Origin of the sequence: Wolbachia endosymbiont (group B) of Parapoynx stratiotata, from assembly GCF_947250635.1 — a bacterium.
In the GTDB taxonomy this organism is placed as follows: Bacteria; Pseudomonadota; Alphaproteobacteria; order Rickettsiales; family Anaplasmataceae; genus Wolbachia.
Genome location: NZ_OX366335.1, coordinates 922,743 through 1,038,085, shown reverse-complemented (window position 1 = coordinate 1,038,085; position 115,343 = coordinate 922,743). Strand labels below are relative to the sequence as shown.

95 protein-coding genes, 1 tRNA gene and 18 pseudogenes (1 of these 114 only partly in view) are annotated in these 115,343 nt (G+C 33.9%); 55 read left to right on the top strand and 59 right to left on the bottom strand.

Going from position 1 to position 115,343, the window contains the following annotated elements; translation table 11 throughout:
- Window positions 1-99: 99 nt before the first annotated feature.
- The 4 genes from OOT12_RS04730 (at window position 100) to OOT12_RS04715 (ending at window position 8,792) form a co-directional block, all read left to right on the top strand.
- Window positions 100-1,020: an Rpn family recombination-promoting nuclease/putative transposase gene (locus OOT12_RS04730; RefSeq protein WP_264337290.1), complete on the top strand. Its 921-nt coding sequence runs from the start codon at window positions 100-102 to the stop codon at window positions 1,018-1,020.
- 145 nt (window positions 1,021-1,165) lie between these two features.
- Window positions 1,166-2,611 (top strand): cytoplasmic incompatibility factor CifA, encoded by a 1,446-nt coding sequence (locus OOT12_RS04725; RefSeq protein ID WP_319803938.1) that lies wholly within the window; start codon window positions 1,166-1,168, stop codon window positions 2,609-2,611.
- 53 nt (window positions 2,612-2,664) lie between these two features.
- Window positions 2,665-6,189 carry a C48 family peptidase gene (locus OOT12_RS04720; protein WP_319803937.1) on the top strand — a complete coding sequence of 1,175 codons (3,525 nt, stop codon included), beginning with the start codon at window positions 2,665-2,667 and terminating at the stop codon, window positions 6,187-6,189.
- A gap of 1,295 nt (window positions 6,190-7,484) precedes the next feature.
- Window positions 7,485-8,792, top strand: coding sequence for a hypothetical protein (locus OOT12_RS04715; protein WP_264377078.1), 1,308 nt, complete (start codon window positions 7,485-7,487; stop codon window positions 8,790-8,792).
- A 485-nt stretch (window positions 8,793-9,277) separates the two neighbouring features.
- Here the strand turns inward: OOT12_RS04715 and OOT12_RS04710 are convergent.
- The 4 genes and pseudogenes from OOT12_RS04710 to OOT12_RS04695 form a co-directional block, all read right to left on the bottom strand.
- Window positions 9,278-9,421: pseudogene (locus OOT12_RS04710) on the bottom strand (zinc ribbon domain-containing protein); the annotation flags it as partial.
- Between the two features lie 22 nt (window positions 9,422-9,443).
- Complete coding sequence (locus OOT12_RS04705; RefSeq protein ID WP_096097236.1) at window positions 9,444-10,676, bottom strand: IS256 family transposase; 1,233 nt, start codon at window positions 10,674-10,676, stop codon at window positions 9,444-9,446.
- A gap of 16 nt (window positions 10,677-10,692) precedes the next feature.
- The gene (locus OOT12_RS04700) at window positions 10,693-12,510 is read right to left on the bottom strand and encodes an ankyrin repeat domain-containing protein (RefSeq protein WP_264685194.1); all 1,818 of its coding nucleotides are present in this window, start codon (window positions 12,508-12,510) and stop codon (window positions 10,693-10,695) included.
- Between the two features lie 78 nt (window positions 12,511-12,588).
- Entirely contained in the window at window positions 12,589-13,776 is a 1,188-nt protein-coding gene (locus OOT12_RS04695; RefSeq protein ID WP_458694711.1) for a Bcr/CflA family efflux MFS transporter, read from the bottom strand.
- 86 nt (window positions 13,777-13,862) lie between these two features.
- On the opposite strand from OOT12_RS04695, the gene ubiE reads away from it, so the two are divergent.
- Together ubiE and OOT12_RS04685 are read left to right on the top strand one after the other, a co-directional pair.
- Window positions 13,863-14,561, top strand: a complete 699-nt coding sequence (gene ubiE / locus OOT12_RS04690) for a bifunctional demethylmenaquinone methyltransferase/2-methoxy-6-polyprenyl-1,4-benzoquinol methylase UbiE (protein ID WP_264375392.1) — start codon at window positions 13,863-13,865, stop codon at window positions 14,559-14,561.
- A 175-nt stretch (window positions 14,562-14,736) separates the two neighbouring features.
- Window positions 14,737-16,437: an ABC transporter ATP-binding protein gene (locus OOT12_RS04685; protein WP_264375393.1), complete on the top strand. Its 1,701-nt coding sequence runs from the start codon at window positions 14,737-14,739 to the stop codon at window positions 16,435-16,437.
- A gap of 297 nt (window positions 16,438-16,734) precedes the next feature.
- On the opposite strand, the gene OOT12_RS04680 is transcribed toward OOT12_RS04685, so the two are convergent.
- Window positions 16,735-17,013, bottom strand: a complete 279-nt coding sequence (locus OOT12_RS04680) for a hypothetical protein (RefSeq protein WP_264375394.1) — start codon at window positions 17,011-17,013, stop codon at window positions 16,735-16,737.
- A 302-nt stretch (window positions 17,014-17,315) separates the two neighbouring features.
- The gene (locus OOT12_RS04675) at window positions 17,316-17,618 is read right to left on the bottom strand and encodes a hypothetical protein (RefSeq protein WP_264685193.1); all 303 of its coding nucleotides are present in this window, start codon (window positions 17,616-17,618) and stop codon (window positions 17,316-17,318) included.
- 163 nt (window positions 17,619-17,781) lie between these two features.
- On the opposite strand from OOT12_RS04675, the gene OOT12_RS04670 reads away from it, so the two are divergent.
- Complete coding sequence (locus OOT12_RS04670) at window positions 17,782-18,360, top strand: hypothetical protein (protein ID WP_264685192.1); 579 nt, start codon at window positions 17,782-17,784, stop codon at window positions 18,358-18,360.
- An 87-nt stretch (window positions 18,361-18,447) separates the two neighbouring features.
- Window positions 18,448-19,425: a hypothetical protein gene (locus OOT12_RS04665; protein ID WP_264685191.1), complete on the top strand. Its 978-nt coding sequence runs from the start codon at window positions 18,448-18,450 to the stop codon at window positions 19,423-19,425.
- On the opposite strand, the gene OOT12_RS04660 is transcribed toward OOT12_RS04665, so the two are convergent.
- From OOT12_RS04660 to OOT12_RS04650, 3 genes are all read right to left on the bottom strand, one after another.
- On the bottom strand, window positions 19,366-20,598 hold the full coding sequence (locus tag OOT12_RS04660; RefSeq protein ID WP_264685173.1) for an IS256 family transposase: 1,233 nt from the start codon (window positions 20,596-20,598) through the stop codon (window positions 19,366-19,368). The genes OOT12_RS04665 and OOT12_RS04660 overlap by 60 nt on opposite strands.
- 334 nt (window positions 20,599-20,932) lie before the next feature.
- The gene (locus OOT12_RS04655; protein ID WP_264685190.1) at window positions 20,933-21,241 is read right to left on the bottom strand and encodes a hypothetical protein; all 309 of its coding nucleotides are present in this window, start codon (window positions 21,239-21,241) and stop codon (window positions 20,933-20,935) included.
- Between the two features lie 41 nt (window positions 21,242-21,282).
- Window positions 21,283-23,847, bottom strand: coding sequence for a valine--tRNA ligase (locus OOT12_RS04650; protein WP_264374705.1), 2,565 nt, complete (start codon window positions 23,845-23,847; stop codon window positions 21,283-21,285).
- A 132-nt stretch (window positions 23,848-23,979) separates the two neighbouring features.
- On the opposite strand from OOT12_RS04650, the pseudogene tnpA reads away from it, so the two are divergent.
- A pseudogene (gene tnpA, locus OOT12_RS07480) lies at window positions 23,980-24,405 on the top strand (IS200/IS605 family transposase).
- Window positions 24,406-24,514: 109 nt separating this feature from the next.
- Complete coding sequence (locus tag OOT12_RS04640) at window positions 24,515-25,168, top strand: hypothetical protein (protein WP_264374707.1); 654 nt, start codon at window positions 24,515-24,517, stop codon at window positions 25,166-25,168.
- Window positions 25,169-25,285: 117 nt separating this feature from the next.
- Here OOT12_RS04640 and OOT12_RS04635 read toward each other — a convergent pair whose 3' ends face one another.
- Window positions 25,286-26,578 (bottom strand): cbb3-type cytochrome c oxidase subunit I, encoded by a 1,293-nt coding sequence (locus OOT12_RS04635; RefSeq protein WP_264685189.1) that lies wholly within the window; start codon window positions 26,576-26,578, stop codon window positions 25,286-25,288.
- A 323-nt stretch (window positions 26,579-26,901) separates the two neighbouring features.
- Between OOT12_RS04635 and OOT12_RS04630 the strand changes: the two genes are divergently transcribed.
- The 3 genes from OOT12_RS04630 to OOT12_RS04620 are packed head-to-tail and all read left to right on the top strand — an operon-like array spanning window position 26,902 to window position 30,306.
- Entirely contained in the window at window positions 26,902-28,011 is a 1,110-nt protein-coding gene (locus OOT12_RS04630; RefSeq protein WP_264374708.1) for an outer membrane protein assembly factor BamB family protein, read from the top strand.
- Complete coding sequence (gene lpdA / locus OOT12_RS04625; protein ID WP_264374709.1) at window positions 28,004-29,383, top strand: dihydrolipoyl dehydrogenase; 1,380 nt, start codon at window positions 28,004-28,006, stop codon at window positions 29,381-29,383. The genes OOT12_RS04630 and lpdA overlap by 8 nt, the downstream gene beginning before the upstream one ends.
- A 2-nt stretch (window positions 29,384-29,385) precedes the next feature.
- Entirely contained in the window at window positions 29,386-30,306 is a 921-nt protein-coding gene (locus tag OOT12_RS04620) for a tyrosine recombinase XerC (RefSeq protein ID WP_026092663.1), read from the top strand.
- Window positions 30,307-30,519: 213 nt separating this feature from the next.
- Here OOT12_RS04620 and gatB read toward each other — a convergent pair whose 3' ends face one another.
- Together gatB and pdhA are read right to left on the bottom strand one after the other, a co-directional pair.
- Entirely contained in the window at window positions 30,520-31,950 is a 1,431-nt protein-coding gene (gene gatB, locus OOT12_RS04615) for an Asp-tRNA(Asn)/Glu-tRNA(Gln) amidotransferase subunit GatB (protein WP_264376350.1), read from the bottom strand.
- A gap of 205 nt (window positions 31,951-32,155) precedes the next feature.
- The gene (pdhA, locus tag OOT12_RS04610) at window positions 32,156-33,136 is read right to left on the bottom strand and encodes a pyruvate dehydrogenase (acetyl-transferring) E1 component subunit alpha (RefSeq protein ID WP_010401363.1); all 981 of its coding nucleotides are present in this window, start codon (window positions 33,134-33,136) and stop codon (window positions 32,156-32,158) included.
- A gap of 65 nt (window positions 33,137-33,201) precedes the next feature.
- Between pdhA and hemJ the strand changes: the two genes are divergently transcribed.
- From hemJ to OOT12_RS04575, 7 genes are all read left to right on the top strand, one after another.
- Window positions 33,202-33,630, top strand: a complete 429-nt coding sequence (gene hemJ / locus OOT12_RS04605) for a protoporphyrinogen oxidase HemJ (protein ID WP_264374712.1) — start codon at window positions 33,202-33,204, stop codon at window positions 33,628-33,630.
- A 154-nt stretch (window positions 33,631-33,784) separates the two neighbouring features.
- The gene (locus tag OOT12_RS04600) at window positions 33,785-35,296 is read left to right on the top strand and encodes an HlyD family type I secretion periplasmic adaptor subunit (protein WP_264374713.1); all 1,512 of its coding nucleotides are present in this window, start codon (window positions 33,785-33,787) and stop codon (window positions 35,294-35,296) included.
- A 556-nt stretch (window positions 35,297-35,852) separates the two neighbouring features.
- The gene (gene coxB / locus OOT12_RS04595) at window positions 35,853-36,617 is read left to right on the top strand and encodes a cytochrome c oxidase subunit II (RefSeq protein ID WP_264374714.1); all 765 of its coding nucleotides are present in this window, start codon (window positions 35,853-35,855) and stop codon (window positions 36,615-36,617) included.
- 15 nt (window positions 36,618-36,632) lie between these two features.
- Complete coding sequence (gene ctaD, locus OOT12_RS04590; RefSeq protein WP_264374715.1) at window positions 36,633-38,183, top strand: cytochrome c oxidase subunit I; 1,551 nt, start codon at window positions 36,633-36,635, stop codon at window positions 38,181-38,183.
- Between the two features lies 1 nt (window position 38,184).
- A complete protein-coding gene (locus OOT12_RS04585; RefSeq protein ID WP_264374716.1) occupies window positions 38,185-39,072 on the top strand; it encodes a heme o synthase in 888 nt (295 codons plus the stop codon).
- A 175-nt stretch (window positions 39,073-39,247) separates the two neighbouring features.
- Entirely contained in the window at window positions 39,248-39,685 is a 438-nt protein-coding gene (gene rnhA / locus OOT12_RS04580; protein WP_264374717.1) for a ribonuclease HI, read from the top strand.
- Entirely contained in the window at window positions 39,678-42,614 is a 2,937-nt protein-coding gene (locus OOT12_RS04575; RefSeq protein WP_264374718.1) for a DUF3971 domain-containing protein, read from the top strand. The genes rnhA and OOT12_RS04575 overlap by 8 nt, the downstream gene beginning before the upstream one ends.
- Before the next feature lie 30 nt (window positions 42,615-42,644).
- Here OOT12_RS04575 and OOT12_RS07380 read toward each other — a convergent pair whose 3' ends face one another.
- From OOT12_RS07380 to OOT12_RS04550, 6 genes are all read right to left on the bottom strand, one after another.
- Complete coding sequence (locus OOT12_RS07380) at window positions 42,645-43,058, bottom strand: YqaA family protein (RefSeq protein WP_012481730.1); 414 nt, start codon at window positions 43,056-43,058, stop codon at window positions 42,645-42,647.
- Window positions 43,027-44,421 carry a cysteine--tRNA ligase gene (gene cysS, locus OOT12_RS04570; RefSeq protein WP_064085935.1) on the bottom strand — a complete coding sequence of 465 codons (1,395 nt, stop codon included), beginning with the start codon at window positions 44,419-44,421 and terminating at the stop codon, window positions 43,027-43,029. Before cysS ends, OOT12_RS07380 begins: the two co-directional genes overlap by 32 nt.
- Entirely contained in the window at window positions 44,414-45,070 is a 657-nt protein-coding gene (locus tag OOT12_RS04565; protein ID WP_007302767.1) for an exopolysaccharide biosynthesis protein, read from the bottom strand. Before OOT12_RS04565 ends, cysS begins: the two co-directional genes overlap by 8 nt.
- 114 nt (window positions 45,071-45,184) lie before the next feature.
- Complete coding sequence (locus tag OOT12_RS04560) at window positions 45,185-45,838, bottom strand: exopolysaccharide biosynthesis protein (protein ID WP_264685188.1); 654 nt, start codon at window positions 45,836-45,838, stop codon at window positions 45,185-45,187.
- A gap of 126 nt (window positions 45,839-45,964) precedes the next feature.
- Window positions 45,965-46,132, bottom strand: coding sequence for a twin-arginine translocase TatA (tatA, locus tag OOT12_RS04555; protein WP_006013840.1), 168 nt, complete (start codon window positions 46,130-46,132; stop codon window positions 45,965-45,967).
- Window positions 46,133-46,272: 140 nt separating this feature from the next.
- On the bottom strand, window positions 46,273-47,010 hold the full coding sequence (locus OOT12_RS04550) for an ABC transporter ATP-binding protein (protein WP_007302769.1): 738 nt from the start codon (window positions 47,008-47,010) through the stop codon (window positions 46,273-46,275).
- 151 nt (window positions 47,011-47,161) lie between these two features.
- Between OOT12_RS04550 and OOT12_RS04545 the strand changes: the two genes are divergently transcribed.
- Window positions 47,162-47,235: transfer RNA gene (locus tag OOT12_RS04545), tRNA-Arg, on the top strand.
- 66 nt (window positions 47,236-47,301) lie between these two features.
- Here OOT12_RS04545 and OOT12_RS04540 read toward each other — a convergent pair.
- Window positions 47,302-49,122 carry an ankyrin repeat domain-containing protein gene (locus tag OOT12_RS04540; protein ID WP_264376353.1) on the bottom strand — a complete coding sequence of 607 codons (1,821 nt, stop codon included), beginning with the start codon at window positions 49,120-49,122 and terminating at the stop codon, window positions 47,302-47,304.
- A 119-nt stretch (window positions 49,123-49,241) separates the two neighbouring features.
- Between OOT12_RS04540 and glpX the strand changes: the two genes are divergently transcribed.
- The 3 genes from glpX (at window position 49,242) to OOT12_RS04525 (ending at window position 51,731) form a co-directional block, all read left to right on the top strand.
- Entirely contained in the window at window positions 49,242-50,165 is a 924-nt protein-coding gene (glpX, locus tag OOT12_RS04535; RefSeq protein ID WP_007302771.1) for a class II fructose-bisphosphatase, read from the top strand.
- 142 nt (window positions 50,166-50,307) lie between these two features.
- Window positions 50,308-50,901 (top strand): hypothetical protein, encoded by a 594-nt coding sequence (locus tag OOT12_RS04530; protein WP_264685187.1) that lies wholly within the window; start codon window positions 50,308-50,310, stop codon window positions 50,899-50,901.
- 71 nt (window positions 50,902-50,972) lie between these two features.
- On the top strand, window positions 50,973-51,731 hold the full coding sequence (locus OOT12_RS04525) for a hypothetical protein (protein WP_264685186.1): 759 nt from the start codon (window positions 50,973-50,975) through the stop codon (window positions 51,729-51,731).
- A 7-nt stretch (window positions 51,732-51,738) separates the two neighbouring features.
- On the opposite strand, the gene ychF is transcribed toward OOT12_RS04525, so the two are convergent.
- Window positions 51,739-52,833 carry a redox-regulated ATPase YchF gene (ychF, locus tag OOT12_RS04520; protein ID WP_264374723.1) on the bottom strand — a complete coding sequence of 365 codons (1,095 nt, stop codon included), beginning with the start codon at window positions 52,831-52,833 and terminating at the stop codon, window positions 51,739-51,741.
- 118 nt (window positions 52,834-52,951) lie between these two features.
- On the opposite strand from ychF, the gene OOT12_RS04515 reads away from it, so the two are divergent.
- On the top strand, window positions 52,952-54,133 hold the full coding sequence (locus OOT12_RS04515) for a hypothetical protein (RefSeq protein WP_264374724.1): 1,182 nt from the start codon (window positions 52,952-52,954) through the stop codon (window positions 54,131-54,133).
- A 394-nt stretch (window positions 54,134-54,527) separates the two neighbouring features.
- Here OOT12_RS04515 and OOT12_RS04510 read toward each other — a convergent pair whose 3' ends face one another.
- Together OOT12_RS04510 and OOT12_RS04505 are read right to left on the bottom strand one after the other, a co-directional pair.
- The gene (locus tag OOT12_RS04510; RefSeq protein ID WP_063630452.1) at window positions 54,528-55,304 is read right to left on the bottom strand and encodes an enoyl-ACP reductase FabI; all 777 of its coding nucleotides are present in this window, start codon (window positions 55,302-55,304) and stop codon (window positions 54,528-54,530) included.
- A 141-nt stretch (window positions 55,305-55,445) separates the two neighbouring features.
- Window positions 55,446-56,067, bottom strand: a pseudogene (locus tag OOT12_RS04505) (IS6 family transposase).
- A gap of 52 nt (window positions 56,068-56,119) precedes the next feature.
- Between OOT12_RS04505 and OOT12_RS04500 the strand changes: the two are divergent.
- Window positions 56,120-56,908: pseudogene (locus OOT12_RS04500) on the top strand (Mur ligase domain-containing protein); the annotation flags it as partial.
- Window positions 56,909-57,333: 425 nt separating this feature from the next.
- Here OOT12_RS04500 and OOT12_RS04495 read toward each other — a convergent pair.
- Entirely contained in the window at window positions 57,334-58,503 is a 1,170-nt protein-coding gene (locus tag OOT12_RS04495; RefSeq protein ID WP_264376355.1) for a multidrug effflux MFS transporter, read from the bottom strand.
- 16 nt (window positions 58,504-58,519) lie between these two features.
- On the opposite strand from OOT12_RS04495, the gene OOT12_RS04490 reads away from it, so the two are divergent.
- A complete protein-coding gene (locus OOT12_RS04490; RefSeq protein WP_264377266.1) occupies window positions 58,520-59,077 on the top strand; it encodes an acetyltransferase in 558 nt (185 codons plus the stop codon).
- 253 nt (window positions 59,078-59,330) lie between these two features.
- Window positions 59,331-60,260 (top strand): AEC family transporter, encoded by a 930-nt coding sequence (locus OOT12_RS04485; RefSeq protein WP_264374729.1) that lies wholly within the window; start codon window positions 59,331-59,333, stop codon window positions 60,258-60,260.
- Between the two features lie 363 nt (window positions 60,261-60,623).
- Here the strand turns inward: OOT12_RS04485 and OOT12_RS04480 are convergent, their stop codons facing one another.
- Window positions 60,624-60,800, bottom strand: a complete 177-nt coding sequence (locus OOT12_RS04480; RefSeq protein WP_264374730.1) for a hypothetical protein — start codon at window positions 60,798-60,800, stop codon at window positions 60,624-60,626.
- On the bottom strand, window positions 60,793-60,954 hold the full coding sequence (locus tag OOT12_RS04475; RefSeq protein WP_264374731.1) for a hypothetical protein: 162 nt from the start codon (window positions 60,952-60,954) through the stop codon (window positions 60,793-60,795). Before OOT12_RS04475 ends, OOT12_RS04480 begins: the two co-directional genes overlap by 8 nt.
- A gap of 153 nt (window positions 60,955-61,107) precedes the next feature.
- Between OOT12_RS04475 and OOT12_RS04470 the strand changes: the two are divergent.
- Window positions 61,108-62,063, top strand: a pseudogene (locus OOT12_RS04470) (IS481 family transposase); the annotation flags it as partial.
- A 58-nt stretch (window positions 62,064-62,121) separates the two neighbouring features.
- Here OOT12_RS04470 and OOT12_RS04465 read toward each other — a convergent pair.
- The 3 genes and pseudogenes from OOT12_RS04465 to OOT12_RS04455 all read right to left on the bottom strand — a co-directional run.
- A pseudogene (locus OOT12_RS04465) lies at window positions 62,122-63,189 on the bottom strand (phage tail protein).
- The gene (locus tag OOT12_RS04460; RefSeq protein ID WP_264374732.1) at window positions 63,174-63,947 is read right to left on the bottom strand and encodes a baseplate assembly protein; all 774 of its coding nucleotides are present in this window, start codon (window positions 63,945-63,947) and stop codon (window positions 63,174-63,176) included. Before OOT12_RS04460 ends, OOT12_RS04465 begins: the two are co-directional and overlap by 16 nt.
- 2 nt (window positions 63,948-63,949) lie before the next feature.
- Window positions 63,950-64,120, bottom strand: a pseudogene (locus OOT12_RS04455) (GPW/gp25 family protein); the annotation flags it as partial.
- 171 nt (window positions 64,121-64,291) lie between these two features.
- On the opposite strand from OOT12_RS04455, the gene OOT12_RS04450 reads away from it, so the two are divergent.
- Genes OOT12_RS04450 through OOT12_RS04440 form a run of 3 tightly spaced genes read left to right on the top strand, consistent with a single transcriptional unit; the run spans window position 64,292 to window position 66,635 of the window.
- The gene (locus OOT12_RS04450; protein ID WP_264685185.1) at window positions 64,292-65,131 is read left to right on the top strand and encodes an IS110 family transposase; all 840 of its coding nucleotides are present in this window, start codon (window positions 64,292-64,294) and stop codon (window positions 65,129-65,131) included.
- Window positions 65,132-65,160: 29 nt separating this feature from the next.
- Window positions 65,161-66,393: an IS256 family transposase gene (locus OOT12_RS04445; protein WP_264685173.1), complete on the top strand. Its 1,233-nt coding sequence runs from the start codon at window positions 65,161-65,163 to the stop codon at window positions 66,391-66,393.
- Between the two features lie 53 nt (window positions 66,394-66,446).
- A complete protein-coding gene (locus OOT12_RS04440; protein ID WP_264685184.1) occupies window positions 66,447-66,635 on the top strand; it encodes a hypothetical protein in 189 nt (62 codons plus the stop codon).
- Window positions 66,636-66,833: 198 nt separating this feature from the next.
- On the opposite strand, the pseudogene OOT12_RS04435 reads toward OOT12_RS04440, so the two are convergent.
- Window positions 66,834-67,007 (bottom strand): annotated as a pseudogene (locus tag OOT12_RS04435) (GPW/gp25 family protein); the annotation flags it as partial.
- Complete coding sequence (locus tag OOT12_RS04430) at window positions 67,007-67,318, bottom strand: GNAT family N-acetyltransferase (protein ID WP_264374734.1); 312 nt, start codon at window positions 67,316-67,318, stop codon at window positions 67,007-67,009. The gene OOT12_RS04430 and the pseudogene OOT12_RS04435, both read right to left, overlap by 1 nt.
- Window positions 67,319-67,434: 116 nt before the next feature.
- On the opposite strand from OOT12_RS04430, the pseudogene OOT12_RS07475 reads away from it, so the two are divergent.
- Window positions 67,435-68,390 (top strand): annotated as a pseudogene (locus OOT12_RS07475) (IS5 family transposase).
- A gap of 39 nt (window positions 68,391-68,429) precedes the next feature.
- Here the strand turns inward: OOT12_RS07475 and mutL are convergent.
- Window positions 68,430-69,199 (bottom strand): annotated as a pseudogene (gene mutL / locus OOT12_RS04415) (DNA mismatch repair endonuclease MutL); the annotation flags it as partial.
- Between the two features lie 170 nt (window positions 69,200-69,369).
- Here mutL and OOT12_RS04410 point away from each other — a divergent pair.
- Entirely contained in the window at window positions 69,370-70,350 is a 981-nt protein-coding gene (locus tag OOT12_RS04410) for an Rpn family recombination-promoting nuclease/putative transposase (RefSeq protein ID WP_264685183.1), read from the top strand.
- Window positions 70,351-70,646: 296 nt separating this feature from the next.
- On the opposite strand, the gene OOT12_RS04405 is transcribed toward OOT12_RS04410, so the two are convergent.
- Together OOT12_RS04405 and OOT12_RS04400 are read right to left on the bottom strand one after the other, a co-directional pair.
- Window positions 70,647-70,904, bottom strand: coding sequence for a hypothetical protein (locus tag OOT12_RS04405; RefSeq protein WP_264685182.1), 258 nt, complete (start codon window positions 70,902-70,904; stop codon window positions 70,647-70,649).
- Window positions 70,905-70,926: 22 nt separating this feature from the next.
- A complete protein-coding gene (locus OOT12_RS04400; RefSeq protein WP_264685173.1) occupies window positions 70,927-72,159 on the bottom strand; it encodes an IS256 family transposase in 1,233 nt (410 codons plus the stop codon).
- A gap of 71 nt (window positions 72,160-72,230) precedes the next feature.
- Here OOT12_RS04400 and OOT12_RS04395 point away from each other — a divergent pair.
- Window positions 72,231-72,668 (top strand): annotated as a pseudogene (locus OOT12_RS04395) (transposase); the annotation flags it as partial.
- On the opposite strand, the gene OOT12_RS04390 reads toward OOT12_RS04395, so the two are convergent.
- The 8 genes from OOT12_RS04390 to OOT12_RS04355 form a co-directional block, all read right to left on the bottom strand.
- The gene (locus OOT12_RS04390; protein WP_264685181.1) at window positions 72,613-73,071 is read right to left on the bottom strand and encodes a hypothetical protein; all 459 of its coding nucleotides are present in this window, start codon (window positions 73,069-73,071) and stop codon (window positions 72,613-72,615) included. The pseudogene OOT12_RS04395 and the gene OOT12_RS04390 sit on opposite strands and share 56 nt — an antisense overlap.
- Window positions 73,068-74,294, bottom strand: coding sequence for a DNA modification methylase (locus OOT12_RS04385; RefSeq protein WP_264374890.1), 1,227 nt, complete (start codon window positions 74,292-74,294; stop codon window positions 73,068-73,070). Before OOT12_RS04385 ends, OOT12_RS04390 begins: the two co-directional genes overlap by 4 nt.
- 103 nt (window positions 74,295-74,397) lie before the next feature.
- Window positions 74,398-74,874, bottom strand: coding sequence for a RuvC family protein (locus tag OOT12_RS04380; RefSeq protein WP_262986406.1), 477 nt, complete (start codon window positions 74,872-74,874; stop codon window positions 74,398-74,400).
- A 724-nt stretch (window positions 74,875-75,598) separates the two neighbouring features.
- Window positions 75,599-75,811 (bottom strand): BRO-N domain-containing protein, encoded by a 213-nt coding sequence (locus OOT12_RS04375; RefSeq protein ID WP_264376217.1) that lies wholly within the window; start codon window positions 75,809-75,811, stop codon window positions 75,599-75,601.
- Between the two features lie 68 nt (window positions 75,812-75,879).
- Entirely contained in the window at window positions 75,880-77,298 is a 1,419-nt protein-coding gene (locus OOT12_RS04370; RefSeq protein ID WP_264374892.1) for an AAA family ATPase, read from the bottom strand.
- A gap of 927 nt (window positions 77,299-78,225) precedes the next feature.
- The gene (locus OOT12_RS04365; protein ID WP_264377132.1) at window positions 78,226-78,351 is read right to left on the bottom strand and encodes a hypothetical protein; all 126 of its coding nucleotides are present in this window, start codon (window positions 78,349-78,351) and stop codon (window positions 78,226-78,228) included.
- Between the two features lie 22 nt (window positions 78,352-78,373).
- Window positions 78,374-78,484: a hypothetical protein gene (locus OOT12_RS07375; protein WP_406721094.1), complete on the bottom strand. Its 111-nt coding sequence runs from the start codon at window positions 78,482-78,484 to the stop codon at window positions 78,374-78,376.
- Between the two features lie 20 nt (window positions 78,485-78,504).
- Window positions 78,505-78,648 carry a hypothetical protein gene (locus OOT12_RS04355; protein ID WP_264685411.1) on the bottom strand — a complete coding sequence of 48 codons (144 nt, stop codon included), beginning with the start codon at window positions 78,646-78,648 and terminating at the stop codon, window positions 78,505-78,507.
- A 58-nt stretch (window positions 78,649-78,706) separates the two neighbouring features.
- Here OOT12_RS04355 and OOT12_RS04350 point away from each other — a divergent pair.
- Window positions 78,707-79,159, top strand: a pseudogene (locus OOT12_RS04350) (transposase); the annotation flags it as partial.
- A gap of 33 nt (window positions 79,160-79,192) precedes the next feature.
- Here OOT12_RS04350 and OOT12_RS04345 read toward each other — a convergent pair.
- Window positions 79,193-80,425 carry an IS256 family transposase gene (locus OOT12_RS04345; protein ID WP_264685173.1) on the bottom strand — a complete coding sequence of 411 codons (1,233 nt, stop codon included), beginning with the start codon at window positions 80,423-80,425 and terminating at the stop codon, window positions 79,193-79,195.
- A 161-nt stretch (window positions 80,426-80,586) separates the two neighbouring features.
- On the opposite strand from OOT12_RS04345, the gene OOT12_RS04340 reads away from it, so the two are divergent.
- Entirely contained in the window at window positions 80,587-81,603 is a 1,017-nt protein-coding gene (locus tag OOT12_RS04340; protein ID WP_264685180.1) for a hypothetical protein, read from the top strand.
- Window position 81,604: 1 nt separating this feature from the next.
- Here the strand turns inward: OOT12_RS04340 and OOT12_RS04335 are convergent, their stop codons facing one another.
- Window positions 81,605-82,492 (bottom strand): lipase family protein, encoded by an 888-nt coding sequence (locus tag OOT12_RS04335; RefSeq protein ID WP_264375284.1) that lies wholly within the window; start codon window positions 82,490-82,492, stop codon window positions 81,605-81,607.
- A gap of 171 nt (window positions 82,493-82,663) precedes the next feature.
- Here OOT12_RS04335 and OOT12_RS04330 point away from each other — a divergent pair, with 171 nt between their 5' ends.
- On the top strand, window positions 82,664-83,335 hold the full coding sequence (locus OOT12_RS04330) for an ankyrin repeat domain-containing protein (RefSeq protein ID WP_264375285.1): 672 nt from the start codon (window positions 82,664-82,666) through the stop codon (window positions 83,333-83,335).
- A gap of 30 nt (window positions 83,336-83,365) precedes the next feature.
- On the opposite strand, the pseudogene OOT12_RS07470 reads toward OOT12_RS04330, so the two are convergent.
- Window positions 83,366-84,321, bottom strand: a pseudogene (locus OOT12_RS07470) (IS5 family transposase).
- A gap of 79 nt (window positions 84,322-84,400) precedes the next feature.
- Here OOT12_RS07470 and OOT12_RS04315 point away from each other — a divergent pair.
- Both OOT12_RS04315 and OOT12_RS04310 read left to right on the top strand, forming a co-directional pair.
- Window positions 84,401-84,535, top strand: a pseudogene (locus OOT12_RS04315) (JAB domain-containing protein); the annotation flags it as partial.
- A 102-nt stretch (window positions 84,536-84,637) separates the two neighbouring features.
- Window positions 84,638-85,051: pseudogene (locus tag OOT12_RS04310) on the top strand (hypothetical protein); the annotation flags it as partial.
- A gap of 466 nt (window positions 85,052-85,517) precedes the next feature.
- Here OOT12_RS04310 and prfA read toward each other — a convergent pair.
- On the bottom strand, window positions 85,518-86,609 hold the full coding sequence (prfA, locus tag OOT12_RS04305; RefSeq protein WP_007302826.1) for a peptide chain release factor 1: 1,092 nt from the start codon (window positions 86,607-86,609) through the stop codon (window positions 85,518-85,520).
- 113 nt (window positions 86,610-86,722) lie between these two features.
- On the opposite strand from prfA, the gene yihA reads away from it, so the two are divergent.
- Complete coding sequence (gene yihA, locus OOT12_RS04300; RefSeq protein ID WP_264375287.1) at window positions 86,723-87,316, top strand: ribosome biogenesis GTP-binding protein YihA/YsxC; 594 nt, start codon at window positions 86,723-86,725, stop codon at window positions 87,314-87,316.
- Window positions 87,291-88,229, top strand: a complete 939-nt coding sequence (gene argB / locus OOT12_RS04295; RefSeq protein WP_010401255.1) for an acetylglutamate kinase — start codon at window positions 87,291-87,293, stop codon at window positions 88,227-88,229. Before yihA ends, argB begins: the two co-directional genes overlap by 26 nt.
- 370 nt (window positions 88,230-88,599) lie before the next feature.
- On the opposite strand, the gene OOT12_RS04290 is transcribed toward argB, so the two are convergent.
- Window positions 88,600-90,132 carry a hypothetical protein gene (locus OOT12_RS04290; RefSeq protein WP_264375288.1) on the bottom strand — a complete coding sequence of 511 codons (1,533 nt, stop codon included), beginning with the start codon at window positions 90,130-90,132 and terminating at the stop codon, window positions 88,600-88,602.
- Window positions 90,133-90,312: 180 nt separating this feature from the next.
- On the opposite strand from OOT12_RS04290, the gene OOT12_RS04285 reads away from it, so the two are divergent.
- The 3 genes from OOT12_RS04285 (at window position 90,313) to OOT12_RS04275 (ending at window position 94,781) form a co-directional block, all read left to right on the top strand.
- Complete coding sequence (locus tag OOT12_RS04285; protein WP_264375289.1) at window positions 90,313-91,590, top strand: adenylosuccinate synthase; 1,278 nt, start codon at window positions 90,313-90,315, stop codon at window positions 91,588-91,590.
- Between the two features lie 158 nt (window positions 91,591-91,748).
- Window positions 91,749-93,527 (top strand): hypothetical protein, encoded by a 1,779-nt coding sequence (locus tag OOT12_RS04280; protein WP_264685179.1) that lies wholly within the window; start codon window positions 91,749-91,751, stop codon window positions 93,525-93,527.
- A 21-nt stretch (window positions 93,528-93,548) separates the two neighbouring features.
- Window positions 93,549-94,781, top strand: coding sequence for an IS256 family transposase (locus OOT12_RS04275; RefSeq protein WP_264685173.1), 1,233 nt, complete (start codon window positions 93,549-93,551; stop codon window positions 94,779-94,781).
- A gap of 34 nt (window positions 94,782-94,815) precedes the next feature.
- On the opposite strand, the pseudogene OOT12_RS04270 reads toward OOT12_RS04275, so the two are convergent.
- Window positions 94,816-95,475 (bottom strand): annotated as a pseudogene (locus tag OOT12_RS04270) (IS256 family transposase); the annotation flags it as partial.
- Between the two features lie 58 nt (window positions 95,476-95,533).
- Between OOT12_RS04270 and OOT12_RS04265 the strand changes: the two are divergent.
- From OOT12_RS04265 to OOT12_RS04255, 3 genes are all read left to right on the top strand, one after another.
- Window positions 95,534-95,953, top strand: coding sequence for a hypothetical protein (locus tag OOT12_RS04265; RefSeq protein ID WP_264685178.1), 420 nt, complete (start codon window positions 95,534-95,536; stop codon window positions 95,951-95,953).
- A 71-nt stretch (window positions 95,954-96,024) separates the two neighbouring features.
- The gene (gene infA / locus OOT12_RS04260) at window positions 96,025-96,288 is read left to right on the top strand and encodes a translation initiation factor IF-1 (protein WP_052264695.1); all 264 of its coding nucleotides are present in this window, start codon (window positions 96,025-96,027) and stop codon (window positions 96,286-96,288) included.
- Window positions 96,266-96,856 carry a Maf family nucleotide pyrophosphatase gene (locus OOT12_RS04255; protein ID WP_264376424.1) on the top strand — a complete coding sequence of 197 codons (591 nt, stop codon included), beginning with the start codon at window positions 96,266-96,268 and terminating at the stop codon, window positions 96,854-96,856. The genes infA and OOT12_RS04255 overlap by 23 nt, the downstream gene beginning before the upstream one ends.
- On the opposite strand, the gene OOT12_RS04250 is transcribed toward OOT12_RS04255, so the two are convergent.
- Together OOT12_RS04250 and OOT12_RS04245 are read right to left on the bottom strand one after the other, a co-directional pair.
- The gene (locus tag OOT12_RS04250) at window positions 96,843-99,077 is read right to left on the bottom strand and encodes a hypothetical protein (protein ID WP_264375292.1); all 2,235 of its coding nucleotides are present in this window, start codon (window positions 99,075-99,077) and stop codon (window positions 96,843-96,845) included. The two genes, OOT12_RS04255 and OOT12_RS04250, sit on opposite strands and share 14 nt — an antisense overlap.
- 377 nt (window positions 99,078-99,454) lie before the next feature.
- Window positions 99,455-100,792: an alanine:cation symporter family protein gene (locus OOT12_RS04245; RefSeq protein ID WP_264375293.1), complete on the bottom strand. Its 1,338-nt coding sequence runs from the start codon at window positions 100,790-100,792 to the stop codon at window positions 99,455-99,457.
- Window positions 100,793-101,058: 266 nt separating this feature from the next.
- Between OOT12_RS04245 and OOT12_RS04240 the strand changes: the two genes are divergently transcribed.
- Both OOT12_RS04240 and OOT12_RS04235 read left to right on the top strand, forming a co-directional pair.
- Window positions 101,059-101,286, top strand: a complete 228-nt coding sequence (locus OOT12_RS04240; protein ID WP_264375294.1) for a hypothetical protein — start codon at window positions 101,059-101,061, stop codon at window positions 101,284-101,286.
- Between the two features lie 75 nt (window positions 101,287-101,361).
- On the top strand, window positions 101,362-101,841 hold the full coding sequence (locus OOT12_RS04235; RefSeq protein ID WP_264685177.1) for a hypothetical protein: 480 nt from the start codon (window positions 101,362-101,364) through the stop codon (window positions 101,839-101,841).
- 33 nt (window positions 101,842-101,874) lie between these two features.
- Here the strand turns inward: OOT12_RS04235 and OOT12_RS04230 are convergent.
- Together OOT12_RS04230 and OOT12_RS04225 are read right to left on the bottom strand one after the other, a co-directional pair.
- Window positions 101,875-102,051 (bottom strand): annotated as a pseudogene (locus OOT12_RS04230) (IS256 family transposase); the annotation flags it as partial.
- Between the two features lie 33 nt (window positions 102,052-102,084).
- A complete protein-coding gene (locus OOT12_RS04225) occupies window positions 102,085-103,317 on the bottom strand; it encodes an IS256 family transposase (RefSeq protein ID WP_264685173.1) in 1,233 nt (410 codons plus the stop codon).
- A gap of 61 nt (window positions 103,318-103,378) precedes the next feature.
- Here OOT12_RS04225 and OOT12_RS04220 point away from each other — a divergent pair.
- Window positions 103,379-103,807, top strand: a pseudogene (locus tag OOT12_RS04220) (hypothetical protein); the annotation flags it as partial.
- 144 nt (window positions 103,808-103,951) lie between these two features.
- Here OOT12_RS04220 and OOT12_RS04215 read toward each other — a convergent pair.
- The 3 genes from OOT12_RS04215 to OOT12_RS04205 all read right to left on the bottom strand — a co-directional run bounded on the left by OOT12_RS04215 (window position 103,952) and on the right by OOT12_RS04205 (window position 106,781).
- Complete coding sequence (locus tag OOT12_RS04215; protein WP_264376423.1) at window positions 103,952-104,455, bottom strand: protein-disulfide reductase DsbD domain-containing protein; 504 nt, start codon at window positions 104,453-104,455, stop codon at window positions 103,952-103,954.
- A gap of 287 nt (window positions 104,456-104,742) precedes the next feature.
- Window positions 104,743-106,401: a chaperonin GroEL gene (gene groL, locus OOT12_RS04210; RefSeq protein WP_264375297.1), complete on the bottom strand. Its 1,659-nt coding sequence runs from the start codon at window positions 106,399-106,401 to the stop codon at window positions 104,743-104,745.
- Between the two features lie 89 nt (window positions 106,402-106,490).
- Window positions 106,491-106,781, bottom strand: a complete 291-nt coding sequence (locus OOT12_RS04205; protein WP_007302813.1) for a co-chaperone GroES — start codon at window positions 106,779-106,781, stop codon at window positions 106,491-106,493.
- A 112-nt stretch (window positions 106,782-106,893) separates the two neighbouring features.
- On the opposite strand from OOT12_RS04205, the gene ygfZ reads away from it, so the two are divergent.
- Both ygfZ and OOT12_RS04195 read left to right on the top strand, forming a co-directional pair.
- Complete coding sequence (gene ygfZ / locus OOT12_RS04200) at window positions 106,894-107,691, top strand: CAF17-like 4Fe-4S cluster assembly/insertion protein YgfZ (protein WP_006012580.1); 798 nt, start codon at window positions 106,894-106,896, stop codon at window positions 107,689-107,691.
- 296 nt (window positions 107,692-107,987) lie between these two features.
- The gene (locus OOT12_RS04195; protein WP_264375299.1) at window positions 107,988-108,506 is read left to right on the top strand and encodes an ankyrin repeat domain-containing protein; all 519 of its coding nucleotides are present in this window, start codon (window positions 107,988-107,990) and stop codon (window positions 108,504-108,506) included.
- 448 nt (window positions 108,507-108,954) lie between these two features.
- Here OOT12_RS04195 and OOT12_RS04190 read toward each other — a convergent pair whose 3' ends face one another.
- From OOT12_RS04190 to OOT12_RS04180, 3 genes are all read right to left on the bottom strand, one after another.
- Complete coding sequence (locus OOT12_RS04190; RefSeq protein ID WP_264688607.1) at window positions 108,955-109,914, bottom strand: IS110 family RNA-guided transposase; 960 nt, start codon at window positions 109,912-109,914, stop codon at window positions 108,955-108,957.
- Window positions 109,915-110,940: 1,026 nt separating this feature from the next.
- Entirely contained in the window at window positions 110,941-111,150 is a 210-nt protein-coding gene (locus tag OOT12_RS04185; protein WP_264685176.1) for an ankyrin repeat domain-containing protein, read from the bottom strand.
- A gap of 131 nt (window positions 111,151-111,281) precedes the next feature.
- Entirely contained in the window at window positions 111,282-112,271 is a 990-nt protein-coding gene (locus OOT12_RS04180; RefSeq protein WP_264375301.1) for a ribonucleotide-diphosphate reductase subunit beta, read from the bottom strand.
- 129 nt (window positions 112,272-112,400) lie between these two features.
- Here OOT12_RS04180 and OOT12_RS04175 point away from each other — a divergent pair, with 129 nt between their 5' ends.
- Window positions 112,401-112,739, top strand: a complete 339-nt coding sequence (locus OOT12_RS04175; protein WP_029237605.1) for an outer membrane protein assembly factor BamE — start codon at window positions 112,401-112,403, stop codon at window positions 112,737-112,739.
- A 52-nt stretch (window positions 112,740-112,791) separates the two neighbouring features.
- Here the strand turns inward: OOT12_RS04175 and OOT12_RS04170 are convergent, their stop codons facing one another.
- Window positions 112,792-113,319 carry a hypothetical protein gene (locus OOT12_RS04170; protein ID WP_010401890.1) on the bottom strand — a complete coding sequence of 176 codons (528 nt, stop codon included), beginning with the start codon at window positions 113,317-113,319 and terminating at the stop codon, window positions 112,792-112,794.
- A 196-nt stretch (window positions 113,320-113,515) separates the two neighbouring features.
- Between OOT12_RS04170 and recO the strand changes: the two genes are divergently transcribed.
- Entirely contained in the window at window positions 113,516-114,244 is a 729-nt protein-coding gene (gene recO / locus OOT12_RS04165) for a DNA repair protein RecO (RefSeq protein WP_007302913.1), read from the top strand.
- A gap of 22 nt (window positions 114,245-114,266) precedes the next feature.
- Here recO and OOT12_RS04160 read toward each other — a convergent pair whose 3' ends face one another.
- Window positions 114,267-115,343 carry the 3' portion of a PleD family two-component system response regulator gene (locus OOT12_RS04160; protein WP_264375302.1) on the bottom strand. The gene runs 300 nt beyond the window's last position, so the window shows 1,077 of its 1,377 coding nt (coding positions 301-1,377); the start codon falls outside the window, past its right edge; its stop codon occupies window positions 114,267-114,269.

Below are 115,343 nucleotides of genomic sequence, written 5' to 3'. Positions count from 1 at the left end.
TACCAAACAAAGATATACAAAAACTTCTATGTTTGCATTTTAGTTGAATATTTCTTCAGAATTGTGTATAATTATTAATGCTTTTTAGGTACTCTTGCTATGGCTCTCTCGAAGTTTCTGGATCCCAAGAATGATGTCGCATTTCGCCGTATCTTTGGCACTGAAAAGAATAAAGACATCCTCATTCACTTTCTCAATGATATTCTGGGTTTTACTGGCAAAAATGAAATAAAGGATATAGAGTTTTTAAGTACTATTCAAGACCCTGATATTGCCTCTAAAAAGCAAAGCATTGTTGATGTATTATGTAGAGATTCCACGGGGGTGCAATGGATTATTGAAATGCAGGTCGCTAAAACCAAAGGCTTCGAGAAACGTGCCCAATACTATGCTGCTAAAGCCTATTCAAGACAAGCCGATAAAGGTGATCAATACCAGGACCTTAAGGAAATTATCTTTATTGCTATAGCAGATTGTATTTTATTTCCTGATAAGTCTGAGTACAAATCAAAGCATACTATTCGCGATGAAGATACTAATGAACGTGATCTAAAAGATTTTTACTTTATATTTATTGAGTTGCCTAAATTTCCAAAAACAAAAGAAGATCAGCTTTCAAGTATAGTTGAAAAATGGGTCTACTTCTTTAGATATGCAGATGAAACTAGTGAAGAAGAGCTAGAGAGAATAATAGGAAGTGATCTAATAATTAAAAGAGCGTATGAAGAATTAAATAGGTTCAACTGGTCAGAAAAAGAATTTATAGCCTATGAACAAGAGATAAAGCGTATTCGTGATGAACAGGCTGTCCTCGCTCAAAAACTCGATGATGCCACTCAAAAAGGTAGACAAGAAGGTAGACAAGAAGGCATCCAAATCGGCCATGAAAAAGGCAGAAAAGCAGAGAAAATTGAGGTTGCAAAGAATCTACTTAAAGCAGGAGTTTCTATTGACATTATAACTCAAACTACTGGTCTTTCTGTTGATTATATTGAGAAAATTCAAGAAAAGAAGTTTTAGCCATAACGTTTTTTTATTAAACCCTCTATTCTGGTAATTTTAATATTGCAATCCATTCTAATTTCTGTATAATGCCTTTTTTACATGACACTGTTAATACTTAATAGGGGGGATAATGCCAACACAGAAAGAGCTTCGGGCTACGATGTCCAAAAAATTACAGGAAGCTATTAAACATCCAGATCCAGCAGTTGTTGCCGGGAGGAAGTCAGCTATCAAGAGATGGGTGGGAGTCCTTCAAGATAACTTTATGGAGCACATAAAATACTTTAAGGGTGATAAGTTGAAGTTTTTGCACAATGTATTTCAAGATGAAGGTTGCTGGTCAGGTGTAAGGTTGGATAATGCTGCTTTAGGTCAAAGTTTTACTGAAGAAAAAATAGGTGGAATAGATAATCCACTTCGCAAATATGAGATGGCTTGTAGTTACTGTGTAGTGGATAAAATTCATCCTCTCTTTCAAAAAAGATTTGAATCTTATAGGAACAAGTTTCCTCCTGGTGCATTTGATGGTAAAACTGAAACTGAAATTGGCAAATACGTACGAAACTCGTTACTAGATAGCATAAAGAGGAAAGGTCCTGTATTTGATTTCTGGATCGATAGAGAATCTGGGGAATTAAAGAAGTATGATGCAGTAGAAGGTTTTGACAGTGCTGTAAAACTTAAGTGGAGCGAAGGGGTAGAGTATTTTTATAATCAGTTAGAGGAAAAAGATAAGGAAAAGAAGCTCACAGAAGCTATTCTTGCTCTTTCTCGCGTTCAATCTGTTGAGAAAGACGCCCCTATTTTAGATTTTTGTGTAAATAAGATAGTCGATAAAGATACTCTTTTACAGAAATTATCACAGAAAGATAAAGGAGTATATTCCCTTTTTGCTGAATTAATAGAGTCATGTTTTTTTGATACGGTTCATGATTTGGTACAGTGCTGGTGTTATAAAGAAGTTTCAGCAAGAGGAGACTGTTCGGACAAAATATTCTCACAGCGAGACTATGAGCTTTTTCTTTCCTCTCTTTCAGATGTGATGTTGAAAAATCCTGAATCAAATGTTCAAGCTAGATCTCTTATTATGGAATTTTGGGAATGTGGTAGCTTGTATCAATACAGAAAAGCTGCTGTTAATACTTCTAATTATACAGTTCCTACAAGTGGTGTATTTGCAGAGTTAATAGTCAATTGGAGACGAGAAGACATTTATAAGACTGATGAAGAAAAAGAAATAGAGAAAAAAGAAATATTAGATATGATGTCATTTGCCAAAGATTGCTTTCCTGAAAAGTTTGAGCTCTTTAAAAAACTAATAATAAGAGACCTTAGATTATGCGGTAGGGAAGGTAAAAGAGTAAATGTAGATTACGGTCTGTTTGCAGAAGAATTATTCTCTGAGTTAGAGAAAACAATTTTACCACCTGGTCCTGTAGGTGATGGTCCTTGCAGTAATTTGCGATCACGATCTAAAGCTCATGGTAGTAAGAAAACAACTTTGCCAGTTGATGATAGTCCGCAGTCTGAGCTTGGAACTCCTAGTGTAAGTGGTGTTTCTTCTTATAAGAAAAAAAGCGTCTTTACGCTTAGTGGTAATAAGTAATCCACTTATGAACTCTTGGTGTTTCTGGTCGTAGTAAATAAGGGGTATTTTGTATGAGTAATGGTGATGGACTTATTAGGAGTTTGGTGGATGGAGATCTTGAAGGATTCAGACAAGGATTTGAATCTTTTTTAGATCAATGTCCATCTTTCTTGTATCATGTAAGTGCAGGTCGTTTCCTTCCTGTATTCTTTTTTAGTATGTTTTCTACTGCACATGATGCTAATATCTTAAATGCAAATGAGAGAGTCTATTTTCGTTTTGATAACCATGGTGTTAATCCACGTAATGGTGAAAATCGAAATACGGCAAACCTAAAAGTTGCTGTTTATCGTGACGGACAGCAAGTTGTCAGATGCTACAGTATTTCTGATCGTCCTAATAGTGATGGGTTGAGGTTCAGTACAAGGGAGAGAAATGCTCTAGTACAAGAGATTAGACGGCAAAATCCAAATTTAAGGGAAGAAGACCTAAATTTTGAGCAATACAAAGTATGCATGCACGGAAAGGGCAAGAGTCAGGGAGAGGCAATTGCAACGGTATTCGAGGTAATTCGTGAAAAAGATCGTCAAGGTAGGGATAAATTTGCCAAATATTCAGCATCTGAAATCAATCTTATTAGACGGCTCTTAGGAGATCACAGACTAACAATTAAGGAAATAGAAGGAAGACACCTCAATCAAAATCAGCGTAGACAACTTGGTAGGTTGGTCAATTTTGCGCAAGTAGCACAGGGTCAACAAGGAATTGATAATTTTATGGAAATGCTAGCGAGTGATAGAAGACAAGATGTAAGAGATAGAATACGCAGAGAAATTTTGCCATACATAACTGACATCTATAATAATTACAGACAAGTACTGGAAAATAATATTGAAAATCGCAATCAAAGATTTGAGGGTCACGGGTTTTTATTAGGTTTCTTAGCAAATTTTAGTCATCGCTACACAATAGGCATCGATCTTGATTTATCTCCTAGAAACACACATGTTGCATTTCTTGTACGTCATCAAGCAGAAAGAGAAAATATTCCTATTGTTATTAATCTTGCTATATTTGACACACCGTCAGATGTTACATTAAACTGTGCCATAGGCTACGCTGGAAGGTTACACACTTCTTCATTTATACCTATCCATACTGAATCAAGAAATACTGTCTGTGTTGGATTAAATTTTAATTTAGATCTAGATCCTTTTAGTGTTGATACAGTAGAACTTCAACAGGATAGATTTCCTTTAGTACAAAGATTATTTGAGTGTTTGGAGAATGAAGGCATTAGAGAAAATGTTAGAGATTTCTTGCTTCACCATCTTCCTGCTGAAATACCAAGAAATGCAGAGAATTATAATAGAATATTTGATTGCATAACTGGCTTTGCTTTTGGAAGTAGTGCTTTTGATAGGCACCCTTTAGAACTAGAAGAGGAAGACGAAGCACCTATAACAAAGTACATATTTAGACATGGTGATGAGGGTTTAAGATGTTTAACTATGGTCTTTCATGCTGAAGGTTCTGATATAGTTATACTTCATATTAGAGCTCACGATGCGCAACAACAAGGAGCCATCAATTTACAGACTCTTAATGTTAATGGAAATGATGTTCATGTGTGGGAAGTTTCATGCACACTTAATAATCAACTTGAACTAGATATTGATCTACCAAATGACCTTGGTTTATATCACGATTACCAAAATAATAATGCAAATAATTTTCTTGCTGGTGATCTTGTACAAGTGCCCAATACTGAAAATGTACATAATACTTTAAATCAAGTTGTGAATGATGGCTGGAAAAATATAGCTCAGCATAGAGGATTATTTCAAGAGATCTCTGGAGCATTGATGCCGCTTGTGGATACAATAAATGTTAATAGTGAGGATAAGTTCCGTTCTATACTACATGGTACATTTTATGCTAGTGATAATCCTTATAAAGTGCTTGCTATGTATAAAGTTGGTCAAACATATAGTTTAAAAAGGGGGCAGGAAGAAGAAGGAGAAAGGGTAATACTCACAAGAATTACAGAACAGAGATTAGATCTTTTATTATTAAGACAACCTAGAGAGAATGACCTAGATACTCACCCAATTGGATATGTGTTAAGACTTGCTAATAATGCAGAAGAAGTAGGACAACAGCAAAATGATGCGAGACAAGAAATCGGAAGACTTAAGAAACAACACAGAGGATTTATACCTATTACTTCTGGAAATGAGGTGGTTTTGTTTCCTATTGTGTTTAATAGAGATGCACGCGAAGCAGGTAATCTTATACTTTTCCCAGAAGGGATAGGAAGAGAAGAGTATGTACACAAGCTTGATCGTCATGTTCGCGGTTCAAGACCAGGAGGATTAGTGGGACCTGAAAGTGTTATTGATGAGAATCCACCAGAAGGTCTATTATCAGATCAGACTCGTGAAAACTTTAGGCGTTTTTACGAAGAAAAAGCACCAGGACAAAATTCGATTTTTTTGCTTGATATAGGCGACAATCTACATGTTCCGTTTAGTTACTTGCAAGGTACTAGAGCACAGGTAATAGAAACATTAAAGTCAAGAATAAGGGGAGGTGGTACTCCTACAGCACAAGGAATATTACAACAAATAAATGCTATCCTTCGTAGAAACAACGCTCGTGAGATAGAAGATGTGCATGATCTACTTGCACTAGACTTTGCAACAGATAATCAAAATTATCGTTATTGGCTACAAACTCATGACATGTTTTTCGCTGCACAACAATATACTTTCTATGATGATCGATCTAATCCAACTAATAATCGTCATGATTTTACAATAACTTCAGTAGGAGTCGATGGAAATCAAAATGATCCAACAGGTAGGGGCTTATTAAGTAGTCACATAGCTAACTTTAAACAAAAAGTAGATTCGGGTGAAAAAGATAGATTAATTGCTATTATTAATGTAGGTAATCGTCATTGGGTTACATTAGTTATTGTACACCAAAATGGAAATTATTATGGGTATTATGCTGATTCACTTGGTCCAGATAGTGGTATTGACAATAATATTCGAGGAGCTTTAAGAGAATGTGATATTAACGATGATAATGTCCATAATGTTTCCGTTCATCAGCAAACAGATGGCCATAATTGTGGCATATGGGTATACGAAAATGCTAGGGATATTAACCAAGCTATTGATCAAGCTTTACAGGGAAATAATAACTTTGGAGAGAAAGGTGAGGGTATTATAGGTTATATACGTGGTCTTCTTAGTGTAGGCATTGGAAATGACACTAGACAATCTCAAAGAAATGAACAATACTTTAAAAATCGGAGAAGAAATATTTCACAATTATTCCAAAATGATCCTCTATCTTCTCCTAGGGGTAGACTGATTCAAGATCATCCAGGAATTCAACATGAAATTGATCCATTACTATTACAATTTTTAGGACTCCAATACCCACAGCGTGGAGGTGGAGGAGCATTACAATTAGGCGGAGAAAGAGTGATATCAATTGATTTTGGTAACCCGCAGTCTGCATTAGATAAAATTGATGGAGTGAGTAGAGTTTATAACCATAGCAATAGTAGAGGTAGTAGGTAGAAGTTAATAGGTGGATGAAGTTTTCTTTACTCTATATTTACGCATTGGTTGTAATCGGTCTTCTAGGTTGTTTCTGCATATTTTATCTTACTATTACCCACAAATATAAATGTTTGTTGCGTAGCTCTTAATGGCATAACTTTTGCTTGAAATAACTGTTTATATGGTGCAATTTACAGCTTTTAGTTGCTAAAATTATAACTCTTAGTTTAATAATTTTAATCCAATAAGCTTTCAGGTTAATAAAATTAAATTATTTGAGTAAATACAATACTATGTTTTTATTTGTGGGTAATAGTAAGATATTTTATGGTGGTGTTTATTAACAATAATATAGAAGACTATTATTAAGACTCTTGTCCGTAAAGCACCTTCATTTGCTCCTCTCATGAGAGTGATATTTCCTTCAAATCAGCTAGTTTTAGATGCTGAGGTTGTGTGCCGTTTAAAATGGCTTCCTTAATTTTGGGTATCAAATAATTTAAACGTAAGACCCATTGTAAAAGATAAGATTTAATTTGAAAGAAAAATTGATGTGGTTAAAACTTGACCTTGCGCAGTATAGGAATATTTTTTATAAAAAGAACAATATCGATTTGAAATGTAAAATTATCATAAATTTTTCTTTTTATTCTCAAATGAATTACTATTAATTCAGTAAACTATATTATTAATATCTCAAGTAAATCAACCATTTTCAGCGCTCAAAACCAAGTGCGGTGAGAACAAGTTTTTTTGGTATGGATTGGACTACCAAACGATACATACGAACTTTTTAATATAGTGATTTTGCTATACGCTAAAACTAGCCATATTAGCCCATTTCACCCACATCTACATATGAACTAGTTTGCCTAACTTTATTGCAAAGATTTCAAACTTCTATTTTTACAACCTCATTTTTACGCAACTTGTTCTCACAAATATACGATCTATTTTTATCTTTTTGAACAGAGTAAACATTTAAAATCTTTATGACGCTGAGGAGTATTGTATTTCCTGTAAATTCCAATAAAATTTTTGTATCTATTAATATAGAAAATGTTTTTCTTGAAGTTTTTTTATCCTTGGCAATTGTTAGGTTGCTGTTTAATTCTAACTTTTACATAATACCATATATGGGCCAAGAACGTCATACTACAGAGGTTGTCCAGAAACGATTTTTTGTTGGATAGCAAAGATACATGAAGTGACAGCAGGAGAAGACAACTCTCTAAAAAATATGAAAAATTATACTTGCATTAGCTTTTATTCATGCTAATTATGTACATAATATATCTATAGATTGAGGGATTATGATATTAGAATATATTTTAGGAACTAAGCAAGTTCATGCAAATGGTGGATTAGCTACTGAAGAACAGCACATGGAACGTTTTGGTCAGCAAACTCTGGAGCCTAGTCCATCATTGTTAGATCAAGAACAAACTGATGACTGGCATGAGTCCGTTGTTGAAGACAACAATACTGTTGTTGAAAGTTCTTTTATTCCAGAGAACTCAATTTTAATGAATTTAGTAAATCTGTTAACTGAGAGCGAAAAAGCTTCGATTGATGAATTTCATGACAAGATGGAAAGTATAATGAAAGAGTTTCATGAAAATAGATATGAAAATTCTGCAAAGGTCACTCTAGAAAAGATGGAACATTTAATAGATGAATATTTGAAAAGAAAAATAAAGCTAAATTTACGCTGTGATCACTATGAATGTAGTGTGTCGAATTTTATATTAAAAAAAATAATTGACATTGCTAATGCTAGCAGTGTTATGCGTATAACTCCTACTACTAGATCACGTTATAAGGACAATGGGGAGGAGGCAATAGATGAGTGGGAAGAGGCTTTAGAACCTTTATTCAATATTGTCAATAAGCTACTATTAGCAGGTGCAAAAATAGAGTCTGATTTTTACAATGACGGAATGATAGATGAAGCTATGTACGGAAGTGATGAACCTATTTTTACAGAATGTAAAAAAATTAAGGACGAATTAAAAAGTATCGCATATAGAGGTTTAGTAAACAAAAATGAACAAGTTAAAGATAATGATCTGAAAGTAGAAATAGATAACAATCTTGTTCTTTTCATGTGGCCACAAAACAGTATCGTTGAAGTTGCAAAGGTTATGAATAGTAAGGTGAATGAAAATTTCAGTATAGAAAGTAGCATCTTACAGATTGGGGAAAGTATAATAAGAGTTGAAAGCATAGGAAAAAAAAGAAATTATACAGATGTCTTAGGAGATAGCATTGAAATGTCCTTTACCACTGAAGTAGGAGAGATTAGTATTCATCTGTGTCCTGGTGATAGTAATATAATAAAAGTAAAGCTTGATGGAGAGAACCAGGAGAAGTTTGACAAATTAAAAGATCAATCAAGTTTAGGGGAAAGCTGCTTTTTAGGAGGAAAAAGTGTTCTACAAGCTGTTAACGATAAAGGTTTTGAAAGAAACGGTAGAATACTTATAGAGTCAGCTGAAACTATTAAACAATCAAATTTTGTAGTGAAAGAATCAGGTGTTCCATCTACTCTTATGAAGCCAATCGATAGTTTAGACCAGCTGCAAAAGATGGGAGCTTCGAAAGAAATAGTAGTGTGTTAATGAAGTCAACTAAAATTAGTAAACAAAAGAAAGGTCTTGGAGGGGTAAAAAAATTGATGTATCTTCAAAGTAAGATTTTTTGAAGTATAAGCCATACTCTCAAGGTGAGAAGAAATAGTAGGGGGATAAGTGTTGACTTAATAATTTAGAGATTCTTCTAAAGAAATTATTTTTCTCTCTTGATGTTTATTCTTTTATAGGTATAGCCTTTTGTGTTTGATTGAATTGACTTTTGTGATACCTACAGAATTTCCTTTATCAGACCCACCACATGATTCAGCGGGAGAAGGGCTATCAGGAACATTTATCTCTTACGCAATAACTTTGGAGTTCTGGAATCGTTTCACATGTATGTTTAAGATTATCAATATTTTTATTACATAGTTAAGTATCAGTTCCTGTAAAACTAGTTTACCTTAATTCTTTGTTTTAAAGTATTGGTTTTCTGGCACATAGTCTTTTCCATTGCCTATTGCTTTTGTAAATTAAGATTCTAAGCCGTAAAACTTCTCCAGTTGGTCACTCCATAACATTGGTACTTCTCTTAAATAAGCTAGCTTCAAATCTCTTGGCTGTCTTCCATTTACTATGTCTTCTTTAATTTTGGGAGCTAAATAGGGAACGTTCAAAAAAGTGTGTCAAGCCGCATTTTTAGTTCAACTCAATTTTCAATCTATCTGGAAAGAAAATATCAAGTTGAGACATAGTTAAAGCCCAATTAGGGAGAGCCATAATCCACTTTTGCTCTACCTTTTTTATAGCACAATATACCTGTTTGTACAAGGCATTTGTACTAGTAAATGAACCCTTAGTTTTAGTAAATTTCCTGATTTGTCTATGCAACCCCTCAATTGGATTGGTGGTGTAAATCAGCTTCCTAACTTGCCCAGAATACTTAAAATAACTGGATAAGTTTTCCCAATTGTTCTGCCAGGATTTTATAACTAAAGGATACTTCTCTCCCCATTTTTCTTCCAGCTCAAGCAGATAATTCTCAGCGATCTCTTTACTTGAAGCACGATATATTTTTTTCAAATCATTCATGAAAACTTTTACATCTTTGCTAGATACATATTTCAGTGAATTCCTTATCTGATGCACTATACATAGCTGTACTTCTGCCTTAGGAAACACACTATTTATAGCCGCAGGAAAGCTTTTTAGCCCATCAATGCAGGCAATTAGAATATCTTCTACTCCTCGCTCTTTTAGGTCATTTAGAACTCCCAACCAGAAGTTAGCTCCTTCACTTTCAGCCAAATAAAAACCTAATACTTCTTTTCTGCCATTTTGATTTATGCCCAATATATTATACATGCATTTACTTATACAATGTCCGTCCTCCTTGACCTTAAAGAACATGCCATCCATAAACACTATTGGATACACTGATTGCAGTGGGCGGCTGCGCCATTCATTGATTACTGGTAGCAGTTTATCAGTAATACTGGATATCTCTGCTGCTGATATTTTGTGGTCATATATTTCCTCAACATGTGAAGCTATATCTCTGTATCCCATGCCACTGGCATATGTGCTTAAGACCTTTGCTTCAAGTTCTGGATGTAGGCTTGTTTGCCTTTTTTTGACTATTTGCGGTTCAAAGCTTCCTTCTCTGTCTCTTGGTGTTAATAGTTCAAATGAGCCTGAACTTGTACGTAAAGTTTTTGCATTCCTTCCATTTCTTCGGTTATTTTCTTCACTTTTAGCTGACATGTGGCTTTCTATTTCACCTTCCAGACTTGCCTCTAGCAACCTTTTTATAAACGGTGTTAATGCTCCATCTCTTCCTGTCAATGGTCTTCCTTCTCGTATAGATGACAGGATATTTGTTTCTAATTCTTTATAATCTACCAAACCAGTAGTTCTATTTGCTTGACCCATATCAAACCTCCATTTTTTATATCAATTTATTACTTTTTTTTCGGTTTGACACACTTTTTTGAACGTTCCCCCCTATTAAAGAAAAAGGCTTCATAAGTATACTAAACAAGTTACTAAAAAAAGAGCTTGGCTGTTCTTCATTTGTTGATGATTCACTTCGTGGACTAACACCATTTTGTGTAAGTGTTATGTCAATAGAATGTCCGTTATCAGCAGCTCCAATTTTTACATCACTTTCTTCTTCTGCACTGATCTCCTGTTGTTCTTCCTTTGGGTCTTGCTCTTGTGTAACTGGTTGGACATTACCTTCTTGTCCAACATCTTCCTCTTGACCTACTTCATTATCTTTTGATGCTATACTGTCATCAATTTTTTTGGGGGGTTTTAGTAATAGAGTTTTTATTTCTTCTGTGCTAGCTAAATCTAAAGGAGTCTTTCCATATTTATCTTGTGCATTAACATTTGCTTCTGCGTTTATTAGAGCTTTTACTATCTCTTTTCTACCATATCCTGCAGCCCAATGTAAAGGAGTCCTCTCATCCTTATCTACTGCATTAACATTTGCCTTCATTTCTATTAGAATATCGACCATCTTTTCACGGCTCCACGATACATTAGGTAATGTATTCCAGTTGTTTTTTTCAATTACCAGGTGTAAAGGAGTCTTTCCATCTATATTTTGTAAATTAACATTGATACTTTCTACTTTCAGTAGATCGTCCAATTCAGGTATCTCCATCGCTTTCTTTTTAAAAAAAAAATGCAAAGGAGTCTCTTTATTTTTATCTGTTAGATTAACATTGATGCCTTTTTTGTTCAGTAGAGTGTAGAATTTATCTGTATCTATATCTAGGTCTATTTTTTGAAGAATTAAATGTAAAGGGGTTTCTCCTGCATTATTTTGTGCATTAACGTCTGCTCCTTTATCAAGTAGAAATTCTACTATCCTTTCTGTATCTTTATATCTACTTTTAGCAGCAAAATGCAGAGGAGTCTCTTCAAATTCATTTTTTACATCAACCTTTGCTCCTTTGCTGAGTAGAAATTCCACTACGTCTTTATGTCCATATTTAGCAGCAAAATGTAAAGGGGTATTTAGATCATCACTTTTTGCATCAACCTTTGCTCCTTTGCTGAGTAGAAATTCTACTACACCTTTATGTCCATTTTGAGCAGCCAAATGTAGAGGAGTCTCTTCAAATTCATTTTTTGCATCAATTTTTGCTCCTTTGCTGAGTAGAAATTCCACTACGTCTTTATGTCCATTTTGAGCAGATAAGTGTAGAGGGGTCTCTTCAAATTCATTTTCTGCGTTAACCTGTACTTTTTCTTCTCTATTTAACAGATTTTCTACATCATCAATATTACCGCTTTTAGCAGCTTCAAGCAATTTGTCATTGGCATCTTTTATGCTTTGTAATAGATTTTTTATTTCTTCTGTCTTAGCTAAATCTAAAGGAGTCTGTCCTTTATCATTTTTTGTATTAACATTTGCTTCTTTCTTTAATAGGTCTTCTACTGCTTTCAAGTCGCCAAGTCTGGCAGCCAGATGTAGAGAAACCTTACAATGCTCAGCTTTTACTTCTTTGTATTTATTTAACACGTGGCGTTCTCGAGAAGAGTCATAAGCAATAAAATCTGCTCCATTATCTAATAGAACTTTTGCTATATCAGAATGATTATTTTTAACAGCCCAATATAGAGAATTACCTTGAGATCCATCATATGCATTAACATCAGCTTCTTCAGTTATTAGGCGCTTTGCTTCATTAAGATCACCTCTTTTAGCAGCATCAAGTAAAGCAGCATCTATATTTCTGATTGAATAATTCATTTAACACTTCTCTATAAAATTGCATTACTATAGTAAGGTAGTTAATAATTCATGAACTCTTGGTTGTAGAAATAATGATTATCCTTCGTGTTTTTCAGTGTATTTAAGTAAACTATATATAAGAATTGCAATTATAGAACATACAACTGTTAATAGTAAATTTGGTAAAATGCCATAAGAAAAGAATTTTCCTACTATGTATATTCCAACAGCCCCAAACATCATATTGCAAAATGAGAGAACTGCACTACCAAGCCCTATACTTTTGACCGTTTCTAAAGCAGAAGTTACGTTATTGCTGATTACGAGTGCAAGTCCTATATTGCTTGGAATCCAAAGAACTTGAAGAATAAGTACGTTCAATTTGTTCATGAAATAAAAATATACCAATAAACCATCAGATATTATTGGTAATACCAAACCTATGATTAGCATCTTGCTCACTCCTATTTTTGGTACGTACCTTCTGTTAATTAAAGTGCCGATTACGTAAAATATGACTATGATTGATATGAGATAGCCAAAATATTGTACTTCAATACCCATTGATTCAAATATGAACGGATAGTTAGCAATGTATGCCCAAAGCCACATGAAAGTTAATCCATGAATGGCTGAAAACCCAAGGAAACGATAATTCCTGAATATTGATATATATTGCTTGAAGATATTAATACTGGCTTTACTTTTATTTACAGTCAGCGTTTCTTGCAGCTTCAAGTAAATAAAAATGAGCATAATAATTGCGGCAAGTGATATGATAAAAAACAAAAACTTCCAACTATAACCATGTGAAATTATATAACTGCCTACCACTGGAGCTATTCCAGGTGAAAGTGCTACTACCATATTTAACTTTGAGATTACTCTTGAGTATTCACTACCTGAGTACATATCCCTGATTGCTGCATATCCGACAACGCCTGCAACACCAGCTCCAGCTCCTTGTATAAAACGGATTAATATTAAAAGTATAATATTATCAGCTATGCAACATACAATACTTGCCAAAGTAAAAATTGTCATACCAATAAGCATTATTAGGCGCCTACCATAATAGTCTGACAATGGGCCATAAATCAATCCAGATATTGCAACTCCTAATAAATTTAAACTGATCGTAAGCTGCGCTATATTACCTTTCACCTTAAAATAGTTGGCAATACTTGGCAATGCAACTGAGTATAAGTCTGTTGCCATATCAACAACTGCTACAGATAATATCATAATAAGAGAGATGATATTTTGTGAAAAAGCTGTCGACACTAATGATTTACTGGATTAAATATGTTTAATTGTAGTATATTTTTCTCATTAGTATATTAATTTAACTGCTAATCTCTGTATAAAATATGGATAAATCACAATTAGTTAAAGAGGTTTTCGATTCTGTAGCAAATCGCTACGACATTATGAATGATATAATGAGCCTTGGAATGCACAGGCTATGGAAAGAGAAGATGGTAAGTAGTGTGCATTTTAAAAATCACTCCAAGGTTTTGGATATTGCTGGAGGAACCGGAGATATAGCTATAAGAATAGCAAGAGGTGAACCAAGTACTCAAGTTACAGTATGTGATATAAATCAAAACATGCTGGACAAAGGGCGTGATAAAGCTATAAATTCAAATCAGCTAAATTTCAATTGGGTATGTGCAAATGCAGAGAGCTTACCATTTGAAGATTCCGAATTTGATTATTATACAGTAGCTTTTGGTATTCGAAACTTTTCTGACCGTAAAAAGGCTTTAAGTGAAGCATATAGGGTATTGAAGCAAAATGGACAATTTGTCTGCTTGGAATTTGCCCCTATGCATTATCAAAATGAGATATTCACCAAATTTTATGACTTATACTCATTTAAAGTAATTCCTAAAATTGGTAGCATAGTTGCTAAAGATAAGGGTTCTTATGAATATTTAGTGAAAAGCATCAGAGAATTTCCAACTCAAACTAATTTTAAAATGGAAATTGAAGAGATAGGCTTTAAGAATGTTGAGTTCTATAATATGAGCTATGGAATAGTAGCATTACATATTGGAACAAAATGAATATTAAACTCTGGTCTATTCAGTAGTTTTTTTTGCTAACTTTCTGTAATTTCGCAGCGTTTTTCCTTCAGTAGAAATCAAGCTAAAGTTTCTTGAACGTATTGCTCTAACGAAGTACACTGTAAACTAATATTGTAACTTTTTCCTGAAGCTAAATACTTAACTTTAAAATAAAATGCGATCTAACATTAAGCAGCTATTTTACTATATAAAACCTAGTCTACATTATTTTAGCATAGCTTTTATTGCAGTTCTATTTTCAGCTTTAACGATTCTTCTTTTTGGTAGGGGCTTAAGCAACATAATTGATTCTGGCGCAGAGCATAACTTTACTACCAAGCTCGTAGTTGCAATACTGATAGTTTTAGGCATTTCTCTCACTGCATTTATTCGGTTATATTTTATTGGTGTTGGCAGCGAAAAAGTTATCGCAAGAATCAGATATGACTTATATAGCAGTATTACTGATTTACAACCAAGTTTCTTTGAGAATACAGGTGTGCAAGATGTTATCTCAGCATTAATTACTGATACCTCTACATTGCAATCGATAATAAACAGCAGCTTATTGACAATATTGAGGAATGCAGTGGTACTAACTGGTAGTGTTGCAATGCTGTTATACACAAATCTACATTTAACCGCATATGCAGCTGCAATAATACCCGTACTGCTCATTATCATGACTTCACTTGGAAAAAAAGTTCGCAATTATGCACGCTTTGCTCAGGATAAATTAAGTGAGCTTGCATCATTTAGTGAGGAAAATTTTAGATCTATAGTAACCATTAAATCATTTGTACTAGAAGAAAATGAAAAAATTCGTTTTCAGAAACATCTAAACTCAGTATCAAAATCGTACGTAAAATTAGTACTCTTGCGTGCTATTTTAGTAACTCTAGTTATCACGTGTGTGATAGGTTCGCTAGTTATTTTGCTTTTTTTTGGAATAAAAGAAGTCTTAAGCAATAATATAACTATTGGAGAACTCTCCTCATTTGTGTTTTATTCAGCGCTTGCGGCAGGAGCTGTCAACAATTTGAGCGATAACGTCAGTGACCTACAACGAGGTCTTGGAATTGTAGAGCGTTTGTTTGAGTTTACGAACATGAAAAGCTCTATAGTAAATGGCGAAAATCCTATAAGAATTAATAGTATTCAAAAAGAAATTGCGTTTAACGATGTAACATTTTTTTATGCTGATAAGCCAGCATTAAATAACGTATCATTTTCTATAGAGGCAGGTCAATCAGTGTTAATTGTTGGACCATCTGGCAGTGGTAAAAGCACCATTTTAAAGCTTCTGCTCCGTTTTCACGATCCAAGTGAAGGCAGCATTACTATCGATGGACAGAATATTAAGACAATTGCGCTAAATGATCTAAGATCGTTGTTTGGCTTAGTACCACAAGATCATATGATATTTTCTTGCTCAATAATGGAAAATATACTATACGGCAAACCGGGTGCTGAATATGAAGAAGTGAAGCAAGCAGCTATCAGCGCTTATGCGATGGAATTTATTGATAAGCTGCCGGATAAATTTGATACATTTGTAGGAAAAAGAGGACTAAAGCTTTCCGAAGGACAAAAACAACGCATCATAATAGCAAGAGCAATACTGAAAAATCCTCAGGTTTTAATACTTGATGAAGCAACCTCTGCCCTTGATTATAAAAGTGAGAACCTCGTGCAAAAAGCACTGAGCAAATTAATGCAAAACAGAACAACAATTATAATTACGCACAGGCTATCAACCGCACTCAAAGCTGACAAGATTATAGTGATTAATTGCGGGAAAGTGGAAGAAGTCGGTACTCATGATTCTCTAATGAGTAAAGATGGGCTGTATGCAAAATTGGCGAAGATACAGTAAAAACTGAAAGGAAGTTTCTGTTGGTTGGTATACTAAATCTACAATAATATTATTAAATTTTTAATTATTTTAACTTATAATAATATCATAGTATTTTTTTAAGGATTATTATGGTTTACAATTATAGTCATTTCCCAAAATCACCTTGTACGGCTTCCAATTTGCCAACACAAGTTTTACCAGCACCAATTTCGCACTGTGCACAAGCTCAAGTTTTACCAGCACCAATTTCGCACTGTGCACAAGCTTATGTAAATCCACTCACACCTTGTGCTGGTAACTTCTGCAGCAATCACTTTAATTCATATCACAACTGTTATGACGCTTGTAATAGTCTTTGTGATGGATTTGGGTTTCTTTACTAGAAGATTGTTTTCTCAAACAATTCATCGACTCACATAATGCTATCCTAGCTACATGTGATTCAAAGAGCACATGGGAAACCATGTGCTTCACATTTTGCTTAAAAATATAATAAACAGATGCTTGCTTGTCATTTGCAGTGGCTATAGCAGTTCTACCAAAATTAACACAACTAATTTGACTACTGACAGCTTTTTCTTGAAATCTTAGCATTATTTTGCTGTGGCAAAGCTTTTCAATGCGAATATCTTCTATATTAAAGTCGTATTTTGAAATGTACTGTAAGTTTGTATATGCTAGTTTTAACCTTAGAGTTATTAAATCATTAACTTTTTTATCCTATAATAATCTAATAGTTATTTTTTAAAGCATTCTTATGAATTATAATTTTTCCTCATCTCCACGTGTTGGTTCATGTATTCCTACGCGCACAGCTTGCACAACTGACCCACGGTACCATCATAATTTTGATCCACATTGTCATAACCACTTTAACCCACATTGCCATGACCACTTTAACCCACATTGCCATGACCACTTTGATCCGTGTTGTGATAGACTCGAATTAAATATACAGCTTTCTGATGGATTTGGGTTTCTTTACTAGAAGATTGTTTTCTCAAACAATTCATCGACTCACATAATGCTATCCTAGCTACATGTGATTCAAAGAGCACATGGGAAACCATGTGCTTCACATTTTGCTTAAAAATATAATAAACAGATGCTTGCTTGTCATTTGCAGTGGCTATAGCAGTTCTACCAAAATTAACACAACTAATTTGACTACTGACAGCTTTTTCTTGAAATCTTAGCATTATTTTGCTGTGGCAAAGCTTTTCAATGCGAATATCTTCTATATTAAAGTCGTATTTTGAAATGTACTGTAAGTTTGTATATGCTAGTTTTAACCTTAGAGTTATTAAATCATTAACTTTTTTATCCTATAATAATCTAATAGTTATTTTTTAAAGCATTCTTATGAATTATAATTTTTCCTCATCTCCACGTGTTGGTTCATGTATTCCTACGCGCACAGCTTGCACAACTGACCCACGGTACCATCATAATTTTGATCCACATTGTCATAACCACTTTAACCCACATTGTCATAACCACTTTAACCCACATTGCCATGACCACTTTGATCCGTGTTGTGATAGACTCGAATTAGATATACAGCTTCCTGATATAAAAATACCTCCTTGTCCTGATGTAAAATGTCCTGATGTAAAAATACCTACTTGTCCAGAACCTAAAAAACCAATGGACTTTTCAAAGCTTTCAATAGTAGTTGATGCAACTTCTGGAGAGCTTAAAGATGCCATTACTAAGAAATCTAGTGGTTTAGTGTTTGCAAAATGTAAAAAAATTATTGATAAAAGTGACAACTATCTTGAAATTTCTCCAGACCATCGTATCAAAGGACAATGTGATAGTAATCCTGAATGCAAAGCTTGTGTGGATGCGATAAATGCTTCTATATTAGATACGCACACAGGATCAGCATTTTCTCCTGAACAAATGTCAGTACCAGAAGGTATTGTTTATATTATATGAAAGTAATGAAGGTGTATACATTGTTAGTATACATTTCTATTTTATGTTAACTTTTTAGTAACTTTTATTTATTAATGGAGCAATTTTATGTTAAAGAACACTTTCCCTTATTCAAATAATAGGCATGTAAGTCATACACATCAACTGCCACATATATTGAAAATTAATTTACATACAAGGCTAGATGATGGTAAAGACCCTAAGTCCGAGATTAATGACAAGACTAAGAATAAACTGAAAGATAAAAATGAACTAGAGAAAGATCTTAATTGTAAGATTGATGATAAGACTAAGGATGAACTGAAAGAAAAGATTAAAAATGAACTAAAGAAAGATCTTAAGTTTGAGATTGGTGATAAGACTAAGGATGAACTGAAAGAAAAGATTAAAAATGAACTAGAGAAAGATCTTAATTGTAAGATTGATAACAAGACTAAGGATGAACTGAAAGAAAAGATTAAAAATGAACTAGAGAAAGATCTTAATTGTAAGATTGATGATAAGACTAAGGATGAACTAAAGAAAAATATTAAGAACGAACTAAAGAAAGATCTTAATTGTAAGATTGATGATAAGACTAAGGATGAACTGAAAGAAAAGATTAAAAATGAACTAAAGAAAGATCTTAAGTTTGAGATTGATGATAATACTAAGGGTGAATTGATAAAGGAAGTAGAAGAAAAAATAGACAAAGAATTAAGGGTAAAGTTAAATTGTGACATATTTAAAATGTGTGGCCTTGAAGAGAAAACTAAAGAAATAATTGATGATGGTGAGTGTAACCGAAAAGGATGTGAAAACAGCAAAAAAGATGGTAACCATATTGACGTAAGTAACGATGGTAAGCTTTATATAAGAAAGGCAATAAATAAATTATACCCTGACTTAAGTGAAGGCATTATTGACAAGATTAAAGCTAATGATTATTATGTAAAACAATTTGGTATAACGGCAACTGACTGCAATAAGAAGGGAACGTTCAAAAAAGTGTGTCAAGCCGCATTTTTAGTTCAACTCAATTTTCAATCTATCTGGAAAGAAAATATCAAGTTGAGAAATAGTTAAAGCCCAATTAGGGAGAGCCATAATCCACTTTTGCTCTACCTTTTTTATAGCACAATATACCTGTTTGTACAAGGCATTTGTACTAGTAAATGAACCCTTAGTTTTAGTAAATTTCCTGATTTGTCTATGCAACCCCTCAATTGGATTGGTGGTGTAAATCAGCTTCCTAACTTGCCCAGAATACTTAAAATAACTGGATAAGTTTTCCCAATTGTTCTGCCAGGATTTTATAACTAAAGGATACTTCTCTCCCCATTTTTCTTCCAGCTCAAGCAGATAATTCTCAGCGATCTCTTTACTTGAAGCACGATATATTTTTTTCAAATCATTCATGAAAACTTTTACATCTTTGCTAGATACATATTTCAGTGAATTCCTTATCTGATGCACTATACATAGCTGTACTTCTGCCTTAGGAAACACACTATTTATAGCCGCAGGAAAGCTTTTTAGCCCATCAATGCAGGCAATTAGAATATCTTCTACTCCTCGCTCTTTTAGGTCATTTAGAACTCCCAACCAGAAGTTAGCTCCTTCACTTTCAGCCAAATAAAAACCTAATACTTCTTTTCTGCCATTTTGATTTATGCCCAATATATTATACATGCATTTACTTATACAATGTCCGTCCTCCTTGACCTTAAAGAACATGCCATCCATAAACACTATTGGATACACTGATTGCAGTGGGCGGCTGCGCCATTCATTGATTACTGGTAGCAGTTTATCAGTAATACTGGATATCTCTGCTGCTGATATTTTGTGGTCATATATTTCCTCAACATGTGAAGCTATATCTCTGTATCCCATGCCACTGGCATATGTGCTTAAGACCTTTGCTTCAAGTTCTGGATGTAGGCTTGTTTGCCTTTTTTTGACTATTTGCGGTTCAAAGCTTCCTTCTCTGTCTCTTGGTGTTAATAGTTCAAATGAGCCTGAACTTGTACGTAAAGTTTTTGCATTCCTTCCATTTCTTCGGTTATTTTCTTCACTTTTAGCTGACATGTGGCTTTCTATTTCACCTTCCAGACTTGCCTCTAGCAACCTTTTTATAAACGGTGTTAATGCTCCATCTCTTCCTGTCAATGGTCTTCCTTCTCGTATAGATGACAGGATATTTGTTTCTAATTCTTTATAATCTACCAAACCAGTAGTTCTATTTGCTTGACCCATATCAAACCTCCATTTTTTATATCAATTTATTACTTTTTTTTCGGTTTGACACACTTTTTTGAACGTTCCCTTGCTAACTCTTTAATCAGAGATGGCAGGGTTTTTACTGAGGAATATAGCCCTAAAGCTGCTTAGATTGAAAATTAGTGTAGTTGTGGATAAGTGCGCTTACACAGACTGAAAGCACTTATCCACATCCACACTTCTTAAAAGAATTCAAATCAAATACTACAACTTAAATTACGTAAAATGTGTTAAAAGCATCTTTGGCTTTATAGTCCACTAAGTAAAAATTTATTTTTAGTATTTTTCTATTGACTTTTAACACAACTGCTTATATTGACACTGTTTCAACACCATTTGCAATATACCCATTCAATACTTTTTTAGCCTCATCTTGAAGCTCTGGTCTAGCTTCTTTTATATTATTGAAATCTTGGATAACGGCTTTATACACTTCATCTTCATTAAAATTGGCATTGTATTTTATTAAAAAAGATAATATGTGAAAACTAGCTACAGCAGTGTGAATTGATTTATTCTTTTCTTTTATCTTACCGAGCAAAAACAAAAACCTTTGAATGAAGTCATGATAATCATCTTTTTGTTCTTCAATTTTATTATTATATGAATTACCAATCATTATTACCTCACAACTAAATAATTAGTATAGTAATACGAATGCTAAGTTACATCAATCAATAAACTTACAGTAAATTTTCCATTCTCAGTTATAAGCTCTGCTTCTGTACTCTCAACCCATTCTATCACTTCAGCATTGCAAACTGACTGCAAATCATGCTGAGCAGAATAATTTAACTCATCCTCTTTTACACTCGCTTTTATCATCAACTTTTGTATAAGATGCTTAACTGATACGTTATTATCTGCTTTTATTTTTCTCACAAGGTTTAATATCTGCACGAAATTATCTCCCATTTCTTCAGAATACTTATCATAGATAAGTTCTTCCTTGTTAGGCCAATTACTTTTATTGTGAACAGAGTTATAACTATACAACTGATGATATATTTCCTCTGTAATATATGGCAAAAATGGTGCAAATAACCGCAAAATAATATTTAGTACATATGCCAAACTCTGTTTCGCACTCATGTTTGCCTCGCTGTCCAATGCATCTCCATATGCACGTTTTTTAACTAACTCTAAGTAATTATCACAAAAATCTTTCCAAAAAAATTCTTCTATTGCGCTCAAAGCTTCGCAGTATTCAAACTGTAATAGGTTGTTCGTCGTTTTTTCTATCACTTTATATAATTTGGACAATATCCACTTATCCATCGTCTCACTGATGGAATTTATGCTCAATGCTTGATGTTTTTCCATAAACATGGAAACAAATTTGCTAGCATTCCAAAGTTTCGTAACAAGTCGTTTGCCAATTTTGAAGATATTTTCAGAGTAGACTGTGTCAACTCCAAGTCTTGAGTTTGCTGCCCAATAGCGTACTACGTCAGCTCCATAGGTTTCAAGCATTACATGAGGAGTGATGATATTACCTTTTGATTTACTCATCTTTTTTTTATCGTCAGCCAAACACCAACCACTAATCATGATATTTTTCCACGGCAGTGAATCTGCATGATAATGTGCCTTCAAAATCGTATAAAAAGCCCAAGTTCTTATTATCTCATGGCTTTGGCTGCGCAGATCTGCAGGAAATATCTTATCATACCGATGGCTTGGTAAACCGAGCTCACTGTTTACTGCCAGTGCACTTAGTTGAGGAGTGATCGCACTTGTTGCCCAAGTATCCATCACATCTTGATCTGGAGTAACTTCTTCTCTGCTATAGCTTTTCGGCAAACCTTTTAATGGATCGATAGGTAAATCCTTTACTTCAGCTAGAATGATTTTGCCTTCTTCTCCCTTACGTTTTGAATACCAAACTGGAAATGGTACACCAAAATAACGCTGTCTTGAGATGCACCAATCCCAACTTAGCCCTTCTATCCACACCTCCATACGTTTACGCATAGATTCTGGATGCCAATTACATTTACTCACTTTATCTAATACTTGAGTTTTTTGCTCTAAAGTCTTGACAAACCATTGATAAGTAGGTAATATTTCAAGCGGCGCACCAGATCTTTCAGCACATTTAACAGAATGAGAAATGCTATTGCTTTCTATTAAAAGTCCTTTTCCACTGAGGATTTCAATGATCCTCTTTCTTGCTTCTTTAACTTTTAGTCCATGGATCCCAGTGTCAGCTACTCGGATGACGCTGGCATGTGTCTCCTCTGTCACCTGAGTAGCTTGATACTGGGCATCTTTCTCCCCTGTCATCCCAGTGCGTGACACTGGGATCCATTTTTGATCACACACTGCATGCAGGTTTATCCTTCCATCCTGATCAATTATAATTGTCACCGGCAGATTATGCTTTTGCTGCCAATATATGTCGAGCTCATCACCGAATGTACAGCACATAACAAGCCCAGTGCCTTTATCTATTTTGACCTTATCATCAGCTATTATTGGAACTTTTGCCTCTGTAATTGGCACTACGGCTATTTTTCCAATCAGATGGGCATATCGTGCATCTTCTGGATGACAAAAAACTGCAACACATGCAGGAAGTAACTCAGGTCGCGTAGTTGCAATATGAATCTGCTCATTTTTTTCAGTGGAAAAAACTATCGTGTTCAAAAATGACTCAAAGACTTTATCCTCTATTTCTGCTTGTGCAATTGCAGTTTTATCGATTGGGTCCCAAAGAATAGGTTGCATTTTCCTGTATGCATACTCTTTATTATATAGATCAATGAATGACATTTGAGAAAGTGCCACAGCTTCCTTGCTGATCGTGTGGTATTCCAAATCCCAGTCATAGCTAATGCCAACTGATTTAAACAATTCCTTGAATTCTTGTTTTGACTTCTCAATAACTTCATGGCACATCTCTATAAATTTTTCTCTGCCAACTTCTTTTGCACGGGTTTTATAGGTTTGCTCGACTAACCTTTCAGTCGGAAGACCATTATCATCAAACCCAATTGGATAAAACACATCTTTTCCCAGCATGCGTTGAAACCTTGCAATAAAATCCGTATGGCAATAGCTAAATATATGGCCGATGTGCAGCTTTCCTGATATCGTTGGTGGAGGAGTGTCTATAGTAAAAGTGTTATTCTCTTCACCATTCCATTTATAAACTTTACTTCCTTCCCATAATATGTTGTATTTATTTTCAATTTCTCTAAAGCTGTATTTTTCTTCTAACATAAATATTTTTCAGTTTTAAGCTTTAAGTTAGCACAATTGAGCAAATACAGCAATTTTAATGTCTGACATTTTAGTGTCCCCCTTCGGGGATTGTCCCGCCTTGAGGCGAAGGGCAAGTTACAATAGTCGCGTATGCGACGTTATGGGTATAATGCACACTCTAAGTACGATATGAGAGTACACTTGGTATGGATTCCCAAATATCGAAAAGGGTGCTAATAGGCCAAATTGCTGTTAGAGTTAGGGAGCTGCTAAGGCAGGTTACTATGGAAAATGAGATCCAAATTATCTCAGGCAAAGTTGCAGTAGATCATATTCATATGTTTATATCATATAAACCACAGCAAAGTGTTAGTAAAATTGTACAACTTTTGAAAGGAACAAGTTCAAGGTTGCTGATGCAAGATTTTGCAAGTCTAAGTAAGCAATTTTGGGGCAGGCACCTTTGGGCACGTGGATATTGAGCCGTAAGTTCTGACAGACGAGGTTATACAAGAGTACATATCTATCCAGGAAGGCGAGCCACTTCATGACAATGATCAATTTCAAATTGATTAAAATTTAACCCTTCACCTTGTAGGTGATGGTTGTTGAGTTTATAATACAAAATTTCTTGATTTTAGTTTTTTATGTATTACACGATAAATTTTTAGTATTGAGGTTTATTATGCCTGATTTTAAATTTTCTGATTTACAAGATCTTGTTAATGCTCTATATGATCCATACTATCTGCCCTCCAACGAAAAAATAAAACTAGCAGAATTGCTTGAGGACGTGTTGGAACTAGAAGTTAAAAAAAGCTCAGAAGATGCAATAGCTACATTGAAAGATAAAATAAGAAATGAATTAAAAAATGAAATGAAAAGTGAAATGAAACAAAAAATAAATAAACTTGAGCAGCTAGAGGCGGAAAATAAAGACTTACAAACTAAAAAGGATAGAGCTAAAGGGTTAAATAGATCCTTAGAATATGCAAGGAAGACAGCTCAGAACGAAAATATAGAATTAAAAGCTGAAAAAAATAAACTAAATACTCAAATCCAGCATTCACAGCAAGAAAAGAAAATATTAGAAGTCAAAAATGAAGCAAATAAACAACTAAAAGAAAAAGCAACATACATCGCTACTGCTAGTACTGGTCTTGCTGTTGGGTTAGTAGTGTATATTACACTTGAACATACAACTAAATTGGACATGTGGTTAATCGTTGTTATAGCAACAGTATCTGCATTCTTAGCTGGTGATTTAATAATGAAACCTAGCTCTCAAGTAAATGGAACACAAGAACCACAAGGAGTAGCAAATAAGAATTCAGTGTAGCTTGATATAGTTTTTTTCATTTCACTGCCTTTCCAAATTTGAAGCAGGTTGTTTGAGCCATAGTACAAAGTAAATATAGTAATTTTACACTAAAATTTTTAGTTTTGTTTCTGTGGGTTAGTTGGTACGAGCCTTGCCTTTAAGAAGATGTAAAATCACAATTATTACGAATAACATTCCACCAATAACTGATATAGCTCCACCCGTAATAAAACAAGCACGTGCCAACATTGATGAAATACTTGGCAGATCTGCAACTTTTCTTAAGGCACCATATCCACCAAGCCAAACAAGTCCAGTAATGTGGAGAAAATGTCCCAAGCTATATGCATAAATCTGTAATCTTACTATGGAGCTTTTTATTTCTTTACAGCCCAATTTTGGTAACAGCCAGTAGACAAAATTCATAAAAGCTATAGTAATACCAACTACAGAACCATGATAATGCGCAGGAATAGTGACATTTCCTTCAATAGTTAGCACTCCAAGCACACCTCCATAAATGAACAATACAAACGAGTGAAGAAGATAATTGCCCTTATCATTGAGCAGAGTTTTTATGTTGCAATACACTAATATCGTTAAAAAGCACGGCAGAACTGCTCCAGCAATTCTCATATGCCAGGTAAAAAACTGTATCAATTCAGCACTATCCGCCGAATAAATAAAGTATATAAACGGCGCACCTACGGTCAAAACTGTGTTTATAAATAGTGGTAAAATGGTAATTTTATTTAGACTAATATAGCGAGCATTCAGTATGATCAAATAAACTAAAAACATTGCTTGAGCAAAGGCAAACTGCAGTAAATGTCCGCCTCCCCAAAAGAGATATTCATAAAATAAATTCTTGTCTGAGTGATATAGACCTGGAGGCATATTTTTATGTGCTAAAACAACACAAAGAAATGATGACACAAGTATAATGACCAGGCCAATTTGTCCGATTGAAAGATATGAGTCTTGTTTATTTGATATGTAGGCTAGAGCTGTATTTATCAATATGCTGGTAATGAAAAGACTGAGTCCAAGTAAAAATAATTTGTTTTGTAATACAGGTATATAGTTACTTTTGATAACTTCAGTATTTGGAACAAATGCAGATATAAACATTAGCAGCATGGAAAGGATTGAGAGAGTCCATGAGAAGTTAAACCAATGATTGGTGTTTTTTAAGTTTATGATGAAGAGCAGAGATATTATAGAGCACATCCATACCAAAATTGACAAATTTACGTGTATCACCAGTGCATTATCAAAGATATATTGTGCAGAAGGAATGAGAGAAGAAATAAAAGGCAATCGTAGAAAAATAACAATTATTGACAGCAGTCCAGAACAAGCAAGAGCAAGTACTGCCAAGAATATCCATTGCCTGCAAAGTGAAGCGTTATTTTGTATGTTGAGCATTTACTTTTAGGTACTATAGCATAAGACAATGTACATTTTTCAAATTGATATGCATAGTTTAAATGAATGACATTACAACAATATCTTTCATCGTGAAAATGCTGCGTCCATTTCCATTTCATATTATGGTAATATTACTGACAGCGTTAGTCTGGGCTATCGAAATGTGTTTTAATCAATACTTGATAAAAATTATTACAGTAAGAGAATCTTTACATAATGGCATGACATTACGTTAATGCTTTTGATCCACAATTAAGAACATTTTCGTTGTGATTTACGTTTCTAGTATGTATATTAATGAATCTTGTTTTCACTAAATAATGAAAATAATAATTGTCATGATAATGTTATTGTATAGTAACTATACAATGGCAAGCGAACGAATAAGTTTAGTAGATAAAAAATTATCTCAAGGATATGTAGCTCCAATACTTACAGAAAATAGCGTTATTTTACCAGACAAGCACGGTACCTTATATTCCTTTGATATCGATAACCCAAGAGTTATAAATTGGAAATTATACCTCTCAAGTAGGAAAAAAATTGGTAATATGAGTTTATCGAGCTACAAAGAAAATGTTTTCTTTGTAGTGGATAACATTCTACACACAATAGATGCGAAAACAGGGGAGATTCAATGGGAAAAAGAATTAAGAGCTCCGGCAAGAGGGAAAGCAATAGTAATAAACAATAAGTTGGTAGTATTGACTATTGATAACTATCTACATGTATTTGATATAAAAGATGGCAGCCCCATTTGGGCTTATCAAAATGGTATAAATGAGGTTCGAGGTTTATATTCCATCTCACCAGCAGTCTCTAATGATAAAATAATGGCACCATTTTCAAATGGCGAGTTAATAGCTTTTAATGAAGAAGGTAAAAAACTATGGAGCCAAAAATTAGCTACAAATCTTTTAGACACACAGCTTACAGATGTAACTACTACACCTAGAGTACACGATAATATCTTAATAGCTACGAGCAACTCTTATATTTATAGCATTGACGTAAACTCAGGAAATATTTTATGGTCAAGGCCACTACAAGTAAAAAGTATATCAAACATTGAGTCATATTATAGCCCTCTTATTCCTGCAGAGAAACAAAAAGAAGGCGGAAGAATTTTCATGGTGACTAAAGGTAATAAGGTAATTGGCATCGACATACAAAGTGGAAAAACAGTTTGGACATCTGATTTTATAGAGAATGTGCAATTGTTTGTTCCAATTATGTATGCCCATACGCTTTGGGTAACAAGTAATAAAGGTTCAATATTTGCTTTTCCTGGATCTGAAAGTACAGGAAGGGTAATTAAAATACCCGGTAATGTGTTTCATGCTCCAGTATTTACCCATGGTAAGATGTATATAACGACTGAAGGAAATGGTGTTTATTCTTTAGAAAATAGGTTTGTTTTTTATGACTGATTATGATTTGATTATTATAGGTGGTGGTCCAGGTGGTTACAAATGCGCTATCGCTGCTGCAAAACTTGAACTCAAAGTTGCTTGTATAGACAAAAATAGCATTTTTGGTGGCACGTGTTTGCGAGTTGGGTGTATACCATCAAAAGCATTACTCCATTCCTCTTATCATTATGCTAGCGCGAAAAATAATCTATCAAAACTTGGCATAAAAGTTAAGGATGTAAGTCTCGATTTGAGAGAAATGATAGGCTATAAAGACGCTAGAGTTCAGGAACTTGGAAAAGGCATAGAATATCTGTTTAACCTTTACAAAATTACTAAGATCAATGGACTTGGAAAAATTACTTCTTTTGATCAAGGCAACCTTGAAGTTTCAGTTGAAGGTAAGGTGCTGAAGACAAAAAATATAGTAATTGCAACCGGTTCTGACGTTATTTCTTTGCCAGGAATTAATATTGATGAGAAAAGTATTATTTCATCAACTGGTGCATTGTCTTTAACTGAAGTACCAAAAAAACTTGTCGTAATCGGAGCCGGGGCAATAGGGCTTGAAATGTCTTCTGTATGGAGGAGGCTAGGGTCTGAAGTCACTGTAGTAGAATTTTTTGACAGAATCGCTGCAGCAATGGATGGAGAACTAAGTAAGTTTCTACTTTCTAGTCTACAAAAACAAGGAATAAAATTTTTACTTAGCACTAAAGTTGAGGGAATAAAACAAAGTAGTAGCTCTTTGAGTGTGAAAGTTTGCTCTGTAAAAGATGATCAAACAAACACTATAGAGGCGGATAAGGTATTGGTGGCAGCAGGACGCAAACCATGTACTGATGGTCTTGAAAAAATAGAAAAAGACAGTCGTGGCTTTATTAAAGTCAACAATAGTTATGAAACCAACGTAAAAGGAATATTTGCTATTGGTGACGTAATTGGTGGAGCAATGCTTGCTCACAAAGCTGAGGAAGAAGGGGTGGCAGTTGCAGAGATACTAGCAAGGCAATTGCCTCACGTTGATTATGAAATCATACCGTCAGTCATTTACACCCACCCTGCAGTTTCTTCAATCGGTAAAACCGAAGATGAACTGAAAAGTGTTGGTCGAAAGTATAAAGTTGGTAAATGTCAATTTGCTGCAAATGGTAGAGCAAAAGTCACTGACGATGCTGAGGGATTCGTGAAAGTTCTGACTTGTAGAAAAGCAGATACAATACTCGGTGTACATATCATAGGAGCATACGCTGATACGCTAATCAATGAAGCAGCGGTTGCAATGGCATATGGTGCAGCAGCAGAGGATATATACAGAATTTGTCACTCTCATCCTGATATAAATGAAGCCTTTAGGGATGCGTGCATCGATGCTTTCTTTAAAAAGTAACTGTGGACCTCGGTTCAATCATTGAAAAATGGTATGATTGGCTAAAGTACAACAGGTCTTACTCACCAAACACTTTGGAGTCATACATGAGGGACCTCAAAGATCTTATAAATTTCCTAAATACTCACATTGGTGAAGAAGTAAATGTTGGCTCTTTAGAAAAATTAAGCATACCTGAACTGAGAAGTTGGTTTACCTCTCGTTATGCAAGAGGTGTAAATGCGAGATCTAACACTCGCGCATTGTCAGTAATCAGAAATTTTTTCAAATATATAAAAAACAATTATGAAATAAATAATGAAGCGGTATTTTCTTTATCAAGGCCAATTCAGAGAAGAACTCTACCTAAAGCACTTTCAATATCTAACATAGAAACTCTATTGAAAGAAATGAAATTGCCTGATCTAGGCGAGCCTTGGGTGGTAAAAAGAGAAATTGCAATTGTCGTTCTGCTATATGGTACGGGCTTAAGAATCACTGAAGCACTGAATCTTAAGGTTAGTGATATTAGCAATGAAAGTTTAATAGTAACAGGTAAGGGAGATAAACAAAGGCAGGTATTTATTCTTCCAGTAGTAAAAAAGTGTATACAAAAATATATAAAAGCTTGTCCCCACTTTGACGAAGCGGGACATCTTTTTGTGGGGGTAAGAGGAAAAAAATTGGGAAGAACTTATGTTGCTAATCGTTTGCAAAAAATAAGAAGATTTTTAAACTTACCAGAAATTTTATCTCCACATGCATTTCGCCATAGTTTTGCTACTCATTTGCTTCAGGAAGATATTGACATAAGATCAATACAACAGCTGCTTGGCCACTCAAGCCTTGAAACTACTCAAGTTTACACTCACCTAAATTATCAAGATGTCTTCAATATGTATAAAAACTTTCAGAAGAGTTTGAATAAAAAATCGAAATCTTAACTTCGTCTTAAATCGATAATATTGCCGAACTGAGTGCTTGCAACATCATTCAGTACTGTACCTGCTTTATATAAGCAATAGTGACCAGCAGAGAAGAAAGCAAAAACGTTTTGCAAAAGGTTATGAATGAAAGAGAATAGACAGCAGAATTTAAATTAGAAGCTATGTAAAGAAACAAGTCAAGCAAATAGCAAAAGATCTGGGACCGTACACCTAGGCACTCAATTTTAATTTTTCACTCAAAACCAAGTTTACGACATCAGGGCTGGCTTTTCCTTTGGTGGATTTCATGACTTCACCAACAAAGAACCCATACAATCTTGTTTTACCACCCTTATATTCTTGAACTTTATCTTGGTTGTCATTGATGATTTTATCTATTACCTCTGAGATTTGACATGTGTCAGTTATTTGCTTGAGATTCTGCTCTTCTATAATAAGGGATGCAGGCTTTCCAGTTTCAAACATAATATCAAAAACTTGTTTACCAAGTTTAGCAGAGATCGTTCCATCGACGATAAAGTCGAGGAGTTCGGATAAAGCATCTGCTTTAATTGGAGAGCTAACAATATCAATATTTGTTTTATTTAAACGACCGAAAAGCTCGACGGTTAACCAGGTAACTGCAATCTTTGAATCATGCTTTTTTGCTAATTTTTCAAAATAATCGGCAATTTCTTTATCAGAAGTGAGAACGTCTGCATCATATTCATTGATACCTAATTCCTCTATGTATCGAAGTTTTTTTTGATCTGGCAACTCGGGTAAAGATGATTTAATAGAATCAATTTTGTCTTGGCTTATTTCAACAGGTAGCAAATCAGGTTCAGGGAAATATCTATAGTCACTTGAATCTTCTTTGCTTCTCATCACTTTTGTTTTTCCTAAAGTGACATCAAACAATAAGGTATCTTGACTTATTTCTCCTCCGCTTTCCAAAATTTTGATCTGCCTTTGTGCTTCATAATCTATAGCTTGTACAATATAACGTATTGAATTTAAGTTTTTTATTTCACAACGAGTGCCAAATGTGCTACTACCCTTTGGGCGAACAGAAACATTTGCATCACAGCGAAGTGACCCCTTTTCCATATCACCATCACATGAACCGATGTAACGCAAAATCTGCCTCAATTTTTTCATGAATTCTGCAGCTTCTGCAGATGAACGAAGATCTGGCTCTGAAACAATTTCCATTAAAGCAACACCTGCACGATTTAAATCTACGTAAGTTTTGCTTTCTTCATGAATACTCTTTCCTGCATCTTGCTCTAAGTGAATTCTTGCGATTCTTATTTCTTTTTCATTATTATTGATAAACACTTTACCATTTTTAACTATCGGCTCAAAGAACTGGGTTATTTGGTAACCTTGTGGTAAATCGGGATAAAAATAATTTTTACGATCAAAGTAAGAGCACTTATTAATTTCTGCAGAAAGTGCAAGACCGGTACATATTGCTTGCTCTATGCAGAAATAATTTAATATTGGCAATGTACCTGGCATTGCTGCATCAACTAGAGAAACTTGAGTATTGTGCTCAGTGCCAAATTCCGTTAGTGAACTAGAAAATAGCTTTGTCTTAGAAGAAACCTGAGCGTGTACCTCAAGTCCAATTACTGTCTCCCAGTTTTCTTTTGTCATGTATTTTATTCAATTAATAACTTTATATTCTGCAAACTAGCACAAAAAGTCAAATAAAACTCATTTAACCTATGATCCAAGAGCGGTGTATATCAATAATATAAGAGTTACTACAGTTTCTATTGACTAGGCTGTTATATAATAAAGTTAAGTGCTGCCAAAAAATATCTATAGTAGGCCAAAACATAATTTTGATGGCAACTGATTAGCTAACAAATTTATAAACATCAGTATATAGTTCATCAATGCCTGGCTCTTTACTATTTTTAGCAAAATCTTCTGACTTTTTTACTAAATCTCGTATTTCCTTATCAATAGCTTTGCATTCTTCATCAGAAGCGATTTTATTGTCTGTTATATACTGTTTTAGGGTGCTTATAGGATCATGATTTTGCTTCATATCTTCAACTTCTTCTTTTGAGCGATAAGTAGCAGGATCTGACATTGAATGTCCACGATATCGATATGTCTTCATTTCAAGCAAGAGAGGTCCTTTTCCCCCACGTACGTGCTCAGCTATTTCACTTGTTAACTCATAGACAGAGAAAAAATCCATTCCATCAACTTGTTTTCCAGGAATACCAAAACTCTCTCCTCTTTTATATAGTTCAGTTACTAAAGTTGATCTTTGTACAGAAGTTCCCATTGCGTATTCGTTATTTTCTATGATATAAACCACAGGTAACTTCCACAAAGATGCCATATTAAATGATTCATATACTTGTCCTTGATTTGCAGCACCGTCACCAAAATATGTGAATACAACGTTATCTTTTTTCTTGTATTTATTAGCAAATGCTATTCCTGTGCCAATTGGGACTTGTGCACCTACTATTCCATGTCCACCAAAGAAATTTTTTTCAACATCAAATATGTGCATGGAGCCACCTTTGCCTTTTGAACACCCTGTTTCTTTGCCGGTTAGTTCTGCCATCACAACATTCGGATCAGAATTACATGCAAGCATTAAGCCATGGTCTCTATAGCTTGTGATAAAAGCATCACCAGATTTTGATGCAGCTTGAGTCCCAACTGCAACTGCTTCTTGCCCTATTGATAAGTGACAGAATCCGCCTATTAATCCCATTCCGTATAATTGTCCTGCTTTTTCCTCAAATCTGCGTATGAGAAGCATTTTTCTGTAGAATCCAATCACCTGTTCTTTAGTGAAATTTTCTGCTTTCATATTGACTTTCTTTTATTAAATTGAGATCATACCAGAAATTTTTAACATTTTATAATACTATCTATATGGACTACTATCACTGGCTTGAAGCTTTTCACGTTATCTCTGTAATTATGTGGGTGGCAGGTATGCTCTATTTGCCAAGGCTTTATGTTTACCATGCATCTGTAAAACCAGGGTCAGAAAATGACAGCTTACTTCAAATAATGGAGAAGAGACTCCTTAGATATATCATAAACCCTGCAATGCTTTTCTCCCTTAGTTTTGGAATTATGCTAATGATTATTAGGGAAGCATATCGCGAAGGGTGGTTTCATATAAAAGCGCTAGCATTATTCTTAATGTTTGCTATTCATGGCCTACTTGCAAAGCATAGGAAAAATTTTGCAGTGGGCTTGAATAAGAAAACTCACGTTTATTTTCGTGTTTTAAACGAAGCAGTAACAGTGTTAATAATAATTATAGTTATTATGGTTATTGTAAAACCTTTTTGATTTTCTAGCCTAATGCTGAACCATTGAATGGAGTATAAGAATTGTTACTAAATAGTTTATTCTGATGTTCCATAGTCTAAGTAGAGTACTTAAGATATAGATTCTTTGTTTTTGTGTGTTATCCTGATTAACAAGAATTCGCAGTAGTATTATAATGAGTAAGTTAAAAAAGCTTAGTGCTGGACTTTCTTTGACAGGCCTGATTGGTAGTGATGATATAGATATGCAAAGGGCAGGAAATAGAAAGAAGAAATATCAATTTTTGGATAAGACGTTCGCATGGATTGATGCGATGATAAATTTTATTTTTAAACGTGAGAGTAATAACGTAAATGAAGTCCTAAAAGTCACATGGGGACCACTATTTTTTGGTTTAGTGGTGATATTCATCTTTTTTGGAATAGGTGGTATTTGGTCAGCTATAGCTCCAATTGACGGAGCAGTGCATGCAAGTGGAGAAGTTATTGTCTCTTCAAATAGAAAAATAGTGCAACACTTGGGTGGGGGAATAATAAGCAAAATTTTAGTAAAAGAAGGTCAAACAGTTAAAAAAGATGAGCCTTTAGTTTTATTAAGTGATGTTAACGAAAAGGCAAATTTGAGTATAATTAAAGAAAAACTCTTATCATTTTTGGCAACTGAAGCAAGACTTATTGCAATTAGGGGAGACTTAGATACGCTAGAATTTTCTGATGAGGTTAAAAGATTATCTAACGATGAACTTGTAAATAAAGCGATAAAGAATCAGGTAAAGTTGTTCAACTCTCAGAGAAAGAGTATATTAGGAAAAACTGACATACTGCAACAACGTATAAAGCAGTTAAATGATGAATTAGCAGGGCTAAATTTTCAACTAAATGCAGCCCATAAGCAATATGACTTGATAACTGAGGAGTTAGAAACAAAAAGACAATTACTTGATAGTGGCCATATAAGCAAACCACACATTTTAGCTTTAGAAAAACAGTTTGCTGAAATTGAGGGTAGAGTTGGACATTACCGTTCTGCAATATCTCAAGTACAGCAAAAGATTGGAGAAAATGAGTTAGAGATTATAAATGTGAAGAATGATGCTCAAGAAAGAGCAAATGCTGAGCTTAAGGAAGTTAATACATCTATTGCAGACTTAAAAGAGAGGCTGATGGTTGCTGAAGATTCGTTAGCACGTACAATAATTAAATCACCTCAAGATGGTATAGTTACAGATATAAGATACCACACTGAAGGTGGTGTTATACAATCTGGAGTTCCAATCATGAGTATAGTACCATCAGATGATGATCTAATAATAGATGCTAAAGTTCTAACCAGAAACATAGAAGAGATACTGTCAGCAAAAAAGAAAGATAGCAATATAGTCTCTATCGACGGACTAGAAGGGCTGAAAGTTAAAGTAAGGCTGAGCGCTTATAGTGCACGTCGCTTAAGTTTAATTAACGGTATAGTAAACCATATTTCCCCTGATGCTCTTGATGATCCAAGGATGGGGCGTTATTATTCAGTGCGAGTGGTGATACCAAAATCAGAACTTGCTCAATTTAAAAACGTATACCTATATCCTGGTATGCCAGCAGAAGTATATATAGTTACTCAATCCCGCACTCTTTTATCGTTCTTGTTTACACCTATAATTGCAACATTCGATAGATCTTTCATAGAGAGATAATTTATTTTGCTTTTCTAAAAAATTTGTTTACAGAGTTTGATATGCAAAAAAATTTACACACAAGTAGTGTATTATTTTATAATTATTTTCTATAATATGTAAATCTTTGATTTAAGATGCAAATGCTAACGTAAACATTAAAGGTTAATTAGTAAACTCAGCTGTATAATAGAATTAAAGGAATTAGTAAGATTTTTACCTCAATGAATTATAAATAGGCAAACTTACCTAAAGTTTAATAGTGTCTGTTACTGCTTTTAGGTGTGAGGCTAGAGGGTTATTAGCAATAACAGACACTATTAAACTTATTATAGAACTTCCTTAAAGTAAATACTTAACTTAAAATATTATAATATTTTAACTTAAAATAGATTCATGTAAATGCTTTTTCCTCAAGTTAGTATCGTATTAGTATATTTATTAAATGCTAAAAAAACATTAATCATCATTTACTTTTGATTCAATATTTAGCAAAACACTTGTGTGCATTCTATAATCTCTGTTTGCATAGTAAGTGTATATATATTATTATACAGTTAGTTTTACAGCAAAAAATATGGTGAAGTTATTTGCATTATTGATAATGTTTTACTCAAACATATCAATTGCTTCTGCTCCTACTTCTTGGCAATTTGGATTTCCTGCGCCTGCAACTGAGATAATGGAGGTTGTAGTTAAGTCACATTCGTTTGTGATGAGTGTAATGATTGCAATTATGCTTTTTGTATGGGCCCTGCTTGCTTATGTAGTATTTCGCTTTCGTAAGGGCAAAGTGAAAAATGTCAGTAAAATAACTCATAATATCTTTGTAGAAATTATCTGGTTTGTTATACCAACGATTATTGTTGGGGTATTGGCTTTTAAAAATGCTGAATTAATTAAACTACAGGAGAAAGTGCCAAAAGCTGACATAACACTAAAAGTTATTGGTCATCAATGGTATTGGAGTTACCAGTACCCAGAATATCAAGGTATTTCATTTGACAGCTATATAAAAGGAAAAGAAGACTTTACCGAAAGAGATTTAAAACTATTCTCTGTTGATAATAACGTTATTTTACCTATCAATACTAATATTCGTTTACAAGTGACAGCAGGAGATGTAATACATAGCTGGGGAATACCGGCTTTTGGTATAAAAATTGATGCAATACCAGGTAGGCTGAATGAAGCATGGTTTAACGTTACAAAGCCCGGTATTTATTATGGGCAATGTTATGAACTATGTGGTCAAGGTCATGGATTTATGCCAATTGTTGTTGAAGCAGTGAGTAAAGAAGATTTTAATAAGTGGATTGAAGATAAAAAATTAGTAAGTTAAGTTTGGAGTATAGATATGAGTGATGTACCAAAAGGTATAAGACGTTGGCTGTTTTCTACTAATCACAAAGATATAGGGACACTATACATTATTTTTTCCATATTAGCTGGAATTATTGGTGGATTATTATCGGTAATTATTCGTACTCAGCTAATGCACATTAATATACTGAACAATAATTACCAGCTATATAACGTAATGATTACAGGGCATGCGGTAATAATGGTGTTTTTTATGATAATGCCAGCCTTAATGGGAGGATTTGGTAATTGGTTCGTACCTCTAATGATTGGTTCACCAGATATGGCATTTCCTCGTATGAATAATTTAAGTTTTTGGTTATTAGTATCATCTTTTATTCTGCTCATTCTCTCGGTGTTTGCTGGCGAAGGTCCTGGGACAGGATGGACTTTATACCCACCTTTGTCGCAAATTATGTCCCACCCAAGTGCAGGAGTTGATCTTGCTATACTTGCACTTCATGTTGCTGGTATGTCATCAATTGTTGGGGCGATCAACTTTATAGTCACTATATTCAATATGCGTGCAAAAGGTATGTCACTCACTAAAATGCCACTATTTGTTTGGTCTGTTTTACTAACGTCATTTATGTTAATTGTTGCCTTACCGGTACTTGCTGGTGCTATAACTATGCTGCTAACTGATCGCAATATTGGTACTTCCTTTTTTGATCCTGCTGGTGGCGGTGATCCTGTGTTATTTCAACACCTGTTTTGGTTTTTTGGTCATCCAGAAGTTTACATAATTATTTTCCCTGCATTTGGCATCATAAGTCAAGTCGTATCAACTTTTTCCCATAGGCCAGTATTTGGCTATAAAGGGATGGTTTATGCTATGATAGGTATAGCAGCATTTGGTTTTATGGTTTGGGCTCATCATATGTTTACTGTTGGGCTTAGCGAAGATGCTGCTGTGTTTTTTAGCACTACAACAATTTTTATTGGTGTTATAACTGGTGTAAAAGTTTTTAGCTGGATTGCAACTATGTGGGGTGGGGCAATTGAATTTAAAACCCCTATGCTATTTGCGCTAGGTTTTATTTTTATGTTTGTTGGTGGGGGTATAACCGGAATAATTCTTTCTCACGGTGGAATAGATAAACTTTTACACGATACCTATTATGTCGTTGCTCACTTTCACTATGTCATGTCGCTTGCTGCATTATTTGGAGCCTTCGCTGGTTTTTATTATTGGATAGGCAAAATGTCAGGTAAGCAATATAACGAGTGTTTAGGAAAGGTACACTTTTGGCTCACTTTTATTAGCACCAATGTTACTTTCTTACCTCAGCATTTCCTGGGATTAGCCGGCATGCCAAGGCGTATACCTGATTATCCCGACGCGTTTATCCCTTGGAATTATATATCCTCAGTTGGCTCATATATGTCCTTTGTTTCAGTTATGTTTTTTGTGTTTATAGTTATACATCTCTTCAAATGGGGCAAGAAAGCTGGAGATAATCCTTGGGAAGGTGACACTTTAGAATGGACAGTATCTTCACCACCGCCTTTTCATACTTTTGAAAAACCACCAGTGATAAAATAGAATGTACACAAGTGTTTTGCTAAATGTTGAATCAACAATACTGGATTTTTGGCATTTGCTAAAGCCAAGGATAATGTACCTTGTAGTGTTTACTGCAGTTGCTGGAATGGTTGCTGCGCCGGGTAGTATTCATCCTTTTCTTGTACTAATATCTCTGGTATGCATTGCTCTTGGTTCAGGATCTGCAGGTGCGATAAATATGTGGTATGACAGAGATATAGACTTGCTTATGGAGAGAACAAAAAACCGCCCTATACCTTCAGGTAGAGTTTCTGCAGAAAGCGCGCTTGAATTTGGCATAACTCTTGGGATATTGTCAGTATTTATCATGGCAATAGCAGTGAACTATGTTTCTGCTGCTTTGCTTGCAATTAGCATATTATTTTATGTTTTTGTGTATACAATTTGGCTCAAAAGGCGTACTCCGCAGAATATTGTTATTGGTGGTGCAGCAGGTGCTTTTCCTCCAATGATTGGCTGGGCGGTTGTAACTGACTCTGTAAGCTGGGAAAGTTGTATTCTATTTTTAATAATTTTTATGTGGACTCCACCACATTTTTGGGCTCTATCTTTAAATAGATCTGAAGATTATACAAAAGCATCGATTCCAATGTTCAATATCGTTTATGGTCCAGAAAAAACGAGGAAATATATATTAATCTATAGCGTGTTACTCGTATTAACTAGCTTACTTCCAGCACTATTTTTGAAAAAGGCTCTATTTTACCTCAGTATGGCAATTATTGAAGGGTGTGTTTTTATTTGGTTTGCTGCATCCGTTATAAGGCTTAAGAGTCATAGCTCGCAGAAAAAAATGTTTTCTTATTCGATTTCTTATCTATTTTCTCTGTTTGCCAGCGTTATTTACTGCTCTATTGATTTATTTTAACCATGAAAGAACATAAAAACTATCTTTTACTTTCTCTTCTAATAATGCTCGTTGTAGCACTTTTTTTTATTTCCATAATAAAATTTAAAGGTGCGGCTTAAATTGCCTCTATATCTATAAAAATTGTGATTTTATAGAAGCAACGATATACTTTATTAATTCACTACAGTTAAAGATGAAGAAAAAGGAAGTGACAATATACACAGATGGAGCATGCTCTGGTAACCCAGGGACAGGAGGGTGGGCAGCAATCATATTATTTCAAAATCATATAAAGAACATCTGTGGTAGAGAAGAAAATACTACAAATAATAAAATGGAGTTAACAGCAGTGATCAATGGACTGAAGGTATTAAAATTTCCTTGTAATATCAGTTTGTATACGGATAGCCTCTATATTAAATACGGTATAACAGAATGGATAAATAAGTGGAAAATGAACGGCTGGAAGACAAGTAATAAGAAGTCAGTAAAAAATATAGAATTATGGAAAGAATTAGACGATGTTGCTTTGCAACATGAGATTAACTGGAAGTGGGTGAAAGCGCATAATGGTGATAAATACAATGAAGAAGCCGACAGCTTAGCAAGAAAAGCAATAATCGATGCTTAAAAAAATAGCTCTATCATTTTCTATAATTTTATTATTTATATTCTGCTTCTTTATCCCTTTTAAAGGGGAAGGTCCTTTAGAAATCAATATTAGTTATATTAATTTTTATATAAAGAAAAAAATATTAAAGATATTTACCAATTCGGATGTCAGCATGGAGAGTACCTCGGTTATTTGGCAGAAAGATGGCAAGCTAGTCATTACAGATTTAAAAATAACAAATCCTGACTTTACCATAGAAGTTCCTGAGCTTTTCGTACACTTTAAGTTAAGTTCCAAAAAGTTCTCTCAGGTTTTAGCTGGTAATGTACACATATATATCAAGAAGGAAGAGACCAGAGGAATAACAACATCTGTAATGACAGATAAGATGAGTAGTACAAAAAATCTGCTGAAGACAATAAGAAAAATTTTTTTCTACTTAAATGCAGACTCAAGGATTGAAATTACTAACATTGCTGTCAATAAAAGCACGGAAGGTGAGTTTTTCATCGATAAAGTATATGCAGGGAAGGGGGAAGATTTCAATGTTTTGGATATTCGTGTTCATACAAAAGATAAAAAGGGGATTCTAGATGATTTATCTATTATGATAAAAAATCGCAATAATTTGTTAAATTTGTATGGAACATTTTATAACCTAAAGTTGGGGCTATTTAACGAGTTTTCCACACTAGTTAAAAGTTACAATTTGGACAAAGAAATAGGGTTCAAAGGGAACTTCTCAATGAGGATTAATGGAAAGGATGAAGTTATGGATGGAAACATATACGTGTTAAATACAGAGAGTCACTCAGGTAAAAACTTAGCCTTGACTAATGTAAATGTAAATTTGACATATAGTGATGAAATCATTAGCGTAAAAAACTTTCATTTTAAGTTAAATGATACTTACCTTTCTTTGATTGGCAAAATGAACTTTGGCACAAATCATGCTTTGCTTAGAGTTAATATTAGTAAACTTGTTGCAAAAGATTTATGTACTTATGTACCAGATGGTGTAGTAAATAGTAAATTTAAAAGCTGGTATTGTAATAATATTGATGGGGATGTTCTAAATACCATTGTAAGTTTCAATGGCAAAATTAACAATTTGGTTAATGACGATCTATCAGACATTGTAATTGTTGCTGATATAGAAAATGGCAGCGTTCAATTTGATGAGGATTTTGAACGAGTGGAGAAGTTGAACGGTGAGTTAACTCTCAAGGATAACAATCTCAAAATTATTGTAAATAGAGCTAAGTTTCAGAATTTTACTATCAATAGTGGTCATATTGAAATGAACTCTCTCAATAAAGAAGATTCTGTTCTTACCATTAATGGTCAGGCTGTAAGTGATGCTTATGGGTTATATGAGCCTATAAGATTTAAGCTGGATGATGTGGTAAAACTTGAAAGAGATAAAGTAGGTGGAATAGCAAAGTCTGTATTCAATTTTCGCATTTTTAATCTAAACTCTAGTGATAAAAAAGTAGATTTTTCGGCCAAATTTCATTCTGAAATTGATAATTTGGTGGTGTATAATGGAAGTTTTGGTAAGTATGATATTAAGCTCGATTTTGGGAGTGACTTTATAGATTTAAATGGCAGTGGTATGGTAAATAATACACAGCTTCTATTTGACCTCAAAAGTAGCAATAAAAATGAAAATTTTGTCTGGAGTTTGACTGGAGATTTACCTGCTCAAATACTTAATTTCGGTGATGGTTATATCAATGCAAATATAGAGTCAGTAATGTATCAAGACAAAACAGGGTACGTTAATGGTAATATAGATTTATCAGAGCTCGAGTTGCGTTCAAGCTACTTAGGGTGGAAAAACCATTTTGAAGATCACAATGAAGTTTTATTTTCTACAAGGCTAAAAGGAGTAGGTGAGTTGCTAATAGATAAACTAGACGTTGTAGGAAATGATCTAGACATAAAATTTAGCGGAAGAGTAGAAAATGGAAATCTATATTTAAATTCTAGCAACTTTAAATTACCTGATAATAATTTTAGTATAGAAATTGAATCAGGTAAGGAGAAAAATGCCATAACTATTCACGGTGAGAAAATCAACTTAAGTGATGTGTTAGGTTTACTTGGCAAAGATAGTAATCGATTAAATAACAAAATAGAAGTTACTATGAATGTTGATAATATAATTATGAAAGAAGGAATTATCATAAAAGATGCTAAGCTAAATGTAACTTGTGCTAAAGGTGATTGTAGTGGAAGTCAATTCACAGGACAGTTTTTAGAAGATAACAGTAATATACTAGTAGAACATAGTGAAATAGGGCTTGAAATATATTCGGATAATTCAGGTATGCTTTTGCGTTCTTTAGGTATTGGTAAATCAGTTAAAAATGGCAAATTATCTCTTTATCTATCTTCTAAGAGAGAAAATGGAGAACATTATGGTATGTTATCTATCAGCAATTTCTATATCAAAGATGCTCCACTGCTTACCACTTTATTATCAATGTCTTCACTGCCTGGTATTGTAAATGCTATAAAGAACGAAGGTGTACATTTTTATAAGTGTAATGCACCTTTTTCATATAAAGATGGCACTGTTGAAATTGAAGAATCTTGGCTTGAAGGAGCGGAACTAGGCATTAGCACTAGTGGTACGCTCGATATTAAGGGTTATAAATTCCAGGTTGAAGGACAAGTAATACCGGCATACTCAATTAACAAATCTTTGTTGAAAATCCCTATAATCGGAAAACTTCTGACTGGTGGGAAGAGTAGGGGGATTATTTCAATAGACTACAAAGCAAATGGTGATGATAAAAACAACAACGTATCTGTTAATCCTATCTCTTCGCTAACCCCAAGCTTACTTAAGAGGTTATTAGGAGTATTTGATCGTATTATGACAAAAACTAATAAAAGCATTTTAAAAGGTAGTTTGAAGAAGAAATTTAGCTCAATATGAACAGAAGAAAAGTTGTTTATTGATGTTTAGTTAGATGGTAAACGTTAGATACAACAAACAGAGGAAGTTAGATAAAATAATTAAGGGAACAAGAATATAAAGGTTTAACTTGAAGTAACCGGATAAAATCTGAGTCACACTTCCAAGTGCTGGTACCCACGAAAGCAATGCAACTGCACAAATCAGTAGGTGCCTTACGATTTTTGGTGTTTTGTCTTCATTCTCTAATTTGTGATGTGATCTTCTGATAAAAATTGTTATTCTACCTAAATACCAGTTAGCTATTCCACCAAGACTGGATCCTAATACTCCAAAAAGTAATATAAGTAGTTGATCGTAGTTTGACCTAAAGCATAACATAGTGTAAAGTACAAAACCTTGATGTATGGGTAAGATAAGCGATGATACTAGGCTATCTATAAACAATAGGAGATAATTTTCCATACCAAGTTGTTGTACCATCTTCGTTGTCAGAAATTGTAACCCCCATTTGTTTCAATTGCTCTCTTATTTTGTCTGCAGTATCATAATCTTTATTTTGTTTTGCTACTTTTCTTAAGTCTATCAACCTTTCTATTTCTTGATGACTCACACCACTTGCAAACCACTCTTGATAACTTGACTCAAGAATACCAATGAACCTTGCGCTTTTAACAAACTTCTTAGTTAATTTGAGCCTCTCACATTCATTACTTGTCTTATTGATTTCTGTAGCCATTTCATGCAATATGGCTACAGCTTCAGGAATGTTTAAATCGTTTTTCAAAGCCTCTATAAAATCTTTAGAGACTTCTGCATCACTTTCCTCAATACATGTACTACGTAATAACCGATAAAACTTGTTTAAAGTTTCTTGCGACTCAGAGATAACATTTTCTGTCCAATCAAGTGGTTTTCTGTAGTGAGTTTTAAGCAGCGCATAACGTATTACTTCACCCTTTATTCCACTATCTAACAAATCCCTTACTTTGACTATATTAAATAAGGATTTGCTCATTTTCTCTTCATTTACCGTAAGAAACCCGTTGTGTACCCAATATTTTGCAAACGTTGACTCAGCAAATGCAGATTTACTCTGTGCAATTTCATTCTCATGATGAGGAAATTGCAAGTCTATACCCCCACCGTGAATGTCAAAATCTTTGCCAAGGTAAGCATATGACATTGCTGAACATTCTATATGCCACCCTGGTCTTCCCTCTCCCCATGGACTATTCCAGTGACTTGAAAGTTTATAGTCAGTTTCGTTTGCAGGTTTCCAAAGTACGAAGTCTCCTGGGTGTTTTTTATTTTCACCAACTTCAACTCTACTACCGTAGTTTAATTCATCAATTTTTTTTCCTGATAAAACGCCGTATTCAGGGTAAGATTCTACACTAAAATATACATGTTTATTGGATTCATAAGCATGACCAGCTTGCAGCAAAGACTCAATTAACTTGATAATGTTATCTATGTTTTCCGTTGCTTTTGGTTCATATGTTGGTTCTGCACAATTTATGCTTTCCATGTCTTCATGAAAAGTTTTAGTGTAATATTTGCTAATGCTTTCTATATTACTATTTTTCTCATTTGCTGCATTGATTATCTTGTCATCGATGTCGGTTATATTACGCACATAAGTAACTTTTCCATAACAAAATTTAAGCAGTCGAAATAATACATCGTAAACAACAATAGAACGTGCATTACCTATATGTGCTGTATCATATACTGTTGGCCCACAAACGTACATTTTTATATGATCTTTATCGATCGGTGTAAAGGGCTCTTTTTTTTTTGTTAAAGTGTTGTAAAGCTTAACCATATACAAAGCTTTTTAGAAAAGAAAATGCTCCAAATATAAGCTGTGGTCCTTTAACTATTACGACAAGAGTAAGTAATAACCCACACAATGATACTAATACTCCCATTATAGAGAGAAATCCATCTTTGCTCATGATACCCAGTGAAATGAGAGTTGTACCAATTGCAGGAATGAAGTTAGTTAAAGGAAGTGGGATTGCTATCGATAATGCACAAAGCAGCATTATAAATGCTAAAATATTTTCACCAGGACCACGAAAAATGAAAGACATTCTTGGTTTCATGAACTTTTCTATTTTTTTTAATGTAGGTGAAGTTTTCTCTACCACGAGAGCTAGTGTTGAACGTTGAAAAGATTTCCTTTCTAGCCAATTAGGCATCCAAGGAGAATCAAACCCAAATAGAAGCTGCAGTGAAAATAAGATTAAAGGTATAGAAAGAATGGTTGTATAGCCAGGTGGAACAGGTATAGGTACTGATAGCGGTAAAGAGAAGATGATTATTAAAATACCAAAACCACGCTCATGTAAAGCTGTTTTAATATCAAATAATGTTACTTTATCATTATCGTTATTATTAGTATCTGCAACCTCTTTTAGAATATCAGAGGCCAATTTTTTATCTTCAGTCAATTTCACACTTTTTTCCACAGTTACCCTTTAATAACAATATAACTTCTAACTAACATAGTTATTGCTATATTTCAATATAGATTATTCATTTCATTCTGTACTTCATTCTTTTATTAAAGTGTTTTAAAGCTTTTAAGTTATAAGGCTTTTAAGAAGAGAAAGTGTTCCGGCTATAAGTTTTGGTCCTTTAACTATTACAATAAGGGTAACCAATAACGCACAGAATGAAAATAACACTCCCAGCGTAGATAAAAATCCATCTTTACCCATAATGCCGAGTGAAATAAGAGTTATACCAATTGCAGGAAGGAAGTGAGTAAAAGGTAATGGAAGAGCTATTATTATTGCACAAAGCAACATCATAAAAGCTAGAATCTTTTCACCCGGACCAAGAAAAATAAAAGACATTCTTGGTTTCATGAACTTTTCTATTTTTTTTAATATAGGTGAAGTTTTCTCTACCACGAGAGCTAGTGTTGAACGTTGAAAAGATTTCCTTTCTAGCCAATTAGGCATCCAAGGAGAATCAAACCCAAATAGAAGCTGCAGTGAAAATAAGACTAAAGGTATAGAAAGAATGGTTGTATAGCCAGGTGGAACAGGTATAGGTACTGATAGCGGTAAAGAGAAGATGATTATTAAAATACCAAAACCGCTCTCATGTAAAGCTGTTTTGATGTCGAACAATGTTACTTTATCACTATCGTTGTTATTGGTATCTGCAACCTCTTTTAGAATATCAGAGGCCAATTTTTTATCTTTAGTCAATTTCTCACTTTCTTCCACGATTAACCTTTAATAACATTCTAACTAACATAATTATTACTGTACTTCAATCATACCTCTTCAATTCTTTAGCCTTGTTTAAACAAATGACACGCACTTTAGTGCGTGTCACGAAACATAAGGAAGCTAACGATCTGGTTCATTAGATGATAGTTTCTCTGAATCCTTAAGTTCTTGTTTAAGGTTTTTAATGCCTTTGCCTAAATCACCCATAACTTGTGGTAACCTACCTGCACCAAACAGAACTAAGATTATTATTAAGACTAGAAACAGCTGCCATGGACCTAAACTCATTTGTACCTCCGTTGAAAATATTAACTTTTAGGTATTAGAACTTGACTGAAGCCAAGTGATACATAAATTATATCACTTTTATTGAATTATAAATCAAGAGTTTTTAATTATCTTATAATAGTTTTAGCCTAACATTAAGTTTAGTTTAGCTGTAGAGTAAAAGGAAGCTCACTAAAAAATTTTGCTAACGTATCATCTTTAGGTCTGTGGTATATGTAGCTAGGAACTCCTGATTGAATAATTTTACCATTTTTCATCACGTAAATAAAATCTGCAACTTTCAACGCTTCTTGCGGATCATGAGTTACCATGAGTACAGGAATATTTTTGCTTCTAAAAAGTGACAATATATGGTGCCTTATTCGATATTTGAGCAGTATATCTAAATTAGAAAATGGTTCATCGAGCAAAACAACATCAGGATTTTGCGCCATTACTCTTGCTATTGCAACTAATTGTTGCTGTCCTCCTGATAAAGCATGAGGGTACATGTTTTCATATTTTTCTATATTAAATAGCTTTAAGATTTCCAATGCAGTAAGGTATTTTTCTTTCTTAGAAGTACTGCAAATAGCAAAAGTTATATTTTCTATTACTGTTTTATGAGGAAATAATGCAGAATGCTGAAAAATCAATCCGATATTTCTACGCTCTATAGCAATTGACACTTTGTTACTTGCAACTAATTTATCATTTATAACAATGGTTCCAGATTTTGGATTTTCTATTCCTGCGATTAATTTTAGAATTGTTGACTTGCCACAGCCAGAATGACCTAGTAAACAGGCAACACTCCCTTTCTTCACTTGAATGTTGATGTTGCTTAAAGCAAAGCCATCTTGATTGCTATAAAAGTAACTAATATTGTTAACTAGCATTAATCTTTCAATTGGAATCGTATTATTAAATATAACAGTATTACATTCAAGAAATACAGAAATATTTTTTATTATTGTGAATTAATTGTACAGGGTGCCTAGAAAAATGCGAGACTTTTTGCTATAATTTTGCATAAATAGCATAAGACATGGGACTATAGCTCAGTAGGATAGAGCGTTGGATTCCTAATCCGAAGGCCGTGCGTTCGAATCGCACTAGTCCCACTTAATTTTGATAAAGTGGTTTAACAATCAAGAAATTATAATTGGTTTGAAAAGTGATTCTAGGAGCTAGATTGCATGGTTTCTCAAACTTGAATTTACAGGTTCAACCTTATTTTCTCTCATTTCGCTGTAACTTGGAAGTGTAAAATTTTTTACATGTAATCCAGTTACCATTACAACTAAAATAGCTAGGACACTGCAAACTAATGCACCAGCTAAAGATGGAACCGTCACAGCAGCAGCAACAAACAATCCTGCAATAACAACTCCAACAACATCACTCCTTAATGAGGCGTAAAAACTCTCCTTACTTTTTTTGTATTTAGTTTCTTTTTCATGTGGTGGAGAAAATTGAGCCTCTACAAAGCCGTTAGCTTTCTTATCATTATTTGGTGTGACAGTTGGGCCAGTCCTTGTTGATACAGGTGCTTCATTTTTGTTATTATTACCATTAGTACTAACTGGAGGCGCTGTTGCTACAGGTCTACTAATAACATTTCTATTACTATTGGATACACTATTTGTTTCTATGTGGAATGTTTCTTGTTCCTTATTTGTTGCTGATCCATGCGGCACAATTATTTCTCGATCATTTTGTATCAGTGCTGTCGCTGCTACAGAATTCTTTTCTGCAAAAGCAGTGCAGAATGCATCATCTTTTAATTGTTGGTATAATCTGTACAATTCATCTTCAGGATTTAACTTTGATTGCTCTGCATTAATATTTCGCAGTAGCGTGCCTAGAATCTCAGCATTACTGTTATCAGTATAATGAACAACAGAGCATAATATAGATTTGTCTTCTTCAATTTTGCTAACGTAATACCTTCCTTCTTGACCGATTGCATTGATGATGGTCATTCCATTTTGTAAGAGAAATTTTATAACGTTCAAATTTTGATCTTTAATTGCATATTCTAGTACAGCATTTTTTTCACATTTGCTCTGAAGATTAATTCCCTTCCTTTTTAACCTTTTTTGCAAATCTTCAAAACTAGTAACTGTGCTATCCTGTTTTGTAACCCTATCTATATCAAGACACAGATTCCTAATGTCATCATTATTTAGCGTGAGACCAGTGCTTGTATTACTGACATTGGACTCCGCTCCATCAGGTGTGTTTTGCTTCTTGTTTATTGCTGATCTAAGCAGTGCAATTATTACACAGCTTGAGAGATATTTATTGTGATCAGAATTGCTGAAATCGACTTTAAATTCAGAATCTATTTTAAGTTCTTTTCTAAGTGATAATTTTTTCTCTTCAATTATTTCTAAAAGATTTCTTATGCCATCTTCTGGTACGCCTTTCATATACTTTAAAAGTAACCTAACTTTTGTTAGTTCACCATCTATAGAGGCATGACTCAAAGCCTGAACTTTCTCTTCTCCAGTAAATCTTTTGTTATTCAAGAGTATCTTCATAACTTCAGTGCTCTCATTGTGAGGAGCTGTGTTAAGAACCTCTAGTATTTCCGTATGATCTATGTAATCTAAAAATATCTCAAACTCTTGAACTTTACCTTCATTAACGGCGGTCAACAAAGCATTCGATTTTCTTTCTTGATCAAATTTATCGCTATCCAAAAATATCTTTATAACGTTAGGTTTTTCACCTGACACAGCGTAATCTAATACAGTTTTAGAAGTAGTATCTCCAATATCAATTTTAATATTTGACTTTGCGAGCAATTCAACAATTTTTAGAAATGTATCATAATCATTTAAAATACTGCTTTTCCCTGAGCGGAGAATATCCATAAACAAATCACAAATCTTTGCATCTGTTGGCCCACTTTGTTTTAGCTTCTCACCAAATTCCTGAGCAGCTATATTAGGATTATCAGTTACAAATTTCTTTACATCTTCATAAGTTAAATTACCGATCATATTCAAATCTTACTATTATTGCTATACGCTTATTATATCAACTTTTTCATTATTCAGTCAAGTAATCTTGCAGTATCAAATGGCATGATATATATTGATTTATGATTCTCGAGCAAATGATAGAAGATTTAGCCTATAAGTTAGTGAAAGTAACCGAAGCTGCAGCACTTGCTGCATATAAATTGGCAGGCCTTGGTAATGAAAAAAAGGCCGATCAGGTTGCAGTTGATGCAATGCGTACGGTGCTAAACTCAATGGAAATAAATGGTACAATTGTGATTGGGGAAGGGGAGAGGGACGAAGCACCGATGCTATATATCGGAGAAAAAGTTGGCACAGGAAGTGGCCCTGAGATTGACATTGCTGTTGATCCACTTGAAGGCACTACGATTTGCGCTCATTATAAACAAGGGGCAATGTCTGTTCTTGCTGCAACAAAAAAAGGTAATTTTTTACATGCACCTGATGTTTATATGGAAAAGATAGCAGTGGGAAAAAATCTCCCAGAGGGTGTAGTCTCACTAAAAAATAGGATTGAGAAGAATCTGGACAATTTAGCCAAGGCAAAAGGATGTAAAGCAAGTGATCTTATAGTAACTGTACTTAAACGTGAAAGACATGATGAATTAATAGCAAAAATTAGGAAGCTAGGAGCAAAAGTGAAATTAATAGATGATGGTGATGTTGCAGCCATAGTTTCGCTAATAAATGGCAATCACGATATGTATATCGGCACAGGAGGAGCTCCAGAAGGAGTGCTTGCAGCAGCAGCGCTAAGCTCAATCGGTGGGCAGATAGAAGGAAGATTAATATTTGACACGGATCAATTAAAAGAAAGAGCAAAAAATTTGAATATCACTGACCCAGAAAAAATCTACACCGTGAAAGACATGGCAAGAAGTGAATCAGTGTTCATTGCAACTGGAGTAACAAATGGAGAGTTTGTGGATGGAGTAAAGTTTGGCCAAGATATTTGTCTGACTAATTCATTAATAATATTGCCTGGTAAAGTAATAAAAATACAAACAAAATCAATATCTTAAACATTTGTTATATGCTAATTATAAAATTTTATAGAAGGAAGATACTTATAATTGTCTTAAAAAAATGAATTTACATATTAATTTTAGCTTTACAACATTTGGCATTAAGTTATAGTTAAATATTAATACTAAGAGGTGCTTAATGTTTAGTTCACTAACTAATTTTTTTACGAATACGTCTAAAAAGAAAAGTTCTCAATCTGAAGAAAATAATCATTCTTTCTCTAACAGCACAGAAAGTTTATTAGTCCAATCTACTAAAAAAAATCCTCAACTTGATGATCAAAGTAGAACTGACGCATCTCCTCAAACAAATCTTCAATTTAGTGAGGATGATGTAAAAAACGTGCTCCAAGACTTCGAAAAATTGGATTATAATGATAGTAAGTGTTTTAACAAAATAGCAGAGAAGTATAAAAAAGAGAGAGACCTTTTTGACTATGTAGTGTTAAGCAAGCAAAAGGAGATAATCAATATATTAGATAATAAGCTTCCTGATCTCAAAAGACAAGAAGAGTTTAGAAAAAGATTGGGTGAGTATATTTATTCTAGGATTAAAGATGGAATGAGTTATGGAGAAAATCTCCAAAGTACACTTCAGTTTCTTAAAGGTAGGGCAGAAGAAGTATTATCAGATTTTAAAAATTTGAGATTCGATTTTAAGGATAATAAATGTGAAGACCCTAATGATTATGTAAATTATAATAGCGGCCGGCAGATCCATTTGATAAAATAGCAAATTATTATCGAAGAAAAAGGGATATTTTTCTTTTTAACTATGCGATATTGAGTCAGCAAAAAGAAATAATGAATATATTAGATAAGAAGTTTACTAATGAAGATCAGAAAAAGAATTTTGAAAATAGGTTAGGTAGATATCTTATTCGAATTGAAGAAGGGATGAATGATGCAAAAGAATTTCTAAAAGAAGATGGTCTAGTAGGCTTTTTTGATGGACGTTATTGGCCAGGCGAAAATGCAGAAGTTAATCATTATGATAATCTTAGTGTAAATATTATTAAACCTGAAAAGAGTTTAGAAACAAGCCGTCTTTTCACTGACAAAATTGAAAGGATGGAAAGAAATAAAAATGAGGTAAAAAGAGCAAAAATATACAGCGATGGTAAACTAATTGTAACGATTGAAAAGAATGATAAGCAACAAAGAAATTACCGCTTTGCAAAAGATGCAACATGCGATATGAAAATTAGGTGGAGTGCAGAAGATGAGAAAGGTAATTCTGTTGACTGCTTTATTAGTTTAAATGCAAATCCTAGTAATATTGAGATTGGTCAGGTAACTATTAATGGTAAAGATGTTCAAGTAAGGGAAATTTTAGAATTAGCTAAGCAAAATAAGGATATGCTTATAGAAAATCAAGCTTTATATGAATTTTTAGAAGAATGTCTGGAGAACGTATTATGTGAGGAGGAGAAGAATATACAACCACAGGAGAAAGAAGTTGTTACAACACCTAGCTCCATTCTCCATGACGTGGAACTAGATGAGATCAGCGAAGAGGAAGCCATAAAGAAAGGCTGGACTCCCGGGTACTTTGGTAGTTAGATGTATACTACACATTAAACCTAAAGTGCATTATATCGCCATCTTGCACGATATAATCTCTGCCTTCGAAGCGAATTTTCCCTGCATCTTTGCAAGCTGATTCGCTTCCATATTTTATATAGTCTTCAAAGCTTATGGTTTCTGCTTTTATAAAGCCCTTTTCAAAATCAGTGTGAATTACACCTGATGCTTTGTCAGCTGTTGATCCTATCTTTATTGGCCATGCACGTGCTTCTTTGGGTCCCACAGTAAAAAAAGTTATCATACTTAGCACTTCATACATAATACGTGCTACTCCATCAAGTCCTGATTCTTGCAAGCCAAATTCTAATAAAAAATTCTGTTTTTCCTCTTCACTATCAAGATTTGCAATATCTGCTTCAAGTTTCGCTGAAATGCAATAAAATTTGCTTTTGTTTTCCTCTGCCATTTTTTCCACTCTTTTAGATAACTCATTGCCAGTGATAACATTTGTATCTTCAACATTACAGACGTACATAACAGGCTTTGTTGTTAGCAATTGAAGCAACTTCATTTCATCTTCATCAATATGCTCTAAGCTTCTTGCAGGCTTGCCAAGTTTTAAAGTAGCTAAAACCTCTTGCATCAACTCAAGCTGCTTTTTTAGCTCTTTACCACCTTGCTTTGCTTTCTTTTCTAATTGAGGAAGCCTTTTTTCTATGCTATCAATATCAGCTAGAATTAATTCCATTTCCACTATTTCAGCATCTGATATTGGATCTATTTTACTGTTTACATGGCTGATATCGTCATCCGTAAAGCACCTGAGCAGATGAACAATGGCATCAACTTCTCTGATATGACTCAAAAATTTATTTCCTAGTCCTTCACCCTTGCTCGCACCCTTAACCAAGCCGGCAATATCGACAACTTCCAGTTGATTGTAGATTATTTTCCCTGAGTGAGCAATCGCGGCAATTTGTTTCAAACGCTGATCTCGTATTGGCACTTTGCCAACATTTGGCTCGATTGTGCAAAAAGGATAATTTGCAGCTTCAGCTGCACTTGACTCTGTAAGTGCATTAAATAAAGTTGATTTTCCTATATTTGGTAACCCAACTATACCACAGTTAAAGCTCATATTTGCTATTTAAAGCCTTAATTATTGCATAATTAAAAAATTTTTGCTATACCTAATTAGTTACTTATTAATAAGTTAGTTAATATAATAACATATAGCTTGAATTAAGGTAGAAATTATGGTTGGGCTTAGAAAACGGAAATTACCAAATGGTTTTGACAGTATTGAAAATGCTAAAGTACGCAAGACTTCAGAGAGTAATGTAGAAAAAGAACCTTCTAATAACCAAGTAGTTAAATATGATACTGCAGGTGATGGCAATTGCTTTTTTCATGCAGTGTTTGGTGATAACAGTTCTGGTACATATAAAGCTGAAAGAGCGCAAGATATGAGAATGGAATGGCACAAATTTTTAAGTCGATTTACGTCTTTAGATGATCCAAGTATGCCAGCTCCTTTAAAGGATCAGCTAGAAAAGGTTTTTAATATGTTTTTTAATAAGCCAGGGGATTTAACTGGCAAGTCTGATAAAATAAAGGGTCTGGTTAAGCAAACAAATAGGAAAATTGAAAATGCTGAAGGTAATGTGAAGAGGTTAGTAAGTAGAGCTGTTAGCAAATTTAATATATCGCATAATCAAGCTGTGCTTAATCTCAGTGAATATGCAGAGGCTCTTGATGGCATTGGTGAGAGTGACTATAATGCCGAATATAACAGTGATTTTATTACACGCTCATTTCTTGACAAACCTGAACTCTATCAATCCTATCTAGAAGCAATAGAAAGTAAAAGTTATTTTCCTTTTATTGAAGAAATTCAATTATTAGCTTCTTTAGCTAACATTGAAATTAATGTCCATTGTAAAGTTAGCGGCAGAGAGAAACAACAAAAGTTTGAACCAAATCCTGAAATAATAAATGATGATCAACTAAATCAGATGTTTGATCGTGAGAGTTATAAATTAAATGACGAGTTATGGGGTAGTAAAGAGAGAGAAACAATATATCTTGAAGGAAATCATTACTCTAGGGCTAAAATTGTAACTCAAGAGTTAATAAAACAGCAGCAGGAGCAAGAAGACTTTCTATTAGCAAAACAACTTCAGATAGATGAAATTTTGGAATATTGTGATCTTTCAAAGGATATCTCTGAGAGAGTAGAGATTGAGAGGGAGTTTGATGAGTTATTGGCAAAAAATGCTGATGGAAAAATTGGTGATGTTATAGGGCAGTGCATTAATGATGTACAGCAACGTATAAAATGCCTTGAGGAGCCAGTCTTATCAAGAAGGTGCAGTGTGGAAGAAGCACGTGTAGAAAAAACATTTTATCAACAACAAGTACCACAACCTGTAAGATAAGTCTTCATAGTCTATATACTTCTATAGGGGGGCATTCTATAATAAAAGCCATGCTCATTTTTAACCACTGCTTAATAAGAATAAAGTCTTAGCAAAACAAACACAAGAACAATAGGATTTCTTGCTTGCAAAGCAACTCCAAGATCGGAAGGAAAAAAACTTTTCCTTGCAAGGCAACTTCAAGAGCAACCCTCACGCACAATCTCTTAACCCAAATGGAAGAAGTAAAAATAGAAGATCAGCGGCAACAAATACTTGTAAAATAATAACCCTATGGTTAATATGCGAAGATTTAATTAAAAAATGTTGTCATTCTAGTAGCTGATACTGGGCTCCAATGTCAATTACTCGGATAACAAAAAACACAGGCTTCACATGCATCTGCATTACTGTATTAGTCTACTATCTTCATTCCCACAACATTATACCCTGAATCAACATGTAAAATTTCTCCAGTTGTACCACTACTCAGGTCGCTTAATAAGTATAGTGCTGCCTTGCCAACATCTTCTATTGTAACATTGCGTCTAAGTGGAGAATTACTTCTATTCCATTCCGATATGGAGTGAAAATCACTTATTCCAGAAGATGCCAAAGTTCTGATTGGACCAGCAGAAATTGCATTTACTCTGATGTTCTGTGGTCCGAGATCACATGCTATATATTTTACACTTGCTTCAAGTGCTGCTTTACATAAACCCATCACATTATAATTTGGCATAACTTTTTCAGCACCATAGTAAGATAAAGTAAGTAAACTACCGCCATTTAACATCATTTTTTCCGCCCTTTGCGCTAAAGCAGTAAAAGAATAGCACGATATATGCATTGCATTAATAAAGTTGTTTAGTGAAGTATTGACATATTTACCATTTAGCTCATTTTTATCGGAGAATGCTATTGCATGTACCAAAAAATCAATAGCACCCCACTTCTCCTTTATTTCCTTAAAAGCATTATCTATAGTTTCCTCATTTGAAACATTACAGTGCAATATTAACTCTACATTTAATTCACTTGCTATTGGTAATAATTTCTCTTTTATTGTTTCATTTTGATAAGTGATTGCAAGCTCAGCTCCATGTTCTGATAGAGTCTTTGCTATACCATATGCTATTGACCTCTTATTTATTATTCCGGTTATTAACCCTTTTTTACCCTGCAATATCATAGAATTATTTGCCTTTTTTATAATTTGAAATATTAACTAGGCAAAGTCAATTATGTTTTAACTGTAGCTAACGTATAAAAAAGGTTCTGTCGCATCTATAAACCATAGGAAAGAAGATCATTAAAGGTGGGATTATAGGAGTTATGAAGCCATTAACATAGCAAAATTCTCAAAAGTAGAAACATTATTTTAATAATTTGTCTTTCTTGAATCATACGAATATTTTCTATGCCTGTGATGGTAATCTTTGCGGAATGGAAGCTTTTAAACCCAAGCATTGGCTTTATTAGTTTTTTGATAAATCTATCAACAATATTATTTAGATATTTTATTTGAAGAACTGTAATCTTCAGAAATTTCTGCATTCAAATCATCAAGAGCAGCAGTATTACTGCCGCTTTTATCAATTACAATTTTCTCAGGAAGATAGTTACTCCTGAAGGCTTTACGAAAGAATGCAAGTGCTGCAGACTTGTCTCTACTAACACACAAGTCTACAGTATATAAATAAACCCATTTACCGTTTAATTTAATGTAAGTCTCTCCAACTACTACCAACCTGCTTCTTTCTTTTCCTTACTGCCTCATCTATCAGTGGTGATAACCCACCTTTGTAACGTAGCATTTTGCTCCCCTTATACTCATCATTTCTTCCAAATCTCGATAGCTCAAAGAGAATCGACATTTCATGTATACAGATAACATCCTCTGAAAAGCTAAATCCTTTGAAATATGGCAACAATTTTTGATTGATACGAAACATCTTTGCTTTTTTTTTAGACAATTATATCATTCTTCTTTCTACTTCCCTACAAATGCGACAGAACCCTAAAAAAGAAGTAATACATATAATCGGTATAGGTGGAATTGGAATGAGCGCAATTGCTGAAATTCTTCATAATTCCAGTTATAAAATTCAAGGCAGTGATACGCGATCAAATGACAATATAGATAGGTTACAAAAATTAGGTATAGAGGTCTATATTGGTCACGATGCAAGTAGTATTAGACAAGCTCAAATAGTTGTACATTCTTCCGCAATAAAACCTGATAATGTGGAGCTAGTTGCAGCAAGAAATAACAATAAAACAGTTTTGCATAGGTCAGACATGCTGGCTAAAATTATGAAAGGTAAATATGTGATAGCGGTTTCTGGTTCAAGTGGCAAGACAACAACAACATCTATGATTGCTTCCATTTTTGATCATTCTGGTACTGATGCTACTGTAATTCTGGGAGGAGTATTAAACTCCTATCAGAGTAATTCAAAACTTGGCAAGAGTGACATTTTTTTAATCGAGGCTGATGAGTCTGATGGAACTATGTTAAAAATTCCTGCAAATATTGCTGTTGTAACAAGTATTAATGACGACCATATAGACCATTACGGTACATTTAACGAAATCAAAAATGCATTTTCTCGATTTGTAAACAACGCGGATTTTGCGGTTTTACCTGATTCTGCAAGCGTCAATTATGATGAGAATAATTCTATAACGTTTGGGTTTGGGAATGATAAGATTAGAGCCAGCAACGTCAAACAACACAATAATAGCATAGAATTTGATGTATTGATTAGTATAAACGAAAATAACTGGATTCCATTGTCAACTACTCAAATAGTTGATAGGGATGGGATAAAAGCAGCTCTTGATTCGTCACTTCAATGCTTGAAACGGGACTCTCGTTTCAATGTTGAACAAAATACTATAGAACTCAAGAAGACAATCCCTAGAAAATCTCTACATCCCAAAAAAAAGTAAATCGTACTAATGCTATTTGAACGAACTAGCGCAAAAGTAAGCTAAATTTTTTAGGGTATAAAAACAGCAAGAAACAGTATTTTAAAGAAAGTTAGAATTTGATTGGATTGTTGAAAGTTGGCTCTCAAATTTTAGACGCATGAGCAAGCTCATACTTGTTAACTAATATAGACTAGGTGATGTGGAAGAGATACATTTAGAGCAGCCGGCAAAATTGCAATACATATTACCGCAATAACTAGAAATGAGAAGGATCTATATGGTGATTATAGATTTTCTCCAGATCTTGAAAACAATAAATAGGCAGTAAAAATAAGTTCTAGCGCTACTGCAGATAGAACAAGAAGAGATATATTGATTGCCTGACCGTTGTAAACGTAGCTTGTTAAGCTGATAAAAATAGCCATAACAAAAGCTCTAATGAACGAGAGTGCAGAAGAAGCCGTACCTTTAATTTCAGGAAAAACGTTTATTGATGCGTTAAAAATCACTGGCTGGCATATTGCACAACCGATAGAAAAAATAATCATAGATAGTGTTACTAAGTAGGAAGAATGGGGCATGATTAAACTGAGTATTACAAGCAATAGAGACCCAATAGCACCCACGCTTGTACCAGAAATTACACACCATATTGCTCCAAGTTTCTTTAAGATCTTACTGGAAAACAGGCTAATAAGTGAGAAGGACCCAACTATTGCACCTTGATGTAGTGCATAAATAGTGCTAGATAAACCAAAAGTCTTCATATACAGAAAAGGTCCACAAGTGATGAATGACATATAAGCGGCAGAAAAGAGACTCGGTACCAAAGACAACGTGACAAATCTCGGACTAGATAGTAGTTTTCTGTAATCTTTCATCATTTTTTTCAAACTGAAAATATCGCGGTCCTTTTTTGTTTCTGGTAACAGAAAAAGCAGTAAAACCCAGGAGATTAAACAAAGTATTGCAACAGTTGCATAATTACCACGCCACCCTACAATTTCATTGATGAAACTGCCTAACACTGGCGCAATTGCCATGACAACTGTTAGAACAGAATTCATGATTCCAATAAATTTTATTGCTTTGTCACCCTGATAACTGTCTGCAACGATTGCAAACACAACTACAGATGTGCTTGCACCAATACCTTGAATAAAACGAGAAATTAAAAGAGAAAAAACCGACGGTGCAAAAACACAACCAACAGCGCCAATTAATAACAAAGTGTTACCTATGATCATAATCCTTCTTCTGCCATAACATTCAGACAATGGACCAAAAAATAACCCTCCTATGCAAAAGCCTAGGAAATTATAAGCAATAGTTAATTGAATTGTTCCTTCTGATACGTTAAAATAGCGCACCATATCAGGAAAACTAGGTACGGAAATGTCAATCTCAATGAACTTGGCAATTAGAGACAGGATTAACAGAAATGGTAGTAACATTTGAGATTTTTCATTAATGAATAAAAATATCACATTTAAAGCGTTGAAAGAAGAACATTTTTTACTGTTATTAAAATGGTTAGAAACACCTCACGTAAAGCTATGGTGGGATGCAGATATAAATTGGACACCAGAGTTAATTGAGAAAAAATATAGTACCTACATTAAGGGGTTCAAACGTTTGAAGTTTGAGACGCAAATTATTGAAAAACCGATGTATGCATTCATTATTAATTGTGACGCAGTTGATATTGGTTATATTCAATACTATAATAGGCAAGATTTTCCACCTGAACAAGGCTACGATACTTCAGAGCTTCCAGAAAGTTGTGCTGCTATAGACTGGTATATCGGAGAGCTGAATTATGTAGGTAAAGGAGTTGGTTCACAAGCTTTGAATATATTTTTAAACAAATTTGTCTTTAAAGTTTATGAGAATGCCTTTGTCGACCCAGGTATAGCAAATGCTTGTGCAATCCGTGTTTACGAAAAAGTTGGCTTTAAAAAAATTATGGAAAGTAATGATGCGATTTTAATGATTAAGGCAAGAATTCCTGAGAACCATTCAAGATGAGTGTTTTTTCAACAATCTACCTAAATTACTACAAGTGGTTTATAAAAATATACAAGGAGCTTTATACAAACTTAACATAATTTAATCATAAAAATATCACTATTAAGTCCTATATAAGAACAAATTTTGGCACTCAGTGAATCTTTTTTAACTAACTATGAACTTGATTAATTGGAAAATAAATTTTACTTACTTTTACAATACCTTAAAATCTAATATCACTTTATCAGCAAAGATATCACAATAGGCTAGTATGTTCTTTACTCTTTTCCTCAAAATATTACCTATTTACATTACAATACTTATTGGTTACTTAGCAGGAAGATATCTTAAAATTGATAGAAATACTATATCTCAAATACTCTTTTATATAGCTAATCCAATAGTGATTTTATACGGAGTATCTCATACAGAAGTTAATTTAAAAGTAATTTCTCTGCCGATTTTGATATGGTTTATAGGTAGTACTATGTCCTTATCAGTGTATTATCTTTCTTCTTTTTTATTTAAGGACAACACGAGAAACATATTAGCGTTTAGCTCGGGCAGCACAAGTATGGGTTATTTTGGTCTACCGATTGCCATGGCTTTATTTGATGAAGATTCAGTGTCTGTGTATGTTGTCTGTTACATAGGAATGGTACTATTTGAAAATAGCTTGGGATTTTATATAGCTGCAAATGGTATCTATACTGCAAAAGAATGCGTATTAAAGTTACTCAAACTTCCCTCATTATATGCAATGATTCTAGGTTTCTTTTTAAGTATATATGATATACAAATACCCACTTTGTTGACAGATGTTATGATAAATATCAGAAGTACATTTATCACATTAGGAATGGTGCTGCTTGGAGTAAGTATTGCACAAATTACAAATTTTAAAGTAGATTGGAAGCTTGCCTTGACCACTATTGTAGCAAAGTACATATTCTGGCCGTTATTTGTTTTGGGAATTGTCTTGCTAGACAAGCATGTTACAGGTATATACGATGAAAGCATCTATAAAGCACTGATGTTACTGGCTATTATTCCGATTTCTGGATCCAGTATAATACTTGCTAATATTTTAAATTACCAACCAGATAAAGCTACTTTATTGCTCCTAATTAGTACTGCAGTGGGACTATTTTATGTTCCACTTATAATATCATTATTTTTTACTAAACTTGTCCCTTTTTGATCAAAAATTTAAGCGCTAGGCCTATTCACAAAACTTGAATTTAGACTAGACTTCTTGGATAATCATAAAAGAAACTAATCCTTTTTTCCTCTCCTTTCTTATTTTTTTACACAGAATAGGAAGTTATCAATTGATGGAATTTTCGCAATAATGTCAATAGCAGTAAGATTTCCTACACCTTTTAGCAGGTCTATAGTTGAATTTGGATGTTCTATGAGCAGCAACAAATAAATGTAACTTGCCTTTTTCTATATGATGCTATTAACCTAATAGGTATTCGCTTGACATTTCCATATCTTTGTTATCATTAGTAATACTAAAGGGAAAACTAAACTTAATAAGATTTGGAAGCATATTGTTGTTCTATGATTCACTTAATGCTGCTATGCCTTCGTTGCAAACGTTGTCATAAAGTAAATTAAATTCTTTAATATTTGAAAAACTACCACCCCTTAGCGCACTCATTAATATTATTCCACTTTCAACATCAATATCATTAGAAATTAAATCAAGTTTAACAAGATTTGGAAAGTTACCCATTCTTTAACAATTTAGTGATCGCTATTGAGCCTTCTGCGCCAATAATGCTAGAAGTTAATTTACACTCAGTAATATTTGGAAGATTAATATTGTCTAATGCTTCATTTAAAACTTCTCCGCACTGAGCATCAATATAACAATTAGATAAAGTCAAGCTCTAAGGTGGTGAGCGTTATGGAAAAGGCGCAATTATGCGTCATGTATGAAATAGAGAGATGAACTGTATTAAACAAGATTTGATCTGACACTTTAAAAAAGTAAGTTATAAAATAATAAGAACAAGGAGTGTTAGAAATGAGAAACAAAAATATTAAAACCAAAACTAGGTTTATTAGAGCTAGCAAAACAGCTCGGCAATGTATCTCAAGCGTGCAAGGTAATGAAGAGATACGTTTTAAGATTTAAGGAGTTATATGAAAATGGAGGAGAAGAGGCATTACACGAAATCAGCAAGAAAAAACCACTGTTTGCAAACAGAGTTTCCGAAGATATAGAAAGAGCAGTAGTGAATATTGCTACCGAATTTCCAGCATACGGACAACAAAGATCTGCAAACGAACTTAGAAAAAGAGATCTCCGAAGGTGGTGTGAGGTCTGTATGGCTGAGAAATGACCTAGAGACATTCAAAAAAAGGCTTAAGGCTCTTGAAACAAAAGTTATGCAAGACGGAATAATTCTGACAAAAGAGAAGCTCACGGTGAAATTGACACAGAACACCCAGGTTATTTGGGATCTCAAGATACTTACTATGTAGGCAATATCAAGGGTGTTGTGCTCATTTACCAGCAGACTTTTATTGATACATATTCGAGAGTAGCGTTTGCTAAGCTTTATGTAGATAAGACAGCTATTACTTCTGCTGACTTGCTAAATGATAGAGTGATACCGTTTTTTGATGGACAAAATATTCCTTTATTGCGAATTCTCACGGATCGAGGTACAGAATATTGTGGTAAGCCAGAAAATCACGCTTATCAGCTTTATTTGGGAATTGAAAACATTGATCATTCAAGAACTAAGGCCAATTCTCCACAAACTAATGGCATATGCGAGAGGTTTCATAAAACTATGCAAGATGAGTGTTACAATATTATCTTTAGAAAGAAAATCTACAGCTCTTTGAAAGATTTGCTAGATTGATGTTGATCATTGGCTGCGTTCTTACAATGAGACAAGGCCTCATTCAGGCAAATATTGCTTTGCCTATGCAAACTTTTCTTGATAGCAAACAAATTGCTTTTCAGAAAAATATTAGTAACATTAAACAAAAGACTGATATTAGTTTTCAATTCTTCTGTCAGTTAATTCTCACCTGTCAGATTAAGTTGTGTCTAGTACATGTATTGAGTCTTTTTGCTCTGAATCTAATTCACTTTCAAAATGAATATTGTGCTCTGCTAAAGCGTATTTTGTAATCTTTTGATCGGTATGATTTTCTACTTTGTAATCATGGGTAACGCTAAACCTTTCTAAAATTAGTTTGTGTTTTAAATTCCAACGTTGCCCTGAAAGTTTATCGTTTCCCAATACAAATTTATTTCCTTCTTCTTCTATGCTACCAACCGGAAAGCACGCATTTATTTCTCCTAAGTTCCAACTGTCCGATAATACTATCTGCGCTTTAGCAAATTTAATCGATGGTAATAAGCTTTGAGTTAGAGGATACAGGGCTTTTAAGTTATACCACTGATGATTTCTTTCATATATACCATTGTAATTCTTTGTATGAGTTTCTGTTTCTCCAAGTGCCGCTGCATTCAACCGATATATGTCATTACTAAATGCTTGCTCATAATGAATCCGAAAATTACCAAACTTAAAATTTGGATTTAAGCTTTTTAGCTCAAATGTATTCTTTCTACCGAATTACAGTACCGGTCCATCTTTTTCAATTTTTATCCCTGAGTAATCCGATAACAAACTTCCAAAAAAGCTTTCATCTAATATAAACCTATCAACGTTATAATAATCGTTAAAAATCCTCATTAGTCGCGATCTTGCTGGTAATGATAGTTTTGCCAATTCTACTACTGCATCTACGAAGAAGTCATTTGGAATGTCCTTTATCCCTATCTGCAGTTCAAAAAAATGTTTTCCAGGTGGCTCCTCAATGATTGTAATATCTTCTATATTTGACCACTTTAGTGCTATTTTGAGTGATGATGGAGTTCCTCTCAGTCTTTGAAATTTTACTCCTTCTACTACGGCTTTTCTTCTATCTTTTACCCAGCGCAGTATTTCTTCTAAGCCATATTCTTCTATTATCCACGGCAATGTTTCTTCTTTAAGACTAAACTTAAATCCTCTGATACAGTTTGGATCAACCCTATAATCTGTTGCATCTACTAGCGCTTTTCCTTGTTTTGTTGCGTTTAGTGGCAATAGCATTTTAAATTTCTCAAATTTGCACATTCGTTACCTAGCACCATAACATCCTCTCTTGGCTCGATTAATTCCACATTTTCTACACCATCTACAAATAGATTCGCTATTATCCACGATCTTGTTACACTCCACCCTAATCTTTTTGCTAATTCAAACTTCTTAATAAACTGCTTCTTGATTTCTTCCTCTGATATTATAGGACTTATGCTCATTCTGCTGTGGATATCTATTTCCATAATATTGCAACCAATTACTGTTACTGTATCAGTTAAAACCCTTATATCATCTCTAGTAGCCTGCTTTTTTACAATTTCAAGTAGTTCTTCTAACGCTATGGATAACTCCGTGGATAAAATTGAGATTTCTACACTTCCTGGCACTTTTGACTCAACCAGCGCATCCTTTACTCTTCTATCTGCTGACAGTGCATGATATCGATAGTGCTCTTTGCTTCCTCCTATGCTCCAACCTACTATTTTTGCTTTTACCCTCTTTCTAAATCTTTCATCATCTTCTTCTTTTTGCCTCTCTACTCCGTAAAACTCAGTCAAATTATCAACCGTTGCAAATTTCAGTAAATTACCCTTTACAGCTTCGTTTATCCTTTGTCTGAGTAAAAGTTCTCGCCATGCTGCTACCTCCAGAATCTTTATTGCTGGGTCACTTTCAACTAATGCTGTAAAACTTGCATCACACTTTACTAACTCTTCCTTCATTAGAGCAAAAATCTCTTCAAAGTTCAGTGGTTCAGGCTGCTGCATTTTTAAACAGCTACTCCATTAATATTTATGAACTTACCTTCTGAAAGATAGACACCTTCTAAATTCAATGTTACTCTCCCTTCTTTTACTCCTTCAACTTTTACTTTTTCTAACTTAAATCTCTTTTCCCATTTTTCCAAAGCTTCTGCAGTTGCTGCATATATCTTATATGTTAAAAACAAGTCTTTATAAGTATTAAGAAGTAGTAATATAAAGATGTATAGAGAAGAGGAACCGTCATAGATCTTGGTCATAAGGGACCGTATTGGAGCAAGGTTCTCTTCTCTGTTTATATACTGAATAGTTCCGAACAACTGATTGAGTTTTTAGGCTCGTATATAAGGGTGGAAAATGCAGTATTATATTATTCTTACGGAGGAATTATGAATTCATCAAATATCATTGCTGGCATTGATGTTAGCAAAAATAAGCTAGATATCCACATTCATCCACTTGGACATTATAAAGTATTTGAAAATGACGTTCAAGCTATTGATCAAATACTCGACTTTTTACGTTTGCATAATGTAACCAAAGTTGGACTTGAAGCAACTGGTGGGTACGAAAAATTATGTGCTTATACTTTACTAAGCCATGGTTTCGAAGTATATGTTATTCAACCTAGATGGGTTAGAGATTATGCAAAAAGCCTTGGTATCGCTACTAAAACTGATAAAATAGACTGCAGCATCATCTCACGTTATATCAATAATACAGATATGCGTGTTACTCCTTTAAAGGTTAGTAATATTGACAGTTTGAAGCAAAAGTTATCTCGCAGAAATCAATTAGTGGAAATGGCAAAAATACAAAAAACTCAAGCTCATCAAGTAACTGATATATCCATAATCAAACAAATGGAAGAACTACTTGCCATTTTGCAAAGTCAAATTCAAGTTTTAGAAGACGAGATGATAACATTGATTGAGCAAAGTCAAGAGCTTAAAGAAAAATACATATCAATAACTAGTATGCCAGGAGCAGGTAGAATCTTAGCTATTACTATGATCTGTTATCTACCAGAATTAGGAACTCTCCGACATAAAGAAATATCTAGCCTTTCTGGAGTTGCACCTTTTAATCGAGATAGTGGTTTTAGTAAAGGAAAAAGATGTATTCAAGGTGGTAGATCACAGATTAGAAGGGAACGTTCAAAAAAGTGTGTCAAACCGAAAAAAAAGTAATAAATTGATATAAAAAATGGAGGTTTGATATGGGTCAAGCAAATAGAACTACTGGTTTGGTAGATTATAAAGAATTAGAAACAAATATCCTGTCATCTATACGAGAAGGAAGACCATTGACAGGAAGAGATGGAGCATTAACACCGTTTATAAAAAGGTTGCTAGAGGCAAGTCTGGAAGGTGAAATAGAAAGCCACATGTCAGCTAAAAGTGAAGAAAATAACCGAAGAAATGGAAGGAATGCAAAAACTTTACGTACAAGTTCAGGCTCATTTGAACTATTAACACCAAGAGACAGAGAAGGAAGCTTTGAACCGCAAATAGTCAAAAAAAGGCAAACAAGCCTACATCCAGAACTTGAAGCAAAGGTCTTAAGCACATATGCCAGTGGCATGGGATACAGAGATATAGCTTCACATGTTGAGGAAATATATGACCACAAAATATCAGCAGCAGAGATATCCAGTATTACTGATAAACTGCTACCAGTAATCAATGAATGGCGCAGCCGCCCACTGCAATCAGTGTATCCAATAGTGTTTATGGATGGCATGTTCTTTAAGGTCAAGGAGGACGGACATTGTATAAGTAAATGCATGTATAATATATTGGGCATAAATCAAAATGGCAGAAAAGAAGTATTAGGTTTTTATTTGGCTGAAAGTGAAGGAGCTAACTTCTGGTTGGGAGTTCTAAATGACCTAAAAGAGCGAGGAGTAGAAGATATTCTAATTGCCTGCATTGATGGGCTAAAAAGCTTTCCTGCGGCTATAAATAGTGTGTTTCCTAAGGCAGAAGTACAGCTATGTATAGTGCATCAGATAAGGAATTCACTGAAATATGTATCTAGCAAAGATGTAAAAGTTTTCATGAATGATTTGAAAAAAATATATCGTGCTTCAAGTAAAGAGATCGCTGAGAATTATCTGCTTGAGCTGGAAGAAAAATGGGGAGAGAAGTATCCTTTAGTTATAAAATCCTGGCAGAACAATTGGGAAAACTTATCCAGTTATTTTAAGTATTCTGGGCAAGTTAGGAAGCTGATTTACACCACCAATCCAATTGAGGGGTTGCATAGACAAATCAGGAAATTTACTAAAACTAAGGGTTCATTTACTAGTACAAATGCCTTGTACAAACAGGTATATTGTGCTATAAAAAAGGTAGAGCAAAAGTGGATTATGGCTCTCCCTAATTGGGCTTTAACTATTTCTCAACTTGATATTTTCTTTCCAGATAGATTGAAAATTGAGTTGAACTAAAAATGCGGCTTGACACACTTTTTTGAACGTTCCCGATTAGAACAGTTTTACATATGTGTGTTCTTAGTGCACAAAAGTACAATTCTTATATAAGAATCTTCTTTGATAGGCTATACGATCAATACAAAAAACCATATAAAGTTGCTTCTACTGCTGCCATGAGAAAATTACTTATCCTTGCTAACTCTTTAATCAGAGATGGCAGGGTTTTTACTGAGGAATATAGCCCTAAAGCTGCTTAGATTGAAAATTAGTGTAGTTGTGGATAAGTGCGCTTACACAGACTGAAAGCACTTATCCACATCCACACTTCTTAAAAGAATTCAAATCAAATACTACAACTTAAATTACGTAAAATGTGTTAAAAGCATCTTTGGCTTTATAGTCCACTAAGTAAAAATTTATTTTTAGTATTTTTCTATTGACTTTTAACACAACTGCTCAAGTGTTAAATCTCTATTTATTGGTTTATCCACTAATTCAAATAGCCTAGACCCATAATCTCTCCTCATTATTCTACTGTTAATAGGAGTGGTTAATATATCAATGACTGATTGTTTTAAGTGTTCCAAACCTTCTAGCTCTTTTCCTGTTTCTTTGCTCATTCCCTTCATTATGTTCTTTTGTTTGAATACACTAAGAATTCACCATGTGGCACAAAACCTAATTTTAAATACATTGATAAACCTTCCTCCGAGGCTTGAAAACATGCATATTTATATCCCTGCTCTTTGATATAATTTAAAGCAAACTTTGTTATACTTGTTCCAAAACCTCTACATCTAAACTCTGGGTGAGTTATAATATCATATATTCCTGCAGTATTTCCCTTATTTAATATCACGCTTGCTGTAGCAACAGGTACATAATTGCAATATTTAACAAATAATTTTGTCTTACTATCTTTTATATATGGTTCTACCATCTTATAATATATTAATGCTTCTTTATCACCCGTAGAGGCTTTGTTGCATGGCTCAAGTAAAAAAAACTGGAAGTTACTGACAGAAATCATTATAAAACAGGTATTTAACCACCAATATGCCAGTCAAAATGAAGGTCAGTAACTGCTACGAATATAACAAATTTCTTCAAAAAAGAGGAAATGTTTTTCATTTTGTTAATCAAGCCATAGAAAATTGGTATGAAAATAGTCCAAAAGTTGCAGGTGGCAATAACATTTATAGTGATAAAGTTGTAATTTTGATACATATAGTAGTCCATTTTTTTAGGATTGGCTTAAGACAAGCAGTTGGTTTCGTAAAAGGTTGTATAGAGCAAATGGGAAAAGACCTCAAAGTCATTAGCTATACTCAAGCTTCTAGAAGATTCAAAAAGCTTAACTTGAAAATTGATGATTGTAGAATTGATAAAAATGGTATGGAAAACATTGAAATAGCTATAAATAGCACCAGTATTTGTATCTATAACAACACCCATCAACGTAATAAAGAAAATGCAAAAGTAAGAAAATATAATGGATATGATCAAGTAAGAAAGTTACATATTATTTTAAGTATAAATAATAAAAAAGTTATAGATATGAAGTACACTAATGGTACTACACTTGATTATCATGCGATATGTTAAAGGGAACAGTAGATAAATATAATATTTCATCTGTTCGCGCAGATGCAGCTTATGATAAAGCTAGTATGTATAAAGTGTGTAAAGGACATAATATAAAACCAATCATTCGACCAATAAAAGGTGCGAAAATCTATGAGAAAATTGATTATCAATTAGAAAGAAATAGCAACATTAATGTGATTAAATTATGTGAAAACTATGAGAACGGTATAAAGAAATGGACACAAGAAACAAAATATGGACTAAGATCCTTTGTTGAATGTTTTTTCTATAGGTTGAAAAAAACGTTTGGGTTTAGTCTCAAGAATAAATCTGAAATAAATCGTGAAAAAGAACTACTAATTAAGTGCTATTTGCTTAATAAATTTACTGATATAGGTATGGCTAAGTTCGAATTAGCTGCATGAATTTACTGTACCTACCTGCCTTATCAGGAGCTATGCAACAAAGCCATAACGGATCGCACCAATAAGCAGATTATCCTTAATTGGCCTACCATTAACAAATGTATAGATCATATCAGACTTACCAAGATTGACAGTTGACTTGCAGATGTGTCCTGTAAGTCTAATACCGTCTTCTTCTTCATTAATGCCCAGAGAATTATTCTGAAATTCCTTCTCTACTTCACATAGTCTACTAAATAACGAGGCCTGCTTAGCATATTTCAAAAGCTTTTTATTACCGGAAGTGAGAGTAAACCCAATACTATAGTTAATTATTGCTAAGTTATTTACAATATCAACAATGCTTTGTGTTTCTGCCCTTTCGGTTTTTAGAAATTTTAGTCTATTTGGTGTGGCAAAAAATAAGTCACGAACTTCAATATATGTACCCTTTAGCAAAGAACAAGGTGTAATCTCTCTTATTTTTTCTCCTCCCTCATACCTTATAGACCATGCTTCCTTTGCTCCACTTGCCTTAGATATTCTACTTACTGCTGCAATTGAATTCCCCCCTAAAGCCAAGATTTCTATTAACTCACTATCGCTTAATTTTGAAGTGGCATGCCTCATAAATGCTAGTTCTAGATCGCTCTTTTCTATTCCATTTCCATCATCTGTCACAATTATAAGGTTACGCCCACCACTTTCTATTTTGATCTCTATTTCTAGCATCTATTGCATTTTCTACTAATTCCTTTTGCTGGCCTCTCTATTACCTCTCCCGCTGCTATACGATTTATAGTTTTTGTGTCTAAAAGAATTATTGCCATGTTTACAACTCTCAGTCTGATCAGGATATAGCTTGAATATCAATGCGAATCAAGTTCTCTATTAAATAAGCCCTTTCATGAAGATCATTCTCTGATTAACATGTTGGAATTTAGTTGAATATTTCTTCAGAATTGTGTATAATTATTAGTGCTTTTTATCTTACTTTCTCATGGCTCTTTCGAAGTTCCTTGATGCTCGCAATGATATAGCTTTTCGTCGTATCTTTGGTACCGCAAAAAATAAAGATATTCTTATTCACTTTCTTAATGATATACTAGGTCTTACCGATGACAACAAGATTAAAGATGTCTCCTTTCTCAGTCCCATTCAAGACCCTGTCATCGCCTCTCAAAAGCAAAGTATTGTTGATGTTCTCTGTGTTGATTCTACAGGGGTCAAAACCATCATTGAGATGCAAGTCGCTAAAACTACTGGCTTTGAAAAACGTGCCCAATATTATGCCGCTAAGGCCTATTCAAGTCAAGCTGATGTAGGTGACCAGTATCATGATCTTAAAGGCGTTATCTTTATTGCCATTGCCGATTTTATCTTATTTCCTAATAAGCTGTCTTATAAGTCTGATCATGTTACTTTTGATAAGATAACTTTTGAACATGATCTCAAAGACTTTAGTTTTACTTTTATAGAGTTACCTAAATTTAAAAAAAGAGAAGATCAATTAGAAAATATAGTAGAGAAATGGTGTTATTTTTTTAAACACGCCGGTGAAACAAGTGAAGAGGATCTAAAAAAAATAATAGGAAGTGATTTAATTATTGGCAGGGCTTATGATGAGCTGAACCAATATAATTGGAGTAAAGAAGAACGTCTTGCTTACGATCAAGCTAAGAAACGTACCGATGATTATTTATCTAGTCTTGAAGAAAAACTTCATGAAGGCATCCAAATCGGCCATCAAAAAGGTAAAATTGAAGGTAAAATTGAAGGTAAAATTGAAGGTAAAATTGAAGGTAAAATTGAAGGTAAAATTGAAGGTAAAATTGAAGGTAAAATTGAAGGTAAAATTGAAGGTAAAATTGAAGGTAAAATTGAAGTTGCCAAAAACTCACTCAAGGCCGGTGTCTCTATTGATGTTATCGCTGAAATAACTGGCCTTTCTTTGGATGAGATTCAAAAATTAAGAAGTTAATTTAACCTTAAACTTCTATCCTGAGTAAAATCACTTTGAGGTCTTGAATTTATTCGCCCATCATTAATCTGTTCCGTACGTATAGCTCTTTTCACAATAATCCGAACGTATCGTAATACGCTACTGGCCCACTATCGTCATAAATACATATCTTATCACGTTCGAACTATTATAAGAAAGGCTATACTTCTTGGCACACCTTACATTTTTGTGATTACTAACTTTTATCATCTGTGCTCTCTAAAATATTTATTTCTTAACCACTCCTTTTTAGCTTTCCTCCCTCTTTTCACCTCCTATCGACCTACTCTTCTCAAAACTTTTTCTCTTAATTTTGCTATAGGATTAATAAACTCAGTGCTTGGCGAAACAATTTCTTCAGTAGTAAAAGGCTTGACGTTTTTCTCAAGATCATTTTTAACTTCATTTGCTTTATCAACAACACTATTGATAATTTTTTTATCTTCTTCTGAGCTTTGCTTATTTTTTGTTGCACAAGAAGAGTCACCAAGCAGTGGAGAGATAACATAATCTGCAGCTTCGGGAACGTTCAAAAAAGTGTGTCAAGCCGCATTTTTAGTTCAACTCAATTTTCAATCTATCTGGAAAGAAAATATCAAGTTGAGAAATAGTTAAAGCCCAATTAGGGAGAGCCATAATCCACTTTTGCTCTACCTTTTTTATAGCACAATATACCTGTTTGTACAAGGCATTTGTACTAGTAAATGAACCCTTAGTTTTAGTAAATTTCCTGATTTGTCTATGCAACCCCTCAATTGGATTGGTGGTGTAAATCAGCTTCCTAACTTGCCCAGAATACTTAAAATAACTGGATAAGTTTTCCCAATTGTTCTGCCAGGATTTTATAACTAAAGGATACTTCTCTCCCCATTTTTCTTCCAGCTCAAGCAGATAATTCTCAGCGATCTCTTTACTTGAAGCACGATATATTTTTTTCAAATCATTCATGAAAACTTTTACATCTTTGCTAGATACATATTTCAGTGAATTCCTTATCTGATGCACTATACATAGCTGTACTTCTGCCTTAGGAAACACACTATTTATAGCCGCAGGAAAGCTTTTTAGCCCATCAATGCAGGCAATTAGAATATCTTCTACTCCTCGCTCTTTTAGGTCATTTAGAACTCCCAACCAGAAGTTAGCTCCTTCACTTTCAGCCAAATAAAAACCTAATACTTCTTTTCTGCCATTTTGATTTATGCCCAATATATTATACATGCATTTACTTATACAATGTCCGTCCTCCTTGACCTTAAAGAACATGCCATCCATAAACACTATTGGATACACTGATTGCAGTGGGCGGCTGCGCCATTCATTGATTACTGGTAGCAGTTTATCAGTAATACTGGATATCTCTGCTGCTGATATTTTGTGGTCATATATTTCCTCAACATGTGAAGCTATATCTCTGTATCCCATGCCACTGGCATATGTGCTTAAGACCTTTGCTTCAAGTTCTGGATGTAGGCTTGTTTGCCTTTTTTTGACTATTTGCGGTTCAAAGCTTCCTTCTCTGTCTCTTGGTGTTAATAGTTCAAATGAGCCTGAACTTGTACGTAAAGTTTTTGCATTCCTTCCATTTCTTCGGTTATTTTCTTCACTTTTAGCTGACATGTGGCTTTCTATTTCACCTTCCAGACTTGCCTCTAGCAACCTTTTTATAAACGGTGTTAATGCTCCATCTCTTCCTGTCAATGGTCTTCCTTCTCGTATAGATGACAGGATATTTGTTTCTAATTCTTTATAATCTACCAAACCAGTAGTTCTATTTGCTTGACCCATATCAAACCTCCATTTTTTATATCAATTTATTACTTTTTTTTCGGTTTGACACACTTTTTTGAACGTTCCCAAGGAATTCACTGAAATATGTATCTAGCAAAGATGTAAAAGTTTTCATGAATGATTTGAAAAAAATATATCGTGCTTCAAGTAAAGAGATCGCTGAGAATTATCTGCTTGAGCTGGAAGAAAAATGGGGAGAGAAGTATCCTTTAGTTATAAAATCCTGGCAGAACAATTGGGAAAACTTATCCAGTTATTTTAAGTATTCTGGGCAAGTTAGGAAGCTGATTTACACCACCAATCCAATTGAGGGGTTGCATAGACAAATCAGGAAATTTACTAAAACTAAGGGTTCATTTACTAGTACAAATGCCTTGTACAAACAGGTATATTGTGCTATAAAAAAGGTAGAGCAAAAGTGGATTATGGCTCTCCCTAATTGGGCTTTAACTATGTCTCAACTTGATATTTTCTTTCCAGATAGATTGAAAATTGAGTTGAACTAAAAATGCGGCTTGACACACTTTTTTGAACGTTCCCATTTGGAATATTAAGCAGATTATTACGTACAACTCTTGCTACATTAAATGCTTCGTTTTTCACTTCCTCTACTGCTACAAGCTCTCCTATTTCAGCCTTAGCTTTCGCCTCAAGCAGTTTACCTCGTTCCATTTCATTTTTTATTCGCGTTTTTAGCAACATTGTGGAAAGTTTTTCTCCGTTTTCTGAATAGTTTTTTCTTCTCAATGGTTGACTTGGATCTCTTATTGCTGCCACCGCTTCATTTGCCTGTTCTCTATTGATCAAACCATTCTCCAACTCAACTATTCCTTTTTTTACTAAATAACAGACATATTGCTTTGAAAATCCTTGTTCTCTTGCCCATTCTGTTTGTGTTATTAATTTCACTTTTTTTGCTCCTTTTTTTCTTCTTGAATCTCTTGAAAAGTTTTACCAGCACCAGAAAGAATTGCCTCCCTGCCTGTATACACTTGCCAACGTTTTATCGTTACATCTACAAACTTTGAATCTAGCTCTATTGTTCTACAAATTCTTCCTGTTCTCTCACATGCAATCAGTGTGCTGCCAGAACCGCTAAATGGATCAAGTACTATGTCTCCAGATCTGCTGCTGTTTACTATCGCTCTCTCCATTAGCTCTACTGGCTTCATCGTTGGATGTAGTGTATTATGTGTTGGCTTATCATAAAACCAGAGGTCACTTTGATTTCTACCTCCATACCACTCACGTTTATTGCCACTTTTCCATCCATAAAGCATTGCTTCGTATTGTCTTTGATAATCTGATCTTCCTAGCGTAAAGTGATTCTTTGCCCAAATGATAAATGTTGACCAACGACCACCTGCTTCCTCAAATGCTTTTTGCAACGTCGAAAACTCTGATGATGATGTGCAGATGTAAATTGCACCTTTCGTATATGCTAAAATATTGGAACAGATGTAGTAGAGAAAAAGTTCGTACTTTTCACCTTGATTATCGTTTAATATCTTTTTGTCTTCTCTCTCTTGACTGTTACCATATGCTACGTTATACGGAGGATCACACACAGTAATATCTGCCATTTTATCATCTAACAGCGCTTTATATGATTCAACTACAGAGCTATCACCACAATAGATTCTATGATTTCCTAAAATCCAAAGATCACCTGGTTTTGTTACTTTTTTATCATCAATAGCTAAGTCAGAAAGATCTTCTTTTTCACCGTCAAAATCATCGAGAAACCGTTGAACTTTTTCTAATTCAAATCCTGTCATTTTTAAGTCAAACTGCAAATCTTCTAGCTCTTGAATTTCCACTCTCAAAAGATCATCATCCCACTTTGCCCAGTTAGCTGATTGATTAGCAAGTAGTCGAAAAGCTTTAGTTTGTGGTTCATTTAAATTATCACTTAAGACCACTGGTATACTTTCCATACCAAGTTTTCTTGCTGCTTTAAGTCTTAAATGACCATCAACCACAGTACCATCACTTTTTGCAACTATTGGTATACGAAAGCCGAATTCCCTGATTGAAGCACACATTCTATTTACTACATCGTCATTTTTACGTGGATTACGCTCATATTCGATGAGATTTTGAGTAGGATAATAGTGGATTGCTAAATTCATATCTTGATAGTTAAAAAGTTAATATTTAAAATATGTCTGACGCTAAAGAAGGCCTGGGGTCGAACCCACCAAACCCGCCAGTATGGCCGAAAGGACCCACTTTCTATGGGCTTTTTGATATGTTAAAATCTTTACTAATATTCATAACGTAAAACATTAATGCCAAAGCATCTGCTTGATTATCATCTCTAGGTGAAAAACTTTTTTCACGTATCGCTTCAATAACTTCACTCTTACTTGCATTGCCTTTGCCTGTGATAAAGCGTTTTATAGTCTTAACAGGAACGCTCTGATAGGGAATATGATTCTCTTCACACCAAGCAGACAAATGTGCCAAGAAACCTCCGTAGCAATGAGCAGCATCAGTTCCTAAGTGTCTTCTAACTTCCTCAAAATAAACTGTTTCAATACTTGGAAATTTTTCCTTCATTTCATTTAGCCAGCTACGAAAATTTAAGAAGTGCATTCCACCACCACTAAACCGACTAGTATGAAAACTCTCACTTCCACTTTGAATTACTCCGTTGTGAAGAATAGACCATCCTGTTTGTTTGCCTAGATCTAGTGTTAGGGTTGACATTTGCTATTATTAAAATTACAAGTAGCACTTACTCCAAAATATCGTCTGGTTTCTGCAAAATACACTAGAAATTCATAGGTTTTTGTAGGCCAACAACGAGAATTATGTGCTACTGCAGAAAGTTGTTTTCTTGTTATATATATTCACCAAAATTACGAAAACTGTTCACTTTTTTTTTGCAAAGGATAAAAACCTTGTTAAACTTGTCTGCAGGTTTGTTTTATAACAGTAGAATTACTAAGGATAGCTTTTATTTGAGTTTAAAGGCTATTATAGACGTTCTTTGGTGAGCAGTGATAGTTTTTTCCCTAAAGTCACATCTAGCTTTAAAACACAGTTTTTGCCTTATTAAAAAAATATAAATTCTCAATTACGTAAAAGCCTAGATTTCTTTTGCTTTCTGTTTTCCAACTTTTCTGTTTGAAGCACATCTACACTCAATGCCCCTATACTAATATATACCGGATTTCTTACTACTTTTTCCGGGATTTTTTGAAAAAAAGTTAAAATAATTTTAAGACAGCTAAGGAATTAAAGAGCTTTGAAGACCAGCTATATCTTTTACAGCAGCTTCTTTGCTATTTGAGTTGAGAGGAGATTACACGAGCTTTTGATTTACAACCCCTATCTAGATAACGCTATAATAGCCCTCTAAAACGTTTTTAAGAATGGTGCTACAATGGAGACAATTGAAATGGGCTATGTAAAACTTTATTTTTTAATTTCAAGGGGGGTGTCCCCATCCTTCAGAAAGCCCTATATCTCTGCTTTTTATCTTTTTTAGATAGTCAGATGGGTTCTTACTACCTGTCAGAAAAGCTATTACTTCTGTTATTACGTACCACCATTCTCCATCGTGTAATACTCTAGTAAAATTGCTATTATCAAAAGCAGTAGTTTCAATATCTCCCTCTTTTAAAGTTAAAGTATCAGTCATAGGCAACCTCTATAAGTTAAGAATAAACATAAAAACTAAAAGACACTATTTTTAAGTCAGAAAAACCATTACTTACAATTTAATAATTTTCCAAAATCAATTATGTGTGAAAAGTAACCACTATCTATAACATCATCACTTACATCATTAACGTGGATAAGGACTGGACGACATGAAAAGCCTTTTGGACGATTTAGTGTATCTATTTTCTTTTGTACCTCTTGTATTATTGAATGACCAATTTTATCTTTTGAAAATTTGATTTCGCAAATGTAGAGAGTGTTAAACTTCGTTTGAATCATATAATCAATTTGACAACCTGCACTATTACGCGTTCTCTTCTGAAAAAATGGATTCTCGCTTATTATTCCATCAATTCCTAAGATATTATGTATACTCTTTCTATTGTTCAGCACCAAATTTTCAAATTGAAGCCCAATAATTGTATACCACTCTGGTAAGAACCCTATAGAATAGGTGTCACGATTAATTTTCCCTAGATCTTTTTCAATATATTTTAAATAAAACCTTAAATAATTATCTTGAAGTCTGTATCTCCTGAGTCGTGAATCAGTACCAGTTTTTATACTCCAAGTATGATCTTTTGCAATAAAACCAGCAAGCTCAAGCTCATGTAGATACTCAGAAATGCGTCCATGTCTTACGATATTTAAAGTAGCACAAATTTCTTCTTGTTCTTTAGCTCCAGTAGAAAGAGCTCTGACTATTTGCTTATAAAAAGCCGTTTTTCGCATGAATAAATCTGAGAATATTTGATTAAATTCTTCAACTAAAAACCCACCTTTTGTAAAACAAAGCCTTTTAATATTTTCTTCAGCGCTATGTTTAAAATTTACCTCCTCTAAATACTTTGGAATTCCGCCAGTTACTGCAAGCACCTTGAACTTTTCATATGCTGAAATATTTTTTGGCCAAAATTCGTTGCAATCAGAAAGTGATAATTCTCCGAGTGTTAAAGTTAACGATATTCTTCCTACGAAGCCAGTACTACTAAGTATATTTTTCTCGATCCATGATGAAGCTGATCCACAAACAACGAAAATTAGCTTGTTATTATTTTTTAGCTGCGTATCCCAAAAATTTTTTATTTTGCCTAAAAAGGTTGGATCTTTTGAGCCCATCCAAGAAATTTCATCAAACAGCAATAATGTTTTTCCTGATAGTAGACGTTCACCAACTGCCCATAGTAAATCGCTCCAGTCATCATACCTAGCAAAAGATGTATTAAATTGTCTAGCAACTTGTCTAGAAAATTCATTAAGTTGGTAGGACATTGTAGTATGCTTTTCTGGTGGCAAACCTATAAAGGAGTAATATTGTTCAAAATACTTACCAAACTCTTGAATTAAACGACTTTTTCCTATACGACGCCTTCCTTTGACTACTACAAAAGATGCAGTATTTTTTTCTGTAAGCTCCAGTAATTGCTTTAACTCAGTTTTCCTACCAATAAATGATGGAGACATAAAATACGAAATATAAATCTTTGTCTCCGTTATACTAGATAAAACTGGAGACGTAAATAAATAAATTTAGATCTTTGTCTCCATCTTGAACTATTGAGAGGGTTTTGTAGCTTATGTTTATGGCAGCAACTTTTTTCCTTTAGCTTCATCTACAAATTATTTATAGAGATTACCTAAAGACTCAACTTAAGAATTTTAGATAAAAGTCGTTATATCTCAATAAGACCTCCAAAACCAGCTCTTGTTTCACCTAAATTACAAAAACTTTTCACTTTTTTGAAAAAAATGTTTTACAACGAATAAAAAGCGTGATAGGGTACAATAAGGGTTTTTTTATAACAAGTAAAACTTTAAAGCAAGAAATAATTTAGAAATGCCTCATAATCGAGTTTTAAGCTACCCTACGTGAGTAACTTAGGTCTTGGTGGTATAATTGTACCCTGAGGTTGTAGAATCGCTTTAAAATCCAATTACGGTTCATTTGTTTTATCAGATAATTTTGAAAGAGAGCTTTATACGTATCCATAGCTTATTATTGTAGACTGGTTAGTAACCGAACAGAGTAGTATGTTTTAAAGTCATACTACTATATTATTATTATATAATAATAGGAAATTTTGGAAACTGGAGACTGGTCAAAACTCCTCAATACTCCTAAGCTTTTTGCCACCTAAACCAGATTACAGCTCAGAAATCTGTCAACCATTAAACCATTGAAAATCTAGCATTTTTTTACTACCAGAAAGTACCAGATCTCATAAACTGCACCAGATTCTGCCAAGACTGAAGAGTTCTGGAGTCTGAGAGCCTGTCTTCAAACTCAAGAATAGGCTAATTTGTGAAGCATAATAGTGATCATATTAAAGAAAATATTGTTTTTTGAGGTAAGAGGAGAATGCTCGTAATCTTTGCTCATGCGTCTAAAATTCAGGCAAAAGTTCTTTCAACAATCCAACGCTTAGGAATAACTTGAAATCCTGTATCAACTACTTTCTTGGTAATCGTTAACAAACATCCAGTTTCCAATAAACAGCGGTTTTGTAATTTACCCATATATCCTTGATCAGCAAAAAACTTACGTAGATTTGCACTTAGCTTGAGCAAAAAGATTTAGAGCACCATCACGATCTTGAATGCTTGCTCTGTGTACTTCAGCAGTAATTACAAGACCTGCAGTGTCTACAATAATATGGCGTTTCCTGCCCTTTATTTTTTTGCCAGCATCATACCCTCTGGATCCCCTTTTTGAGTAGTTTTTACTGATTGACTGTCAATTATTCCTACCGATGGAGTTTCTTTCTTACCAATTATTTTTCTTACTTTTTTAACTAGAAAATCGGGAACGTTCAAAAAAGTGTGTCAAACCGAAAAAAAAGTAATAAATTGATATAAAAAATGGAGGTTTGATATGGGTCAAGCAAATAGAACTACTGGTTTGGTAGATTATAAAGAATTAGAAACAAATATCCTGTCATCTATACGAGAAGGAAGACCATTGACAGGAAGAGATGGAGCATTAACACCGTTTATAAAAAGGTTGCTAGAGGCAAGTCTGGAAGGTGAAATAGAAAGCCACATGTCAGCTAAAAGTGAAGAAAATAACCGAAGAAATGGAAGGAATGCAAAAACTTTACGTACAAGTTCAGGCTCATTTGAACTATTAACACCAAGAGACAGAGAAGGAAGCTTTGAACCGCAAATAGTCAAAAAAAGGCAAACAAGCCTACATCCAGAACTTGAAGCAAAGGTCTTAAGCACATATGCCAGTGGCATGGGATACAGAGATATAGCTTCACATGTTGAGGAAATATATGACCACAAAATATCAGCAGCAGAGATATCCAGTATTACTGATAAACTGGGAACGTTCAAAAAAGTGTGTCAAGCCGCATTTTTAGTTCAACTCAATTTTCAATCTATCTGGAAAGAAAATATCAAGTTGAGAAATAGTTAAAGCCCAATTAGGGAGAGCCATAATCCACTTTTGCTCTACCTTTTTTATAGCACAATATACCTGTTTGTACAAGGCATTTGTACTAGTAAATGAACCCTTAGTTTTAGTAAATTTCCTGATTTGTCTATGCAACCCCTCAATTGGATTGGTGGTGTAAATCAGCTTCCTAACTTGCCCAGAATACTTAAAATAACTGGATAAGTTTTCCCAATTGTTCTGCCAGGATTTTATAACTAAAGGATACTTCTCTCCCCATTTTTCTTCCAGCTCAAGCAGATAATTCTCAGCGATCTCTTTACTTGAAGCACGATATATTTTTTTCAAATCATTCATGAAAACTTTTACATCTTTGCTAGATACATATTTCAGTGAATTCCTTATCTGATGCACTATACATAGCTGTACTTCTGCCTTAGGAAACACACTATTTATAGCCGCAGGAAAGCTTTTTAGCCCATCAATGCAGGCAATTAGAATATCTTCTACTCCTCGCTCTTTTAGGTCATTTAGAACTCCCAACCAGAAGTTAGCTCCTTCACTTTCAGCCAAATAAAAACCTAATACTTCTTTTCTGCCATTTTGATTTATGCCCAATATATTATACATGCATTTACTTATACAATGTCCGTCCTCCTTGACCTTAAAGAACATGCCATCCATAAACACTATTGGATACACTGATTGCAGTGGGCGGCTGCGCCATTCATTGATTACTGGTAGCAGTTTATCAGTAATACTGGATATCTCTGCTGCTGATATTTTGTGGTCATATATTTCCTCAACATGTGAAGCTATATCTCTGTATCCCATGCCACTGGCATATGTGCTTAAGACCTTTGCTTCAAGTTCTGGATGTAGGCTTGTTTGCCTTTTTTTGACTATTTGCGGTTCAAAGCTTCCTTCTCTGTCTCTTGGTGTTAATAGTTCAAATGAGCCTGAACTTGTACGTAAAGTTTTTGCATTCCTTCCATTTCTTCGGTTATTTTCTTCACTTTTAGCTGACATGTGGCTTTCTATTTCACCTTCCAGACTTGCCTCTAGCAACCTTTTTATAAACGGTGTTAATGCTCCATCTCTTCCTGTCAATGGTCTTCCTTCTCGTATAGATGACAGGATATTTGTTTCTAATTCTTTATAATCTACCAAACCAGTAGTTCTATTTGCTTGACCCATATCAAACCTCCATTTTTTATATCAATTTATTACTTTTTTTTCGGTTTGACACACTTTTTTGAACGTTCCCTTTATCACAACTTGTATCACATAATTTACAAAATGCATCGATTGAGCTGGTAAAACAAGGTCTTTATTTGCCTTCTTTTGAAGCAAGGAATGTGAAAATTAATGGTAAGTGTACTGCAATTACACGTGGCTTATCTCAAGCTTTACTTTTACAGAGTAGCAAGTCATTTTTGAGTAATTTAAAAACTTCAGCCAAAATTTATGAGCGTGTAGCACAGGGTAAGCAGATATCTAAAAGAGAAGAAAGAGAAGTTTTTGCTTTTAGTAATTTACTTGACAGTTTTGAACAACAGCTAGATTCTGCTAGAAATAGTCTACCTTTAAGCTTGATTCACACTAAGTGCTACAAAACACTGAGTGATTTATCAAATTATATAGCTGGTGATTTTGCTATTCATTTAGTAACAAGTAATCATGTAGTTGCCGTTTATAGAACAGGGGATAACTATGCTTATTTTGATAGTAATACGGCGTTTGTTTCTGGGTTAGAAAGCATCGATCAGCTGATAGAAGTTGTAAAAAAAGGTACTGACTATGAAATGGGAGAAAAAGGCTTTCTTGTTGAACACTTTGATATTGAGCGAGCTAATAAGCTATTATCGAATGGAGATAGACAAGTTCTGACAAAAGAAATAAAAACAGAGCATCAACTTCTAGCAGAGCAGGATAAGGAGTTTGGTCTTATTAAGATTAATGATCGAGAATTATCTAGAGTACAGCTATATGACTTTGGAACTAAAATTCATGTAGAAGGCGGCGTACCTTTACTTATCAATGCCGATATGAATTCAAGTAGCAAAAAATTCCAAGATCATCTGAATAAAAAAGAAGTGAGCATGACAGCTAGAGAATATCTTGGCAACCTTAAAAACAGCAAGAATATAGAAGAAGTAGTACAAGCAACAAAAGTAATTCCTTTCATAGGTTCAAAACGTGAAATTGAAGAAGCGGAGTGGACACGTAATTTCAAGTTCTCTTTAGTTTTCACTAACAATAATCAACAGAAAAGTCAATTTTCAGAAGCTACTGGCGAAATAAACGGTAAACCTGAATCTTATTTGAGTGATATAAGGATAAGTAACCAATTAGAAAAAAACATTAGCTTCTAGACTAATCTGCAAAAGTTTGGATAATCAGTCTTAGTGGATTTTCACTTAGCCTTATCTTCTTGTACCGATCCATAAGTCTGCTTTGAATCCGCCTTAACATCTCTTCGCATCCTGGTGGATCAAAAATTACCGCGCTTGCATGATAAGCAGTTTTTTCAAAATCAGTACTTGCAACAAAATAATCACCCTCTTTTACAAGATACTTTGCAGAAAAAGAAGTAATTGGTGCAAGCCACGCACCTAACGAGTGCCCTGTGATAAACAGTTGTATATTTGATCCTTTTTTCTCGTTAATTTCTTTAAGAACACTGATGATCTTGTCAGTAAATGTAACTGCAGAGTCAATTTGATAAACATGTTGATTTAATAAAACACCGTTAAGATCTGCAGTAGCACCACCAAAATTTTTAGTGCCACTATGGACAATGATAACTTGTTGAGTATCTGGGTTCCAATATGCTGCACCAAAATAACCACTCGTAGCACCTTGAGTTATTGCATTGACGGGAGCATTTAAAATGGTTTTAAAGAGTCCACCAGACCTTTCTTCAACAGTTAGCAGCTGCCAATTGCCTAATCCAGGTACTGCTTCTCCGTGTGAATATTGGCCTGTGCTATTTCTCTTCTCGCCTTTGTAAATTCTATTTGCAAGTGATGCTAAGACGTAGTTATTTGGATAAGAAATTGGCTCTTTTAACGCATCAAGTTTGTCTTTCAAGTTTTCAACATCAACTGGTTTTATTAAATCAGTTATTGCTTTTTTCAATTTATCTTTACTGTTTAATTTACTATATTTTTTAACTTTTTCAATACTTAACTCCAACTTCTTATCTACTCTTAATTCTCTTGATAAAATTGGTTGTTCTGTTTTTTGTTCTGCAGCTTGCATAGAACACCTCACTTTTGACAATCGACATTAATTATATTGATGTAATTATAGCACGCAAGCTTTTTTTAACATAAATTGTTAAGAAGTTTTGCCTCAAATGCTTTTTAGTTGACTCTATTCTACAGGGTAGTCATAATATATTATTTAATCACAAGATTTAAGGGGAATACTATGGGTCTGCTACACGAAATATTAGAAACACTAAATAATAACCCAAATTTAAACTCAAGTAATATAGTTGAAAAAATAAAACAAGAGTTTGAAGGGAAAATGAATGAATTGTACCCAAAGTGGGATACTCACAAGCATGAATATAAGCTATGTAAAAAAGAATACGAATCATGGCAAGAAAGTGGGTTCTCGTTAGACCATGGTTTTAAGGAAGGTGGTAAATTACTTCACTTAGCTGCTAAATGTAACTATTTCAATGTAATAAAGTGCCTAAAGGATAGGAAAGCAGACATTAATATACACAATTGGCGCAGATATACCCCTTTACATGAAGCCGTTGAAGATGGACGCCAAGAAATGGTACAATTTTTGTTCGAAAACGGAGCAGATATTAATGCAAAAACTGGACCGAGCGGAGAGACTCCTTTACATCTTGCTGTTGCAAAAGGAAATGCAGAAATAATAAGGCTACTTATAGAAAAAGGGGCGGGTATTAATGCAGGTGATAAAAATGAGAATACTCCTCTACATTATGCAGGAGATATAAGGATAGCTAGGTTATTAGTAGCAAACGGAGCAAATGTTAATGCAAAAAGTAAAAGTGACCCTCCTTATTCTACGGGCTCTACTCCTTTACACTATGCTGCGAATGCGGATGGCTTTGTTGCATAGCTCCTGATAAGGCAGGTAGGTACAGTAAATTCATGCAGCTAATTCGAACTTAGCCATACCTATATCAGTAAATTTATTAAGCAAATAGCACTTAATTAGTAGTTCTTTTTCACGATTTATTTCAGATTTATTCTTGAGACTAAACCCAAACGTTTTTTTCAACCTATAGAAAAAACATTCAACAAAGGATCTTAGTCCATATTTTGTTTCTTGTGTCCATTTCTTTATACCGTTCTCATAGTTTTCACATAATTTAATCACATTAATGTTGCTATTTCTTTCTAATTGATAATCAATTTTCTCATAGATTTTCGCACCTTTTATTGGTCGAATGATTGGTTTTATATTATGTCCTTTACACACTTTATACATACTAGCTTTATCATAAGCTGCATCTGCGCGAACAGATGAAATATTATATTTATCTACTGTTCCCTTTAACATATCGCATGATAATCAAGTGTAGTACCATTAGTGTACTTCATATCTATAACTTTTTTATTATTTATACTTAAAATAATATGTAACTTTCTTACTTGATCATATCCATTATATTTTCTTACTTTTGCATTTTCTTTATTACGTTGATGGGTGTTGTTATAGATACAAATACTGGTGCTATTTATAGCTATTTCAATGTTTTCCATACCATTTTTATCAATTCTACAATCATCAATTTTCAAGTTAAGCTTTTTGAATCTTCTAGAAGCTTGAGTATAGCTAATGACTTTGAGGTCTTTTCCCATTTGCTCTATACAACCTTTTACGAAACCAACTGCTTGTCTTAAGCCAATCCTAAAAAAATGGACTACTATATGTATCAAAATTACAACTTTATCACTATAAATGTTATTGCCACCTGCAACTTTTGGACTATTTTCATACCAATTTTCTATGGCTTGATTAACAAAATGAAAAACATTTCCTCTTTTTTGAAGAAATTTGTTATATTCGTAGCAGTTACTGACCTTCATTTTGACTGGCATATTGGTGGTTAAATACCTGTTTTATAATGATTTCTGTCAGTAACTTCCAGTTTTTTTTACTTGAGCCATGCAACAAAGCCAGCCGTCAGAAGAAGATCAAGCAGTAACGAAGAGCTTAGCAGCAGCATGTAGTACTGTACGCGTAAAATTGTTTGACCATATTATCATCACAAGTGGAGGCTATTTCAGCTTTCGAGAAAACGGATTGTTATAGTAGGAAGTATTTGCAAAACTACTCACTATAATTTATACTGAGTAATAGAGTGTATAAACTAAGATTTATATACTTAAAAAGTATTTTTAATATGGGGGTTATATTACTAGTAAAGACAAGTTATTGAAGAAAATATTTGGTGCTCTTGAAGGCGTTGATATAAAGCAGTCTAAGTTTGTGAGCAAAATTAATAATCAGAAGGAGATAAAACCGGAAGATACAATGCCTTTCCCTAGCAGAAACGTTCACGAAAACAAAATCAACTATGGAAAAGGACTTGACTACATATATGGCACAAAACCTTTGAATAATCAAGCAGATTATCCAGAAGGGTTGAATCCATTTGCTTCAGCTTTGCAAAAAATAAAGCCAAGTGCAGAAAAGTTGAGCTGGCTTAAAAGTGCTGTGGTAAGAGCAAAAAGTCCAAATGAACTGCACAAGGCTGTAGACGAAGCGCTAGCTGCTGGAGCAAGGCTAAATGCATGTAATGAGGGAGAGTGGAGATACTGTCTTTATTGTCAACAAGTTATTTAGCTATAAAACAACAAAAAATTTATCTGCATTTTCTATAAATTAGTGTAACTGTGGATAAATACTTTAAGTGTGTGTGGACGTAGTGTGCCGTAGAGACACAAAGAATGGTCAGAAATGAGCAAACTGAGTGTTTAAGCTACGAAATAGATGAGGGTAGGTCCCTCAAAGTCGGTTTGCAAGAGCAGGCTTTAAATAACCATAAGCTGCTTTGGTAAAGAGCTAAATATTTTGCTTTTTCTGTAAAAAGTTTACTAGCTTCTCCATATATACATATAGATTATTTAACTCTAAGGTGTTACTATTAACATATTGATTAAAGTCAACTTCCATATTTTCTGTAAGTTATAGAGCTGCTAATTATAGCATAAATTTAAATAATTGTCAACCTTATGAACAACTAACTTTACTTCTTTTTAACCTGATACCTATGCTTTGTTTCAAATTTCCATCAAAAAGTAACATTACCCCCTCCAGTCAACCTTTCTGCTTCATTTCGTGAAATCAATGCCTCAATAAATTCATCTAGTTCACCTTCTTTTATAATCTGTTCTAGTCGATGTGAAGTGAGATTAATTCTATGATCTGTTATTCTTGATTGTGGAAAGTTATAAGTTCTTATACGTTCAGAGCGATCTCCAGAACCAATTTGGCTTTTCCTCATTGTTGACCTTTCCATTTCTTTTTTTTGTCTTTCAATTTCGTATAGCCTTGCTCTCAACACTTTGAGCGCTTTAGCCTTATTTTTGTGCTGCGATTTTTCATCTTGCTGTATTACAACTATCCCTGTTGGCAAGTGGGTGACCCTTACTGCGCTGTCAGTTGTATTCACTGATTGCCCTCCAGGACCACTGGATCTATAAACATCTATGCGTAAATCTTTTTCTTCTATTTCAAAGTCAACCTCTTCTACTTCAGGTAATATTGCAACAGTAGCTGCGGAAGTGTGCAATCTTCCTGAGGATTCAGTTTCTGGCACTCTTTGTACTCTGTGCACCCCTGACTCAAATTTCAGTCTTGCAAAAACTTCTGTTCCATTAATGAGTGCAGAAGCTTCCTTATAGCCACCTATACCTGTATTAGAAATACTTATTGGCTCAAACTTCCAATTTCTTCTTTCTGCATATTTTTGATACATACGAAATAACATCGCTGCAAATAATGCTGCTTCTTCTCCGCCTGTGCCTGCTCTAATTTCTAATATTGCATTTCTTGAGTCATCTTCATCTTTGGGTAATAATGCCAACTTTAGTTTTGCTTTTACTTTCGGTAATACTATCTTTTGCTTCTCAAGAAGTTCTTCTTTTGCTAACTCTTTTATATCACCATCGCTGTTCTCATCTTTCATGATTTCTTCTAAATCTGAAATTTCCTCTTTTAATATATTATATTCATCGATTATCTCGATAATTGGTCTGAGTTCAGAGTATTCCTTTGAAAAACTAACGAATTCTTTTTGACTCAAATTGGTAGGGTTTTCCAGATTTCTCTCTACATCAGAAAACTTTTTTTTTAAGTCTTGTAAATTATTCTCTATATCCATATAGTACAGGTCTAGTTTTCAGCTGTTTAAGTAAGTAATATATACTGAAATAAAAAATTTCTTATATCAAGCAATAACACTATAATTGTCTCGAATATTTCTACCTAAGTATAATGGCAAAACAGATAACATCAATCTGCAGCTTCATATTTGGAGCTTCAGACAAAAAATCATTACCAGATGAGTCGGCTTCAGAGATTGCATTTGCTGGTAGATCAAACGTAGGAAAATCAAGTTTAATCAACTTGCTGATAAACAGCAAAAAAGCTGCAAGAGTTTCTTCTAAACCTGGATGCACTAGACAAATAAATTTTTACTCTATGTACAATGATAAGTTTAGGATTGTCGACCTACCGGGTTATGGCTATTCTTGTGCAAGCAAGGAAGAAGCAGTACAATACTTAAACCTAATTGAGTACTATCTAATTCACAGGAGAAATCTAAAAAGAGTGTTTGTGCTTATAGATAGCAAGGTAGGATTAAAAGAAATAGACAAAGACTTTGTTTATTGGTTAATATGTAATAATATTAACTTTAATATTGTGCTAACAAAAATAGATAAAGTGAATCAGGAAAGTCTAGATGCTATTCTAGAAAATACTCAAAAGTGGGTTAATAATGAACATGTATCAATTCATCAAATAAGCATTCGTGTTAAGCATAAAATCACCAAGGTAAGAGATGAGTTTTTCAAATTTACAAGATAAAAAAATGAAAAGTGATGAATCTTTAAATGGTAAGATGCCATTGAAGGAAAAAACAGAAATATTATTTGAAGTTCTGTCTAACATACCTAAATTTGTAGGCGAAACTTTTATCATCAAATGCAGCAGTGTAATAATCTCAGATGAAACGCTGCTTAGTGCTTTTGCGCATAATGTTGTTCTGTTGAAACAGCTTGGTATAAATCCGGTGGTAGTTCATGACGGAGAATATGAAATTAACTTAGTGTTAAAAATGCTAGGTATGAATGATAAGTTTATAAATGGTGTCAGACTTACAGACAAAAGCACTATGAAAATCATTGAAATGGCACTGTGTGGTTCAATTAATAAAAAAATTGTTCAGCATATAAATTCTGCTGGTGGTTCAGCTATTGGACTATGTGGAAAAGATGGCAACCTCATAAAAGCTGAAAAGATAAGCACTACGCTTAGGGAAAATAGATTAAATAATATTGAAAAAATACTAGACATGGGATTTATCGGTAGACCAACTGAAATCAATCCTGATATATTATTCTTTATTGAAGAATCAGATTCTATACCAGTTATTGCACCTATCGGTTATGGAAAAAATGGAGAAACATATCATATTGATACTGATAGCACTGCAAGTGCAATTGCACTTGCAGTTTACGCATCTAAAATGATAATCTTGAGTGATACAGATGAAGAAATAAACAAAGTTGGCAATAGAAGAGTCTTGATTAAAAATTTAAAAGAATCGATTGATTGTGGAAAAATTAAAGGAGAAAAATTTGTTGAAAGGCTTATGTCATATACTAAAATGGTAGAAGAATGTGCAGGGGTTGTTCACATAGTTGATGGTAGAGTACCTAACATTATACTTGATTTATTTACTGAGAATAATTCAGGTATATCAATAATGGATGATTAATAGCTGTACTGCTTATAACCATATGAACATTGAAAATTTGGGAATAGCTTATGTCAAATTCCTATTCTCTTTTCCAGTTTTTTAGGTTTTTTTTCTTGCAAGCATAATAGTTTCGTATACATAATGAAACCAAATGGTATTTTTAGCTTGATAACAGAGGAAAATAAAGAGGGCTTGGGTGTAACACTCAAATAATGATTTACCTTATGGATACCGCTAGAAAAGTTGACTAAGGTATACAATTCTCTCTGCGTCAAGTTACTCAAGATATCGAATCTACAAACGCTTTGGATTGAGTGTGTTTGGTCAATTTGAGTGCTTTAAATGAAAGGCGAAAATTGAGCATACTACGCCTCTGTACACAGTATCTTTAATGCAAATGCCCATGTGATTCCATAGATAATCTCTGTTTTTTTATTTTATCTGTCCATTTATCATTTTCTATATCTTGTTTGTTGGTTGCTCTTTTTTCTTGCTCAACAATTGCCTTATCTATCTTCTGATGAATTGCATCCATTGCATTAATTGCATTTTTTTCTTTGTATACTTCGCTTTTTCCTTCAACAATTAAATTGGTAAAAATATTTACAACAAACTGCACTTGATTATGATTAACCTGACCTTTTATCGAAGAAGGTAAAGAGTTTAATTCCATCAATACTTCTGATGCTGTTTTATCTTGAGTGGAAAGCCCTAAATTATCTGCTACTTCACTTATTAATAACTCTCTGTTTTCTTTATTATCTTCCAATTTAGTATAATCACGCAGTAGATCCATAACTGCAGATACTCTGACTTCAATAATATCATCAACATCTTCACCTCCTAGAGCAACTCCTGATCCCAATAACCTCTCTCTGAGATTTTTCTTTAAAAGATTGGTAAATTTTTCATTTGCATCCGATCCTGTAGTAGATATTGTACCATCTAAATAGTTGTTTACTTTGATTTGAGTACCTAAGTTATGCTCTATTTGTATTTTTGCCTCAGGTTTAAATCCTAATTTTGCACAGAATTTCTGAAAATATTCTTTAATAGTGTCAAACAAGGTCTTGCCATTGTCTTTATAGTTTTTCAACTCTTCAGGAATAGTAAGTGATAATTTACCATCTCCATATTTTACAAGGTCTTCACCATATTGAGACTCAAGTGTAAATTCTAATGAGCTGGATAGGTCACATATTTTCTCTTCCGGATTGTCAATCGTGGTTATAGGTATTGCCATATCAGACGTCACTTTTATGCGGTTGTGGTCAGTGCAGTAAATGTTTAGCACTTTTTTAGGACTGTGTGGAGTTAAATTACAACTACTGAGTGCGGCATGAGATTCATTAAATATACCAGCCCCATACCCTGCTTGATTACAATTGGTGACTAACTCTTCTAAAATAGCATCACTTGGAACCCTTGCTCCAGCGTATCTAAACATTTCCTTAAAAATTTCCTTTGCTAATGCACGGTAATCTTTTTTGGAGAATAGATGATAAGAGCTTCTCCCTGCGTTATAAAATCTCTCAAATTCCTTTCTATATTCATCAATTTTTTTCTCATCAGCAATTGTAGGGCTATTACAATGATTTTCCCAAACTTCAGATAGTCTATCTTGATCAAGCTCCTTAAGTACTGGTTCCATAAAAGCTTTACCTTCTTCAGAGAGGTTATCAAAATTATCACGGTTAAAAATCTCATTTTTATAATCTTTAGCTCCTTCCTTAAATGCAATAATAAAATTTTTATCTATTTCTTTTTCATTAATAATAAAATTCATTCTTTGAAAATCTAAGAACATTGTTTCACCGGAATTCGCTAATTTATTATCTTGATCTGCTCTTAATTTACCAAAATTGAACTCTTTAGCTGTGGCCTTTAATCTAACTACTGGACTCTCCTTTGCCTTTTTCATAATTAACACCTTACTATAAATATACTGTAAGTTGTATCATATAATGATGAATAATTTGATAACATATAAAAAAAGTCGATAGTATATTTCTTTATTTAATAGGTGTAAGAAAGGCGTAGATTTCTCTTTTCATTTGTAGCATGCTGCATTAATATTTACGTATTAATCTAGAAAATAGTGATGAATAATATTGTAATTGTTGGTCTGCAATGGGGTGACGAAGGCAAGGGTAAAATAGTAGATTATCTTTCTGAGAATGCAGATGTAGTTGTGAGATTTCAGGGGGGAAATAATGCAGGGCACACTATAGTAATAGATGATGAGGTTTATAAATTAAATTTACTGCCCTCTGCTGTTTTGAGGCCAGGAAAAATATCTATCATAGGAAATGGCGTTGCTCTTGATTCACAAGCTCTAATATCAGAAATAGAATCATTGAAAGTTAAAGGAGTGGACGTAAACTATAACAACTTGATGGTATCCGAGAGCTGTCCATTAATACTTAGCGTACATAAGGACAAGGAAAAGCTATTTGAAGATTTAAACGGAAATTGCAAAATTGGCACAACAAACAAAGGAATAGGGCCATGTTATGAAGATAAAGTTGGAAGGAGAGCTATACGCATTTGTGACTTAGAAAACGCAGATGAGCTCAATCAAAGAGTGGATGCTCTCCTGAGTTACCATAATTCTATCAGAAAAGGCCTTAACTACCAGGTGGTTGAAAAAGAAGAAATATTAAAGGAAATTCGACAGATTTCAGAAAAAATTCTTTCATATAAAAAACCTGTGTGGAAGATACTAAATGATTTTATGAAAGAAGGTAAGAAAATAATATTTGAAGGCGCTCAAGGCGCATTTTTAGATATCGACCACGGAACTTACCCTTTTGTTACTTCAAGTAATACCGTAGCATCGCAAGCGATAACAGGCTCAGGATTATCCTACAATGCTCACATTATTGGTGTAGCAAAAGCGTATACAACAAGAGTGGGTAATGGTCCATTTCCTACTGAACAAAATAACGAGATTGGAGACAGCTTATTTTCTATAGGTAAGGAACTTGGAACAGTAAGCAATAGAAGAAGGCGCTGCGGATGGTTTGACGCAGTTTTAGTGCGCCAGGCCGTAAAACTCTCTGGAGTTTCAAGCATTGTATTAACCAAATTAGATATTCTTGATTCTTTTGATACTATTAAAATAGGCACTGGTTATAAGTATGGCGGAAAAATGTATGATTATTTACCCGCATCACATTCAATACAAAAAGAATTAGAGCCAATATATGAAGAATTTCCTGGTTGGAAAGAGAAAACTCAAGGCAAAAGGTCAGTTAAGGAATTACCTGCAAATTTGATGAAATATGTGAGAAAAATAGAAGAATTAATAGGCGTATCAATTCATCTAATTTCAACTAGTCCCAATAGAGAGGATGTTATTAAGCTTAAAAATCTATGAAAACGTCTTGTTAACTTTTATCTAATAAAAAACGATACTTGTGTGACTTCAAGCAATCTATTATGCAAAGTAGCAGCGTAAACGTACAGTGAGCAGTGTGATTTTTCTTAAATACATGTTGATTGTTATAATATAAACATAGTTAAAGGAGGCGTATTATGATTGCAGGTTTGACTAAGGGAGACAAAGCAATAAAAGCGGAAAAAACAAGTGATCAGCTGAGAGAATTGTCAGTTGCAGAATATGTAGTTAAGTCAATACATGACTTGCAAAAATTGCATAATAGATTATGTTCATCACAGGGCAACAATTGTGTTAATGATAGAGAGAAGTTTGTCCAAGATAGTGATGGGCTTGGTATATTTCAATTTCTCAAAAGCTATATTAATGATGTAGAAAAAAATGAGCCTTCCATTAAGAACCTTACTATAATGAAATTTCTTCGCTCAATTATAGAAGATAGAGAACTGTATAAAAAGTTATGCAGTTTCGATGATTTTCTCGATTGTGAGTTAGAAAATTTGAGAGATAAGATAAGCTTATTAGCGCTTTTGAGAGAAAAGATGGACTTTGCTGATATACAAAAAGCTTATGATAATTGGCGTTTTAATGATCTAATAGGTGATAATGATTTTAAGCGAATGTACGTGGATCAAGCAGTAAAAGAAAGAGAAAAGCCTGTTAATGAGGACTTTGAGAAAAATATAGGTAAATACATAGAGTTAGTAAAGGAAGGAAAAGAAGTTGCAAGTAGGTATTTTGGAAAATGGAAAGAGGACTTTCAAGTTTACTGTGAAGAAATTGACAATAATAATAAAGTTTTGAATATTAACCTTACTCATTACGACAATAGTGAGCCAACAAAGATTAGTGACGTTTTACAGCAAGAGAAAGATATTAAAGAACTGAATATCTATTGCAATAAAAAACATGAAATACACGCTCATAAAAAAGATAAGAAAAGATATTATGAATTTAAAGAAGGTGCATATTATGAAATGACAAGCACTTGGCCTGCAAAAGATGGATCAGGAATGTGTACCATGATTATGAATGTGAGTAGCGATGGCATAACTGAAATACTAAAATTTAATGGTGAAGATTTTGTTTCATCGAAGGAGATTCTAGAATTAATAAAGCAAAACGATGAATTATATATTCAAGGTCTCTCCTTATATGATGCTGTAATGGAATCACTAGAAGAGGATAGGGCTACTCCTATTAATCTTTACAATGAATCTATGGTGGCTTATCAAGGTAAGGAACCAGAGGGGAAGTTAGATCATAAAGTTGATGCTGATAATAGCCTTCCTTCTTCTCCTTCTATTAATAGCAATGCATTGGAAGCCAATTTACAGCACACTGAAACTCAACCAGAAATTGCTTCACAACAAATAACTGATTTACAAAACAGTTTTGGAAAAGAAGAGCGAAAAAACACGGAATTGCAAACTGAACTGGCACAAAAAGATAAAAAGTTAGCAAGTGTGTTAGCAGAGTTACAAGAGAAAGCACAAGAACTTAAAAATGTATGTGAAGCAAAAGGAAAGCTAGAGGGTAAGCTAAAAGGTGTTAATACAGAAAAGAAGGAGTTAGAAGACAAATTAAAAGAAGCAGCACACATAATGAAGGAAAAGGAGCAGTATATAAGCAATTTAAAACTTCAAGTGCAAGAGTTGAAAGATGAGCATAAAGCACAACTGGAATCTTATGAACAAGGGATATGCAAACTAGCATGGGAAGTTGAAGAGTTAAGAAGCAAGCTAGAGTGTGAGAATGAATGGGATGATAAAGTTGTAGAAATAGCTGATGGACTGGGAGAAAAAATTCATGCTGATGAACAAAGAAGCCTCAATAATCAATTTTATACTCCAACAAGAAATATTTTGGGAACGTTCAAAAAAGTGTGTCAAACCGAAAAAAAAGTAATAAATTGATATAAAAAATGGAGGTTTGATATGGGTCAAGCAAATAGAACTACTGGTTTGGTAGATTATAAAGAATTAGAAACAAATATCCTGTCATCTATACGAGAAGGAAGACCATTGACAGGAAGAGATGGAGCATTAACACCGTTTATAAAAAGGTTGCTAGAGGCAAGTCTGGAAGGTGAAATAGAAAGCCACATGTCAGCTAAAAGTGAAGAAAATAACCGAAGAAATGGAAGGAATGCAAAAACTTTACGTACAAGTTCAGGCTCATTTGAACTATTAACACCAAGAGACAGAGAAGGAAGCTTTGAACCGCAAATAGTCAAAAAAAGGCAAACAAGCCTACATCCAGAACTTGAAGCAAAGGTCTTAAGCACATATGCCAGTGGCATGGGATACAGAGATATAGCTTCACATGTTGAGGAAATATATGACCACAAAATATCAGCAGCAGAGATATCCAGTATTACTGATAAACTGCTACCAGTAATCAATGAATGGCGCAGCCGCCCACTGCAATCAGTGTATCCAATAGTGTTTATGGATGGCATGTTCTTTAAGGTCAAGGAGGACGGACATTGTATAAGTAAATGCATGTATAATATATTGGGCATAAATCAAAATGGCAGAAAAGAAGTATTAGGTTTTTATTTGGCTGAAAGTGAAGGAGCTAACTTCTGGTTGGGAGTTCTAAATGACCTAAAAGAGCGAGGAGTAGAAGATATTCTAATTGCCTGCATTGATGGGCTAAAAAGCTTTCCTGCGGCTATAAATAGTGTGTTTCCTAAGGCAGAAGTACAGCTATGTATAGTGCATCAGATAAGGAATTCACTGAAATATGTATCTAGCAAAGATGTAAAAGTTTTCATGAATGATTTGAAAAAAATATATCGTGCTTCAAGTAAAGAGATCGCTGAGAATTATCTGCTTGAGCTGGAAGAAAAATGGGGAGAGAAGTATCCTTTAGTTATAAAATCCTGGCAGAACAATTGGGAAAACTTATCCAGTTATTTTAAGTATTCTGGGCAAGTTAGGAAGCTGATTTACACCACCAATCCAATTGAGGGGTTGCATAGACAAATCAGGAAATTTACTAAAACTAAGGGTTCATTTACTAGTACAAATGCCTTGTACAAACAGGTATATTGTGCTATAAAAAAGGTAGAGCAAAAGTGGATTATGGCTCTCCCTAATTGGGCTTTAACTATTTCTCAACTTGATATTTTCTTTCCAGATAGATTGAAAATTGAGTTGAACTAAAAATGCGGCTTGACACACTTTTTTGAACGTTCCCTCCCAACCAGAAGTTAGCTCCTTCACTTTCAGCCAAATAAAAACCTAATACTTCTTTTCTGCCATTTTGATTTATGCCCAATATATTATACATGCATTTACTTATACAATGTCCGTCCTCCTTGACCTTAAAGAACATGCCATCCATAAACACTATTGGATACACTGATTGCAGTGGGCGGCTGCGCCATTCATTGATTACTGGTAGCAGTTTATCAGTAATACTGGATATCTCTGCTGCTGATATTTTGTGGTCATATATTTCCTCAACATGTGAAGCTATATCTCTGTATCCCATGCCACTGGCATATGTGCTTAAGACCTTTGCTTCAAGTTCTGGATGTAGGCTTGTTTGCCTTTTTTTGACTATTTGCGGTTCAAAGCTTCCTTCTCTGTCTCTTGGTGTTAATAGTTCAAATGAGCCTGAACTTGTACGTAAAGTTTTTGCATTCCTTCCATTTCTTCGGTTATTTTCTTCACTTTTAGCTGACATGTGGCTTTCTATTTCACCTTCCAGACTTGCCTCTAGCAACCTTTTTATAAACGGTGTTAATGCTCCATCTCTTCCTGTCAATGGTCTTCCTTCTCGTATAGATGACAGGATATTTGTTTCTAATTCTTTATAATCTACCAAACCAGTAGTTCTATTTGCTTGACCCATATCAAACCTCCATTTTTTATATCAATTTATTACTTTTTTTTCGGTTTGACACACTTTTTTGAACGTTCCCAATATTTTTAATGAGACTAATAATGAGTCTTGTGTTCCACTGGAAGAAAAGATGACGTTACTCAGATCTTCAAGCTCTGATGGCGGATATGGTAGTGATAATGGTTTATCTTCTAACATGAGTTCTATTGAACAAAGAAGCTTCAATCATCAATTTTATACTCTAGCAGGAAACGTTTTTAGTGAGCCTGATAGTGCCTCACAAAAGAAGACAGAGTTATCCAGATCTTCAAGTTTTGATAGTGGACTTGATAGCGATGAGGAAAATTGTGATAATGATTTATCTTCTAACATAACTTCTATTGAGAAGGTAGTAGAGAGTAGAAGCGTAGGTAGCTCGCTTTCCTCTTGCATTGTTAAGGAGATGATTGGAGTTAAGTTGCAAGAGCAATACTCAAGTAGAGTATAAAAATCTCCTGTATTGATAATAATTTAAAATCTATAGTAGACTGAAAAAGATTATTAAATTATAATACGACAATGATAAAAGAAGACAAATCAAAAACAATTTTTGAAGTGGAAGGGGCAGTAACTGCTTTACTACCTGCAGCAGAATTTAGAGTGAAGCTGGACAATGAACATGAGATTATCTGTCATGTATCAGGGAAAGTGAGAAGAAGTAAAATACGCATAATTATAGGCGATAGGGTGTTGGTTGAGATGAGTGTTTATGATAGGAATGCAAAAAAGGGTAGGATAATTAGAAGGCTTAAAGGTACAAGTGACAGAACGATCTCTAAATAATCTTATTCTTGCTTCATCATCGAAAAGGCGTATAGCTTTACTAAAACAAATAAATATTGAGCCAGGTTTAATTTTGCCAGCAGACATAGATGAATTTCCTTTAAAAAAGGAACTTCCAAGAGATTACTCAATCCGTATGGCAAAAAGTAAAGCTGAGAAAACACAAAGTTCAAATCCAAATTACTTTGTGCTTGGTGTTGATACAGTTGTTGCTTGTGGTAGAAGGATACTGCTCAAAGCTGAAAACGTTGAGCAAGCAGAAAAATGCGTTCGCTTGTTATCAGGAAGAAGGCATAGAGTATACACCAGTGTGTGTTTATTAACTCCTGATCAATCTAAACAGCATATTAGGACTGTAGTTACAATAGTGAAATTTAAGCGTCTCAGCGAACAAGAAATTAAATATTATTTAGCATCAGAAGAGTGGAAAAACAGGGCAGGGGGGTGCAACATACAAGGTCTTGCAGGAATGTTTGTATTATTTTTACGTGGCTCATACTCTTCTGTAATAGGGTTACCATTACATGAAACCCATTGCTTGCTAAGTAATTACTTTAACCTATACTAATACCACTGTCCTTTTTTTGTTTTTCTTCAGCAATAAGTTTAGCCCAGATTCTATTTCTATTTGCTAATGCAATTCTATTGCGATCAGGACTATCATTGCGTTCTGTTAAAGTATCTTTTCTTTCCTCTTCTACTATTCCAGCTTTCAGTTGTGCTGCATCTTTTTCTAGCAATTTATATAGTTCGCTATTTTTGTCTATAGTCAGATTAGTATTATCATTTTCTTGTTCTGCTTCTTGTTCTGCCACTTTTCTTTCTAATAACTTACGTACAGGGTCATATTTTTTACCTTCTTTTATTTCTTTCAACATATTTTCTGAGAATAAATCTTTAGTAGCCTGGTGTGAAGGTTCTCTCAATCCTTTATTCAATTTTTCCAATGTATCTTTTGGTTCAATGGTTTCTAATTTCTTCTCTAATTGCTCAGAATTGACCTGAAAATTATAGTTACTAGTGTAAGTTGGAGATGAGTAACCTGAGTCGTTTATTTCTTTCTCCGCTGCATTGTCTTTTAGCAATCCAGTTGCTAATAAATGTTCTTTGATTTGTTCGCTCATTTCTTTCTGATCCACCGGTTTTAGTGGGAACTTCTGAGTTTCTTTATCCAACTTACTGGTAAATTCCGTAAGTAGGGTATCATCTCTTTGTTCAACATTCATTAGGCTCGCTTTTAACTGTCCGGAATTTACTCGAGATTTTTCATGATTAGAGTGAGTTGGAGATGAATAGCCCGAATCGTTTGTTTTTATGTCTGTTGAGCTGTATTCTAGCGATTCATTTTCTTGTTCGGTTTCTTTTTGTTTATCATTTCCTCTTTCTTCGTTTTCCTTAGTGCTAAGATAATCTTTTTCTCGTTTATAATCTGATTGAGGCTTTGAAAGCGTTATATACTCATCTTCGTTATCGCTCCAACCATCTTCGAAGTCAGAAAATTCTTCACCATACTCACTTTCACTACGTAATAACTCATTTTTTGCTTTCCATGCAAGAATCGAAGCTACATCATTTAGTGGTTGCTTATTTCCAGTATTGCTTGATTCTTTAGCGCTTTCATACTTAAATGCACCTTTAACTTTTTTGAATGCAACGTCTTGTGCTGCTGCAGCGCTTTCAGTAGTTGTAGGATCAAAAATTGCACCTTTTTGCCGATTATTAGATATTTGCTCACTTTCATCTGATCTTCGGCTTCCAGATGCAGTATATCCAAACGTAGTAAATGTAGATTGCCTATCGTTTTGATTTTGGCTTACAGATTTGGTGAAAGCAGTACTGTTTGAATGATCAGAATATGGAGAATTGTAGTTACTTCCACTATTAATCCGTATTGGCTGATACTCACCTTTTTGCTGATTATTAGGTAATGAACTAGTTCTAGTTGGCAGTGACGGTGGAATCTTTTTAGCAGATGCGTTATTAGAATTTGTAGTGCTAGTCGTTGCATGCTTAAACTCAACTTCTTGATCTTGAGTAGCTTGAACGCCAATACCTTTACTAATATCACTTTCTATGAAAGTTTCAGATGATTGTTGTTTCTCTTGTTCTTGTCCTTTCTCCTTGAATTGTATTTGATATAGGAATAAGCCACCTATTTTTACATCTGTGTTTGCTTTTAATTGTTCCTCAGTAACACCATTACGTTCAGTGAGATCTACACCATCTTTATCAATCTTGATTTTGATAGTACATTTTTTTCCATTTTTGTCATGCCAATTCAAAGTCATTTCATATGAACCATCGGTTACAACATAATGCCTTATTCTTTTCTCTCCTTCTTCGGCAACAAAACCGTGCATTCCGCTCTTTCCATCACTATGCAGCGTTGAAAATCCCGAAATTCCTTTCTTCTGACAAAAGTCACTATTTAAAAACTCGCTGATTTTAAACTCTTTTTTGTCATCTCCCAGTGTAATACTTGCGTGATCGCCATATATTGAAACTCCTGCGATATCATCAACATACTCTTTTAACCTTGCTTTAACTTCACTTTCAAGCTTTTGTTCAGCTTTCTTTATCTTGTTCTGCTCTGGAAGAATAACTTCATAAGCTTTATTTTTGTCTTCATCTGTCTCCAAATTCCAGATGGGGTGCTTTATTAGAAACTTTACTGCATTAAAACCAACTCTGGAATTATAAATTGGGTCGTCTTCCTTTTTTATTTCATCGAATAAAGTAAAAAATCCTCGAATGAATTCATGATATTGTTGTGTGCTTTGAGTATTCATATTTTCCCTCACTAATAACCCTCTGCCTTTTAGCCTTAGCTAGTACAATTATTACGGGAATTGATTTAGTTTTTATTAAAGAAGTTGTATTGCTAACGTGATGACATGAGCTATTTTATGTTCACATCAAGCAATTTAAGTTGTCATCCCAGTCTGGAATCTAGATTTTTCTAGACTTGATCCTATAGTCAAATTCATAACTACAAACGTTGTAATATAAGAGTAATTTTCACCAAAAAGTATGTCATTCTAGTAGCTGACACTGGGATCCAGTCGCACTCAGTTAGTGAGCATAAAAGTATTATGTTAAAACATAAAATTTTTGATGAAGTTCATGAAAGGCTGGATTCCAGACTGGGATGACAACTTAAATTGCTTTAGCTCTGTTTTTGCAACTTCAGGTATTTGCTACTCATAGTAAATACTTCTGGATCTTGAGAAGTGAGCTTGAGTATAGCAAGTATGTTTATGAGTAGCAAAGCAGCAATTGAAATATCAGCGATATCCCAGAGTAACTTAACTCCACCGATTGCACCAAATGGAATGATTAAGGTAAAAACTACAGTCCAGATTTTAGTGTATTTATTATCCATAGATACATAGCGTATTGTTTGTTTTGAACAAAAAAACCAAGTAAAGATAGTAGTAAAGGCAAAACAAAACATTATAGACATAATTAAATAGTCAGTATAGGGCCAATTCATAGCTTTTCTAAAAGCAAAAATGCACATGTTAGTGCTCTCTAAATCAGTAATCCAAGAATCTGTGACAAGCAGTACCATTGCTGTAATGAACACTATGAGTGCAACTATAAAAGGAGATATTATTGTGATTAGACTCTGTTCAATGATAAATTTATTGTTATTTTTTTTAGGAGTAATCGAGGAGTGTACAATTCCTTCGAGGCCAAGTCCTATATCTGTTGCAAAAATACCTCGCAGAGTTCCTACTTGAATAATAGTCAATATTTCTAAAATTAAACCTAAAGATAAGCCAGAGTTAAAGCTACTAGTTGTAAAAAAATTGCTTGTTATTAGTTTTAGAGAAGGAAGAATATTTTCACTAAACTTAAATAATATGATACCGCAAAGTGTGAGGTAACTTACCGTCATTATCGGTATCATAGCCGATATAAAAATTTTAATTTTTTTTAAGCTGAGAGCTGCAACAACAAAAAATATTATGGCCATTATAATGCCGCCAATGACTACAGGTATATCTACCATGCTGAGTGGTATTGATAGAGAATTTACCTGAACAAGGTTACCAACTGTTATTGAAACCATCATCATAATAACTAGAAACACAACTGTAGCTTTTCTAGAGTTAAATGCATCAGCCATGTAGGCTACAGGTCCACCTATAAAACGTCCATTTTTTTCTTTTCTGGTTTTTATACTTAGGTAACAAGTAACATATTTTATCACAGAAGTAACAACAATAATTATTGCCATCCATAAAATGGATCCCGGTCCTCCGGTTTTTAGAGCAACAGCAGTTCCTGAAATATTTCCTACTCCTAAATTTCCCCCTAAGATTGTAAACAGAGCAGCTATAGAAGAAAATTTATTTTCTCCTCTTTTAGCTCCAATAAGTGAAAGGGCATACGGTAGTCTAAATATCTGCAACCATTTTAGTTTAACCGATAGGTAAACACCAGCAACTAGTATGAGTAGTATTGTTGGCAGTAATAAAACAAACTTTACTGTATCCATCTGTAAAAGAGAGATTTTTACTTGAGTATATAGCAAAAGTTGAAAAATACCTAACCTATTTTCTATGTATGACTTCGGTTACATTATTCTAGCACCTCTTATCTTGTCATACCAATCACAACTGTATGAACATTGTAATATGGTACAATGTTAAAACAAAGTCATTCCAGACTGGAATGGCTTTGTTGCATCACTCAAGAGAAAAGAACTGGCAGTCACTGACAAAATTCATTATAGAATAGCCATTTAACCATTGAAGAAAAAATATGCCACAGCAAATGAAAGTCAGTAACTGCAATGAATATAACAAATTTCTCCAAGAAAGAGGAAATATTTTTCATTTAGGCAAGGTGTTGATAAGAAGTTTAAGCTACAAGAGCATTAAATACACTGATGAAGTACGAGAATATCTAAATCACATATTGAAGCAACCTTCAACAAGTGTAGATGGAGCACAAGCACAATCTTTAGCAGGTGAAAAGAAACAACTATAGTTTTTGTTATTGTTTAGTGTTGACTTAGAAGGTCAACACTAATATACCTCTATATAATTTAATGTGTGGAGGTATATGTTAGATAATCCTAAAGGTCTAATTAAAACTGACCTGAATCAAAATACAAATGAAAATTTTTATTTACGTGCAAAGGATAAGTTCTTTAAAAATGTAAGCCCAGGTAGCAAAATATCTATAGATTCTGAAGATAAGAACGAAGAAGTTAGTATTGATTATGATGAAGTGTGGTTTAAACACTTTTCTACTGTGGTTCCTAGTGAAGAAGGACAGGAAAAGTATAGATATGAAGTTAATGGCAGATATGAATACAAATATGCTAATAAGTACGATAGCAAAAATATTGTAGGCAAAATTGCTAACAAAATTGCACAAGATGTAAAGGAAAGTATAAAAGACAATACTTTAGAATATATAGGAATTAAAGAAAGTAGAAAGAAAGGTAAGATTAAGCCTGCACTCAGAATTATGCTTGGCGATTCTACAAAATCAATAAATGTGGTTGATGTTTTAAATAGTGATCTATGCAGAAAATAGGGAACGTTCAAAAAAGTGTGTCAAGCCGCATTTTTAGTTCAACTCAATTTTCAATCTATCTGGAAAGAAAATATCAAGTTGAGACATAGTTAAAGCCCAATTAGGGAGAGCCATAATCCACTTTTGCTCTACCTTTTTTATAGCACAATATACCTGTTTGTACAAGGCATTTGTACTAGTAAATGAACCCTTAGTTTTAGTAAATTTCCGGGAACGTTCAAAAAAGTGTGTCAAGCCGCATTTTTAGTTCAACTCAATTTTCAATCTATCTGGAAAGAAAATATCAAGTTGAGAAATAGTTAAAGCCCAATTAGGGAGAGCCATAATCCACTTTTGCTCTACCTTTTTTATAGCACAATATACCTGTTTGTACAAGGCATTTGTACTAGTAAATGAACCCTTAGTTTTAGTAAATTTCCTGATTTGTCTATGCAACCCCTCAATTGGATTGGTGGTGTAAATCAGCTTCCTAACTTGCCCAGAATACTTAAAATAACTGGATAAGTTTTCCCAATTGTTCTGCCAGGATTTTATAACTAAAGGATACTTCTCTCCCCATTTTTCTTCCAGCTCAAGCAGATAATTCTCAGCGATCTCTTTACTTGAAGCACGATATATTTTTTTCAAATCATTCATGAAAACTTTTACATCTTTGCTAGATACATATTTCAGTGAATTCCTTATCTGATGCACTATACATAGCTGTACTTCTGCCTTAGGAAACACACTATTTATAGCCGCAGGAAAGCTTTTTAGCCCATCAATGCAGGCAATTAGAATATCTTCTACTCCTCGCTCTTTTAGGTCATTTAGAACTCCCAACCAGAAGTTAGCTCCTTCACTTTCAGCCAAATAAAAACCTAATACTTCTTTTCTGCCATTTTGATTTATGCCCAATATATTATACATGCATTTACTTATACAATGTCCGTCCTCCTTGACCTTAAAGAACATGCCATCCATAAACACTATTGGATACACTGATTGCAGTGGGCGGCTGCGCCATTCATTGATTACTGGTAGCAGTTTATCAGTAATACTGGATATCTCTGCTGCTGATATTTTGTGGTCATATATTTCCTCAACATGTGAAGCTATATCTCTGTATCCCATGCCACTGGCATATGTGCTTAAGACCTTTGCTTCAAGTTCTGGATGTAGGCTTGTTTGCCTTTTTTTGACTATTTGCGGTTCAAAGCTTCCTTCTCTGTCTCTTGGTGTTAATAGTTCAAATGAGCCTGAACTTGTACGTAAAGTTTTTGCATTCCTTCCATTTCTTCGGTTATTTTCTTCACTTTTAGCTGACATGTGGCTTTCTATTTCACCTTCCAGACTTGCCTCTAGCAACCTTTTTATAAACGGTGTTAATGCTCCATCTCTTCCTGTCAATGGTCTTCCTTCTCGTATAGATGACAGGATATTTGTTTCTAATTCTTTATAATCTACCAAACCAGTAGTTCTATTTGCTTGACCCATATCAAACCTCCATTTTTTATATCAATTTATTACTTTTTTTTCGGTTTGACACACTTTTTTGAACGTTCCCAGAAAATATGGTGTAGATGGAATTACATTATTACTGCCTAGTAAAAGCAAGTGTGAAACAAGGGGAATACGCTGCAGAGTTGATGAGAATGGAGTAAGAATTTATGAAGTAGCTAATGGCTCATATTATATGAATTTAAATTGGTATGTTGAGGGGAAAGAGTGTAAAATGAAAATTAGCATTAGCGATAATGGTTCTGTAGAGTTTATTGAAAGCAATGGTGTTACTTGGGATCAATTAGCTGCACATAAAGAAGTAAAAGTAGGAAGACAATATGAAGCGAAGCCTTTATATGAAGCATTGTCATATTTAAAGCGAGAAGGCTCTGAAGTAATAAAAGGATTTTATCCTTCAACAAGTGTAGAAAGCATACAAATTACTACAGGAGTTAATAAGCAAGCAGCTCTTTCAAAGTTATAATTTTCGTTATTGATTGAAATGAAGCCTTTTGGTCCCCAAAAGGCTTCATGATCGAAATTTTTGGAAAGATCTTTATTGGAAAATTCAGGGACAGGAATAACATTTTTAAGCTATCGTATAACTATCACTTGCTCGCTGGGAGCTCTATTTTTCATACCACTCATTTATGAGTTTATTGATATCAGAATCTATAAAATCCTTTAGTGGTTGACTGGTTTTTATCTCGGCATTTTTAGGGATACACCTATCTTTACATATTGCGTACTTTATATGAAAGTTAATATCAGCGTATTCCTGATTTGGAATGATATTGTTTTTAAAGGGAAATAACACCATATCTTCATATATGTTACTAACAAATGTAACTTCCCCAACTTTATCTTCATGTTCCTTGGGAGTAGGCCAATGAATATCTATATTTGATATGTTACCCTGACAGTCAAAGGAAGTAGGAAGGCCGAAATCTCCAGGGTCTTTGTAATATATATGCCAACCTGGTTTTATTGTAACCTTTATTGCGCCTTCAATGGTAAGGTTTGCTTTATTTACCTTACCAATGAGCAGATCAAATTTTGCAACTTCTTCTTCAGCGCACAATTGAGTGCAAGAAAAAAGTAAAAGTAGGATTGAGTATATACGTATTTTCATAAATACTCTATTTATGAAGAAAATAATTTAAGTTCTATCTATTATAATAAAAATATTATATAAATCATTTGTTAATATAATATTATGCTAATACAAATATAGTAGCAATTATAACTTTCATATATTATTTTTTTATTTTTAAGCAGTTATAATATTAAAGAGACGTAACAAATATAAATAGTAGTGGCTTTGCATAGAAAATCACAAATTTATTTCCTTTATAAATGTAAGACTTTTTAGAACTAGAAAGATACCTTGGAGCAAGTTGCTCCAAGGCTCTTGTTTACTTAGAATCCACCCATTCCGCCCATTGCTCCTGCACCCATAGGTGATGAAGCATTTTCTTCTTTGTTTGGTAGATCAACTATCATAGATTCAGTAGTAATAAGTGCGCTTGCTACAGACACTGCCGTTTCAAAAGCAATACGAACTACTTTTGCCGGATCAATTACACCAGCTGTTGATGCATTAGCGTAGTTCATAGCCTCAACGTTGTATATAAGCTCTTTATCATTCTGCTTAATCAAATAGTCAATTATAACAGCAGATTCAAGACCAGCATTTTTAACCAATCTTTTGATTGGAGCACTGAGAACTTTTTTGACAATGTTGATACCTATTTGCTCTTCATCGCTTGAAGCTTTTAGCTTATCAAGAGCAGATGCAGCATAAAGAAGCGCAACTCCTCCACCTGGAACTATCCCTTCTTCAATTGCAGCTCTTGTTGCATGCAGAGCATCTTCGACTCTATCTCTACGCTCTTTAACTTCCACTTCAGTTGCTCCACCAACTTTGAGCACAGCAACACCCCCTGATAATTTTGCTAAACGTTCTCTTAGCTTTTCTTTATCATAATCAGAGGTTGAAGTTTCAATCTGAGATTTAATCTGGTTAACTTTAGCATCTACTCTGTTTTTTTTATCAGAGTCGCTGTCTTCACTAACAATTGTGGTATTGTCTTTAGTGATTTTAACATTTTTAGCAGTACCAAGATCTTCAAGAGTCAAATCTTCCATCTTGATTCCAAGCTCATCTTTTATGACATACTTAGCACCTGTTAAAGCTGCTATATCTTCGAGCATCTCCTTTCTCCTATCACCAAAACCTGGAGCTTTTACTGCAGCAACTTTTAGACCACGTAATTTGTTGATCACTAAAGTGCTTAATGCTTCACCTTCAACATCTTCTGCAATGATAAACAAAGGTTTACCAGACTTAAAAATAGCCTCAAGAATAGGAAGTAAAGGTTGAATAATATTAAGTTTTTTTTCTGTAATCAGCAAATATGGATCATCAAGCTCCACGCTCATCTTTTCATTATTTGTAACAAAGTATGGAGAGAGATAACCACGGTCAAACTGCATACCAGTTGTAAGTTCAACTTCTAATGCTTTTGAACCCTTACTCTCTTCAACAGTGATGATGCCTTCTTTTCCAACCTTTTTAACAGCATCAGCAATGCTATCACCAATATCTTTATCACCATTTGCAGAAATTATTGCAACTTGTGCAACTTCACCCATTTTCTCTGAAGAAATTGTGCGAGACATTGATTTAATCTCCTCTAATATCACACCTTTTGCCTTCTGTATTCCATTTTTGATACAAATACGATCATTTCCAGCTGCAATTGACTTTGAAGCTTCCATTATCATATTGCTAGTCAGTATTGAGCATGTTGTGGTACCATCACCAACTTTGTCATTACACTGAGAAGCACTTTGAGCAATGGTGCTTACTATTGCAGAGTGTAATGGTTTTTCAGGCTTTATACCTTTCATTACCTTATAGCCATCCTTTGTGACCTCTGGTCCACCATATGGCTTGCTAATTCCTACTGTATTTCCCCTAGGCCCTGCAGTTGCTCCCACCGTTGAGTCAACCATTGCTGCAACTTCACGAAAGGCTTCTTGCAACTGTTCGCCTGATACTACTATGTTAGCCATTTTTATCACTCCTTAAATTAATAAAAAATTTAGAATATTAAAATACATAATGCACTATATAGCGCATTAGTTTAGTAAAATAGGAATACCTACTTGATAACAGCAAGTAGGTCTGACTCCTTCATCACGACATACTTTTCATTATCATGCTCTACTTCTGTCCCAGCCCACTGCCTGTAGAAAACCTTATCACCAGTTTTTACAGTTAAAGCTATACGCTCTCCGCTTGAGTTGCGTGAACCACTACCAATTGCTATAACTTCACCTTTAGTAGGCTTCTTTTCAGCACTTGATGGTAGTACAATTCCACCTTGTTTTTCTTCAGTAATAGGCTTTATTAGCACGTTATCATCTAATACATTCAAATTTACACTTGACATTTATGTTTCCTCATTAATAGATTAACCTACAATTCTATGTAGTCATCTAAAGGTTACATTTCAAGGGTTGGAGTTAGTAAAAGTGTATAATTAAGGTTTGAACAGAAGTTTTATGGGTTACATACCGCTAGCAAACCGTAGTCTAATATCTTTATACGGACCAGATACGAGAGATTTTCTTCAGGGTGTTATAACAAATGATATTAATAAACTAAGTAGCCAGCAGGCAATTTACTCTTTATTACTCAACCCTCAGGGAAAATATCTGTACGATTTTTTCCTCATTGAGCATGATAAATATATTTATTTGGAGTGTGAAAATGCCCATCTACAGCAAATAATTGAAAAATTAGACTTGCTCAAAACTTACCTTAGAGTGAGGATTAAAGACATTAGTTCACTATATAAGGTTGGAGTTTTGTTTGATGCTAAGTTGGCGAAGTGTAGTAGTAAGTCACAAGTTATTTTTCAAGATCCAAGGCACAAGCTGCTAGGAATGAGGATCATACATGAAGATGAAATAAAAGAACCGGTTGGAGATTTTATTCAGTATGAAAAAGTTAGAATTAAAAACCTTGTCCCAGATGGAGCAAAAGATATGGTGCAAAATTCATCATTTCCGCTGCAATATTTAATCGATAAGATAAATGGTATAAGCTTTAATAAAGGGTGCTATATAGGTCAGGAAGTTGTAAATCGAATGAGCAGACAAGAAAAATTCAGAAGGAAACTTTATCTTGTTGAGGGAAAAAATGCACTTCCAAATATTGGCACTAAAGTAATCAGTGAACATAATGAAGAAGTAGGAGAACTACGCTCTAGTGTCGACAATATTGGACTTGCATTGCTTAATACTGGAAAAAGCCACGCAAATTTATATGTCGGTGGAGTTAGCATTAAGACGTTATAAAATATCTATTCGGGTAAAAGCACCTTTTTCTTGTTTGAATGTTTGTGATACTAGTTAAATTCTTGACTTTCTTGCTTAAATGTATAATAATTAAAGTATATACATTTTTATAAATATTATGAGGAGCGAAGATTTTGGACGTATGTTAAAGGAGTAATTTACTTAGACAACTGAAAAATTGGTTACGAACAGAAGATAATGGCACATACCAAAAGTGGAAAGAGGAAGAATTTGACATAAATCACCGATTTGTCTGCGACCCGTTAGATCCACTGAGTTATCAAATAAGTGAATTGTTGCGTGATGAATTAACATTGTTGCATATAGCAGCTGAATATAGTAACGAAAAGGTAGTACAAGCTCTATTAGGAGCAGGTGCTAGTGTTAATGCAGTAGATAGTTGTGGAAGAACTCCTTTAGATCGTGCTACTGCTTCCAACTCTTTAGAGGTAGTACAAGCTCTATTAGATGCAGGTGCTGATCCTACATTAGAAGATAAGAATGGCAAAACTACAGACGATATTGCACAACAAGAAGCTAAGAGAGAGTTAAGAGGAATAGTTACTGAACAAGCAATTAAGAAGGCAATGAAAGTTGGGGCTATTTGCGGTGTTATAGCTGGATTGGCAGTTGGTGGTGGGTGTTTTGCTGCTGATGCTGCATTACCAATATTGGCTTTAATTGGCATAGCTGTAGCTGCTGCTGTACTCACTGGACTTGTTGCTGGTGGTATTACATATAAAATATCAAAGCCTAGTGAGAAGCTAGATAGCGTTGACGCAGAACAAAAGCTAGTACAGCGGCAAGTATTGTAGTGTAGTTAAGTAAAAAAAGGAAGAAGAAGCTTCTTCAAATTTTTTGAGGTATCTAGATACCCTTAACAGGATTTTAGATACCTTGGTATCTAAAATACCTAGATATCTTATCCTGACAATATGTGTAACCATAAAGAATGACGCTCAAGCAAAAGCACCTTTTTCCTGTTTAAGTTATTCACAGAATTGTTAATAACTAAGTTGATAACCTAGTAGAGTATATAATTTTACATTTCTGAGTACTTTGGAGCAGTTGTGTTAAAAGTCAATAGAAAAATACTAAAAATAAATTTTTACTTAGTGGACTATAAAGCCAAAGATGCTTTTAACACATTTTACGTAATTTAAGTTGTAGTATTTGATTTGAATTCTTTTAAGAAGTGTGGATGTGGATAAGTGCTTTCAGTCTGTGTAAGCGCACTTATCCACAACTACACTAATTTTCAATCTAAGCAGCTTTAGGGCTATATTCCTCAGTAAAAACCCTGCCATCTCTGATTAAAGAGTTAGCAAGGATAAGTAATTTTCTCATGGCAGCAGTAGAAGCAACTTTATATGGTTTTTTGTATTGATCGTATAGCCTATCAAAGAAGATTCTTATATAAGAATTGTACTTTTGTGCACTAAGAACACACATATGTAAAACTGTTCTAATCTGTGATCTACCACCTTGAATACATCTTTTTCCTTTACTAAAACCACTATCTCGATTAAAAGGTGCAACTCCAGAAAGGCTAGATATTTCTTTATGTCGGAGAGTTCCTAATTCTGGTAGATAACAGATCATAGTAATAGCTAAGATTCTACCTGCTCCTGGCATACTAGTTATTGATATGTATTTTTCTTTAAGCTCTTGACTTTGCTCAATCAATGTTATCATCTCGTCTTCTAAAACTTGAATTTGACTTTGCAAAATGGCAAGTAGTTCTTCCATTTGTTTGATTATGGATATATCAGTTACTTGATGAGCTTGAGTTTTTTGTATTTTTGCCATTTCCACTAATTGATTTCTGCGAGATAACTTTTGCTTCAAACTGTCAATATTACTAACCTTTAAAGGAGTAACACGCATATCTGTATTATTGATATAACGTGAGATGATGCTGCAGTCTATTTTATCAGTTTTAGTAGCGATACCAAGGCTTTTTGCATAATCTCTAACCCATCTAGGTTGAATAACATATACTTCGAAACCATGGCTTAGTAAAGTATAAGCACATAATTTTTCGTACCCACCAGTTGCTTCAAGTCCAACTTTGGTTACATTATGCAAACGTAAAAAGTCGAGTATTTGATCAATAGCTTGAACGTCATTTTCAAATACTTTATAATGTCCAAGTGGATGAATGTGGATATCTAGCTTATTTTTGCTAACATCAATGCCAGCAATGATATTTGATGAATTCATAATTCCTCCGTAAGAATAATATAATACTGCATTTTCCACCCTTATATACGAGCCTAAAAACTCAATCAGTTGTTCGGAACTATTCAGTATATAAACAGAGAAGAGAACCTTGCTCCAATACGGTCCCTTATGACCAAGATCTATGACGGTTCCTCTTCTCTATACATCTTTATATTACTACTTCTTAATACTTATAAAGACTTGTTTTTAACATATAAGATCTATAATAAATATGATCTCCAAATACTAATATATATATAATTGAGAACAAAAAAACTGTGAATAACTCTGAAAAAGATCAAAAAAGACATCAAAAAGAGTATGATTAGATTGAAATATTTACAGAAAAACTTACTCAATTGATAAATATCTTAACACTTTTTTGATAAAAGACAATATAGAGGGTCGTATTGGAGCTAAAAGATAAAATTTTTAAGTGCTTTTGAAGTGATACTTTAGGTATTTTTAAAGTAATACTTTTAAAGTATCAATTGAACATTTTTGAGCATTAATCTGGAGGTTCAACAGGCACTTTTTTATGCTGTTTGAGAAGAGCAAAAATTGAATTTTCTCTTGCTGAAAGCTTGTGTTTCTTATATTTTCCATAATATACATTATGTAATTTTCAATACTAATAAAACTACTTCCCAATCTTTTAAACAACAACCTGTCGAACCTCCGGATTAGTACTTAAAAGGAACTATTAAAGTACCTCTTTAAGATTAAGTTCCTACTTTCAAAATACTTAAAATTTCAACCTTTAGCTCCAATACGACCCTCTATTTGTCTTTTATCAAAAAAGTATTAAGATATTTATCAATTGAGTAAGTTTTTCTGTAAATATTTCAATCTAATCATACTCTTTTTGATGTCTTTTTTGATCTTTTTCAGAGTTATTCACAGTTTTTTTATTCTCAATTATATATAAAAAATTTGGAGAAAAGAGGAAGAAGTCTCTTCTTCCTTTTTTTACTTAACTACACTACAATACTTGCCGCTGTACTAGCTTTTTGTTCTGCATCAACGCTATCTTGCAGTCATTCCATAATGATCCTTTATAAAAAGATCAGCACCTGCATCTAGTAAAATTTGTGTTACCTCTTTGTCATGACTATTGTGCAAAGGAGTTTTTCCAAAAGAATCTCGTGCATTAACATTAGCACCTTTGTCTAATAGATATCGTATTAACTTCTTCTTCTCCTCTAAGCAATCAAAATCTCCAACTATTACATGCAATAATGTAACTTTATATCTATACTCTCTTTTCTCTAAGCTAAATAGATGATTTATATCAAATTCTTCCTCCTTCCACCTTTGATATGTATCGCAAGCTTCCGTTGAAACGATAAAAAAGGGTGAAGTTACTGCTATTCACTTTTTGTATCGTTTTTAGCAAAAGCTTCCTCCCAAGTGCCTTGAGTTGCTGCACGGCTATACTCTGTTACTCTATTTTCAAAGAAATTTGTATGTTCCACGCCATTTAGTATTTCATCAAGCCACGGAATAGGGTTATCTTTAACATTATATATAGATTTAAGACCTAATTGCGTTAACCTTCTGTTTGCTATGTAACGTATATAATTGCGCACTTCCTCTGCAGATAGCCCTTCAACATCTCCTAAATCAAAAGCAAGACTTATAAATTCATCTTCAAGTTCAACAATAGTGCGACATGCAGAATATAATTCTTCTTTGAACTCGTCATTCCAAATTTCATTATTCTCTTTAATAAACGTATTGAACAAATTGATAATTGAATTGGTGTGCAAGGTTTCGTCACGTGCTGACCAAGCAATTATTTGCCCCATACCTTTCATTTTTCCAAACCGTTGAAAATTGAGCAAAATTGCAAATGATGCAAATAACTGCAATCCTTCAGTGAAGGCACCAAATACTGCTAAAGTTTTAGCAACATGTTTTTTATCGTGCTTTTTACTTTCCTCAAATTCTAACATGTATTCATACTTCTTTCTCATAGCATCATATTTTAAGAATGCTTGATATTCACTTTCTGGCATGGCAATCGTATCTAGAAGGTATGAATAGGCTGCAATGTGTATAGTCTCCATATTGGAAAAGCTTGCAAGCATCATACATATTTCTGTTGGCTTAAATATATTTGAATAATGCCTCATATAGCAATTATTTACTTCAATATCTGCTTGAGTAAAAAACCTAAAAATCTGGGTCAATAAATTTTTCTCTACATTAGAAAGTTTAGTTTTCCAATCTTTCACATCATCAGCAAGCGGAACTTCTTCAGGTATCCAGTGTATCCTTTGTTGCTGCAACCATGCATCATATGCCCAAGGATAATTAAAAGGCTTGTATATTGGATCTGCTTCTAGCAATGACATAAGGTACCTAATTATTTTGAAGTAAATATTATATTAAATGATATTGAGAATCAGTCAATTTAACTTTTTTGAAATTTGACGACAGATAGTTTATCAGTGTATTATGATTTCAAATAACTAATTGACAAAATGCGAGTATTAATATTTTCTGTTTTGCTGTTTTCAGTAGGCTGCATGCACACTATCTATAATCACGGAGTTCCTGGCATTAATGTTGAACTGTGGAGCAAAATAAAAGTAGGTGATGATAGAGAAAAAGTGGTTCATACTTTAGGATTGCCAACATTAGTATCAAAGTTCGACGAAAATGTTTGGTACTATGTCTCATATAAAATTAAACAAGCTAACTTCTTGGGAAAAAGGAAGTACAGTAGTAAGTCTCTGCAAATTTCGTTTAATCAGAATGACGAAGTTACAGATATAAGAGAAATCAACGTTGCAGAAAGGTCTTTAGCTGTTGTTGATTGAAAATTTGCTGATCTATTTTTCATCACAAGTAACTAATTTAGGTAACGTAAATTCACCTATTTAGAATAAAATCTAACGTGACTTCGCGCCAAATGTGATGATGCTCAGCAGGTAAGCCAATTAACGGGCTACATTTATACACTGCACGCATTGCATTATCTGCTGCTGATCTAAAAAGAGGATTATTTTGATAAGAACTACTATCTGCTACGTTGGCTACAACGATCTCGCCTTTACTGGATAATAATAAGTTAATTTTTATACTAAAATTTTCTTTATAAACTATGCCCTCAGGAATGCTCCAACACTCTGTCAGTTTATCCCTTATAGAATTAATAATTTCTGTTACAGCCAATTCATCATCTTTGTTCTCAATATTTTTCTTATCTCTTATTTCATTTTTCACCTCTTTGATGTCTTCTCTTAGTTTTCTTTCTACACCCTTTTTTCTTTTGGGAATTGGAATACCCTCATCAATTTCCTGTATTTCAATAATTTGCCTCGGTTGTACTAACTCAACTAATTCTTTTTTTCTTTGTGGTATAGGAATAACTGATGAATCATTCGTTTGGGCTTTCATTGAAAAAAGCAAAAAACAACATAGAGACAAAAGAAGAATATAATTAAAATAGAGAGGGCGCATATGTTAAGCAGCTTGTTTTACTGGTTTAAAGCTAATATTGCACATAAAGTCAATATATTTCAGTTGACTTAAACTCAAATTTGCTACACTAATTTTATTATCTCTATAATATCATATGGTCAATATACTCTAAATGAGATGGAAAGATGAAGGTGTTATTATAGCTGTTAAAAAATACGGTGATAAAAATTTAATTCTTTCTCTATTTACAAAAAATCATGGAAAGTGCAGAGGATTAACTAGGTTAACAAACAATAGCAATTATAAGTTTCAAATAAGTAATCTATTACATGCAGAATGGAGTGCTAAGCTACCTGAAAATCTAGGTTTTTTAAAGTGCGAATTGATTGAATCTCCATTTCATCATTTCTTTCAAGATAGGTTAAAAAGCATTGCTATTGTTTCTTTCTCGTCTATATTAGAAAAAGTGCTTCCAGAAAGTGAATCCTGCATCAAGTTGTATGATAATTTTAGACACTTCATCGATGTAATAAAACATAATAGCCAGTTTTGGCAAAGTCATTACCTTAACTTAGAGCTTCTGCTTCTTACGCAACTTGGATTTAAGTTAGACCTATCAAAATGTGCTGTAACAGGTGTGAAAGAAAATCTACAATTTATTTCTCCAAAAACTGGTAGAGCAGTGTCAAAAAAAGTAGGTGACTGTTATGCAGATAAATTACTACCTTTTCCACAGATGTTGCATGATGTATACAATAACAACCTACAAAATAGCTACTCATATCAAGAATTCAGACTAGGGTTAAAAATTACAGGGTATTTTTTAAATAAATATCTATTTCTGCAGTTAAATGCGAAATTTCCGGAGTTGAGAAATTTTATGCTATCATTTGAATCTTAGTTACTACTTATTTAAAAGAACTTCAACCAGTAACCACTCTATTTCTACCACTGTTTTTTGCTTTATATAAATATTTGTCAGCACGTACTATAAATTTTTTAACATCATCAAGGTCAGATCTTTGCATTGCTGAAATTCCAATGCTCACAGTTACATTATGGGTTGTATTTTTATCCACAAGTATAAAAGGTTCTTTGGCAATAATTTTCCTTATTCTCTCTGCAATAGTATACGCATCTGATACATTGGTATCTGGCATTACAACAACAAATTCCTCACCACCAAACCTAGCTAATAAATCTGTCACTCTGATATTTTCAGAAATTCTTTTCTGTATTTCCTTTAAAAGTTCATCTCCAGCATTATGCCCAAAGTTATCATTCACTATCTTAAAATAATCTATATCAAGTATCATAAGAGATAAACTTCTATCTTTTTCCACAGAATCCTTAACAATATTTCTTAAGTGTGCATCAAAATATCTTCTATTATAACAGTTAGTTAATGGATCCTTTATAGACATTTCCACATTATTAAATAAATTCATTCTCAAGGCATCTTGATACCTTTTGCGTTTCACTTGCAAATTAACCCTAGCTATTAATTCACTCTCATCTAAAGGTACTGTTAAATAATCATTAGCACCTACATCAAGTGCCTTTACTAAATTGCTTTTATCATAATCTTCAGAAAGGATCAGAATTGGTGTATAACGTGTTTCTACTTTACTACGAAACTTAGAACACAACCGTAGGCCGTCAGTTTTTGAAAACTGCATGTCAGAAATAATCAGGTCGTAATTATCCTTAATACCAACCTTTAATGCTTCTTTTGGATCGTGCAGTATTTTAATTGATCTGAAGCGTTGCTTTAGAACATTGTGTATCTGCTCTGCTTGAAAGGTGTCCTCATCTACAACAAGTATGTTAGCATCAAAAATCTGATTAGAATAATCCATAATACTGCTTTCTGCTACTCCACCAATCTCAGCATTAGTTTCTCCTCTCAAGCACAACTCATCTATTATCATCTTTAAGCGCACAAGAGACTTAATTCTTGCAGATAAAGCAGTTTCATCTATCGGCTTAGTTAGAAAGTC

What these genes read in the sequence shown, in the direction of transcription:
- OOT12_RS04525 (WP_264685186.1), top strand. Translation starts at nt 50,973, where the DNA reads ATGAATATATTAGATAAGAAGTTTACTAATGAAGATCAGAAAAAGAAT.
- cysS (WP_064085935.1), bottom strand. Translation starts at nt 44,421, where the DNA reads ATGGTTAAGCTTTACAACACTTTAACAAAAAAAAAAGAGCCCTTTACA.
- OOT12_RS04485 (WP_264374729.1), top strand. Translation starts at nt 59,331, where the DNA reads ATGTTCTTTACTCTTTTCCTCAAAATATTACCTATTTACATTACAATA.
- OOT12_RS04335 (WP_264375284.1), bottom strand. Translation starts at nt 82,492, where the DNA reads ATGCAAGCTGCAGAACAAAAAACAGAACAACCAATTTTATCAAGAGAA.
- OOT12_RS04670 (WP_264685192.1), top strand. Translation starts at nt 17,782, where the DNA reads ATGAATTATAATTTTTCCTCATCTCCACGTGTTGGTTCATGTATTCCT.
- OOT12_RS04720 (WP_319803937.1), top strand. Translation starts at nt 2,665, where the DNA reads ATGAGTAATGGTGATGGACTTATTAGGAGTTTGGTGGATGGAGATCTT.
- OOT12_RS04285 (WP_264375289.1), top strand. Translation starts at nt 90,313, where the DNA reads ATGAATAATATTGTAATTGTTGGTCTGCAATGGGGTGACGAAGGCAAG.
- OOT12_RS04660 (WP_264685173.1), bottom strand. Translation starts at nt 20,598, where the DNA reads ATGGGTCAAGCAAATAGAACTACTGGTTTGGTAGATTATAAAGAATTA.
- groL (WP_264375297.1), bottom strand. Translation starts at nt 106,401, where the DNA reads ATGGCTAACATAGTAGTATCAGGCGAACAGTTGCAAGAAGCCTTTCGT.
- OOT12_RS04490 (WP_264377266.1), top strand. Translation starts at nt 58,520, where the DNA reads ATGAATAAAAATATCACATTTAAAGCGTTGAAAGAAGAACATTTTTTA.
- OOT12_RS04705 (WP_096097236.1), bottom strand. Translation starts at nt 10,676, where the DNA reads ATGGGTCAAGCAAATAGAACTACTGGTTTGGTAGATTATAAAGAATTA.
- OOT12_RS04725 (WP_319803938.1), top strand. Translation starts at nt 1,166, where the DNA reads ATGTCCAAAAAATTACAGGAAGCTATTAAACATCCAGATCCAGCAGTT.
- OOT12_RS04600 (WP_264374713.1), top strand. Translation starts at nt 33,785, where the DNA reads ATGAGTAAGTTAAAAAAGCTTAGTGCTGGACTTTCTTTGACAGGCCTG.
- OOT12_RS04730 (WP_264337290.1), top strand. Translation starts at nt 100, where the DNA reads ATGGCTCTCTCGAAGTTTCTGGATCCCAAGAATGATGTCGCATTTCGC.
- OOT12_RS04665 (WP_264685191.1), top strand. Translation starts at nt 18,448, where the DNA reads ATGTTAAAGAACACTTTCCCTTATTCAAATAATAGGCATGTAAGTCAT.
- ctaD (WP_264374715.1), top strand. Translation starts at nt 36,633, where the DNA reads ATGAGTGATGTACCAAAAGGTATAAGACGTTGGCTGTTTTCTACTAAT.
- OOT12_RS04280 (WP_264685179.1), top strand. Translation starts at nt 91,749, where the DNA reads ATGATTGCAGGTTTGACTAAGGGAGACAAAGCAATAAAAGCGGAAAAA.
- OOT12_RS04330 (WP_264375285.1), top strand. Translation starts at nt 82,664, where the DNA reads ATGGGTCTGCTACACGAAATATTAGAAACACTAAATAATAACCCAAAT.
- coxB (WP_264374714.1), top strand. Translation starts at nt 35,853, where the DNA reads ATGGTGAAGTTATTTGCATTATTGATAATGTTTTACTCAAACATATCA.
- OOT12_RS04275 (WP_264685173.1), top strand. Translation starts at nt 93,549, where the DNA reads ATGGGTCAAGCAAATAGAACTACTGGTTTGGTAGATTATAAAGAATTA.
- OOT12_RS04240 (WP_264375294.1), top strand. Translation starts at nt 101,059, where the DNA reads ATGCCACAGCAAATGAAAGTCAGTAACTGCAATGAATATAACAAATTT.
- OOT12_RS04495 (WP_264376355.1), bottom strand. Translation starts at nt 58,503, where the DNA reads ATGTTACTACCATTTCTGTTAATCCTGTCTCTAATTGCCAAGTTCATT.
- infA (WP_052264695.1), top strand. Translation starts at nt 96,025, where the DNA reads ATGATAAAAGAAGACAAATCAAAAACAATTTTTGAAGTGGAAGGGGCA.
- rnhA (WP_264374717.1), top strand. Translation starts at nt 39,248, where the DNA reads ATGAAGAAAAAGGAAGTGACAATATACACAGATGGAGCATGCTCTGGT.
- OOT12_RS04410 (WP_264685183.1), top strand. Translation starts at nt 69,370, where the DNA reads ATGGCTCTTTCGAAGTTCCTTGATGCTCGCAATGATATAGCTTTTCGT.
- OOT12_RS04245 (WP_264375293.1), bottom strand. Translation starts at nt 100,792, where the DNA reads ATGGATACAGTAAAGTTTGTTTTATTACTGCCAACAATACTACTCATA.
- OOT12_RS04225 (WP_264685173.1), bottom strand. Translation starts at nt 103,317, where the DNA reads ATGGGTCAAGCAAATAGAACTACTGGTTTGGTAGATTATAAAGAATTA.
- ubiE (WP_264375392.1), top strand. Translation starts at nt 13,863, where the DNA reads ATGGATAAATCACAATTAGTTAAAGAGGTTTTCGATTCTGTAGCAAAT.
- OOT12_RS04345 (WP_264685173.1), bottom strand. Translation starts at nt 80,425, where the DNA reads ATGGGTCAAGCAAATAGAACTACTGGTTTGGTAGATTATAAAGAATTA.
- OOT12_RS04430 (WP_264374734.1), bottom strand. Translation starts at nt 67,318, where the DNA reads ATGGTAGAACCATATATAAAAGATAGTAAGACAAAATTATTTGTTAAA.
- OOT12_RS04250 (WP_264375292.1), bottom strand. Translation starts at nt 99,077, where the DNA reads ATGAATACTCAAAGCACACAACAATATCATGAATTCATTCGAGGATTT.
- OOT12_RS04550 (WP_007302769.1), bottom strand. Translation starts at nt 47,010, where the DNA reads ATGCTAGTTAACAATATTAGTTACTTTTATAGCAATCAAGATGGCTTT.
- pdhA (WP_010401363.1), bottom strand. Translation starts at nt 33,136, where the DNA reads ATGAAAGCAGAAAATTTCACTAAAGAACAGGTGATTGGATTCTACAGA.
- OOT12_RS04650 (WP_264374705.1), bottom strand. Translation starts at nt 23,847, where the DNA reads ATGTTAGAAGAAAAATACAGCTTTAGAGAAATTGAAAATAAATACAAC.
- OOT12_RS04640 (WP_264374707.1), top strand. Translation starts at nt 24,515, where the DNA reads ATGCCTGATTTTAAATTTTCTGATTTACAAGATCTTGTTAATGCTCTA.
- OOT12_RS04715 (WP_264377078.1), top strand. Translation starts at nt 7,485, where the DNA reads ATGATATTAGAATATATTTTAGGAACTAAGCAAGTTCATGCAAATGGT.
- lpdA (WP_264374709.1), top strand. Translation starts at nt 28,004, where the DNA reads ATGACTGATTATGATTTGATTATTATAGGTGGTGGTCCAGGTGGTTAC.
- OOT12_RS04685 (WP_264375393.1), top strand. Translation starts at nt 14,737, where the DNA reads ATGCGATCTAACATTAAGCAGCTATTTTACTATATAAAACCTAGTCTA.
- OOT12_RS04510 (WP_063630452.1), bottom strand. Translation starts at nt 55,304, where the DNA reads ATGATATTGCAGGGTAAAAAAGGGTTAATAACCGGAATAATAAATAAG.
- OOT12_RS04365 (WP_264377132.1), bottom strand. Translation starts at nt 78,351, where the DNA reads ATGGGTAAATTACAAAACCGCTGTTTATTGGAAACTGGATGTTTGTTA.
- OOT12_RS04540 (WP_264376353.1), bottom strand. Translation starts at nt 49,122, where the DNA reads ATGATCGGTAATTTAACTTATGAAGATGTAAAGAAATTTGTAACTGAT.
- OOT12_RS04380 (WP_262986406.1), bottom strand. Translation starts at nt 74,874, where the DNA reads ATGTCAACCCTAACACTAGATCTAGGCAAACAAACAGGATGGTCTATT.
- ychF (WP_264374723.1), bottom strand. Translation starts at nt 52,833, where the DNA reads ATGAGCTTTAACTGTGGTATAGTTGGGTTACCAAATATAGGAAAATCA.
- OOT12_RS04480 (WP_264374730.1), bottom strand. Translation starts at nt 60,800, where the DNA reads ATGGGTAACTTTCCAAATCTTGTTAAACTTGATTTAATTTCTAATGAT.
- OOT12_RS04190 (WP_264688607.1), bottom strand. Translation starts at nt 109,914, where the DNA reads ATGAATTCATCAAATATCATTGCTGGCATTGATGTTAGCAAAAATAAG.
- OOT12_RS04530 (WP_264685187.1), top strand. Translation starts at nt 50,308, where the DNA reads ATGTTTAGTTCACTAACTAATTTTTTTACGAATACGTCTAAAAAGAAA.
- tatA (WP_006013840.1), bottom strand. Translation starts at nt 46,132, where the DNA reads ATGAGTTTAGGTCCATGGCAGCTGTTTCTAGTCTTAATAATAATCTTA.
- hemJ (WP_264374712.1), top strand. Translation starts at nt 33,202, where the DNA reads ATGGACTACTATCACTGGCTTGAAGCTTTTCACGTTATCTCTGTAATT.
- OOT12_RS04460 (WP_264374732.1), bottom strand. Translation starts at nt 63,947, where the DNA reads ATGCAGCAGCCTGAACCACTGAACTTTGAAGAGATTTTTGCTCTAATG.
- argB (WP_010401255.1), top strand. Translation starts at nt 87,291, where the DNA reads ATGAGTTTTTCAAATTTACAAGATAAAAAAATGAAAAGTGATGAATCT.
- OOT12_RS04400 (WP_264685173.1), bottom strand. Translation starts at nt 72,159, where the DNA reads ATGGGTCAAGCAAATAGAACTACTGGTTTGGTAGATTATAAAGAATTA.
- OOT12_RS04215 (WP_264376423.1), bottom strand. Translation starts at nt 104,455, where the DNA reads ATGAAAATACGTATATACTCAATCCTACTTTTACTTTTTTCTTGCACT.
- recO (WP_007302913.1), top strand. Translation starts at nt 113,516, where the DNA reads ATGAGATGGAAAGATGAAGGTGTTATTATAGCTGTTAAAAAATACGGT.
- gatB (WP_264376350.1), bottom strand. Translation starts at nt 31,950, where the DNA reads ATGACAAAAGAAAACTGGGAGACAGTAATTGGACTTGAGGTACACGCT.
- OOT12_RS04175 (WP_029237605.1), top strand. Translation starts at nt 112,401, where the DNA reads ATGCGAGTATTAATATTTTCTGTTTTGCTGTTTTCAGTAGGCTGCATG.
- OOT12_RS04370 (WP_264374892.1), bottom strand. Translation starts at nt 77,298, where the DNA reads ATGTCTCCATCATTTATTGGTAGGAAAACTGAGTTAAAGCAATTACTG.
- OOT12_RS04700 (WP_264685194.1), bottom strand. Translation starts at nt 12,510, where the DNA reads ATGAATTATTCAATCAGAAATATAGATGCTGCTTTACTTGATGCTGCT.
- OOT12_RS04675 (WP_264685193.1), bottom strand. Translation starts at nt 17,618, where the DNA reads ATGCTAAGATTTCAAGAAAAAGCTGTCAGTAGTCAAATTAGTTGTGTT.
- OOT12_RS04290 (WP_264375288.1), bottom strand. Translation starts at nt 90,132, where the DNA reads ATGAAAAAGGCAAAGGAGAGTCCAGTAGTTAGATTAAAGGCCACAGCT.
- OOT12_RS04180 (WP_264375301.1), bottom strand. Translation starts at nt 112,271, where the DNA reads ATGTCATTGCTAGAAGCAGATCCAATATACAAGCCTTTTAATTATCCT.
- OOT12_RS04440 (WP_264685184.1), top strand. Translation starts at nt 66,447, where the DNA reads ATGTGTGTTCTTAGTGCACAAAAGTACAATTCTTATATAAGAATCTTC.
- OOT12_RS07380 (WP_012481730.1), bottom strand. Translation starts at nt 43,058, where the DNA reads ATGGAAAATTATCTCCTATTGTTTATAGATAGCCTAGTATCATCGCTT.
- ygfZ (WP_006012580.1), top strand. Translation starts at nt 106,894, where the DNA reads ATGGGTTACATACCGCTAGCAAACCGTAGTCTAATATCTTTATACGGA.
- OOT12_RS04655 (WP_264685190.1), bottom strand. Translation starts at nt 21,241, where the DNA reads ATGATTGGTAATTCATATAATAATAAAATTGAAGAACAAAAAGATGAT.
- prfA (WP_007302826.1), bottom strand. Translation starts at nt 86,609, where the DNA reads ATGGATATAGAGAATAATTTACAAGACTTAAAAAAAAAGTTTTCTGAT.
- OOT12_RS04235 (WP_264685177.1), top strand. Translation starts at nt 101,362, where the DNA reads ATGTTAGATAATCCTAAAGGTCTAATTAAAACTGACCTGAATCAAAAT.
- OOT12_RS04515 (WP_264374724.1), top strand. Translation starts at nt 52,952, where the DNA reads ATGGTTGGGCTTAGAAAACGGAAATTACCAAATGGTTTTGACAGTATT.
- OOT12_RS04575 (WP_264374718.1), top strand. Translation starts at nt 39,678, where the DNA reads ATGCTTAAAAAAATAGCTCTATCATTTTCTATAATTTTATTATTTATA.
- OOT12_RS04585 (WP_264374716.1), top strand. Translation starts at nt 38,185, where the DNA reads ATGTACACAAGTGTTTTGCTAAATGTTGAATCAACAATACTGGATTTT.
- OOT12_RS04635 (WP_264685189.1), bottom strand. Translation starts at nt 26,578, where the DNA reads ATGCTCAACATACAAAATAACGCTTCACTTTGCAGGCAATGGATATTC.
- OOT12_RS04445 (WP_264685173.1), top strand. Translation starts at nt 65,161, where the DNA reads ATGGGTCAAGCAAATAGAACTACTGGTTTGGTAGATTATAAAGAATTA.
- OOT12_RS04385 (WP_264374890.1), bottom strand. Translation starts at nt 74,294, where the DNA reads ATGAATTTAGCAATCCACTATTATCCTACTCAAAATCTCATCGAATAT.
- OOT12_RS04680 (WP_264375394.1), bottom strand. Translation starts at nt 17,013, where the DNA reads ATGCTAAGATTTCAAGAAAAAGCTGTCAGTAGTCAAATTAGTTGTGTT.
- OOT12_RS04630 (WP_264374708.1), top strand. Translation starts at nt 26,902, where the DNA reads ATGAAAATAATAATTGTCATGATAATGTTATTGTATAGTAACTATACA.
- OOT12_RS04205 (WP_007302813.1), bottom strand. Translation starts at nt 106,781, where the DNA reads ATGTCAAGTGTAAATTTGAATGTATTAGATGATAACGTGCTAATAAAG.
- yihA (WP_264375287.1), top strand. Translation starts at nt 86,723, where the DNA reads ATGGCAAAACAGATAACATCAATCTGCAGCTTCATATTTGGAGCTTCA.
- OOT12_RS04170 (WP_010401890.1), bottom strand. Translation starts at nt 113,319, where the DNA reads ATGAAAGCCCAAACGAATGATTCATCAGTTATTCCTATACCACAAAGA.
- OOT12_RS04375 (WP_264376217.1), bottom strand. Translation starts at nt 75,811, where the DNA reads ATGACTGATACTTTAACTTTAAAAGAGGGAGATATTGAAACTACTGCT.